Source organism: Nonomuraea sp. NPDC047529 (genome assembly GCF_040642995.1).
GTDB lineage: Bacteria > Actinomycetota > Actinomycetes > Streptosporangiales > Streptosporangiaceae > Nonomuraea.
The window spans coordinates 112433-227775 of the sequence record NZ_JBEYTJ010000006.1; the positions used below are offsets into that span (position 1 = coordinate 112433).

Consider the following 115343-nt stretch of genomic DNA (forward strand, 5'->3'; position numbering starts at 1 on the left):
CGGCCGGGCTGACCGCGGTCTCCTGCGGCGCGCCTGAGCCGCTGTCCGTGCACGACCGCGGCTACCCCGGGTTCGCCGAGCTGATCCCCACGATCGAGGAGTCGGAGCGCCTGGTCGCCGCGCTCGGCATCACCGAGGCCGAACGTCCGCCCTGGGATGTCTTCTACCACTTCGCGCTGCTCACCATGCGCAACTACCATCCGCCGGCGCCCCGCCAGGACGTCCAGGCCGTCGTGGAGTTCGCCCGGCAGTGGCAGCCCGACCTCGTCCTGTGGGACCCGTGGTTCCCGTGCGGCGCGGTGGCGGCCCGGGCCTGCGGCGCCGCCCACGCCCGTACGCTGCTGGCCCCCGACTACACCGCCTGGGCCGTGGAGAAGTTCGCCGGCAGCGGCGAGGAGAACCCCATGACCGGGGTGATCGGCCCGCTGGCCGACCGGTACTGCGTCACGGTCGACGACAACCTGCTGCTCGGCGACTGGACGGTGGACCCGTTCCCGGCCGGGATGAGCCTGCCCACCGGCGTGCGCCGCCTGCCCGTCCGGTACGTCCCCTACACCGGGGCGAGCGTCGTGCCCGAGTGGCTGCGGCGACCGCCGGAGCGGCCGCGGGTGGCGATCTCGCTCGGTGTGTCGATGCGCACGTTCTTCAAGGGCGACTGGGGCCGCACCGCCAAGCTGATGGAGGCCGTGGACGGCCTGGACGCCGAGGTCGTCGCCACCCTGGACGCCAACCAGCTCCTCGACCTGGACCGCCCCCTCCCGCCCAACGTGCGCGTGTTCGACTACGTGCCGCTCGACCAGCTCCTGCCGACCTGTTCGGCGATCATCCACCACGGCTCGATCGGCACGTTCGCGGCCGCCTCGGCCATGAACGTCCCGCAGATCGTCTGCGACACCGACGAGCACAACCGCCTCGTCGGCACCCCCGTCGAGGACGGCATCGACTGGCGGCTCCAGTGCCAGAAGCAGCTCACCTCGACCCGCACCTCCCGGTACGTCACCACGCGCGGCGCCGGCGTGCGGATCAACCACCAGACGCAGTCCGCGGCCGACATCCGCGACGAGCTGCTGCGCGTGCTGAAGGACCCCTCGTTCACCAAGGGCGCGGCCTCCATCCACGAGGAGTGGCTGGCCACGCCGAGCCCGACCGACATCGTCGCGGAGCTGGAGCGGCTGACCGCCGCCGCCCGGTAGCCGTCGACCCCTCAGACAGGAGGCGGACAGTTGCGGATCCTGGTCACCGGCGGCGCCGGTTTCATCGGCTCGGAGTTCGTCAGAGCCACGTTGCGCGACTCGCCGGGCACGCGGGTCACCGTCCTGGACAAGCTCACCTATTCCGGCAACCTGGAGAACCTCGACCCGGTGGCCGGCCACCCGGGGCTGCGCTTCGTGCAGGGCGACACCGCCGACCCGCTCGTGGCCGACGAGGTGGTGGCCGGGCAGGACGCGATCGTGCACTTCGCCGCCGAGACGCACGTCGACCGGTCGATCGTCAGCGCCACCGGCTTCGTGCGCTCCAACGTGCTGGGCACCCAGACCCTGCTGGAGGCGGCCCTGCGGCACGGCGTCGGCCGCTTCGTGCACGTCTCCACCGACGAGGTGTACGGCTCCATCGCCGAGGGCTCGTGGACCGAGGACACGCCGCTCGCGCCGAACGTGCCGTACGCGGCGTCCAAGGCCGGCTCGGACCTGCTCGCGCTGGCCTTCCACCGCACGCTCGGCCTGGACGTCGTGATCACCCGCTGCACCAACAACTACGGCCACTACCAGTTCCCCGAGAAGGTCATCCCGCTGTTCGTCACCAACCTGCTCGAAGGCCGCCGGGTCCCCCTGTACGGCGACGGCGGCAACCGGCGCGACTGGCTGCACGTCTCCGACCACTGCCGGGCCATCCGCATGGTCCTCGACCGCGGCCGGGCCGGCGAGGTCTACCACATCGGCGGCGGCAGCGAGCTGAGCAACCTGGAGCTGACCGCCCGCCTGCTGGAGGCGTGCGGGGCGGGCTGGGACCTGGTCGAGCACGTCCCCGACCGGCCGGGGCACGACCTGCGCTACTCCCTCGACATCACCAAGATCGAGCGGGAGCTGGGCTACGCGCCGTCGGTCGACTTCGAGACCGGGCTGGCCGCGACCGTCGCGTGGTACCGGGACAACCGGTCCTGGTGGGAACCGCTCAAGCACCGCGAGCTCGCCGTGGCCGCCCACTGAAGATCATGAGGAGAAGTCATGCAGGACATTGTCCGACGTCTTGACACGTGCCGGGTCTGCGGGCGCGACGACTGGCTGGAGGTCACCTCCTTCGGGTCGGTGCCGCTGGCCAACGGCTTCCTCGACCCCGCCGACCTGCCGGCCGAGGAGCCCGCCTACCCCGTGGACGTGATCGTCTGCCGCAACTGCCGGCTGATGGCCATCCGGCACGTGATCCGGCCCGACGTGCTGTTCCGCCACTATGTCTACGTCACCTCCGAGTCCGACCAGATGACCGGCCACATGCGGCGCATCGTCGGCTGGTGCACCCGCCGGGCCGGGCTCGCGCCGGGCGAGCTGGTCGTCGAGCTGGGCAGCAACGTCGGCCTGCAGCTCGCGCTCTTCCAGGAGCAGGGGCAGCGCGTCGTCGGCGTCGACCCGGCCGAGAACCTGGCCGAGATCGCCAACGCCCGCGGCGTGCGCACGCTGCCCGAGTTCTTCGGCGCCGACCAGGGCCGCCGCATCCACGCCGAGCAGGGCGAGGCCAAGCTGGTGCTCGGCCGCCAGTGCTTCGCCCACATCGACGACGTGCACAACGTCCTGGACGGCGCCACCGCCGTGCTGGCCCCCGACGGGCTGGTCGCGATCGAGGTCCCGTACCTGCTGGACCTGCTGGAGGAGAACCAGTTCGACACGATCTACCACGAGCACCTGTCGTACTACTCGGTCACCACGCTCGGCCACCTGTTCCGGCGGCACGGCCTGCGCATCGTGGACGTCGAGCGGGCGGCCGTGCACGGCGGCTCGATCGTCGTCTTCGCCGCCCGGGAGGAGTCGGCCCACCCCGCCCGGCCGTCGGTGAACCGGCTGCTGTCGCTGGAGCGGCAGAGCGGCCTCGACACCGACGACGCCTACCTGGAGTTCGGCGCCCGCGCCCACCAGGTCATCCAGGAGATCGGCGACCTCGTGCGCGACCTGGCCGGCCGCGGCCTGACCGTCGCCGGGTACGGCGCGCCGTCCAAGGGCACCACCCTGCTGCAGTTCTGCCGGCTCGGCCCCGCCGAGGTGCGCTTCTGCAGCGACACCACCAGCCTCAAGCACGGCAGGCTGCTGCCCGGCACCCGCATCCCGTGCCGCTCGCCCGAGCAGGCCCGCGACCAGCAGCCCGACTACTACCTGCTGCTCGCCTGGAACTACGCCGACGAGATCATCGGCAAGGAGCGGGACTTCCTGAGCCGCGGCGGCAAGTTCATCATCCCCATCCCCCACCCGAGGGTCGTGACGGCCGAGCCCGTCCCGGCGGTGGCCTGAAGGAGATCTGCATGGAATACGGATCCGACCACGCCGAGTACTACGACCGCGTCTTCCGCAGCCGTGGCAAGAGCTTCGAGGGCGAGGCCCGGGAGCTGGCCGACATCGTCCAGAGCCGGTCGCCGCAGGCGTCCTCGCTGCTGGACGTGGCCTGCGGCACCGGCGCCCACCTGGAGACGTTCGTCAAGGTCTTCGACCACGTCGAAGGTGTCGAGCTGTCGCCGGACATGCGCGAGGTGGCCGCCCGGCGGCTGCCCGGCGTGCCGCTGCACGCCGGCGACATGCGCGACTTCGACCTCGGACGCACCTTCGACGCCGTCACCTGCATGGGCAACGCCGTCGGCGAGCTGGGCTCCTTCGAGGAGCTGGTGGAGGCCGTCGGCCGCATGGCGGCCCACCTGGCGCCCGGCGGCGTCCTGGTCGTCGAGCCCTGGTACTTCCCGGAGAACTTCCTCGACGGGCACGTCGGCGGCCACACGCTGGTGGAGGAGGGGCTCGTCATCTCCCGCATGACGCACTCGCGCCGGGAGGGCGGCAAGAGCCGGCTGGAGGTGCGGTTCAGGGTCGCCGACGCCTCGGGGTTCAAGGAGTTCGCCGAGGTCCTCTACTCCAGCCTGTTCACCTGCGACCAGTACCTGGAGGCGTTCGCCAAGGCGGGCTGCCGGGCCGAGTTCCGGCCCGCGTTCAAGCTGGCCGACGGCCGGCCCAACAGCCCCGGGCTGTTCGTCGGCGTGCGCGAGGAGGCCGGCGATGGCCTCTCGTGAGCCGCTCGTCGTCGGCCGGCCGAACGCGGGGGAGCGGGCGCGCCTGCTGGAACGGCTCGGCGGCGTGCTCGACCGGCTCTGGCTGACCAACAACGGGCCGCTGGTGCGCGAGTTCGAGGCGCGACTGGCCGACCTGACCGGCGCCCGGCACGCCGTGGCCACCTGCAACGCCACCACCGGCATCCAGATCGCGGCCAGGGCCGCCGGGCTGCGGCGGGGCGACGAGGTGATCGTCCCGTCCTTCACGTGGGTGGCCACCGCCCACGCGCTGGAGTGGATCGGCATCGTCCCGGTCTTCTGCGACTCCGACGAGATCACCGGCAACGCCGACCCCGACCACGTCGAACGCCTGATCGGCCCGAGGACCCGCGGCATCCTGGGCGTGCACGTCTTCGGCTACCCGTGCGACGTCGACGCGCTGACCCGCCTGGCCCGCGAGCACGGGCTCGTCCTGATGTTCGACGCGGCGCACGCGCTCGGCTGCACCTACCGGGGCAAACCGATAGGCACGTCCGGGGACGCGGAGATCTTCAGCTTCCACGCCACCAAGTTCGTCAACAGCGTCGAGGGCGGCGCGATCGTCACCGACGACGACGAGCTGGCCGCGCGGGTCAGGGAGCTGCGCAACCAGGGCATCGACGCCTCCGGGCACATCTCCGGGGCCGGCACGGTGGCCCGGATGAGCGAGTTCCACGCGGCCATGGGGCTGACCTCGCTGGAGGCCATCGACACCATCGTCGAGGCCAACCGGCGCAACCAGCGGGTCTACGAGGAACTGCTCGCCGGGCTGCCGGGCGTCGTGGTGCGCGGCCAGGCGCCCGGCGAGCGGGCCAACTTCCAGTACCTGGTCATCGAGGTGGACGAGGCCGTCGCCGGCGTCTCCCGTGACGTGGTGCTGGAGGCGCTGCTCGTGGAGAACGTGCACGCGCGCCGGTACTTCTCGCCCATCTGCCACCAGGTGGAACCGTACCGGTCGGACCCGGCCCGGCACTTCCCGCTGCCGCTGCCCCGCGCCGAGGGCCTGGCCGCCCGCGTCCTGTCCCTGCCGACGGGGCCCACGGTGGACGCGGACCACATCGCCGGCATCTGCCGCGTCGTCCGGGAAACCGTCCACGCGGCCGACCGCCGTCTCGTCGCCTGATCCCACCACGAAACGGGGCGCCTCCGGGTACGGAGGCGCCCCGTCCCGTGTCGGCACCGCGGTGGAGAGTGATCTGCATCACACGGCGTCCGGTCGTCGTCCTTGATCAGCGCCGATGGCGCCGGAGCCGTCCCTCCGGAATGGGCAGCCTCGATTTCCCGATTGATCATCTTCCATAAACGCATCGGCTCGGTCTAAATAGGCGTTGGTCGTTATTTACTTTCGCCTTATTTGCCTCCAGGGCCTGCCACGAGCGTGCCCTTCCCTCAGCTTGGAGTGGTCGCCGTGGGGATGCATGCTGCTCGAAATCGAACGGAGCGCGGCCTTCGGGGAATCGCGTCCCTGCCGCGAGAACGGCGGCTCGCCCGCCTCGCTCTCATTCTGCTCGTGGTCATGTTGCCGGCCTTCCTGGGATATTCGACGATGCCCGCGCTCGCGGAGGTGTCGCCGGTGCGCCTGCCTCTTCCCGCGTCGCCTTCGGACGGGGCCTCGACCCACGCGCCCGTGCAGCAGACCGGTACGGCCAAGGATCTGCCGCACCTGGTCGACACTGCTGCGACGAGGGCAAGAGCCAAGGCCGGTCGCGAGGGTGCGGGCGATGACGGGCGTGTCCCGGGGGCGCTGCCGGTAGACGTCCCGCACATGATGAAGCAGCCGGACGTCGCGGGGCTGAAGACGCCTCCGCCACCTCCAGGGAATCCGGCAGGGAAGGGCGAGGACGCGGCAGGGGGATCGGCGGGGCCGCAGGGCCCGGCCTTCGGCAGGGCCGCGACCATCACGCGGGGTGCGGGCAGGACGGCGGCCGCACGGGCGGCGGCCGAGCCGGTCGTGGATTCCTGGTGGGCATATCCCGTCATGGAGAGCGAGTCGTCGACCTGGACCTTCCCGACCGTGACCCCCACCTTCGAGGGGCAGATCAACGATCCTGCGGGCCGGTACGGCTCGCTGGTGGTGGAGGTCGAGCACGACCCGTCGGTTCCCGCCCAGGGCAGCGGGCTGATCTGGTCGGCCACGGGGACGCCCACGTCGGCCTCGACCTCGTTCTCGTCGGTCGCCATGCCTGCCGGGAAGGTGCAGGACGGCTGGCTCGTCCGGATGCGGGTCCGCGCGGTCACCACGGGAGGCTCGCCCGTGGCCGGTCCGTGGTCGGGCTGGCAGGCCGGAAAGGTGGAGACCCACAAGCCGTTCGTGGAGTCGTGGTGGGCCGGGCCGCTCATGGAGGGTGAGTCGTCCGACTGGACGTTCTCCAGTGTGACCCCCACCTTCGAGGGCCGGATCGCGGATCCTGCGGGTCGCTACGGCTCGCTGGTGGTGGAGGTCGAGCACGACCCGTCGGTTCCCGCCCAGGGCAGCGGGCTGATCTGGTCGGGCACGGGACCGGTGACGTCGGCCACGTCGTCGTACTCGGCGGTCTCGATGCCGGCCGGGAAGATGCGGGACGGTTGGCGCGTCCGGATACGGGTGCGGGCCGTCATTCCGGGCGCCACACCCGTCACGGGAGCGTGGTCGGCCTGGCAGGCCGGAAAGGTGGACACCCACAAGCCGCTGGTGGAGTCGTGGTGGGCCGGGCCGCTCATGGAGGGTGAGTCGTCCGACTGGACGTTCTCCAACCTCACGCCGCAGTTCGAGGGCCGGATCACGGACGCCGAGAGCCGCTACGGCTCGCTGGTGGTGGAGGTCGAGCACGATCCGTCCGCCGCCGGGCAGGGCAGCGGGTTGATCTGGTCCGGCACGGGCACGGTGACGTCGGCCACGTCCGCGTACTCGTCGGTCACCGTTCCGGCGGGGAAGCTGAAGGACGGCTGGCACGTCCGGATGCGGGTGCGGGCAGTGATCCCCGGTGCCACGCCGGTGACAGGGCCGTGGTCGGGATGGCAGGCCGGAAAGGTGGACACCCACAAGCCGCTGGTGGAGTCGTGGTGGGCCGGGCCGCTCATGGAGGGCGAGGCGTCGACCTGGGCCTTCTCCTCCCTGACGCCGCGGTTCGAGGGCCGCATCACGGACGCCGAGAGCCGCAACGGCTCGCTGGTGGTGGAGGTCGAGCACGACCCGTCGGTTCCCGCCCAGGGCAGCGGACAGATCTGGTCCGGCACGGGCACGGTGACGTCGTCCTCGTCCCCGTACTCGGCGGTCACCGTGCCGGCGGGGAAGCTGCAGGACGGCTGGCACGTCCGGATGCGGGTGCGCTCGGTGACCTCGGGCAGCTCTCCCGTCACAGGACCATGGTCGGCTTGGCGGACCGGGCGGGTCGACACCACCAAGCCGGTGGTGGAGTCGTGGTGGGCCGGGCCGCTCATGGAGGGCGAGGCGTCGACCTGGACCTTCTCCTCCCTGACGCCGCAGTTCGAGGGCCGGGTCACGGATCCGTCGGGCCGGTACGGCGCGCTCGCGGTCGAGGTCGAGCACGACCCGTCGGTTCCCGCCCAGGGCAGCGGACAGATCTGGGCGGCGACCGGATCGGTGACGTCGGCCACGTCCGCGTACTCGACGGCGACCGTCCCGGCCGGGAAGCTACGTGACGGCTGGCTCGTCCGCATGCGGGTGCGGGCGGTGATCCCGGGCACCACGCCGATCACCGGCCCCTGGTCCGAATGGCGGTTGGGCAGGGTCGACACCACCAAGCCGATCGTCGAGAGCTGGTGGGGCTCCCCCGCGTCCGAGAGCACCCTGTGGTCCTTCTCGTTGGCCACACCCACCTTCGAGGGCCGGATCACGGATCCGTCGGACCGGTACGGCGCGCTGGCGGTCGAGGTCGAGCACGACCCGTCGGTCTCCGCCCAGGGCAGCGGGCTGATCTGGTCCGGCACCGGGCCGGTGACGTCGTCCTCGTCCGCGTACTCGGCGGTCACCGTGCCGGCCGGGAAACTGCAGGACGGCTGGTTCGTCCGGATGCGGGTGCGGGCGGTGATCCCGGGCACCACGCCGATCACAGGCCCCTGGTCCGAATGGCAGTTCGGCATGATCGAGGTGGGCAGGCCAGCCGGGGCGGGCCTCGGCGCGATGCCCGCCACCCAGGGCACGGGCACCTGGACGCTGTCCTCGCTCACCCCCTGGCTCTACATGAAGGTCACCACCTCGAACGGCGCCGCCTCCTCCTTGGGGACGGAGATCGAGCACGATCCGGCCGTCCCCGCGCAGGGCACCGGGCTGATCTACGCCGGCAAGGACACGACGTCCTACCCGTCCGGCTCCAACGTCTGGCTCCAGGTGCCCGCCGGCAAGCTGCGCGACGGATGGCGGGTGCGCTGGCGGGTGCGCGGCGTCCCCACGTCCGGGACGGCCGGCGCCTGGTCGGCCTGGCAGTACGCGGGCGTGGACCTGAAGAAGCCGTCGGCCGCCGCCCCGGGCATGACGCCGGGCACGTCCGGCGCCGGTCAGTGGACACTGCCCTCACTGACTCCGTCGGTGTACGCGACCGTCACCGACCCCGAGAGCCGCGCGTCCTTCCTGGGCGTGGAGATCGAGCATGATCCCTCGGCTCCGGCGCAGGGCTCCGGGCTGATCTACAGTGGCAGGGGAAGCGCGTCCTCGGCGTCCGGCCGTACCGCGTGGCTCCAGGTGCCCGCCGGCAAGCTGCGCGACGGATGGCGGGTGCGCTGGCGGGTGCGCGGCGAGACCACCACGGGCGTCGCCGGCCCCTGGATCGAGTGGCAGACGGCTCGGGTCGACCTGACCAAGCCGTCTGCCGAGGCGCCCGGCCTGGACCCCGCCACCCGCGGCACCGCCTCCTGGACCACGCAGTCCCTGACCCCGTCCGTGTACGCCAAGGTCACCGACGCCGAGAACCGCGCGATGAACCTGGGCGTCGAGATCGAGCACGACCCCGCCGTGCCTGAGCAGGGCAAGGGCTCCATCTATGCGGCAACCGGTACCACTCCGGCCGCCTCCGGCAGGGAGGCCTGGTTGAGCGTGCCGTCGGACAAGCTGCGGGACGGCTGGCTGGTCCGCTGGCGGGTGCGCGCGGTCACCACGTCCGGAGTCGGCGGGCCGTGGTCGGAATGGCAGGCCGCGAAGATCAACGCGCTGCCGTTCGAGACCTTCTCGCCGGCCAACAACACCCGTGTCGGCACGCTCACTCCCACCCTGTCGGCTCATGCGCGTCCGGCCGACCCGGCGACGGAGGTGACGTACTGGTTCCAGGTCTGCGCGGGCAAGCAACCGACCTGGTCCTGGTGCGAGACATCGCCGGACTGGGGCAAGTCGGGTGCCTGGACGGTGCCAGGCGACAAATTGAAGTGGGGACAGACATATTGGTGGCAGGCCAAGGCGATGGGCGGCGGTACCACCGTGACGTCCTCCTGGCGGGCCTTCGTCCCTGTTCCTGAGCAGGGGAGCATCAACGCGTCCCTGGGGGAGGGGAGCGACGGGCTCGCCTTCGACCACTCGACCGGCAACTACACCACTGCGGCGATCGACGCATCGGTGACCGTGGTGGGGCCGCCACTGTCGGTGGCGCGCACGTACAACAGTCTGGACCTCCGGCCCGATTCCGCCTTCGGCGTCGGCTGGTCCACCCGCTGGGACATGCGGGTCGAGCCCGAGCCGAAGACCTCGACCGTGCTGATCACCTATCCCGGCGGGGAGCAGCACCGCTTCGCCGTCCGGAAGGGCGAAACCCCGCGCACTCCCGCGGAGGCCACCTACGCGTCGCCGCCCGGGGTGTTCGCGACCCTCGCCGACGTGACCGGAGGCGGCTGGCGGCTGATGGACAAGTCGGCCACCTCCTACTGGTTCGACGCGGCCGGTCGGCTCACCAAGGTCACCGACAACCGGAACCACACCCAGGAGCTGACCTACGGAGCCGACGGCAAGCTCGCCAAGGCCACCGCCACCGGCGGCAGGTCGCTCACCTTCACCTGGACCGGCGCCCATGTCACCGCCGTCTCCACCGATCCGGTCGGCGGCGCGCCGCTCACCTGGACCTACGCCTACGACGGCGACAAGCTCGTCAAGGTCTGCCCGCCGAGCACGACGACGGCGTGCTCCGTCTACAGCTACGGTGACGCCTCCCGCTACCGCAGCGCCGTGCTCGACACCGGCCCCGAGGGCTACTGGCGGCTGAACGAGACCGGAACCGCCAACGGCACGAAGATCGACAGCGCGACGCCCTGGCAGCCGGAGCCGGGCGAGGAGGCCAAGCTCACCGGCACGACGCCCGACGTGGTCGCGGCCGTGCCAGGCGCCCTCACCGGCTCGCCCGACACCGCCATGCGCTTCAAGGGCACCGCGACCTCGTCGTACGTGGCCCTGCCCCAGTCCGCCGTCAACGGCCAAGGCGGCAACCTGGCCGTCGAGGCGTGGTTCAGGACCACGGGGTCCGGGACGATCCTCGGCTACCAGAACTCCACCGACACCCCCAGCGCCTTCACACCCGTGCTGTACGTCGGCACGGACGGCAAGCTCCGCGGCCAGTTCTACACGAAGGCCGCCACGCCGATCACCTCCGCCGTCTCGGTCAAGGACGGCAACTGGCACCACGTGGTCCTGTCCGGCGCGGAAGACACACAGACCCTCTTCCTGGACGGCCAGGCCGTCGGCACCCTCGCCGGTGAGATCGAGCACTACAACCAGTACGAGACCCGCATCGGCTCCGGCTACGGCTCCTCCGCCTGGCCCGCCACCACGGGAACCACCGCGGTCTTCCCGTTCGCCGGTGACATCGACGAGGTCGCCGTCTACGGCAAGCCGCTGGGGGCCCAGGTCGTCAAGACCCACTACGCGGCGCGCTCGCCGCAGCCGCAGCTCGTCAAGTCGGTCACCGCGGCGGGCCGTACGGAGGCGGAGAACGTCTACGCGGCCGACGGCGGGCGGCTGACGCAGCACACCGACGCCAACGGCGGAACCTGGAAGCTGTCGGCCCCGGTCTACAGCAGGGAGACCAACGTCCTCGTCTTCGCCACCACCACGGTGACGGACCCGCACGACAAGACGCTGACCCTCGTGGACGACGCCCTGCGCGGCAACCGGCCGATCTCCAAGGCCGACCAGCTCGGCCAGACCAGCCGGTTCACCTACGACGTCGGCGGCTATCCGGCGAAGATCTTCGACCCCAACGGGAACGTCGTGGAGACGGCGTTCGACAGCCGCGGGAACCTGCTGTCGAAGAAGACGTGCCGGACCGCGACCAACTGTGCCACTGAGTACCACGGCTACTACCTGAACATCGACAACCCCTTCGACCCGCGCAACGACCTTGAGAACGCCCGTCGGGACGCGCGGTCGTCCGCGCCGGCGGACGAGACGTACCAGACCTCGTGGGTCTTCAACTCCTTCGGCGAGCAGATCAAGCAGACGATCCCGGCCACCTCGGACTTCCCGCAGGGGCGTACGACGGTGAAGACCTACAGCGACGGGACCGAGCCCGCCGAAGGAGGCGGGCTCACCCCGGCGGGCCTGCTGAAGTCGGCCAAGGACCACAAGGGCAACGAGACCACGTACACCTACACCGCGGCGGGCGACCTGGCGGTCCAGACCAGCCCCGGAGGACTGGCCAAGAAGTACGAGCACGACGCGCTGGGCCGCGCGGTCACGGTGAGCGAGATCTCGCAGGCGTTCCCCGACGGGGTCAAGACGAACGTCGTCTACGATGCGCTGGGCCGGGTCACCTCCCGTACCGGCACCGGGGTGAAGAACGTCGTCACCGGAGTGACGCACACCTCGCTGTGGACCGGAACGTACGACGCGGACGGCCTGCCTTTGACCGAGTCGCTGGCGGACGTCACCGGCGGCGACCGCACTCGCGCCACTGCCTACACCTACGACGTCTACGGCCGCGTGGAGACCGCGACCGGCCCGGAGGGCGGGGTCCAGCGCTTCGCCTACGACCACAAGGGCCAGAAGATCAGCTTCACCGACGAGCGCGGCACGACCTTTGCCTACGGATACACGCTGCGCGGAGAATGGGCCACGACCACCCTCAAGGGCTGGACCGGTAGCCCGGTCACCCCTCAACAGGCGGCAGACCTGGTCATGACCTCCAACGCCTACGACCCGGCCGGGCGGATGGCGTCGCAGACCGACGCGTTGGGCCGCACCACCGCCTACACCTACTACGACGACAACATGCCCGCGGAGAAGATCGCCAAGAATGTCAGGCTGAACGGCTCCACAGCCCCCCGTGACGTCGTGCTGGAGTCCAGAACCTACGACGCCGCCGGCAACCTGACGAGCCAGACCAGCGACGGGGGAACGCTACAGGTCGACGCGACCTTCGACGCGGCCGGACGGCTCGTCTCCCAGACGGTCGATCCGGCGCGGCTGAACCGGGTCACCGCCGTGACCTACGACGCCAACGACAACGTGACCAAGATCAGCATGACCGCCGCAGGCAGCGGCCGCACGGAGGTCAGCGAGTACGCCTACAACGAGGCGAACCGGCCGATCCGGCAGGTCGTGCACAACGGCGGTCAAGATCTCGTGACCAGCTTCACCGTGGACGACCGCGGCCTGGTCACCTCGACGACCGATCCGCGCGGCAACGCGCCCGGCGCCGACCCCGCAGCCTTCACGACCACCCTCTCCTACGATGAGGCGGGTCAGGTCGCACAGGTTCAGCTGCCGTCCATCACGATCGAACGCGCCGGCGCCCCCACGGCCACCATGAGGCCGTCGGCCAAGATGGGTTACAACACCTTCGGCGACAAGACGCACCAGGTCGACGCGGAAGGCCGCGCCACAACCTCGGCGTTCGACCGGGCCGGACGCGTCGTCGAGCAGGTGTTCCCCGCTTACACCCCGCCAGGGGGCCAGCCGCTCACCCCCAAGGAGAGTGCCGCGTACGACGCCGCGGGTCAGTTGATCACCTCGACGGATCGCCGCGGCCAGACGACCACGGCGGTGTACGACGGGCTCGGCCGCAAGGTGCAGGTCACCGCGCCCAAGGCGGGTACGGCCCCGGCCGGCGTGTGGACCTACGGCTTCGACCTGCTGGGGGAGGCACTCTGGACGGTCGATCCCACCGGAGCCCGGTCCGAGTCGACCTACGATGACCTGGGCCGGCAGATCACCTTGACCACGATCGAGCGCAAGCCGTCGCAGGCGGCATACGTCACGAGGATGGAGTACGACGACGCCGACCGTGTGACCAGGACGACACGGCCGACGGGCGACGCGAGCACTCGTGCCTATGACGCGACCGGCGCCCTCGTCAGCGAAACCGACGCGCTGGGCAACACCACCACGTTCGCGTACGACCTGGCCGGGCGCACCACCAGGACCACCGACCCGCTGGGCCGCTCAAGCACCGCCAGTTACGACCTGGCGGGCAGGAAGACCCAGATCCAAGAGGTGGACGCCGACGGCAGCGTGCTGCGGACCAGGAGAGCCGACTACGACCTGGCCGGCAATCCGATCAGCCAGACCTCTGCCGAAGGCCATACCGCCACCCAGGTGTTCGACGGCGCGAACCGGCTGATCGAGCGTCAGGAGCCGATCTCGGCCACCGAAAAGATCACCACGAGCTTCGGCTACGACGCCGTTGGTCGTCCGACGCGCTCCACCGACGGCCGAGGCAACGCCACCTTCACCACCTACAACAGCCTTGGCCTGGCGGAATCGGTCATCGAGCCCAGCACCGCGGCCCATCCTGACGTGTCCGACCGCACCTGGACCACCGCCTACGACGCGGCCGGCAACCCCGTGACCAGCCTCGTTCCCGGCGGAGTGCGCGTAGACCGCGTGTTCGACGAGCTCAACAGGCTGACCAAGCAGTCCGGCACCGGCGCCGAGGTCGCCACCGAGGACAAGACGTTCGGCTACGATCAGGCCGGCAGGATGGTGGCGGCGAACGGTCTGAGCTTCACGCTCAACGATCGCGGCCTGCTGCTCAAGGCGGCGGGAACGGGCGGCGACCTGAACGCCTTTGCCTACGACGCCGACAACAGGCTCGCCCAGCGCGTCGACGTCACCGGAACCACCAGCTTCACCTGGGACGACGCCGATCGGCTGACCCAGACGGTGGACCCCGTCAGCGCCTCCTCCATCGATTACGTCTACGACAAGGCCTCGCGCCTGACGTCGATGGCCTACGGCGCCTCGGGGGCCCGCCGCTCCTACGCCTACGACGGTCTGAACCGGCTGACCAAGGACGAGCTCACGACTTCGTCGGGTGGCGCCATCGCCTCGATCGAGTACGGCTACGACCTGGACGACAACCTCGTCGCCAAGACCACCAGCGGTACGGCGGGAGCCGGGACCAACACCTACACCTACGACTGGGCCAACCGGCTCACCTCGTGGACCGCCCCGGACGGCAAGAAGACCGACTACGGCTGGGACGCGGCCGGCAACCGGACCAAGGCCGGCGACAAGACCTACACCTACGACGAGCGAAACCGCCTGACGTCGGGAGACGGCCACTCCTACACCTACACGGCGCGCGGCACCCTGGCCGAGGACTCAGCCGGAATCGTGCGCTTGACCAAGTTCGACGCCTTCGACCGGCTTGTGCAGGACGACGGCGTCACGTACCACTACGACGGCCTGGATCGGGTCGAAACCCGCACTCAGGGGCAGCAGACCACTCGCCACGTCTACGACGGCCTGTCCGACAACCTCGTGTGCGTGACGGATGCCGCCAATGTCGTGCGAGCGGCCTTCGGCCGGGACGCGCTGGGCCGCACGCTGGGCATCAGCGACGGCGCGGGCGCCCAGCTCGCCTTCTCCGACCTGCGCGGCGACCTCGTCGGGGCGTTCAAGGCGGACGGCACCTCCCTCATCGATTCGGTCGCCTACGACCCCTTCGGTGAGGTCATCACCCGAACCGGCAACGCCCACGCCCTCGGCTACCAAGGCGCCTACACCGACCCGGACTCCGGCAAGATCAACATGGCCGCCCGCTGGTACCAACCCAGTACGGGCAGCTTCGTCTCGGGTGACACGCTGAGTCAGAACGCGGACCCCAGCGTCCAGCTCAACCGTTACGCCTACGCCAACGACAACCCCCTCACCAACATCGACCCTGACGGCCACAAGGCTCTGAGCAAGGTCATGGGCAAGCTCGCCGGCATGGTCAAGAACATGTTGTGGAACAAGTCCGGAGGCCTGAGCATCGCCACGTCGGCGGGCGGCGCCACGATGAAGGCGCTGAGCTGCCCCCAGGGCGGCAAGAAGAGCAAGGATCCCATCTGCAAGGACGCGGCGAAGGAATACACGAGCTGCACCAAGGAGAACAAGGGCAAGACCGGTAAGAACATCTGCCAGGGAATGAAGGACGACTACGTCGACTGCCGCAACGAGCGCCGTGCCGGAAACTACAAGGGAAGCGCCAAGATCTGCGGGTCCTTCGCCGACGAATATGTCACCTGCCGGAAGGGCAGCGACTACGAGTCGCGCAAGAGTGACGACGTCTGCTCCGGGGCGGGACGTGAGGTTCGCCGCTGCATGTTCGGAGCCGAGAACGGTTCGCGTCCCGGATACGGCCAGGGGGTCGGCGGTTGCGAGAACGTGCGTTTCGACTATTACTCGTGCCGTGCCGACAAGAGAGGCGACGATCCAGGATGCAGCACCATGTCGGAGGTCGTCTTCCGCTGCAAGAAACACACCAACGTCAAGTGTGACGATGTTGACGACAAGTTTTTGTCTTGTTACAAGCGTGGCCGCGGGATGTCGGCGAACGAATGCGCTTTCGGAGTGAACGTGCTGTTCCACTGCCGGGACAGCGTGAACCAGAAGGTCCTCTCCGAAAAGGGGATCTGTGGCAAGACCTATAACTCGTTCCTTGAGGACTGCAAGGATCTCAAGGGGCTCAGAGGCAGCAACTGCACGCAAGGAGAAAGCTGGCAGGACGTTTCCTACGCCATCTGCGAGAACGGCAAGGGCGGCGGCGTGTGCGTCACCTACCTGAGCGACGACGACAAGGGGACCCTGGAGAAGGGCGGAGAGCTGCCGATGGTCATCATCAGCTCCGGGCTCGACATCTGCGCGGCCGTCATGGGCGTCGAACAGCCGCTCGTCGCCGCTGGCTGCGGGGTGGTGAAGGCGGTGATCGACATCATCAACGGAGTGCTCAAAGATATGCAGGACAATGCGATCGCCGCTGCCAGCAGCGGGAGCAGGTCGCACGGCGAGGGCTCCGGCATCGCCGTCATCACCAAGACGAGCAACTGTAAGTTCAGCAAATACGCGACCGTGTGCAAGCCTGAGTACGCGCACATCATAGACACCAAATATGCGCCGCTGTGAGCCGGAACGACGAGGTTGACGGAGAGCAGATGACGGATGATCCGGCCGAGGCCAGGCGCAGTTCACCCCGCTCCGGCCGTCGTCTCGCCATGGTGCTTGCTCTCTGCCTGGTTCTCGGCGTGGGGGCCGGCGGATTCGCCTGGAAGCGCGAGCATGACAAGGCGTCGAGCCAGGAACGTCTGGCCGTGGCCCGCCTGCTCGCGCTCCATGCCGCTGAACTGCGCGACACGGATCCGGTCAAGGCACGGAAACTCGGGGCGGCCGCCGTCGCACTCCATGCCGACGAGCAGACCCGTGCCGGGCTGACGGACACCCTGCTCATGTGGCGGCGCGCACATCTGGCGGAGCCCACCCCCACCGGCGTTCAGGCCATGGCCCTGAGCGCCGACGGGCGGATCGCTCTCACAAAGGGCACGGACGGCGTGAGCGTGCTCGACCTTCGCACCTGGCTGGATCCGGACATCACCGAGAAGGCGGATCGGCTCGCCGTGCTGAAAGGGCTTGAGGAGGTGACCGCGGTGGCGTTGTCGGCCGACGGGCGGACGGCGCTGATCGGCGGTGATGACGGCTCCGCGATCGTCTGGGATCTCACCGACCCGGCCCGTCCCGTCCGCGGGACCACCCTCGAGGGCAGGGCGAAGGGCGGGGCGGCACGTAAGATCGCGCTGTCCGGTGACGGTCGCACCGCGCTGGTCGCCGACGATGACGGCGACCTGCTCGTGTGGAATCTGGCCGATCGATCCCGCCCGGTCCGGTCCTCGGTCATCGAGGCCGCCCATGACGGCGTCCAGGACCTGGCGTTGAGCGGTGACGGCCGCACGGCCGTCACCGTCGGGGAACGGGGTTCGACGGTCGTCTGGAATCTGGCGGACCCCAAGCATCCCGTCAGGTCAGCCGACCCTGCCTTTCCCGGCAGCCTCACGGAGGCGCTGGGGATGAGCGGGGACGGCCGGATCGCTCTGGTCGCCGGCGCCGAACGGGTGAGAGCGTGGGATCTGCACAATCCCGCCGATCCTGGAGAGACCGGTGGCATGGATGTTCCGGACGTCACCCAGATCGCCCTGGCGCCCGACGGGCGGAGAGCCCTCCTCGGCACCAGCCTCGGCGACGGGTTCCTGTGGGACCTCTCCCGCCCGGCCCGGCCCGTCCGGCTCGCCGCGCTGAAGGGGAACACGGAGGACGTCGACGCCGTCGCGCTCAGCGCGGACAGCCGGGTCGCCCTCATGGCCGACCCCTACCGCGGGATCTTCCTCTGGGACCTTCACGACCTGGACCGCGTCATGGCGGATCCCCTGGGAGCGATGTGCTCGCAGGCCGGTGGCGGGGACCCTCTCACCAGGGAGGAGTGGACGAGGTTCGCGGGAGACACGGACTGGACACGCTACGGCGGCGACGCCTCCGGCGTCCTGTCCGTCTGCTCCATGCGCTGACGACCCCATGCGCTGACGACCCCATGCGCCGACGAACGCCGCGCTCGCGCACCGCCGCATGGAGCGCGTCCGTGTAACGCGCTCCACCACGGCGGGCTCAGCGGGATGGATGCCCTTCCGAAGGTTCGCCCGGGTCAGCGGTCAGGCCGTACGGTCCGGGGTGAGGTCCGGAGCGACCTCCGGGTGGGCGGTGACGCGGCGGCGGACGGCCAGGCCGAACAGGGCGACCAGCAGGCCGCACGCGCCCGACAGCGCGAAGGGCGCCGCGGGACGCCACAGGTCGTAGAGCCAGCCGCCGACGCCGGAGATGACGAAGATGCCGATCGCGCCGCAGAGCGTCTGGACGCCGAAGCTGGACCCCCGGTAGCGGGCCGGCACCTGCTGGGCCAGCAGCGGGCCCGCCGTGGTGATGACGCCGATCTCGCCCAGGCCGATGGCGGCCGCCACCAGCATCATGCCCGGCCCGAGCGGGTCGCTGACCAGCAGCGTCGACAGGTACGCGGCCGCGGCCAGCGTCTGGGCCAGGATCACCACGTCCTGCCGGCGCATCCGGTCGCCGAGCCAGCCGAACAGCGGCGCGCCCACCACGATCACCATGTACGCGATGCCCACGATCGCGCCGCTCTTGGCCAGGGCCTCGGTGGCGGACATGCCGCGCACGGCCTTGGCGTAGTCCACGATCCACAACGACAGGAAGCTCGCCACCAGCGCCAGGTCGGCCCTGGCCACGAAGGACGCCGCGTACGACAGCGCCACGCCGGGATCGCGGGCCAGCCGCACGCCCTCGCCGACCAGCCGCGCCAGCCCGACGCGCTGCTCGACGGGCGCGGCCGGGCCGGCCGCGAGCGTGCCGCGCAGGGCCAGCGCGCCCAGCAGCACCAGGCCGGCGACCACCAGGAAGCCCACCCGTGCCGCCGTGGCCGCTTCCATGCCGCCGTTCTCCAGCATGTTCGGCAGGCGTACCAGCACCAGCACCGCGATCACCGCGCCGATGCCGCTGAACAGGCCGAGCCAGCCGTAGGCCTTGCCGCGCGCGTGGTCGCGCACGTAGTCGGCGGTGATCGCGGACATGGTGACGTTCAGGGCGGCGATCCCGAGGGCGAAGACGACCCGCAGCGCGACCAGGACGACGACGTTGCCCGCGAACGGGTAGAGCGCCGCGCCGACCGCGCACAGCAGCAGCCCCGCCACGGCGACGGGCCGCCGGCCGATGCGGTCGGCGAGCGCGCCGTACCAGACCAGGCTCAGGATGAGCGCCGCCTCGGCGGCGATCTGCAGGTAGCCGGTGGTGCGGCCGAGCTCGTCGCCGGACAGCCCCAGCGCGTCGGTGAGCAGGTACGGCTGGGCGGCCGGCAGGAACGTGATGACCGCCGTGCCGAGGAGCCCGAGCCCCATGCATGCCCAGAGGTTGGTCCTGCTGATGCCCGTCGAGGCGTCGAGACCTAACATGGCAGAGATCATCCCAACGTCAGCCCTAGATCGTCTAGGTTTGGGGCATGATGAGTGACCGAGTCCCGCCGGGCGTCAGCGCCGCGGTGCCCAACGTGGCGCGGATGTACGACTACTACCTCGGCGGGAAGGACAACTTCGCGTCCGACCGGGACGCCGCGGAGAAGGTGCTGTCGATCATCCCCGAGATCAGGGGCGACGCGCGCAACAGCCGGGCCTTCCTGCAGCGCGCCGTGCGCCACCTGCGGCAGGAGGGCGTCGACCAGTTCCTCGACATCGGGTCGGGGCTGCCGACCGCCGGCCACGTGCACGAGGTGGTCGAGGGCGCGAAGATCGTCTACGTGGACAACGACTCGGTCGTGCTGACCCACTCCCGTGCCCTGCTCGGCCGTTCGCCGGACGTCACCGTCCAGGAGGGCGACCTGCGGCGGCCGGAGGCCGTCATGGAGCGGGCGGCCGAGGTGCTGGACTTCTCCCGGCCGATCGCGCTGCTCGTGGTCTCGCTGCTGCACTTCGTCACCGACGACGAGGACCCGGTCGGCATCGTCCACCGTTACCGCGACCTGCTGCCGGCGGGCAGCCACATCGTGCTGACGCACGTCGCCCCGGACACCATGCCGAGCAAGGCCGACGACGTCAGCGCCGTCTACCGGAACGCGACCTCGCCGTTCACGGCCCGCAGGCGGTCGGTGTTCGCCTCCCTCCTGGACGGCTTCGACCTCCTGGAGCCGGGCATCGTCAACACCCGCGAGTGGCGTCCCGACCCGGACACGGACCCGTCCCCGATCCACGGCGACTACCACCTGTGCGCGGTGGGCCGCAAGCAGTCCTGATCCGCGCGCTTTCGAACCCGTTTCGAACATGTGATCTAAAAACCGTGGGCTTCCGCCGTCGGTCGTGCTTACGATCTCGGTGATCGCCGGCCGTGCGGAGCGGCCGGCTCCACCGGACGGGAGAGATGTCCTTGAGGCGTGCGATGATCGCGTCAGTCGCCGGGTTGAGCCTGCTGGGTTCCGTTGTCGTGGCGGGCCCCGCGCGGGCGGCCACCGTCGCGACGGTCCCGCTGGCCCCGGTCGTGGAGCAGGCCAGGGAGGTGGCCCGGTTCTGGCTCGCCGACGGGGCCGCCAACCTGCGGAACGCCACGCCGTACACCGTTCTGACCGTGGCCCCCGGTGAACGCCTGTCCACCGGGGTCGTTCCCGACGGGCCGCCGGTCAGCATCTCCCCGATCGGGCCGGAGGACCCGCCAGGGGACGGAGCCGTGACGTCCGGCAAGGTGTTCTTCATCGGCGGCGACAACCAGCCCCACTGGTGCACCGGCACTTCGGTGCAGTCGAACTACCGCAATCTCGTCGCCACCGCGGGCCACTGCGTGTTCGACGTCGAGGCACCGATGGGCGCGCTCGGCAAGTGGGTCTTCGTCCCGGCGTACTCCGACGGCGCGACCCCGTTCGGCCTGTACGTCGGCAAGCAGGGCATCTCCCACTACGACTTCGACGACATCCGCGACTTCGACCGGGACTACGCCTTCGCCACCGTCCACAGCGGCGTCGTCCTGTCCGCCCCGGACGTGCTGACCCACGTCGGACGCCTGGGCGACCGGGTCGGCGGCATGGGGCTGGCGGTCAACCAGCCGCTCCCGCCCGTCGCCGACGTCTTCGGCTACCCCGCCGGGGTCCATCCCGACGGCACCGGCCCGTACACGGGCGGGACCCTCGAACGTTCGACCGGGCCGACGTTCGCCGTGCGGACCACCAGGCCGCCGCGCATGGACCGGCCCATCGGGGTGGACTCGCCGTTCACGGGCGACGGCTCGCTGGGGTCGGCGTGGGTGAGCGGGTACGACGAGGAGACCCGCGCCGGCTACCTGACCGGCCTCACGATCGGCGTCGCCGACACCGACGGTGACGAACGGTACGACACCGGCGTCTCCCCGTACTTCGACAGCGCCCTGTTCCAGGTCTACCGGGACGCGGCCAACCGCTGGACCGGTGCCATCACCACCATGTCCGGCTGATCCGGACGTCCCGGCAGGGGGCGTACCCCCTGTCGGGGCGGCCGTGCGAGGATCGGGCTCCGTTCTGTGAAGGTCATGGTGAGTGGAGGCGACGCGTGCTGAACGAGCGGGAGCGGACGCGGGGTGGCCGGGTGGGGTTACGGCCGAGGCTGGTGGCGGCGGGCTGGGACTATCTGGTGATCGTCGCCTGGCTGGTCCTGCTGGCCGTGGTGTTCGTCCCGCTGCGCCTGGCGGGGGCGGCGGTGTTCGACGGGCTCGGCGTGGTGGGCACCGATGTGCTGATCACCGCCCTGTCCGTGCTGCCTGTGCTGACGTACCTGACCCTGGGGGAGGCGGGGCGGCGGCAGGCGACGTGGGGCAAGCGGCGGGCGGGGCTCATCGTGGTCCTGGCCGGTGGCGGGCGGCCCGGTGCGGCGCGGATCGTGGCGCGCGGCCTGGTCAAGCTGCTGCCGTGGCAGTGCGCCCACATGGCGGTGTCCCGGCTGGCCCGTGACCAGGAGTCGGCCGTCGCCATGCCTCTGCTGGTCGCGGCGTACGCGCTGGCCGGGGCCACGATCGTGCTGGTGCTGGCCCGCCGCGACCGGGCCGCCCTGCACGACCTCGTGACGGCCACCCGGGTCGTCCGGACGCGGCCGGGGGAGGCAGCCGGTCAGAACCGGTAGCGCAGGACGCGCGCGCCCTGCCGCGACAGGGCCGTGCTGAGGGCGGTGAGCCGGGTGAGCGCGCGAAGCGGCTGCGGGAACCCGGCGACCTCCGGCGCGCGGACGAGGAGCTGCTCCTCGGCCAGTTCGAGACCGGCTCCCCAGGACTCCGGCTCGCGGGGGTCGTCGAAGCCCTGGGCCGCCTTGACGCCGAGCGCCTTGATGCTCGGGTGGTACTTCATGGCCCGGGCGGCGAAGCGGGTGTAGCCGTTGATCGCGAGCTCGCCCGAGGGGAAATGACGGGTCAGGTCGCGGGCCATCGCCGCGAAGGAGTCGCCGGGCATGAACGGCAGCAGCCCCTCGGCGACGATCATCGCCGGCCGGTCGCCGGGGACGTCCGCGAGCCGGCCGGACGAGGTGAGATCGGCTGCCACCAGGTGCGAACCGCCCGGCAGGCACTCGGCTCGCAGGGCCACCACCTCGGGGAAGTCGACGTCGTACCAGTCGACGCCCGGCGGGGGATCGCACCGCCACATCCTGGTGTCCAGGCCGCAGCCCAGGTCGATCACCACGCAACCGGGACGGGCGGCGACGAAGGCGCGGACGGCGTCGTCGAGCTTCTTCGCGCGCAGCGCGGTCGTGGCGACCAGGTCGGGCTTGACCTTCAGCCTGCCGAAGTCGTAGTCGATGCGGCCGGCCAGCTCGGCCGAGAGCCGGTCGCCCAGGATCGCGCCGGGCGACCCGGCGTCCAGGGCTCTGGCGTGGAGGGTGAGCAGCAGCGTTTCCTGGATCAGCCCGAGTTCGGGGCGCAGGAGGTGCACGGGATTTCCTAACGGCGTGGCGGATGGCGGGCTGCGAGGTCCTGCAGCCACGTCAGGGAGTCGTGGGCGGCCCTGATGCGCTCGGCGCGGTGACCCTCGCCGCCGACGAGGCCGATCCCTTCGCCGGCGATCTCGCCGAAGGCGCTCAGGCTGTCGAGCTTGCGCTGGACGACCTTCTGCCAGGCGTCGTCCTCGATGCGGTAGTAGGAGGTGCGGTCGGCGGGCCTGCGGACCTTCGCGACCAGGCCGATGGCGGTGAGGAAGCGCATGTTCGAGGTGAGCGAGGCGCGGCTGGCCCGGATCGCCTCGGCGATCTGGCCGGCGGACTGCTCGGCGGGGTCGCAGATCATGAGCCAGCCGAGGATGCGCCCGGTGATGGGAGGCAGCCCCCACTCCTCGACGCAGAAGGCGGTCACCCGCTCCACCCATGGGAGCAGCCGGTCCTGCTGTTCCTCGGCGCTCATGGGGCCCCTCCGGTCCGCGTTGCTAGTTGTTTCAACTCTGACTGAAACAACTAGCAATGTCAACGCCGGGGATCACGTAAGGAGGCTCATGCCTCCGGCAGGGACGGGTCGGGCGTCCAGGGGGCGGGGGCGGTGATGGACCAGCGTTCGTGGTCGCGCCAGGCGCCGTCGATGTAGAGGTAGGCGGCCGACAGCCCTTCGTAGCGGAAGCCCAGCCGCCGGGCCAGCGCCAGGGACGCCTCGTTCCCCGGCTGGATGTTGGCCTCCAGGCGGTGGAGCCGCAGGTCGGTGAAGGCGTGCCGAAGGGTGAGGGTGAGCCCTTCCGTCATGTACCCCCGCCCCGCGGACGGCGCGAAGGCCGCGTAGCCGACGGACGCGCCCTGGTAGCGGCCCCGGATGATCGAGTTGATGTTCACCGTTCCCGCGACGGCTCCGGTCTCCCGGACGCGGATCAGGAAGCCCAGGTTGAGGCCGTCGTCGAAGCGGTGCATCCAGGCACGGAACCCCTCCGCGGTCGAGGGCAGCTGCATCCATGGCAGATGCAGCGCGGCGCTGGCCCGGACGAGCGAGCAGAATTCGTCCTGGTCGGAGAGGGTGAGCGGGCGCAGTTCGACCCGCGATGGCATTTCGGACATGCGGTAAACACTAGGGGCTGTGGGGGAGATCCCGGCCGGTCAGGCGGAGGTGCTGCTGCCCGTGGTGGTCCAGGCCCGGTGGGCCGTCTCGCGGATCTCCTCGTCGGCGGTCTGCTCCACCCGGGACATCGCCGCGCGCAGGATGGGCGGGGTCATCAGCGAGGTGACGATCGCGACCAGCACCACCAGCGTGTACGCCTCCACGCTCAGGATGCCCAGCCGCAGGCCGACCATGGCGACCACGACCTCGATCACGCCGCGCGCGTTGAGCCCGGCGCCCAGGGCCAGGGCCTCCCAGCGGTTGAGCCGGCTCAGCCGGGCGCCGGCGTACGCGCCGACGAACTTGCCGACGATCGCGACGGCCAGCACCGCGAGCCCGGCCAGCAGCACCGGCAGGCGGGTCAGCGCGGTCAGGTCCATCCGCAGCCCGGCGGTGGCGAAGAAGACGGGGGCGAAGCCGTACAGCGTCACCGTGCGCAGCGGCGCCAGCCGGGCCGGGTCCACCCGGCCCGCGCTGCCGATCAGCATGCCCATCACGAACGCGCCGAAGACCGACTCCAGGCCGAGCGCGTGCGTCCCGGCCGAGGCCAGGACGACGAGCACGACCGCCGTCCCGACCGTCGGGCCCGCCTCCGGCGACCTGGCCGCCAGCCGCATCGCGCCGCGCACCAGCGGACGCCCGACGGTCAGGGCCAGCACGACGATGGCCGCGAGGTAGGCCAGCGAGGTGAGCACGGTGCCCGTGGTGACCGCGTTGACGGCCATGGCGCTGACGATCGAGAGCATGAACCAGCCGAACGCGTCGTCGATCATCCCGGCGGTGAGGGTGAGCTGGCCGATGTTGCGGTGCAGCAGCCGCATGTCGATCAGCGTCTTGGCCAGCACGGGGATCGCGCTCACGCACATCGCCACGCCCATGAACAGCGCGAACACCGTCATGTCGGTGCCGTCGGGGACGATGGCCCTGGGCAGCAGGAACCCGGTGGCGATGCCGAGCCCGAGCGGGATGATCAGGCCGCCCGCGCTGATCCCGGCCGCGGTGGCCGCCCGCCGGCGCACCAGGTTCAGGTCCATGTGGATGCCGGTCAGCCCGACCAGCAGCAGCACGCCGATCTGACCGACGGCGTCCAGGAGGTGGAACTGGCCGGGGTCGGCGGGGAAGAGCCAGCGCTGGAGGTCCGGCGCGACGTGCGCCAGGATCGACGGCCCGAGCAGCACGCCGGCGAACAGCTCGCCCACCACGGCGGGCAGCCGGAACCGGGCCGCCAGCGACCCGAGTCCCAGGGCGAGCGCGAGCATCACTGCGATCTGGAGCAGAAACACGAGCATGCTGTGCGCGCCTATAGGGGCAATGGGCGTCTGCATGAATATCCCCTGGGGTCGATCCGGTTCCCGAGCCTGGACATTCAGCTAAAAACACCCGGCGCAGCCGCCGCAACGGACCCGTCCGGATGTGGCACTCTCTGAGAAGGCGCCCCTCGAAGATGCGCAATCTCGGATAAACCGGACGGGACGCGGCTCAGGCGCGCGGCCCGAGCAGCACCGGCAGGGCGCGCACGCCGTTGTCCAGCAGCGAGGTGAGCCGCGGCAGGTCGTCCAGCGGCCCGGCGGCCCGCATGCCGGGAAACGTCGCGAACAGGGCCGGCAGCGCGACCTCGGCCTGCAACCGGGCCAGCGGCGCGCCCAGGCAGAAGTGCGGCCCGTGCCCGAACGCGAGATGCGGCACGGACGGCCTGGTCACGTCGAAGTCGGCGGCGTTCTCACCGAACCGCTCGGGGTCGCGCCCGGCGGCGGAGAAACAGGCGAGCACCGCCTCGCCCGCCCGCACCCGGACGCCCTCGATCTCCAGGTCCTCCATGGCGTAGCGCATCGGGAAGTAGGCGTTGGGCGACTCCCAGCGCAGCGCCTCCTCCACGGCCGCGCTCCACGGCACGGCCCCCGAGCGCAGCAGCTCAAGCTGCTCGGGCCGGCCCAGCAGGGCGCGGACGGCGTGCGCGATGAGGTTGATGGTCGTCACGTGGCCGGCGATCAGCAGCACCTGCACGGTGTCCTGCAATTCGGCGTCGTCCAGCCGTCCCTGCCCGTGCAGCGCGATCAGCTCGGTCGTCAGGTCCTCGCCGGGCGTGCCGCGCCGCAGCTCGATGATCTCGGCGACCAGATCGAACAGCGCCCTGCGTCCCTGCGGGCCGTCCGGCGGGCACCGGTCGAGCTGCACCACCTGGTCGGTCAGCTCGCGCAGGCGCTCCCGGAGGCCCTCGGGGACGCCCAGCATCTCGACGATGACGCGCAACGGCAGCGGGTAGGCGTACTCGGCCCGCAGGTCGACCGGCTCGCCCGGCGGCCGGGCCGCCAGGTCCTCCAGCAGGTCGCCGACGATGGAGGTGATCCACGGCTCCATCCGCTGCACCTGGCGCGCGCTGAACAGCTTGACCAGCGGGCCGCGCAGCCGCCGGTGCTCCTCGCCGTCGGCGTTGAGCATGGACGCGTCGGTGACCAGCCGCATCAGCGACGTGCCCTCCGGCGCCGCGGCGCGGGCCTCGGGGTCCCAGTAGCGGATGTCACGCGTCATCGCCGGGTGCGACAGCACCGCCTCCAGCGTCGAGTGGCTGACGGCGGCCCAGGCCCGCACCCCCTCGACCAGTACGGGGACGAGCGGCCCGGCCCGGCGCAGCCGCTCGTCGCTCGCGTGCAGGTCAAGGGTGGCCGGGTCGAGAACGAACTCGGGATCCATGGTCATCCTGTCTGTCTTGTACGGTTCGGCGGTCATCGGCTCGACGCCGCCCCGCTGAAGCGGCGGGGCAGGACCATGACCGGGTTGTCGTCGAGGATCACGTCCGGCGGCCCGAAGCGCTCGGCCACCCGGCGGATCTCCGGGTCGTCGAGCAGCAGGAGCCGGCCGTCGAGGACGAGCGGCTCGTCGTCGGCGTACAGGGTGGGCCGGTCGACCTGGCAGTCGCAGTGGGCGTGGCCGGGCGCGGTGGTGACGGCCACGCCGTCGGTGAGCGCGTCGAGCCCGCAGTAGAACGCGCCGGCGTGCTTCTCCCGCTCGAACTGGGTGCCGCCGGCCACCCGCACCTTCGGGTTCAGCCCGATCAGCGCGTGCCGCAGGTAGTAGCCGCCGGGCGAGAAGCGGCGCAGCCGGTCGGCGGACGTCCCGCCCTCGATCTTCTGCACCACGTTGCCGGCCAGGATGACGCTCAGCGGCTCCTCGGGCACGCCGGTGACCGTGGAGTCCTCGACGACGAGCACGCCCTCGGTGTCGGCGGGCCAGAAGTTGACGCCCCCGTACGGGAAGGGCCGCCACTGGCCGGGGCCTGGCGGCTCGGCGTCCGGCATGAGGGTCAGCCCGGACAGCGTGAGGTCGGTGCCGGCCGTCGAGGTGACCCGGATCCTCGCGGCCGCGCCCAGCTTCTCCAGCGTGCGGTGCGCCAGGGCGTAGAAGACCTCGTTGGGCAGGCGGGCGCCGGTGAGCAGCGCGCCCGCCGTGGCGCTCATGTGCAGGGACGCGAACCTGACCGGCAGGGCCGCGATCTCGTCGAAGAACAGCGGCGCGGTGTGCACCTCGCCCCACCAGGTGCAGGCGATGACCACGTCCGACGCCCCGACGGCGGCCCGCTCGACGTGGTGCCCGGCCCCGCTGTCCCATCCGCCGGGGCTGAACGGCGCCACCGACAGGATGTGCACGTCGGCGTCCCGGTAGGCGGCCGCGGCCGCGATGGCCTGGACGACGACCGGATCGACGGTGTGCTCGGCCAGCACCAGCACCCGCTCGCCCGGCGCCACCCGCAGGTAGTGCACCAGGTTGCGGGCGCCGGGCATGAGCTCGACGATCGAGTACGGCGCGGCCGTCGGTTCGGCCGCGTAGCCGAAGGGCGAAGTGGCGTACGGATTCGTGGTCATCGTTGTCTCCCCCCAGCGCGGTTCAGCGTGAGAGCCGCCGCGCGCCGGCCGACAGCGCGGCCGGGTCGAAGCCGAACGCGTCCGCCGGGTCGTTGCCCAGATACAGGTCGCGGACCAGCTCCCCGGCCGCCGGGGCGTTGCACAGCCCGTGGCCGGAGAACCCGGTCGCGTACAGGAACGCCGGCGATCCGGGCAGCCGGCCGATGAAGGCCGACCGGTCGGGGCTGGCGTCCCGCGGGCCGCGCACCGCCGTCTCCAGCCCGGACAGGTCCAGGCCGGGGTAGGTGGTGGCGAGCTGTTCCCTGGCCCTGACGAACCAGGCGTCCCGGTCGGTGCCGGGGTTGCCCATGCCGATCAGGATCCGGTCGCCGCGCCGGCGGATCAGCAGCCCGCTGGCGGCGTGCAGGGTGACCGGCATGTCGGGCACCTCGGGCAGCGGGCCGGTGGTGAGCAGCTCCTGCACCGCCGGACCGGTCAGCGGCAGGTCAACGCCCGCCGCCGACGCGATCCAGCCCGACCAGGCCCCTGCCGCGCACACGATCGCCTGCGCGGTGAACGTGCCGTCCGCGGTCTCGACGCGCCCGGTGGCCGGGTCGACGGCGGTGACGGCGCAGCCGGTGCGCAGCGAGGCCCCCGCCCGCGCCGCCCCCTCCGCGTACGCCTGCACGATGGCGGCCGTGTCGCTCACGAACGCCTGCGGCGACCACGCGGCCGCCAGCAGCGACGGCTCCTCGACCAGCGGGTTGAGCCGCCGGGCCTCCTCCGCGCCGATCAGCGACACGTCCACGCCCGCGGCCCGCTGCGCCGGCAGCTCGGCCTCGAACCTGTTCACCTGCTCCCGTTCGGTGAACAGCACGAGGTAGCCCACCTGCCGCATCGGCAGCTCGGTGCCGGGCCAGCTCGGGAACGAGTGATAGGCCGACAGGCTGCGCACCGCCATCGCCGAGCTGACCGGGTCGCCGGAGAAGTAGGCGCGCAGCACGTCCGCGGTGGCCCGCGAGGCGCCGGAGGCCAGGTCGTCGCGCTCCAGCACGACGGTCTCGATCCCGGCCTCGGCCAGGTGGGCCGCGATCGACAGCCCGATCACCCCGCCGCCGATGACCACCACCTCGGCCTGGTCGGCCTGGCTCATGCCGGGGCCACCGTCCCGCCCTTGAACGGAGTCAGCATCGGGCCGGTGACCGGGGCCACCGAACCGTCCGCGCGCAGGTGCTCGTCCACCTGCCACGGGAAGAGCTGGAGGTTCCAGGCGCCCAGGCAGTTGACGTACAGGGCCATGTGGCTCATGAGCGCGACGAAGTCCTCGCGGTCCTGGAGCTGGTCGGTGATCTCCAGCGCGCGCTCGGTGAACTGGTGCAGCTTGTTGAGCCCGCAGTAGCCGAGGAACTCGGCCGGGGTGGCGGCCATGATGCGCGCCATCTGCTGCAGGAACTCCAGCGGGAGCTGCTGCTGCTGGGCGGCCCTGACCAGGCCGGAGTAGCAGCAGTAGCCGAGCGGGCGGGTCTCGCCGTTGACGAACAGCATCGTGGTCAGGGTGGTGCCGAAGCTGCCCGCGCCCGAGGCGATCCGGCCCTCGTGCAGGTCGACCAGCTCCTGGGGCGGGTCGAGCCAGATGCGCTCGATCTCGTCGTGCAGCTCGGCGAGGAGCTGGTCGGCCTCGGCGTGCCGAGCCGTCGGGCGGCGCAGCTGGTGGCCGCCGCCGTCGCCGGCCCTGCGGACCTCGACGATCACGGGCTCGCCGCCGGAGTACACCGACTGCCACACCGCCTGCCCGGCCTCGGCGAGCGCGTCGAGGTCCTCCTCGCGGACGGTGCCGATGGGCGTGGCGGGCATCGGCTCGCTCAGCGGGCCGTACTTGATGCCGAGGTGCTGGAGGCGGGAGCAGAACACCGAGCCGTCCGGCGCGATCCGCCGGTCGATCTTGTGGACGCCCGGGACGTGCAGCAACTCGGGCATCGGGGCCAGGTGGTAGAGGTGGTGGCCCGCCACGAGGGCGTGGCCTTGCAGGCTGCGATAGGGCAGGGTCTGCCACAACGCGTCGGCTAGGTCGCGGTTGCGTCCGTCGAGGTCTGCTGTGACCGATACGCCGATGGTGGGCCAGAGGATTTCGATCTGCCGCTCAGTGGCCGATTTGTTCATAACGCGGACAGTAACACAGCCGTTACGACGTGTAATTGAGGGGGTCGTACGACGCCCGGAGGGGAGAGATGTCCGGGGGAAGGGGCCGGGGGCGGTCGTCGCGCGCGCCGGCGGGAGAAGTTTGGCGCCCCAGTCGTTTCCGACTGGGGCGATGCCAACATTAGGGCGTTTTGTCTGGTTTGTACAGGTTCTTTAACGTGAACGCGCGGGCCGCGTCTGGACGCGGCCCGCACGTGAGATCCTCCTGCCCGCGTCGCGGGCCGGGCGATCAGAAGATGTTCACCCCGTAGGCGCTCAGCGCCTCGGTGACCGGCTGGAAGAAGGTCGTCCCGCCGCTGGTGCAGTTGCCGCTGCCGCCGGAGGTCAGGCCGAGCGCGATGCCGCCGGAGAACAGGGCGCCGCCGCTGTCGCCGCCCTCGGCGCAGACGTTCGTCTTGATCATCTGGCGTACGGTGCCCTCGGCGTAGTTCACGGTGGCGTTGAGCGCCGTCACCGAGCCGCTGTGCACGTGGGTCGTGCTGCCGCTGCGCTGCACGGACTGGCCGACGTAGGCGTTGCCCGCGCTGGTGATGTCACGCGAGCCGCTGTAGAGGTCCACGCCGCCCGGGTGGGCGATGCTGGTGTTGGTGTAGCGGACGATCGCGTAGTCGTTGCCCGGGAAGCTGGAGCCCGTCGTGTTGCCCAGGGTCGTGGTCTTCGCGGAGTTGGAGTACCACGTGGAGGCGATGTTGCCGCAGTGGCCGGCGGTCAGGAAGTAGTAGGTCGAACCGCTGACCACGTTGAAGCCCAGCGAGCACCGGTACTGCCCGCCGTAGATCGCGTCGCCGCCCTGGATGAAGAGGCTGAACGTGCCGGGCTCGTTCTCCACGCGCACGGCGGGCGTGGCCGCCTCGGCGCTCTGCCCCTGCGCGGCGGCCGCCTGGGTGTTGGCCTGCTGGACCGCGATCTGGACCTTGGTGCGAGCGGTGCTCGCGACGGTGCTGTCCACCCAGACGACGACCTGATTGGAGGCCGGGTCGACGGCCCACGCGGTGCCGGGGACGGCGGCCGTGCGGTCGAGGAAGGACATGATGGCCTCTAGCGAGGGGCCGCTGCGGGACACGACACGAGGCACGGCGCCGGAGGCGGCGATGGCCTGCGCGTCGGCGGGATCGGTGGTGGTGACCACCATCTTGCCCTGTGCCTGGTCGAAGTAGGAGCCGGCGGTGCGGGCGCCGAGCTGCCCCTCCAGCCTGGCCGCGGCGGCGGCCGGGTCGGCGGCGGGCTGGGCCGGCGCGGGCGATGCCTGGGCGGGTACGCCCGTGACCGCGCCGGTGAGGAGTCCGGCGGTGGCGACGATCAGTGCGGCGCGCCGGATCCGTAAGCCATGGATGCTCACTGGAGCCTCCTGAGGGTGGGGTGACTTGCCCGCAAATATGAACAAAATCCCTAAGGAGGGCAAGGGGCTGTCATACTGATTTTTTGACCGTCAGTAAGAGATCAGGGAAGGAGCGTCACCACCCCCGGCGGGTCACTGACCTGGCCTGACGCCCCGGAAAATGAGATCGCACCGGCCCGAGCAGGACTCATGAAAAGTTCGTTTCGGTATTTTCGGCGATGTCAACAAAGTTGTTTACGCCCTGTAGGAACGTCGCGGCGAACGCGTCCTGGCCCAGCGTCGCGACGGCGGACGCGGTGATCCTCTCGACGTCGCCGCGCTCGGCCGCCGGCAGCGGAGCGCCCACGCTCCCGCGCAGCCCCTCGGCCGCGCCGAGCAGCAGCGCGGCCCGCCCCGCGTCCCCGGCCAGCGCCGCCGCGCCGGCCAGCCCCTCCAGCGAGAGCGCGACGGCCCGCGGCTCCCCGGCCGAGCGGGCCAGCTCCAGGCCCCGGCGGTGGCGGTCGGCGGCCGAACCGTGGTCTCCGCGCAGCTCGGCCACGAACCCCAGCTCGGCGTGGACCAGGTGCTCGCCCGCCGGAGAGGAGGGGTGGACGTCGCGCAGGCGGACCAGGTGGGACTCGGCGGCGTCCAGGTCGCCCGAACGCCGGGCGCCCAGGGCCAGGCCCATCACCGCGTGCACCTCCCCGTAGACGTGGCCGTGCCGGGCGGCCTGGTCTCTGGCGCGTTCGTGCAGGTCGCGGGCGCGCTCCCAGTCGTGGGCGAGCAGCGCCAGACGGCCGAGGCCCGATCGGCGGGCCGACAGCTCGTTCGCCAGGCCCAGGTCCTCGGCGATGCGCAGCCCGTCCTCCTGCAGCCGGGCGGCCTCGGCGTAGTCGCCCCGGATCTCGGCGACCGCCGACAGCGGCGGCACCGTCTGCAGCTCGCCCCAGCGGTCGCCGAGCTCGCGGAAGAGCTCCGCGCCACGCCGGGCGTGCCGGGCGGCCGCGGCCAGGTCGCCGTCGAGCAGCGCGTGCATGGCCCGCAGGCTGAGCGTGGCGGCGGTGGTCCAGGGGTCCTCGGACGCGGCCGCCAGGTCGAGCGCGCCGGTGTCGAGGTCGCCGGCGTTGAACAGGGCGTAGGCGTGCAACCAGACCACCCGCCCCGGCACGGCCGCGCCGCTGGACGAGAGGTCGCCGAGCGGCACCGGCTCGGGACGGCCCCCGGTCAGCAGCGTGAACGCGGCGTGCGCCACCCGCGCGCCGGCCGACCCGGGGGCGAGCGCGCACACCCGTGCCAGGCTGCGGCGGCCCTCGTGCAATCGGCCGCGCAACAACCACCACCACGACAGGGCGCACCCCAGACGGTCAGCCAGGACGGCGTCCCCGCGCCCGGCCGCCTCCTCCAGCGCCGCGCGCAGGTTCGCGGACTCGGCGTCGAGCCGGGCCAGCCACTCCCGCTGCACGGCGCCGCGCAGGGCGGGCTCGGCGCGTTCGGCCAGGGCCGTGTAGTACCGCAGGTGCCGCTCGCGCGTCTCGTCGAGGTCGTCCGCCTCGCGCAGGCGTTCCCGCGCGTACGCGGCCACCGACTCCAGCAACCCGTACCGGGGACCCGCCGGGCCGTCGGTCATGACGGCGAGCGAACGGTCGACCAGCCGGGTCACCAGGTCGAGCACCTCGTCGGCGGCGACGCCGTCACCCGGGCACACCTCCTCGGCGGCCTCCAGCGTGCAGCCGTCGCGGTGGACGGCCAGGCGGCGCAGCACGACGCGTTCGGGCGTGCTCAGCAGCTCCCAGCTCCAGTCGATCACCGCGCGCAGCGTGCGCTGCCGCTCCGGCGCGCCGCGACGCCCCCGCGTGAGCACCGCGAACCGGTCCTCCAGCCGCACCGCCAGCTCCCGTACGCCGAGCCCCCGGACGCGGGTCGCGGCCAGTTCGAGCGCGAGCGGCAGGCCGTCGAGGCGGCGGCAGACGGCGGCCACCAGCTCCCGGGTCTCGTCGTCGGCGGGGGAGAAGCCGGGCGCGGACGCGGCGGCGCGCTCGACGAACAGCCTGACCGCGTCGGCCTCCGGCAGCGGCTCGACCACGAACACCCGCTCGCCGGCCAGGTCCAGCGGCTCCCGGCCGGTGGCCAGGACGCGCAGCCGGGGCGCGGCGGCCAGCAGGCCACCGGCCAGGCTCGCGGCGGCCTCGACGACGTGCTCGCAGTTGTCCAGCACCAGCAGCAGCTCGCGCCGCCGCAGCGCACCGGCCACCCGCGCCCCCGCCGCGTCCGCGCTGGACGCCGGGGTGGGGTCGTCGCGGAGGCCGAGTACGGCGGCGACGTGCTGGGCCAGGTCGTCGGCGTCACCACGCCACCCGGCCAGCTCCACCAGCCACACCCCGTCACCGAACTCCTCGGCCGGCCCCTCCTCGGGCGAGGCGGCGGCTCCACGGGCGGCCTCCAGGGCCAGCCGGGTCTTGCCGACGCCGCCGGGACCGGTCAGCGTCACCAGTCGTCCGGCTCTCAGCAGCCGTCGCACCTCGGCCGTGGCCGCGTCCCGTCCCACGAGGTCTCCGAGCGGTGCCGGCAGGTTCGTCCGCGCCTCGCCGTCGGGGGCCGTACCGCTTTCGGCGGGGGCGGGAGTCCCGGCGAGGAGGGCGGGGTCCTGGCGGAGGATGGCCTCGAAGAGGGTGGTGAGGGCGGGGCCGGGATCGACGCCCAGCTCGTCGGCGAGCCGGTCGCGCAGGTCCGCGTACGAGGCGATGGCCTCGCTCTGGCGCCCGGCCACGTACAGGGCCCGGAGCTGGACGGCGCGCAGGCGCTCCCGCAGCGGATGGCGGGCCACCAGCCCGGCCAGCTCGCCGGCCAGCAGAAGGTGGTCGCCCGCCGCCAGCCGCGCCTCGGCCTGCTCCTCCAGCACGGACAGGCGCTGCTCCTCCAGCCGCCGCGCCGCGCCCCGCGCGAACTCCTCGTCGGCGACGTCCGCGAACGCCGGTCCCCGCCACAACCCCAGCGCCTCGGTGAGCAGCGCGGCCCGCTCCTGCGGACCGGCGGCCGGACCGGCCGGCGCGACCAGGGAGCGGAAGCGCGCCGCGTCCACCTCGTCGGACGGCTCCAGCCGCAGCCGGTACCCCGCCGCCTGGTACGGCACCCGGTCACGTCCCAGAGCCGCGCGCAGCCGTGACACCTTGGCCTGCAACGCGTTGCCCGCCCGCTCCGGAGGCTCGGCGCCCCACAGGTCGTCGATGAGCCGGTCGGCCGACACCGGCCGCCCCTCGTGCACGAGCAGGTCGGCGAGCAGAGCCCTGACCTTGCTCTCGACGATCTTGACGGGCCTCCCCTCGTCGTCCCACACGGCGAGCGGGCCGAGCACTGCGAACCGCATGCGAGAACCGTACACACGCGCCGGAGGAGGACCGTCAGCGGACCGTCAGGATTCCCGCAGCGCCCGGGTGCAGAGTCGGTCACGAGTCACGGAGATCCACCCCGCACAGATCGGAGCGCCACCATGTCCGGCACGTCACCCCTGTTCCAGCCCACGACGCTCGGCCCGCTGAGCCTGCCCAACCGCCTGGTGATGGCGCCGATGACGCGCAACCGCGCCGCCGCCGACGGCACGCCCACCGCCCTCATGGCCGAGTACTACGCCCAGCGGGCCGCCGCCGGGCTGATCATCGCCGAGGCCACCACGCCCAACGCCGTCGGCCAGACCTACCCGAACATCCCCGCCCTGCACCTGCCCAGGCACGTGGCCGGCTGGCGGCGGGTCACCGGGGCCGTGGCCGAGGCGGGCGGACGGATGTTCGTGCAACTCCAGCACGGCGGCCGGATCGGCCACCCCGCCACCAGCGGCCTGACGCCCGTCGCGCCCTCCCCGCTGCCCCTGCCCGAGCCGGTCGCCACCCCCGGCGGGAACCGCCCGGCCGTCGTGCCGAGGGAGATGGGCCTCGACGAGATCGAGTCCACCGTGGCCGACTTCGCCGCCGCCGCGCGCCGGGCCGTGGACGCCGGGTTCGCCGGGGTCGAGGTGCACGGCGCCAACGGCTACCTCATCCACCAGTTCCTGGCCGACGGCACCAACCACCGCACCGATGCCTACGGCGGGTCGCCCGCGGGCCGCATGCGCTTCGCCGTCGAGGTGGTGCGCGCGGTCGCCGCCGCCGTCGGGCCGGAACGGGTGGGGCTGCGGCTGTCGCCCGGGTTCCCCGGGGCGGGGATGAGCGAGAGCGACACGGACCTGCTCTATCCGGCGCTCGTCGAGGAGCTGTCCGGCGCCGGGCTGGCCTACCTGCACCTGGTGTGGGCCAAGCCCGACCAGCCCCTGTACCGGCGGCTGCGCGGCGCGTGGCCGGGCGCCCTGATCGCCAACCCGGCCCAGCCGTGGCCGGGCCCGCTGCCCGCCGACGGCGGCCTGCGCGAGGCGGAACGGCTGCTCGACGCCGGGGCCGACCTGGTCTCGCTGGGGCGGGCCTTCCTGGCCAACCCCGACCTGCCCGGACGGTTCGCCGCCGGCGCCCCGCTCAACCCCGTCCGCGCCGAGCACTGGTACGGCGGCGACCACACCGGCTACACCGACTACCCGGCGCTGCGCGTCCCCGCCCTGACCTGATGATCCGACCTCAGCGTGCCTCCTGCGCGCACGACCGGCGGCGTGGCCGCGTGCCTTCGGGCCGCGACCGCGCCGCCTTCTTCGTTTCCCGCCCCTGACCTGCGGTGACATCGCCGATCCCCATCCTCCGCCGCCCCCTGGTGGAGCAGGCGGGTGCCCGAGCCGGCCGCCGGCGTCGTCCTCGACGAACCTGGTCAAGGCCCTCGCCGCCGGCTGACCGGTCGTCCGCCCGGCCCCTGGACACGCCGGAGACCTGTGGCGGAATTTCCGGGCGCGTGCGCGGGTTGGGCCGGGTGATCGTCCGTACCTGATGAGGAGAACCCATGAACGACCAGCCCGACGTCCCGGCCGTCCGACAGCTCCGGCTGGTCGTCGAGGCGGAGGACTACGAGGCCGCGCTGACCTTCTACCGCGACGTGCTCGGCCTGCCCGAGGAGGCCGCCTACTCCTCCGGCGACGGCGCCCGCGTGGCCATCCTCGACGCGGGCCGGGCCACGCTGGAGATCGCGAACCCGGCCCAGAAGAAGATGATCGACGACGTCGAGGTGGGGCGGCAGGTCGCGCCCAAGCTCCGGGTCGCGTTCGAGGTGGACGACTCCCGTGAGACCACCGCCCGCCTGGTGTCGGCCGGCGCGGCCGAGGTGGCCCCGCCCACCCTCACGCCCTGGCAGTCGCTCAACTCCCGCCTCGACGCGCCCGCCGGGCTGCACATCACCGTCTTCCAGGAGCTCGCCAGCTCGGAGGAGCGGGAGAAGCTGGACGGCTTCGGCACCTCCTGACCACCGGCCCACCCGGGCGGTGGGGCGGCCGGTTGCCATTTCGGCAACGGCATTTGTCAACCTCGTCGCGCGCGACGCACAGTGTGCCTTCGGCACGTACTGGAGGAACGCGATGGACGAGAAGTACGACGTGGTGGTCGTCGGCGGCGGGGCCGCCGGGCTGAGCGGGGCCCTGACCCTGGGCCGGGCCCGCCGCAGGGTGCTGGTGATCGACGAGGGCCGGCCGCGCAACGCCCCGGCCGACGGCGTGCACACCTACCTGGGCCGGGAGGGCGTCCCGCCGCTCGATCTGCTGGCCGCCGGCCGCGACGAGGTGACCGGGTACGGCGGCGAGATCGTCACCGGCGCCGCCGTGTCGGCCGAACGCCTGGACGCCGGCGGTTTCCGCGTACGGCTCGCCGACGGGTCGTCGGTCGTCGCGGACCGGCTGCTGGTCACCACGGGCCTGGTGGACGAGCTGCCCGACCTGCCCGGCGTGGCCGAACGGTGGGGGCGGGAGGTGCTGCACTGCCCGTACTGCCACGGGTGGGAGGTGCGCGACCAGCCGATCGGCGTGCTGGCCGCCGGCTCGATCGCCGCGCACCAGGCGCTGCTGTGGCGGCAGTGGAGCGCCGACGTGACCCTCTTCACGCACACGGCCCCGCCGCCCGGCGAGGAGGACCTGGCCAGGCTGGCCGCGCGTGGTGTCACCGTCGTCGAGGGGCCGATCGCCGGCCTGTCGCCGGACTCCGGCCCGCTCACCGGCGTCACCCTGGAGAACGGCGACGTCGTCCCGTGCCGGGCCTTCGTCGTCGCCCCGCGCTTCGTCGCCCGTTCGGGTCTGCTGGCCGGGCTCGGCGTCGAGACGGCCGAGCAGCTCATGAACGGGCACGTCATGGGCGCCCACGTGCCCGCCGACCCGACCGGCGCGACCGGCGTCCCCGGCGTGTGGGTGGCCGGGAACGTGGCCAACCTGGGCGAGAACGTCATCGGGGCCGCGGCGGCGGGCGTCAGGGCGTCGGCGGCGATCAACGCCGACCTGATCGAGGAGGAGACCCGCCGCGCCCTGGCGGCCCACACGGGCGCGCCCGTCTCCGGCGAGCGGTTCTGGGACGACCGCTACGGGCAGTCCGAACGGATCTGGAGCGGCGACCCCAACGCGCGCCTGGTCGAGGAGATCGCGGACATGACGCCCGGCACCGCGCTGGAGCTGGGCTGCGGCGAAGGCGCGGACGCCGTGTGGCTCGCCCGCCGCGGCTGGCGGGTCACCGCCGCCGACGTCTCCGGCGTGGCCCTGGCCCGCGCAGCCGCCCACGCCGCGGACGAGGGCGTCGCCGAGCTCATCGACTGGCAGCGCCACGACCTGGCCGAGTCCTTCCCCGAGGGCGAGTACGACCTGGTCACCGCGAGCTACCTGCACTCGCCCGCCGAGCTGTCGCGCGAGAAGGTCCTGCGCGCCGCCGCCGCGGCCGTCGCGCCCGGCGGCCAGCTCCTGGTGATCGGGCACGCCGGCCCGCCGCCGTGGGACCCGGACGCCCACCCCGGCGTCCACCTGCCGACCCCGGAGCAGGTGCTCGACGCGCTGGAACTCGCCGAGGGGGAGTGGGAGGTGCTGCGGGCCGAGGAGTTCGCGCGCGTCCAGGCCGCCCCGGGCGGCGGGCAGGCCGTCCGCACCGACAACGTGCTGAGGATCCGGCGCCGCTGACCGATGCGGACGCCGGACGCGCGAGACGAGGAGGTCTCCGGCGAACCGGCTACCGCAGACCTCCTCGTACGGCCATCACCGGGACACGGCTAGTTGACGCAGCCGGGAACGGGTGTGGGCGAGCAGTTGGTCGGGGTGTTGCCGCGCACGACCGAGGCCGTCAGTGTCACCGAGCCGGGGGCGCCCTCGTTGTCGATCCCTCCGGGTGCGCCGCCCGCGCGGTTGTTGTCGATCACGCTGCGGCTGATCGTCGCGGTGCCGGGACCGATGTTCGCCACACCGCCACCGGCGATACCGGCCGTATTGTCGTTGATGGTGCTCCGGATTATGGTGAGAATTCCATCGCCGGCGATTCCGCCACCCCTTTCTCCGGCGCGGTTGTCGGTGAGAAGACTGTTGGTGAAGGTCATTCTTCCGTCGGTGGCCGCGCCTCCGCCGTTCCTGTTCGCGGAGTTATTCAGAATATTGCTGTTCGACACGTTGACGACGGTTCCCCCGATGCCGCCGATGCCGCCGGAGAGGGTGCCGGTGTTGTACTGGATGAGCACCCGATCGAGGTTCGTGGTACCGCTGTTGACCGCGACGGCCCCGCCGAACCCTCCTGTGGAGGTCGTCGCGTCGCCTCCCGTCAGCCTGACCCGGTCGAGGTTGAAGTTGCTGTTGACGGTGAACAGACGGAACCGGGCCGCCGCCGGGTCGCGCTGGATCGTGGCGTTCTGGCCATGGATGGTGAGCGGCTTGTTGATCGGCGGGAGGGGGCCGGTCGAGTTGTTCAGGACGTAGGTGCAGCCGGGTGTCAGGAAAAGCGTGGCGCCGGGCGCGGCGCCGTTGATCGCGTTGATCAGCGCGGGCCCGGCGCACGGTACGACGGCGACCGTCGCACTGGCCGCGGGTGTTCCGGCCGCGAATGCGGCGGCCGAGAGAACGACGCCCCCGATAAACTGATAAGCCCTGATTGCCTGCATTGAAATATCCCCCCGAGCGGACTCATGGTGAATGAGTGGCGATTAGCTGGCCTGGTCATCCCCGGGGCGGATAAGCGTTACGCGTATGACTTATCGGATATAAAAGCAAAAGCGGGTCAATTGGGATATTGCGCCCCGCGCCCCTAGTCGAGGGCCGTCGTCAGCGGGCCGCGCGCGGCCTCCTCCAGCAGGGCGACGGTGACGGCCAGGTCGGGGAAGGCGTCGATGAAGGCGTCGACGGGGTGCGGGGCGAAGTCGGCGGGCTCGCGCAGCCCGCTCTGCATGCAGGCCACGAACCGCAGCCCGGCGCCGGTGGCCGCCTGGGCGTCGGTGGGTGAGTCGCCCACGTAGAGGCATTCGCCGGGGGCCAGGCCGGTGACGGCCAGCAGCTCGTCGAAGGCGCGCGGGTCGGGCTTGCCGAAACGGGTGTTGTCGGCGTGGTAGACGGCCGCGATCCGGCCGTCGAGCACGTGGCCGGGCGCCATCAGGTGCTCCATCTCGGCCTCGGTGCGGGAGGTCAGCAGCATGACCGCGCGCCCGGCCGCGTTGAGCTCGTCGATCACGCGCAGGTTCTCGCCAGGGACGACGTCGACCAGCCCGGCCGCCACGTACTCGCGCAGCACGGCGTGGTGCAGGGGGAGGTAGGCGGCCAGGTCGAGGCCGGGCGAGCGCAGCGGCATCGCCTCGTGCAGCGGCCGGCCCCACGTCGCCACGTGCACCGCCCTGGACATGGGCCCTCGGCCGAGGCGCGCCAGGACCTCGTTCTCCAGCTCGAAGCACGCGGCCTCGGTGAGGCACAACGTGTCGTCGACATCAACCACCACGGAACGGATCACAGGCCACACCATAACCGGCGGCCGTGTCAGGAGCCGACGGCGGCGGCGCGCAACGCGCCCGCGAGGTGCGCGACCGGGCCGGGGACGGGGCCGGGAAGACGGGCCAGCAGCAGCCGGCGCTGCTCGCGCGGCCCGCCCCGCACCGGCAGCACCCGAACGCCCTCCGGCACGGCCGGGCCCATCGACGCCGGCACCGTGGTCAGGCCGCAGCCGGCGGCGACGAGGGCGAGCTTGGCCAGCCAGTCGCGGGCGACGAACACCGTCTCGGGACGCTCGTCCAGGCCCGGCCACACGCCCAGGGTGGGGCTCTCGCCCGCCGCGGCGGCCGGGCCGGCGATCCAGGGACGGCCGTGCAGGTCGGCGACGTCCACGTACTCCCCCCGGGCCAGCGGGTGCCCGGCGGGGACGGCGACGCGCAGGCCGCGCTCGGCCAGGATCTCGATCTCCAGCGCCGGCGTCTCGGCGTCCGGGGCGCGGAAGGGCGGCGCCGAACTGAGCAGGGCCACGTCCAGTGTGCCGGCTCGCAGCGCGCGGACCAGTGCCGAGCTGCCGTCCTCGCGGCCGGTGACGGCGATGGACGGACGCGTGCGCCGCAGCTCGGCCAGCGCGCGCGGCACCAGGACGGCCCCCGCGCTGGCGAACCAGCCGAACCGCACGGTCGCCGGCTCGGCGGGCAGCCCGGCCAGCTCGCGGGCCGCGGCGTCGACCTCGTCCACGACGGTGGCGGCGCGGCGCAGCACGAGCCGTCCGGCGGCGGTCAGGCGCACGCCGTCGTGACGCCGCTCCAGCAGCCGGGCGCCGGCCGCGCGTTCGAGCGCGGCGACCTGCCGGGAGACGGCGGACTGGGTGTAGCCGAGGGCGGTGGCCGCCGCGGTGAGCGTGCCGCGCTCGGCGACCTCGCGGAAGACCCGCAGGGCGGTGAGCGAGGCGTCGGTGAAGGCCATGACGATCACGCATACCGGACTTGACGGACTTTCGCTACCCGAATGTCTCCGGCGCTCCTAGTCTGGCCGATGCCGGGAGCGCGCACCGGCCCGCGGAACGATTCCCGAAGGAGCAGACAATGAGCACCACCCCGAAGGTCGCCCTGGTGACCGGCGCGACGCAGGGGCTCGGGCTGGCCCTGGTCGAAGGGCTGGCCCGCCGGATGACGCCGTCCGACACCGTCTACCTCACCGGCCGCGACCCCGGCCGCGTGGCCGAGGCCGCGGCGGCGATGCCCGCCACCGGCGCCCGCGTACGCGGCGAACTGCTCGACGTGGCCGACCCCGAGGCCGCCGCCAAGCTGGCCGGCCTGCTGAGCGAGCGGCACGGCGGCGTGGACGTCGTGATCGGCAACGCGGTCATGCGCGTCGGCCCGGACGACGACATGCGCCGGCTCATCGACGCCTACACCGAGGTGAACAACTTCGGCACCACCCGGCTGCTGCGCGCCTTCGCGCCGCTGCTGCGGGACGGCGGCCGCCTCCTCGTCGTCGTCAGCTCGCTGGGCACGCTGAACCATTTGGCGCCCGTCCTGCACGATCGCTTCGACGGGCTGGAGAGCCTGGAGGAGGTGGACGCGCAGGTGGCCGCCTGGCGCGACGCGGTCAAGGACGGCAGCGCCCGCGCCCAGGCCTGGCCGGGGTTCGTCAACATCCCGTCCAAGATCGGGCAGGTGGCCGCGGTGCGGGCGCTGGCCGGACGGCGGCGCGACGAGGACGCCCGCCGCGGCGTCCTGCTGGCCGCCGTCTGCCCGGGGATGATCAACACGCCGACGTCCGGCCTCTGGTGGGACGTCAGCGGCGCCCCTTCGCCGGAGCAGGCCGCCGTCCCCCTGCTCGACCTGGCCCTCGGCCCGGTGGACCCCGGCCACTACGGGGAACTCGTCCGGTTCGGACAGGTTCTCCCGTGGCGGCCGGGGCGGCGGGCGGCTAGTTGATCGTGACGATCGTCCCGCTGCCGTTGGGGTACTCGACGTAGCCGGTGTTGACCCGCGGCGTCGCCCCCGTCCAGGACGCGGTCAGCGTGAACGGCGTGCCGGCGCTCGTCTTCGGCCTGGCCGGCGTGACGGTGAGCGCGCCGCGCTCGTGACCCGGCTCCACGATGTCGACCTGCGTGGTGAACGCCGTGGACGTGGTCCCCGGCCGGTCCCCGAGGGAGAGCACGAGCAGGGTGTGCCGGCCGGGCCGGGGGCGGGACAGCACCGCGCGGTGGTCGCCGTCCGGGGCGGACACCCACGACTCGAACTCGCGCCCGCCCTTGCCCTCGTAGAGAAGCAGGCCGCCGACCTGCGCCTCCGGGTCGACCGCCTTGATGCGGAACGCGACGGCCTTGGCGCCCTCGGGCACCGTGACCGGGATCTCGCGGCCCATGATCTCGTCCTGGCTGACCGTGCCCGGCCGCTCCTCGCCCGAGACCGGCCCGTACGGGGTGACCTGGAACTTCCGCAGCCCCGGCGTCACCTCGAACGACAGCGAACCGGCCGCGCCCGTGCCCCGCACCTCTGCGGGCGCCTTGGCGCTCAGCGGCGTGGCCACGACCGCGCTGCGCACGCTGGTGCCCGCGCCGGTCCAGGTGAGGTGCCCGCTCACGGTGTCCCCGGTGGCCTCGGGCAGCGTCTCCAGCGTGACGGTGAACTCCTTGGCCTGACCGGCCTCCTTGAACACCAGCGTGGACGGCTTGACCTTGGCCTTGAACCCGGGCAGCTCGATCGAGGCGTGGTAGACGCCCGGCGTCAGCGCCGTCACCCGGCGGGTGACCGTGCGGGAGCCGAACAGCTCGCCCACCGAGATCGTCGGGTAGTTCAGGTCGGAGGCGGCCAGCGGCTTGACGCCGGTGCCGGTGGTGACCCCGAGGCCCTCCAGGAAGCCGTACCAGTCCTCGGCCCCGGCGTCGTAGACCAGGCCGGGGGTGAACATGCGGGACGGGTCCACGTGGCCGGCGCCCTGGGCGAAGACGTCCGGGGTCCTGGTGTCGTACGCGGTGGTCATCATGGCCGACTTGATCGCCATCGGCGACATCCGCGGGTTCCGGCCGAGGTGGAGGGCGGCCAGGCCGGCGATGTGCGGGGTGGCCATCGAGGTGCCGGAGTAGAAGTCGAAGTCCTTGCCGTCGTTGCCCGGAGGCGCCACGGCGGCCAGGATCGCCGAGCCGGGGGCGGTGATGTCCGGCTTGAGCAGGTCGCCCTTGGCGGAGAGGGCGGGGCCGCGCGAGGAGAAGCTGGTGACCTCGGGGTAGGCCACGCCGTCGGCGGGGGCCGGGAGCAGGGTGGCGGTCGCGCCCGGCGTGGCCGCGTACGCCGCGATCTTCCCGGCGTCCGGCGCGTCCACGTGCACGGTCGGCACGGCGTGCAGGTCGGCGTCGGTGGACTGGACGGTCGGGTTGCCGAGCACCATGCCCACGCCGCCGGCCCGCCTGACCTCGGCCGACTTCTCCACGCGAGGGGTCGTTCCGCGCGCGCAGTAGACGATCTTCCCGGCGGCCCTGGCCGGGTCGAGCGAGCCGGCCGCGCACACCTCGGCGTCGGCGTCGGCGGCCGGGCCGGCCTTCACCGACACGGCGGTGACCAGCGGCTTGGGACCGACCGGCGCGACGACGGAGGTGCTGATGCCGCGGTAGGCGGAGCCGTCGCCGAGCCGGACCTCGCCCCGGCGGGGCGCGATCGTGCCGGCGGCGACGGTCGTCGTCCAGGGCGCGGTGTTGTCCAGCGTGGAGGCGTCGGGGCCGGAGTTGCCGCCCGCGGTCGAGACGAAGACGCCGGCCTGGGCGGCGGCGAGGAAGGCGAGCTGGATCGGGTCGTCCGCGGCCGACTCCGACATCTCGCTGCCGATCGAGTAGTTGATCACGTCCACGCCGTCGGCCACCGCCTGGTCGATGGCCGCGATGAGGTCGGAGCTGTAACCGCCGGTCGTGCCGCCGTTCTTGCCCTGCCACAGGGCCTTGTAGACGGCGATCGCCGCGCCGGGCGCGACGCCGGAGACCGTGCCGAAGTCGATGCCGTTGGCGGCGGCCGGGACGCCGTTGTTCCCCGCCGCGGTCCCGGCGGTGTGCGAGCCGTGGCCCTGGGCGTCGCGCGGGGAGGCGAAGTCGTCGCGCTGCTCCGGCGGGTTGTACCGCAGCCACTGCTCGCCGAAGTAGCGGGCGCTGATCAGCTTGCCGTTGCACAGGTCGGCGGTGAAGCGCTCGCCGGTCTGGCACACGCCGGTGAACGTGGAGCCGTCGGCCTTGTTCATGACCGTGGCCCCGTCCTTGAGGTAGGGCCGGTACGGGTCGGCGCCGGCGGGCGGTTCCGTGCCGAGGGCCGGGCCGGCGAAGGACGGGTTCTCCGGCCAGATGCCGGTGTCGACGACGCCGACGACCACGCCCTTGCCCGCCTTGGCCGTGCCGCCGAGCGCGGCCCACAGGCCGCGGTCGCCGGACAGGCGCAGGAAGTCGGCGGAGTTCCGGTCGTCCAGGGCCTTGTGCAGGACGTCCGGGGTGACCGACAGCACGCCCTTGGCGGCGTGCAGCCGCAGGGCCTGGGCGGGGGTGAGGTCGGCGGTGAAGCTGTTGGAGGCCACCACGTGGTGGGAGGTGGCGGACGCGCCGACACTGCGGGCCACCTCGTCCTGCCGCCCGGTCAGGCGGTCGCGGTAGCGCTTGGCGTGGGCGCTGGTGGTGTCGACCTTCCTGCCCTTGCCGCCCTTGGTGGGCGCGATGCCGGTCAGGCCGCCGTCATAGGTGGCCAGGGGCGACTCGGTCAGGGTGACGACGTAGGGGGACGGGCCGGGGGAGGGGGCGGCGGGCGGCGTGGAGGCCGCCGCGGGGCGGGCCACTGCCGGGACGGCGGCGGTGACCGCCAGCGCGGCGGCCAGCGCCAGGACGCGGTGAACGCGGGTGTTGCGGGACATTGCTCCTCAAGGGGGGCGAGCCTGGTCACCCGTCCGGGGAGGATCACCGGAGGGCCGTCATGGAGTCAAGCGGCCAGTGGAGATCGATGTCGAGATATAGTGCTGACATTTTCGGCCATATGACCAAAAACGACATTTTGGAAGGTGCTTCTTGGGGGACGGGTCGGTGCTCGGCGCGGTGGGCCTGTCGGACTTCGACGAGCGGCTGTACCGGCTGCTGCTGCGCCGGCCCGGCCTGCGCACGGCCGAGGCCGCGGCCGCGCTGGAGGTCGGCGCCGCCCGGGTGCGCCCCGCGCTGGCCCGTCTGGCCGACGCTGGGCTGCTGCGCCGCACCGGACCCGGCCGGTACGACGCCGTGCCCCCGGAGGCCGCGATCGAATGGCTGCTGGACCGCCGGAGGCTGGAGACCGAGGCACGGCTCGCGGCGGTCAGGACGGTCGTGTCGGACTTCACCCAGCTCTACCACTCCGGCCGCATGGGCTCCGGGCCCGCCGGGATCGTGGAGGTGCTGGCCGGGGAGGAGGCCGTCAAGCGGGTGATCACCGAGCTCCAGCGCACGGTCGGCGTGGAGCTGCTCGGCTTCGACCGCCCCCCGTACGTGGGACGCCCCGACGACTCCCACGACACCAACGAGTCGGAGCTGGACGGCACCCGGCAGCTGCTGGCGCGCGGCGTGGACATCCGCGTGGTCTACTGCGCCGAGTCCCTGGACCGGCCCGGCCGCCTGGAGACGCTGATCCGGCTGGCCGAGGAGGGCGAGCGCTCCCGGTTCGTCGCCCATCTGCCGTTCAAGCTGCGCATCGCCGACCGCAGGATCGGCCTGTTCCCGCTGGTGGACGGCGTCTACGACAACATCGCGCTGCTGCACCCCTCGCGGCTGCTGGACGCGCTGGTCGAGCTGTTCGACGTCTACTGGGAGCGCGGCCGGCCGCTGGCCGGGCTGCCGCAGGCGGCGCAGGAACGCCCGGCGGAGGCGGACCTGCTCGTGCTGCGCCTGCTCAACGCCGGGCTCAAGGACGAGGCCATCGGCCGCCACCTCGGCGTCAGCGCCAGGACGGCCACCCGCAAGATCGCCGCCGTGGTGGAGAGCCTCGGCGTGACCAGCCGTTTCCAGGCGGGCGCGGAGGCGGCCGCCCGCGGCTGGCTCTGATCCCATCTCGCCGCACTTCGGTAGATCTTCGCTTACTGTGCATTTGGGGAGGTGCGCTGCGGGAGAATGTCCTCGCCGCGCACCGGTGCACGGCTCACGGGGGAATCACGGAGGATGACGTCGAGGATGAGTGCTCAGACGCAGGAGCATCTCGGCCCTTACCGGGTGATCAGGAAGATCGGCGAGGGTGGCATGGGGGTCGCCCACCTCGGTCTCGACGGCGCGGGGCGCCCGGTCGCGATCAAGGTGCTGCATCCGCACGTCGCCTCCGACCTCAAGGCGCGCGACCGCCTGGTGCGCGAGGTGGAGACCATGCGCCGGGTGCGCAGCCGGTTCGTCGCCGAGGTCGTCGACGCCGAGTTCGACGCGGACCGGCCCTACGTCGTGACGCGCTTCGCCGACGGCCGCACGCTTGAGCAGACCGTCCTGACCGACGGCCCGCTGGAGGCCCGCGCGGTCGTCAGGCTCGCGCAGGGGCTTTGCCAGGCGCTGGTCGACATCCACGCGGCGGGCGTGATCCATCGCGACCTCAAACCGGCCAACGTCATGCTGGTCGGCGGCGAGCCGCTGGTCATCGACTTCGGCATCGCCCACCTGGTCGACGCCGCCCGGCTGACGCAGTCCGGCATGTTCGTCGGCACCCCCGGCTACCTGGCCCCGGAGATCATCCGGGCCTCGCAGGTCACCCCGGCGGCCGACGTGCACGCGCTGGCCTCGACGGTGTTCTTCGCCGCCACGGGGCTGCCGCCGTTCGGCACCGGGTCGTTCGAGGCCGTCTGCTTCAACACCATGGAGGGACGGGCCCGGCTCGACCAGGCGCCCGAATGGCTGCGCGGCTGGCTGGCCGGCGCGCTGCGGGTCGACCCGGCGGCCCGGCCCGGCGCCCGGGAGCTGCTGCGGCAGGCCGGGGCGCTCGACCCGGTCGGCCGCCCGATCAGGGCCGAACCGCCCGCCGCGAGCACGCTGACCATGGACGTCGTCTCCGCCCTGCTCCCGCCGGTCGAGTACGCGCCGCGCGGCCACGAGCACCGGCCGCCCCCCGCCCCCACGGTCCACGCGGGCCGGCCGGAGGAGCGCCCGCGGCGTCCCGCCGAACCCGCGGCGCCCCCGGCGCCCGCCGAACCCTTCGACCTGCGGCGGTTCGTGACCAGCAGCGGGTTCGTCGGGGTGCTGGCGCTGGTGACGCTGTCGGCCTCGACCGTCGTCACGCCGGTCGTCGGCGGCCTGCTGGCGGTGGCGCTCTCGCTGGCGCTGCGCGCCGCCGACCACTTCCTCACCGAGGAGCGGCCGACGGCGTCCCGCGCCGCGCTCGTGGCCATGGGCAACCTGCTCCTGTCGCTGGCCTGCGGCCTGGGCGTGGCCGGCCTGCTGGAGGCGGCCGGATCGAGTACCAGCCACGCCGAGGCCCTGGCCGCCGGCGGGTTCACGCTGGGGTTGTTCGTGCTGCCCGGTGCGGCGCCGGTGCGGCGCAGGGCCTCGGCGTGGCTGGCCCGTCTTCTGCCCGGCCGCAGCGCGACCGTGGTGACGGTGGCCGTCATGGGGCCGATCGCGCTGCTGGCGACGATCGCGGCGCTGCTCCAAGGCTGACCGGCGACCGTCCCCGAGGTGAAGGCGCCGGTGCCTCAGCCGCCGGCGGTCCACACCGCGCACGCGGCAGCTCGCCGGCATCGAAGATCATTCGGGGTGCCGTACGGCTGGACACCCGGGCGGTCGACGTGTTCAGAATGGGCCTCGTGACGCCTTCGACCGGGCACGTCGTCAGGGACCCGCTCACCGGGCGGGTCGAGCGGCCGCTCGCGCCCGTCGGCCCCGAGCGGCTGGCGGAGATCGCGGCCGGGCTGCGTGCGAGGGCCCCCGCCTGGCGGGCCCCCGGCCGCATCTCCGAACGGATGGAGGTGCTGGCCGCGTTCGGCAGGGCGCTGGCGGCCGACGACGAACTGCTGGCCGCGCTGGTGGCCGACACCGGCCGGGAGGCCGAGTCCAGGCTGGAACGGCAGCTCACGGCCGGCCTCGCCGAACGATGGGCACGCCAGGCCCCCGCCCTGCTCGCGCCCCCACCCGAACGACCGGCCGCGCTGCCGGGGATCGCGGTGGGCGGCGACGCGGTGCCGTACGAGCTGGCCGGGGTGATCAGCCCCTGGAACTTCCCGCTGCTGCTCGGCCTGATCGACGCGGTGCCCGCGCTGGCGGCCGGCTGCGCGGTGCTGGTCAAACCGAGCGAGGTGACGCCGCGCTTCATCGAGCCGCTGACGCGGCTGATCCCCGACGAGCTGCCGCTGCGGCTGGTCGAGGGCGCGGCCGAGACCGGCGAACGGCTCGTCGGCCTGGTGGACACCGTCGTGTTCACCGGCAGCGTGCCGACGGGCCGCCGGGTGGCCGAGGCCGCGGCGCGCGCGTTCGTCCCCGCCCACCTGGAGCTGGGCGGCAAGGACCCGGCGATCGTCCTCGCGGGCGCCGACCTGGAACGGGCGGCCGAGGCCGTGTTGTGGGGCGGCACGGCCAACGCCGGGCAGTCCTGCCAGTCCGTCGAACGCGTCTACGTCGAGCGCGGCGCGTACGACGCCTTCCTCGGCCTGCTGGCCGACCGGGCCGCGGCGACCCGGCTGACCTGCGAGGGCGGTCCCATCGGGCCGATCATCGACCCCGCGCAGGCCGACGTGATCGCGGCTCACCTGGCCGACGCCGCCGCCAAGGGCGCCCTGACCCACACGGGCGGCGCGATCGAGCGGCACGGCGGCGGCCTGTGGTGCCGTCCCACCGTGCTGTCGGGGGTGCGGCACGACATGCTCGTCATGACGGAGGAGACGTTCGGGCCGGTGCTGCCGGTCATGGCCGTGTCCGGGGCGGAGGAGGCGGTGGCGCTGGCCAACGACAGCGTGTACGGCCTGTCGGCCGCCGTGTTCGCCGCCACCGAGCGGGAGGCGCTGGCCGTCGCGGCCCGGCTGAACGCCGGCGCGGTCAGCGTCAACGACGCCGCGCTGACCGCGCTCGTCCACGAGGGTGAGAAGAACTCCTTCGGCCTGTCGGGGCTCGGCGGCTCGCGCATGGGCGCCGCCTCGATCGGCCGGTTCCTGCGCCGCAGGGCGTACCTGGTCAACCGGTCCGGGGCCGCCGATCCGTGGTGGCACCCGAGGAAGGGATAGAGCATGGGACTGCGTGCCGAGATGCCGCTGCTGGCCCGCCACGAGGGCGAGTGGGCCGGCGAGTACGTGCACGTCGACAAGGACGGCGCCGTGATCGACCGGCACCACGTCGAGATGACCTGCGCGATCGTCGGCGACGCCGGCTACCACCAGACCAACCGCTACCGCTGGGACGACGGCCGCACCGAGGTGCACGAGTTCCCCGGCACGTACCTGGGCGGCGGCCGGTGCGGCTTCGACACCGAACGGCTGACCGGCCAGTTCTGGGAGCTCGACGACAGCACCATCTACCTGACCTGGCGCTTCAAGGCCGAAGGCGACGACCTGCGGCTGTTCGAGCTGATCGTGCTGAGCGCGGACGGCGACTCCCGCAGCCGCACCTGGCAGTGGATCAGGAACGGCGAATGCGTCCGGCGCACCCTGATCGACGAGCGCCGGACGGCCTGACATGACCGCCTACGCCGCCCTGGCGCTCCAGATCGAGGCCAGGGCCCTCACCGGCCGCGCCGACCTGGCCCGCGCCGTCGAGCGCGTCGCAGAGCGCGTCGGCGGCAGCAAGGCGTGGCTCGGCCCGGCCCTGCGGCTGGTGGTGCTGCCGGAGTACGTCCTGACCGGCTTCCCCGCCCGGCAGGGCCCGGCCGAGTGGCGCGAGAAGGCCGCCCTCGACGTGGACGGGCCCGAGTACCGGGCACTGGGCGCGATCGCCGCCGCGAACGACGTGTTCCTCTGCGTGAACGCCTACGAGCGCGACGAGCACTTCCCCGGCCTGTACTTCCAGGCGTGCGTGATCCTCTCCCCGGCGGGGGAGGCGGTGCTGCGCTACCGGCGGCTGCACTCGATGTTCACGCCCACGCCGTACGACGTGTGGGAGCGCTACCTCGACCGCTACGGCCTCGACGGCGTGCTGCCGGTCGCGCGTACCGAGATCGGGAACCTGGCGGCGCTCGCCTCGGAGGAGATCCTGGTGCCCGAGCTGGCCAGGGCGCTGGCCCTGCGTGGCGCGGAGGTGTTCTGCAACCCGACCTCCGAGGCGTACTCGCCGGCCCTCACCCCCAAGGCCGTCGCCCGGCGCGCCCGCGCCGTGGAGAACCTGGCCTTCGTCGTCTCGGCCAACACCGCCGGGCTGTCCGGCATCGCGATCCCGGGCGACTCGGTTAACGGCGGCTCGGAGGTGATCGGCCCCGAGGGCCGCGCGCTGGCCCAGGCCGGGCCGGGGGAGACGCTGGTCGCCGCCGCCGAGCTGGACCTGGCCGCGCTGCGCCGCGCCCGCCGCGCGCCCGGCATGGCGAACCTGCCCAGCCGGGTCAAGACGGGGCTGTGGGCCCAGGCGTACGCCGCGCACGACGTCGAACGGCCCGGCGAGCTGACCGACGCCCCGGACCGCGCCTTCTACGCCGCCCGGCAGCGCGAGGTCATCGAACGGCTGTACGGCCGGGAGTGAACGTCAGGCGCGGGCGTAGCGGCGCAGCAGCCCCCGCTCGGCCGCCAGGAAGATCGAGTTGAGCGCCACGCCCAGCACGCCCAGCAGCACGATCCCGGCCCACATGGCCGGGATGTCGAACTGGCTCTGCGCCTCCAGCAGGCGGTGGCCGATGCCCTCGCTGCTGCCGTACAGCTCGGAGATCACCATCATGATCAGCGCCAGCGAGACGCTGAGCCGCAGGCCCGCCAGGATCTTCGGCGCGGCGGCGGGCAGGATGACGTGGAACAGGCGGGTGGCCGCCGACAGGCGGAAGACCTGGCCGGTGTCGAGGTAGCCGCGGTCGACGTGGCGGCCCCCGTCCATCGAGTTGATCAGTACGGGCCACACGACCCCGTACACGATCGAGGCGAGCTGCATCGGGGTGCCGATCTTGAACAGCAGCAGGAACACCGGCAGCAGCGCCGCGGGCGGCACCGAACGGCCGAGGTGCAGCAGCGGCTCGGCCAGCGCCGCCAGCCAGGCCAGCCGGCCCAGGGCCACGCCGAGCGCCACCCCCGCCACCGCCGCCAGCGCCCACCCCGCCACCAGCCGCCCCAGGCTGGGCAGCAGGTCGGCGACCGCCTCGTCGGTCAGGAACAGCCGGCCCGGCGAGCCGGAGAACCACATCTCGCGCAGCCGGGTCAGGATCGTGCTGGGCGGCGGGAAGTAGACGGCCTCCGCCCGCCGGGCGACCAGCTCCCACAGCACCGCCACCACGGGCAGCAGCCAGTGGCGGCGCGCCCACCGCCAGGTGTTCGCCGCAGGCCCGCCCGGCCCGGACCGGGTCACGCCGCGACCTCCGCGCGGGCGTGGTGCCAGCGGAACAGGCGCCGCTCGGCCGACGTGACCATCAGGTTGGCCGCCAGCCCGAGCAGGCCCGCCCACAGCGTGCCGGCCAGCACCCGGTCGACGTGGTTGGCGGTGCCGGCCTGGAGGAGGAACGTGCCGATGCCGTCGCCGCCCGCGATGAGCTCCACGCTGACGGCGACGATGAGGGTGACCCCGACGGAGATCCGCACGCCGGTGGCGACGAACGGCGCGGCGCTCGGCAGCGAGACCCGCAGCACGACCGCCAGCGGGCCGAAGCCGAAGCTCCGCAGCGTCTCCTTGGCCTGCGGGTCGACGTCGGCCAGGCCGTACATGGTGTTGACGAGCAGCGGCCAGCAGCAGGTGTAGACGATCAGCGAGGTCTTGGCGTCGGCGCTGTCGGGGAACAGGAACATGGCCAGCGGGATCAGCGACACCGACGGGATCGGCCGCAGGAACTCCACCAGCGGCCGCGCCGAGCGCTCCACCACCGGCACCGTGCCGAGCAGCAGCCCGGCCGGCACCGCCAGCGCGATGGCGATCAGCAGGCCCGCCGCACACGCGCCCAGCGTGGCCAGCACCTGGGCGTGGAACCCGCTGTCGCCCGCCAGCCCGGCCGCGGCGGCCAGGACGTCGGAGGTGTACGGCAGCACGCCCGGGTCGACCAGCCCCGCCCGCCCCGCGATCTCGGTCAGGACGAGCACCCCGGCCACCCCCGCGACCCCGAGCACCGGCCGCCTGCCCCGCGTGATCATCCCAGGCCGGTCGCGATCTGCTGGGCGACGACCGGCCTGCTCTTCAGGTAGCCGTAGCCGACGAGCAGGTCGGCCAGCTTCTGGAAGCCCGCCTGAGGCGGCTCCATCGAGAAGACGCCGAGCTTCATGGCGGCCGCGCTCGCCGCGTCGATCTGCGTGTACGTCGGGATGACCTCGTCGATCGCCGAGCGGTCGGCGGCGGCGATCCGCTGGGCCTTGGCCAGCGCGCGGTGGAAGGCGGCGGCGGTGCGGGGGTTCCTGGTCAGCCAGTCCTGCGACACGCCCCAGCCGTCGATCGGGATGCCCGCGGTCGGGCCCGACATGGTGTCGATCACCTCGGTGCCGCCCGCCTTCTTGGCCGCCGTCAGGAACGGCTCGACCAGCCAGGCGGCGTCGACCTTGCCCGAGGCCAGCGCGCCGAGCTGCTCGTTGAACGGCATCGCCACGTACTTGACGTCGCCGGGCGCGAGGCCGGCCTGCTGGAGGTGGGCGTTGGTGACCGTCTGGCCCAGCGCCTTGAGCACGTTGACCGCGACCGTGCGGCCCTTGAGGTCGGTGGCGGACCTGACCGGCGACCCCTTGGGCACGACGACGCCCGCGATGCCGGGCGCGGACTCCTGGCTGTGCTGGAACAGCTTGAGCCTGGCCGCGCCGGAATCGTTGATGGACAGCAGCGAGACATAGGAGGTCAGGAACGCGTCCATGCTGCCGTTGAGTATTTTCGGCATGACCGCCTGAGGGGCCTGGATGATCTCCGTTTTGACGGTCAGGCCCTCGGCCTTGAAGAAGCCGCGTTTCTCGGCGATGAACAGCGGCGCCGCCGACGGCACCGGCACCACGCCGACGAGGAGCTGGGTCTTCTCCAGCCCGCCCGAACCGCCTGAACCGCTGGTGGAGGTGGGGGCCGCGGCGCCGCCGCAGGCCGCGAGGCCCGCGACGAGGGCCAGCGCGGCGGCGGCGTGTGCGATCTTCACGATGCTCTCTCCTGACTGCCGGCGCGTTTCCTGGCCGGGCAATGCGAGAATCGCGGCGCGCGCACGGACAAGCGCGGGCCCGAATCGAACGAGCCCCCCGACGCATTCGGCACCACCGGAACCCCCGCTGCCACGAATGGCGATCGTACAGCAGGAGTCGTGACCACCGCCATGAAACAAAGCGGGCATTTATCCGAATGGCCTGACCGTCGGTATAAGTGATGGTAAATCGGTAATACGCCTATATTTCTGGCCTTTGTGGGATCAATTCTCGACGTCCGTGCCGCCACGGAGTCATTGCCGCTCCTTGGACGTGCGATGAGACCCGGGTTGAGATCATTGGGCGGCAGGACCCGGCGAGACCGGTGAGGGGGTGGGGGCCCTGCGGCCGCTTCGGCTCTCGGTCCAGGCGCGTCTCATCCTGGCCACCGCCGTGCTGTCGCTCATCGTCTGCGCGGCGATCGGCGTCGCCCTCGACGTGCTGATCCGTGAGCGCATCCGGCAGGACGTCTTCGCCGACACCCAGCGCGCCACCACCGAGTGGATCGGCTCGATGGGCACCGCCTTCCCGCCCCCGGTCACCACGTCCTCCGTCGACCTGCTCCAGCTAGTGGACGCCCACGGCCACGTGGTCGCGGCCAGCCGCGCCGCCTCCGGCAGGCCGCCCGTCAGCACGCTGTGGCCCGCCTCCGGCAACCGCATCCGGCACGGCGTGGCCTGCGCGCGCGGCGAGTGCGTGATGTTCACCGCCACCAGGCCCTCGCCGCAGGAGGAGCAGTTCCTGTGGGGCGGGGCGTCCCACGTCGTCTACGCCGCGCGGGCCGAGCCGCCCCTCCTGGCCACCCGCCGCCTGGAGCTGATCATCACCGCCGGCGGCCTGGCCGTCAGCGCGTTGCTCACCTGGATCGCCGCGTTCCTGATCGGGCGTACGTTGCGGCCGGTCGAGGGGATGCGGGCCAGGATGGCCGAGATCACCGTCACCGACCTCAGCATGCGGGTGCCCGAGCCGCCCGGCGACGACGCCGTCGCCCAGCTCGCCCGCACCGCCAACAGGACGCTGGCGCGCCTGGAGGAGGCCGTCGAGCAGCAGCGCAACTTCTCCTCCATGGTCTCCCACGAGCTGCGCACGCCGCTGACCGGCCTGCGCGCCCGGCTGGAGGAGGCCCTGACCTACCCCGACGTCGACCCCCGCGCCGCCCTGCGCGACGCGTTGTCCACCGCCGACCGGTTCCAGGCGATCATCGAGGAGATGTTGCTGCTGGCCCGCGTCCGCACGGCCTCCACGCGCCACCGGGAGCCGGTGCGGCTGAGCGAGCTGGTCCGGGAGGAGGTCGCCGCCCGGCGGGCCGGGCTGCTGATCCGGGTGGACGTCGCCGAGGATCTCCAGGTGCTCGGCAACCGCGTCCAGCTCGGGGAGGTGCTGACGAACCTGCTGGTCAACGCCCAGCGGCACGCCCGTACGGTGGTCGAGGTCCGGGTGGAGCGCCGCGACGGCCAGGCGATGGTCTCGGTCCGCGACGACGGCGCCGGCGTCGTGCCCGAGGACCGCGAGCGGGTCTTCCAGCCCTTCGTGCGTCTGTCCGAGGGACGCCGGCGCGACCCCGAGGGCAGCGGCCTCGGCCTGGCCATCTCCCGTGCCATCGCCCGCGCCCACCAGGGCGACCTGGACATCGATGACTTCCCCGACGGCCCCCGGTTCGTCCTGCGCCTCCCGCTGCCCGCCCCCGGCCCGGACGCCCCGCCGCCCTGAGCCCGGTCGCGGACCCGGCGGGCCGCCTTCCCCGGTCGCGGCGGCCGGGCGGCGGGCCCGGCCGAGCGCGTCCCTCAGGACGCGGTCACTGGCACTTGCCCTTCAGCCACGCGCTGAACTCCGGCGTGTAGTCGGTGGCCACCCGCTTGGCCCCGCTCGCGAGCGCCGACTTCCACGCGTTCTCGTTCAGGGTCCAGGAGGGGGGCGGCTCCTCCCACTTGGTCACCTCCGGCCAGATCGGACCGCCGGTCAGCACCTGGCTCAGCCCCGCGGCGGTCACGCGGCTCTTGAGCTCGGCGGCGATCGCGCTGTCGTGCGAGTACAGGATGATCTCCTGCGACCGGTAGTTCTCCTTGACCGGGTCGAGCACCTCCTTCCAGCCCTGCGCCTTGATCGTGGCGTTGGAGCTGAGCAGCGACTGGCGGGCCTCGGGCTTGATCTCGACCAGCCCGACCATGCCGGACGAGCGCATCGCGGCCAGCCACTCGCGGAAGGTGTAGACGGTCTCGCCCTTGAACAGGCCGCGCACGATCGTCCGGCCCTTGAGCGCGGTGTCGCCCGCCGCCCACCAGATCTCGGTGATGTTCTTCTTGGTGCCCGACAGGCCCCACGTCGAGGTGTTGTGCCACATGACGGCCTTGGTGCCGTCCTTGGTGAGCTGGAGGTCGGCCTCGACGCCGGAGGCGCCCCAGCCCTTGTAACGCCGTACGGCGGTGGGGTTGTTGGGCTGGCGCACCTGGTCCCGCTCCCAGGCGTTGGCGCCGGTCGGGTAGCCGCCGTGCCCGAAGATCTGCGGGCAGGCGGGCAGCGCGGCGGACGGAGAGGTGAGGAGTGAGGCCAGGGTCAAGGCGGCGAAGGGGCCGGCGAGGGGAACTGCCAAGGCACGCACCTTTCGATCTTGAGGTTCACCGCACTCTGCCACATTCACGGACGTTCCGTCCCAGGAGGGCGGCCGCGAGGGCGAGCGCTGCGCGGGCGCGGGGCAGGTCGCCGGTACAGTCGTCAGTACCGTGGCGGCTTGTGGCAGGGTGCCACGGGAACCGGCGCTCGAACCCTGTGGCGGGGTCACTTTTTGTGGAAACCGCACAAAGCAGGAGCCCCGGCGTGCACTATGCGGACATTGGTACACGCGGCGGTGATCGAGCACGGTAGAGACAGTGACGGGCGAGGCTCCGGGGGACCACCCCGGACTCGCCTACTTGTACGGGGTACGTGGGAGGCTCAACCGGTGTTCAATCGTGTCGCCATCGTCAACCGCGGAGAGGCCGCGATGCGGCTCATCCACGCCGTCCGGGATCTTTCGGCGGAGACCGGCAAGCGGATCGAGACGATCGCGCTCTACACCGACGCCGACCGCGACGCGACCTTCGTCCGCGAGGCGGACGTCGCCCACTCGCTGGGGCCCGCCTCGGCGCGCCCGTACCTCGACCACGCCGTGCTGGAGCGGGCGCTGGTCGAGACCGGGGCCGACGCCGCGTGGGTCGGGTGGGGGTTCGTCGCCGAGGACCCGGCCTTCGCCGAGCTGTGCGAGAAGATCGGCGTCACCTTCGTCGGGCCGAGCGCGGAGGCGATGCGCCGGCTCGGTGACAAGATCGGCGCCAAGCTCATCGCCGAGGAGGTCGGCGTCCCCGTCGCGCCGTGGAGCCGCGGCGAGGTGGCCACGCTCGAGGACGCCCTGCGCGCCGGCGACGCGATCGGCTACCCCCTGATGCTCAAGGCGACCGCGGGCGGCGGCGGGCGGGGCATCCGCATGGTCGCCTCGGCCGACGAGCTGGCCGACGCCTACGAGCGCACCAGCCAGGAGGCCGAGCGCGCGTTCGGCTCGGGCGTGGTCTTCCTGGAGCGCCTGGTCACCGGCGCCCGCCACGTCGAGGTGCAGGTCATCGCCGACGGTCAGGGCACGGCGTGGGCGCTGGGCGTCCGCGACTGCTCGGTGCAGCGGCGCAACCAGAAGATCATCGAGGAGTCCGCCTCCCCGGTCCTGAGCGACGACCAGACCGCCGAGCTGAAGGCGTCGGCCGCACGGCTCGCCGTGGCCGTCGGCTACCGCGGCGCGTGCACCGTCGAGTTCCTCTACCACCCCGGCGACAAGCTGTTCGCCTTCCTGGAGGTCAACACCCGGCTCCAGGTCGAGCACCCGATCACCGAGCTGACCACCGACACCGACCTGGTCCGGCTGCAGCTGCACGTCGCCGCCGGCGGCCGCCTGGAAGGCCCCCAGCCGCGCGAGAGCGGCCACGCCGTGGAGGCCCGGCTCAACGCCGAGGACCCCGACCGCGACTTCGCCCCCGCGCCGGGCCGCATCGCCCGCCTGGTGCTGCCCGCCGGGCCCGGCGTCCGCGTCGACACCGGCGTCAGCGAGGGCGACACCATCCCGGCCGACTTCGACTCGATGATCGCCAAGATCATCGCCTACGGCCGCGACCGCGAGCAGGCCCTGGCCCGCCTGCGCCGCGCGATGTCCGCCACCACGGTGATCATCGAGGGCGGCGCCACCAACAAGAGCTTCGTGCTCGACCTGCTCGACCAGCCCGAGGTCGTCGACGCCGTCGCCGACACCGGCTGGATCGACCGCGTACGCGCCGAGGGCCGCCTGGTCAGTCACCGCCACTCCGCGGTCGCCCTGGCCGCCGCCGCGATCGAGGCCTACCAGGACGAGGAGGAGGTCAGCCGCAACCGGCTGCTGGCCACCGCCCACGGCGGGCGCCCGCAGGTGCAGCACGAGACCGGCCGCCCGCTGACCCTCAAGCTCCGCGGCGCCGGCTACCGGCTCACGGTGGCCAGGGCCGGGCAGCGGCGCTTCCGCGTCGGCATCTCCGACGGCGACCGCTCCCACCCGCTCGACGTCGAGATCGACCGCTTCGACGAGCACAGCGGCCGCATCACGGTCAACGGCCGCCGCTTCCGCCTGATGTCGGCCACCCACGGCCCGATCCACCTGGTCGAGGTCGACGGCGTCACCCACCGCATCAGCCGCGACGAGGGCGGCGTCGTCCGCTCGCCCGCGCCCGCGCTGGTCGTGGCGACGCCCCTGTCGGCCGGCGACGAGGTCGAGGCGGGCGCGCCCATCCTGGTGCTGGAGAGCATGAAGATGGAGACGGTGCTGCGCGCGCCGTTCCGCGCCCGCGTCCGCGAGTGCGCCGTCTCGGTCGGCAGCCAGGTCGAGGCGGGCGCGCCGCTGATGCGCCTGGAACCCCTCGCGGGCGCCGAGGACGAACCGGCCGCCGCCGCGACGACCGCCCCCGAGATCGACCTGCCCGCCGCCCCGCCGCGGGCGTCGGCCGCCGAGCAGGCCGAGCGCGGCGTGCAGGACCTGCGCGACCTGCTGCTCGGCTTCGACGCCGCCCCCCACGACCGCCGCCGCATGGTGTCGCACTACCTGGCCGCGCGGGCCGAGCTCGACGACCGCGTCGTCGAGGGCGAGCTCGACCTGCTCACCGTCTTCGCCGACCTGTCGGAGCTGAGCCGCAACAAGCCGGGCGGCGAGCTCGACGTCGAGCCGGGCAGCCCGGTGCACAGCCCGCGCGAGTACTTCCACAGCTACCTGCAGAGCCTCGACGTCGAACGGGCCGGCCTGCCCGAGGCGTTCCAGGCCAAGCTGCGCCGCATGCTCAGGCACTACGGCGTCGAGGAGCTCGACCGTACGCCGGAGCTGGAGGCCGCGGTCTTCCGGATCTTCCTGGCCCAGCAGCAGATGACCACCGGCGTCACCGTCATGTCGGAGCTGCTGCGCGCCTGGCTGGCCGGCTCGCCCCCGCGCGAGCCGCTCGGCGAGCGGGCCGGGCTCGCCCTGGAACACCTGGTCGAGGCCACGCAGGTGCGCTTCCCGGTGGTCGCCGACCTGGCCCGCGGCGTGGTGTTCCGCTGGTTCGCCCAGCCGCTGCTGCGCCGCAACCGCGCCAAGGTCTACGCCGCCGTCCGCGACGAGCTGCGGCACCTCGACCGCGACCCCGACGCGCCCGACCGCGCCGAGCGCATCCAGGCCATGGTGGCCAGCTCCGAGCCGCTCGTCCGGCTGCTCGGCCAGCGCATCGGCCGGCCCGAACGCGACCTCGCCCCCCTGCTGGAGGTCCTGACCCGCCGCTACTACGGCAACCGCGGGTTGTCGCAGGTCGCCACCAGCGACAGCGCGGGCTGCCGGTTCGTCACCGCCGAGCACACCGGCCCGCGCGGCGTGACCCGCCTGGTCACCACCGCCGCCGACATCGCCGCCCTTCCCGACGTCATCGACGCCGTCGGCGCGCTGGCCGACGGGGTCGGCGGGCGCGGGCTCGTCGCCGACCTCTACCTCACCTGGGACGACCAGCCCGACGCCGAGGAGATGGCCGTACGGCTCGGGCGGGTCCTGGCCGAGCGCCCGCAGCCCGCGGGCATCCGGCGGATCACCACCACCGTCGTGGGCACCAGCGGCGCGGTGATGCACCACCACTTCACCTTCCGCCCCGACGGCGCCGGCTTCGCCGAGGACCGCCTGATCCGCGGCCTGCACCCGCAGATCGCCCAGCGCCTGCAACTGCACCGGCTCCAGGAGTTCGACCTCACCCGGCTGCCCTCGGTCGACGAGGAGCTCTACCTGTTCAAGGCCGTCGCCAAGAGCAACCCGGCCGACGAGCGGCTCATCACCATGGGCCAGGTCCGCGACCTGACGCCGCTGCGCGAGGCCGACGGCCGCCTGGTCGCGCTGCCCGCCGTCGAGGACGCCCTCAACGCCGGCCTCGACGCGATCCGCAACATCCAGGCCCAGCGCCCCCAGAACAAGCGGTTCGACACCAACCGCATCATGATGTACGTCTGGCCCTCGACCGAGCTGACCACCGACGAGCTCAACATGCTGGTCCAGCGCATCCTGCCGACCACGGCGGGCGCCGGGCTGGAGGAGGTCCAGTTCGTGGCCCGCCAGCGCACCCCCTCGGGCGAGCTGAGCGAGGTCGCCGTGCGCATCACCCTCGACCCCGGCCACGGCGCCAGCCTCCAGGTCGGCAAGCCGTCGGACGAGCCGGTCCAGCCACTCGACGACTACCGCCAGAAGGTGCTGCGCGCCGCCCGGCGCGGCAACGCCTACCCCTACGAGCTGACCGGCCTGCTCAGCGGCCCGCAGGGCGGCTTCGTCGAGCACGACCTCGACGCCGACGGCGTGCTCGTCCCGGTCGAGCGGCCCAAGGGCAACAACTCCGCGGCGATCGTGGCCGGCGTGGTCACCACGCCGACCGCCCGCCATCCCGAAGGCGTCACCCGGGTGGTGCTGCTCGGCGACCCGACCAAGGCGCTGGGCGCGCTGTCGGAGCCGGAGTGCTCGCGGGTGATCGCGGCGCTCGACCTGGCCGAGCGCATGCGCGTGCCCCTGGAGTGGTTCGCGCTGTCGGCCGGCGCCCGGATCTCGATGACCTCGGGCACCGAGAACATGGACTGGGTGGCGGCGGCGCTCAAGCGCATCGTCACCTTCACCCAGGCCGGCGGCGAGATCAACATCGTGGTCGCGGGCATCACCGTGGGGGCGCAGCCGTACTGGAACGCCGAGGCGACGATGCTCATGCACACCAAGGGCATCCTGGTCATGACCCCCGACTCGGCGATGGTGCTCACCGGCAAGCAGTCGCTCGACTTCTCCGGCGGCGTGTCGGCGGAGGACAACTTCGGCATCGGCGGCTACGACCGCGTGATGGGCCCCAACGGCCAGGCCCAGTACTGGGCGCCCAACCTGCCGGCCGCCCGCGACGTGCTGATGGCCCACTACGACCACACCTACGTCGTCCCCGGCGAGAGCGGCCCCCGGCGGGCGCCCACCGCCGACCCGGCCGACCGGGACGTCCGCGACTACCCGCACACCGTGGCGGGCAGCGACTTCACCACCGTCGGCCAGATCTTCTCCGCCGAGCACAACCCCGACCGCAAGAAGCCCTTCGACATCCGCACGGTGATGCGCGCCCTGTCCGACCAGGACCACCCGGTGCTGGAACGCTGGGCGGGCATGGCCGACGCCGACACCTCGGCCGTCCAGGACGTGCACATCGGCGGCCGGCCGGTCTGCCTGATCGGCATCGAGTCCCGGCCGGTGCCGCGGCGCGGCTTCCCGCCCGCCGACGGGCCGGACGCGTACACGGCCGGCACGTTGTTCCCGCGCTCGTCGAAGAAGACCGCGCGGGCGATCAACGCGGCCTCCGGCAACCGGCCGCTGGTGGTGCTGGCGAACCTGTCCGGCTTCGACGGCTCACCCGAGTCGATGCGCAAGCTCCAGCTGGAGTACGGCGCGGAGATCGGCCGGGCGATCGTCAACTTCGAGGGCCCGATCGTGTTCTGCGTCATCTCCCGCTACCACGGCGGCGCGTTCGTGGTGTTCTCCAAGGCGCTCAACCCGAACATGACCGTGCTGGCGCTGGAGGGCTCGTTCGCCTCGGTGCTCGGCGGCGCCCCGGCGGCGGCGGTGGTCTTCTCCGGCGAGGTGAACAACCGCACCGCGACCGACCCGCGCGTGAGCGAGCTGCAACGGCAGGTCGCGGCGGCCAGCGGCGCCGAACGGGCCGCGCTCAACGCCCGCCTGGCCGAGGTCCAGCCGGCCGTACGGGCGGAGAAGCTCGGCGAGGTGGCCGCGGAGTTCGACCGGGTGCACAACATCCAGCGCGCGGTCGAGGTCGGCTCGGTCGACGCGATCGTCAGCGCCGCCGAGCTGCGTCCGCGGATCATCGAGGCCGTCGAACGCGGCATCGCCCGGCTGCACCAGGGTTCCTGACCGCGCACGTCCTCTCGACTCGGGGGGACGTGCGGCATCGTCCGCGCGGCTGGACGCCCACGAGCGCGGGCATCGTGCTCGTGGGCGGCGTTCCCCGGGGCGGCGGAGGCGGTCGGGATCAGGTCGTCGCCTGGTCCGGCGTGGCGTCGTCCTTCGCTGGGGTGAAGTGGCCAGAATAGAACCATCTGGTCACAACGCGTGAGGGGAAAGATGCTGTCGATCACTGTGCTGGCGGCGGTCGCCCTCGCGGGCGTCCCCGTGGGGCCCGCCGTCCTCGCCGAGGTGGCCTCCGGCCAGGACGGGGACACGTCCTGGAAGAAGCTCACGTCCTTCCGCGTCTCGCCGGCGGCGCCGCACCAGAACGACGCCATCCGGCTGCTCATCCACTGCCCCACCCAGGCCAACCACGCCGTCGTCGGGTCCACCGCGTTCCCCGTCAAGGGGTCGTGGCGGATGTTCCGCGAGGTGGGCGTCGGGCTGGGCGGGATGGGGTTCGGCAAGAAGGGCGTCGTCATCTCGCGGTTCGCGCCGCCGGGGGAGCACGAGGTGCGGCTGAAGTGCGTCAAGGTGACGGCGGACTGGCGGACCGGCTTCAGGAAGGTCAAGGTCCTCAGCCGTTCGGAGGTCCCGCTGGTGGTGCGTCCGTTCCGCCTCGCCCAGTTCTTCTGACACACTCAGGCGTCCCACGACCCCGCCGCCCTCGGAGCGACTCCCTTGGACGACAGCCCTTACTTCACCTGGGCCGAAGACGGCTTCACCCTGGACATCCTGCTCGACGGCGAGGCCGACCCCTCGCGGCTGGAGACGGGCGACGCGATCGTCACGTTGCCGTCGGGCGAGCGATACAGCGCTCTCATGCTCACCCTGGAGGAGGCGGGGCGCATCATGGACCGGCACGCCCGGTCCGGGGAGAGCCTGGGCGGTCGGTACCGCTGCACCCCCGACCTGGTTCTCGTGCGGGAGCCGGGCGTCGCCGGGATGGTCGAGGTGATACGGGATCTCGTCGACGAAGGGGAGATCTCCGCCTGCCTGCCGAGAATCGGGGAGAGCGGCGCGCTGGTCAAGCCGGGAATGTAGGAGGAAGGCTCTGGGTCACCATCGTGATTCAGGTCTCATATACCCGTACCGGGTCCAGGTTGCCCATGGTAGGCGGCTCCCGTATCGTGCTCGTTCGTCAGAACCGGAGCTACGGGGGAGGGCCGGTGGGGATCCTGCGGCGGGGTGTGCGTGCCCTCCTGCTCGTCGTCCTCGCTCTCGGCGTGTGCGGGATGCACACTCTCGGGCACGTGAACGCCCGGCACGACATGGCGATCGCCCACGAGGCCCCCGCCGCCCATGCGGGGCTTCAGTCCGGCCACGCGGGGCTTCAGTCGGACCACGAGATGCCGGGGCTCGATCCGGCCGGGGTCTGCCTGGCCGTGCTGAGCTCGCTGCTCGTCGTGGCGCTGCTGGCCTTCTGGGTCGGCGCGCGGCGGCGTGCCTTCGGTGGCGCCGGCGCTGGGTCGTCTCTCCGGCCGGTCGCCAGGCCGCCGCCACGGCCCACGTCCCTGCGGCTGGCCCACCTCTCGATCCTGCGCATATAGGCCGGCGGCCGGCGCGGACGCCCTCCACGGCGATCCGCGAGAACCTGCCGACCGTCCCAGCGAATCGAGAGATCACCTCAGCATGTCCAGCAACCGTAAGATCGCCGTCGTCGTCGCCGCAGGGGCGCTCGCCCTGCTCACCGCGTGCGGCGGCACCGACACCGCCTCCACGGCCACGCCCGACGCGGCCGCCACCACCGCTGGTGCCCAGCCGTCGCAGGCGTCGTTCAACGACGCGGACGTCATGTTCGCCCAGATGATGATCCCGCATCACCAGCAGGCGGTCGAGATGGCCGAGCTGGCCCCGCAGCGGGCGAAGGACCCGGAGATCAAGGAGCTCGCCGCCAAGATCAAGGCCGCCCAGGATCCGGAGATCCAGACCATGAAGGGCTGGCTGGCCGAGTGGGGCAAGCCCGTCCCGTCCGGCGGGATGGGGCACGACATGCCCGGGATCATGTCCGCCGAGGACATGAAGAAGCTCGAAGGCTCCAAGGGGACCGCCTTCGACAAGCTGTTCGCGGAGCAGATGATCGCCCACCATGAGGGCGCGATCGAGATGGCGCGTACCGAGCAGGCGAGCGGGGCCGACCCGCGGGCCAAGGAGCTGGCCAAGGGCATCGAGAGCGCGCAGCAGGCCGAGGTGGCCCAGCTCCGCAAGCTCCTCGAACGCCTCTGATCCCACCTGCCGCCGGGACGTTCCCGGCGGCACCGGTCCCATTGCCGGGGCGCACGTGCCCCCTGCTCAGTGAGGGCGGGGGCAGGGGAGGGGCGGCCGTGCCGGGCCAGGGGCTCGGGGCGGCCGCCCGGTTCGGGGGTGGCGCGCCTGGTGGTGACGACGGTCGCCGCCATGGCCGCCGCCGTGCGAGCGGGAACGGCAGACGCTCATCAGGCGCGAACGCGCCCCCCGCAGGCGCCACGACCGGTACGTCACGGCACCGCCCGGCGAGATCGACCCGCCGTCACACCCCGCCTGCTGACGTCGCTGAGGGCGACCCGCTGTCATGTCCTGCCTTCTGACGTCGCTGAGGGCGACCCGCTGTCACGTCCCATCTCCTGGCGCCGTTGGGGGCGCCCGCTGTCGGGTGGGTTTGGGGTGGTTTGGGGAGGGGGTGGGGTGGCGGGGAGGTGAACGGGGGCGGTTGGTTTGGGGGGAAGGGTTGCGGAAGAGGGTGTTCTTGTTTAGCGTCCGCTGTGAGGGTTAGGAAAGTTTCCTAACGCCCGCCTTTCGATCACGGTCCACCTGCGGATGGCCCCATGGCACCCCCTATCCGAAGGATCAACGCATGATCAGACGTCCTGAGCGGCGCCCCCGGCGGTCGTCGCTTCTCGTCACGGCCCTGGTCGCGGCGCTGATGGCGGCGACGCCCTTGGCGCCACCGGCCGCGGCCGCGGCCGGTTCCGTCAGCGCCGACACGCTGCTGTCCCGTGGCAGGCCGGTCACCTCGTCCTCGGTCGAGGGCAGCGGCTTCGAGGCGGCCAAGGCGGTGGACGGCAACGCCTCCACCCGCTGGGCCAGCGTCGAAGGCCACGACCCCGAATGGATCCGGGTCGACCTCGGCGACACGTACACCGTCTCCAGGGTGAAGCTGACCTGGGAGGCGGCGTACGGCAAGTCGTACAAGATCCAGACCTCTCCCGACGGCGGCACCTGGACCGACGTCTACTCCACCACCTCCGGCAACGGCGCGACCGACGACCTGACGGTCAGCGGCAGCGGCCGGTACGTGCGCATGTACGGCACCGCCCGCGGCACGACGTACGGCTACTCGCTGTACGAGCTGGAGGTCTACGGCAGCGGCGGCGGCGGAGGCACCGACACCACCCCGCCCTCCGTCCCGGGCAACCTGCGCGCGACCGGCACCACCTCCACCAGCGTGTCCCTGGCCTGGGACGCCGCCACCGACGACGTGGGCGTCACCGGCTACCTCGTCTACCGGGGCTCGACCCTGGTGACCACCGTGGCGGGCACCACGTACACCGACACCGGCCTGACCCCGGCCACCGCCTACGGCTACACCGTCAAGGCGCGCGACGCCGCGGGCAACCAGTCGGCGGCCAGTGGCGGCGTCACGGCGACCACGCAGCCCGGCGGCAGCGGTCCCGCGGTGCCCTTCGGCAGCCACACCATCCCGTACGCCGCGGGCATGCTGCGTCCCACGGGCGACCAGGCCACGCTGGACGCGCGGGTGGTCGACTACTACAAGCGGTGGAAGGCCGCCTTCGTCCGGCAGAACTGCGGGAACGGCTGGTACGAGGTGATCTCGCCCGACGCCGACCACCCGTACGTGGCCGAGGCCCAGGGATACGGCATGGCGATCGTCGCGACCATGGCCGGGGCCGACCCCGACGCCAAGAAGATCTTCGACGGCATGGTCAAGTGGATGATCGACCACCCGTCGTCCATCAACCCCGACCTGCTGGCCGCCGAGCAGGACACCGCCTGCAAGAGCGTCGACGGGAGCGACGGCGCCACCGACGGCGACATGGACGTCGCCTACGGCCTGCTCCTGGCCCACCGGCAGTGGGGCAGCTCGGGCACGTACAACTACCTCGACCTGGCGGTCAAGCACATCAACGCCATCAAGAAGGACGAGATCAACCCGTCCACGAACCTGCTCAAGCTGGGCGACTGGAGCAGCTCGGGCGACCAGTATTACTACATCACCCGTACCTCGGACTGGATGATCGACCACTTCAGGGCCTTCAGGAAGGCGACCGGCAACAGCGCCTGGGACACGATCAGGACCGCCCACCAGAACCTGATCACCACGCTCCAGGCCAACTACGCCTCCGCCACCGGCCTGCTGCCGGACTTCGTGGTCAACACCAACACCACCGCCAAGCCGGCCCCCGGCCAGGTCCTGGAGGACCCGAACGACGGCCAGTACTGGTGGAACGCCTGCCGTACCCCGTGGCGCATCGGCGACGACGCCGTGACGAGCGGGGACGCCAAGTCGCTCGCCTCGGCCAGGAAGCTCAACTCCTGGATCAAGGGCAAGACCGGCGGCGACCCGAGCAAGATCGCGATCGGCTACAAGCTGAACGGCACGCAGATCTCCAGCGGCAGCGAGGCCGCCTTCTTCGCGCCGTTCGCGGTGGCGGCGATGACGGACTCCGGCAGCCAGGCGTGGCTGGACGCGCTGTGGAACAAGATGCTCGGCACGCCGATCGACGCGAGCAGCTACTACTCGGCCAGCATCCAGCTCCAGGTCATGATCACGGTGACCGGCAACCACTGGGTGCCCTGACCGGCGGCGGAACCCTCGGCCGTGCCCGCGGACGGCGTTCGCGGGCCCGCGGCACGGCGTTCGCGGGCACGGCCCACCGAAGGGAGGAACCCCCATGAGACGGACCCTGCTGGCCGGCCTGCTGCCCTTCCTGCTCACCTCTCCGCCCGGCGCCGCTGTGGGTGAGGTGGCTGAGGTGGTCGACGTGTCCACGGCGGCTCAGCTCGTGAGCGCGCTGGCCGGGGCGGTTCCCGGGCAGACCATCAGGCTCGCGCCCGGCGAGTACCACGGCGTCTTCGTCGCCCAGCGCCCCGGTACGGCCGCCGCGCCCATCACGCTGACCGGCCCGGCGAACGCCGTCCTGGTCAACGACGGTCCCTCGGGCGTCGCGCCGTCCTGTCCCGCGCCCGGCGGCGGCTGGGACTCCGGTTACGGGCTCTGGCTGTACGCGGCTCCCTACTGGCGGCTCACCGGGTTCACCGTCAAGGACTCCAAGAAGGGCGTTGTCCTGGACGCCTCCGCCCACGTGGTGATCGACGGCGTGTACGTCCACCACGTCGAGGACGAGGGCGTGCACTTCCGGCGCAGTTCCTCCGACGGCGTCCTGAGGAACTCCCGCGTCGCCTACACGGGCCTCGTCCAGCCCGGCTACGGCGAGGGCGTCTACCTCGGCTCGGCCGGCTCGAACTGGGGCTGCCACGGCAACACCGGCGGCGTGGACCGGTCGGACCGCGTCCAGGTCACCGGCAACACGATCGGCCCGTACGTCGCCGCCGAGCACATCGACGTCAAGGAGGGCACGAGCGGCGGCCTGATCAGCGGCAACACCTTCGACGGCACCGGCGTCAGCGGCCAGAACTCCGCCGACTCCTGGGTGGACGTCAAGGGCTCCCGCTACACGATCGAGAACAACACGGGCACGTTCGCCCCACCCGGCACCTTCGCCAACGGCTACGAGACGCACAATCCGGCCACGACGCCGTCCTTCCTCAACGGGTGCGGGAACGTCTGGCGCGGCAACCGCTCCGACCTCGGCGGCGTCGGCGCGTACGCCATCAAGATCACCTCGACCTCGAAGTGCGTGGCCGACCCGAACGTCGTGCACTCCTCCAACACCGTCACGGGCGCGACCCGGGGCCTGACGAACGTCCCGGTGACCCCGGGCTGACCGGCGGCGCGGACCCGCCGCCCGGTCTCCGGGCGGCGGCCTCGGCGTGCCGCGCGGCGGCCGGGTGAACCCCGGCCCAACAGGGTTAAGAAAGCTTCCTAACTTTATTGACAGCCCTCCGCGCCCTGGGCCACGATCCCGGTAAGCGGCTCGGCGCGGCCTCCCACGAGGAGGTGACGCGCTCAGCGAAAGACTCCTGACCCGGCCGCCCACCGGACCGTGCTCCGATCTCTCACCCCCAGGAGAATCGCCATGTCCAGAGTCCGCCTGGCCGTCATGGCCGTGATCGGCCTGGTGGCCGGCCTGCTCGTGGCCGCCACCGCCTCGGCCGGCACCGCCGAGACGCTGCTCTCGCAGGGCAGACCCGCCACCTCCTCCTCCAAGGAAGCCTCCTCCTACGCCGCCGCGAAGGCCTTCGACGGCGACCTCGCCGCCACCCGGTGGGCCTCGGCCGAAGGCCACGACCCCGAATGGTTGCGGGTGGACCTCGGCGCCTCCCAGCAGATCAGCCGGGTCAAGCTGACCTGGGAGGACGCCTACGGCAAGTCGTACAAGATCCAGACCTCCGCCGACGGCAGCGCCTGGACCGACGTCTACTCCACCACCACCGGCGACGGCGGCGTGGACGACCTCGCCCTGACCGCCACCGGCCGCTACGTCCGCATGTACGGGACCGCGCGCGGCACCTCCTACGGCTACTCCCTGTGGGAGATGCAGGTCTACGGCGGCGGCACCCAGCCGACCGACCCGCCCACCGACCCGCCGGGCGACACGTTCGTGGTGGCCGCCGCCGGTGACATCGCCGAGCAGTGCACCGCGAGCTCCTCCTCCTGCGTGCACCCGAAGACGGCCGCCCTGGTCGAGTCGATGAACCCGGAGTTCGTCATCACCATGGGCGACAACCAGTACGACGACGCACTCCTGTCCGACTTCCGCAACTACTACGACAAGACGTGGGGCAGGTTCAAGGCCAAGACCCGCCCGGTCCCCGGCAACCACGAGACCTACGACCCGGCCGGGTCCGAGGCCGGGTACAAGTCCTACTTCGGCGCCATCGCCTTCCCACAGGGCAAGAGCTACTACAGCTACGACCGCGGCAACTGGCACTTCGTCGCGCTCGACTCCAACCACTTCGACCAGTCGGCCCAGCTCACCTGGCTCAAGAACGACCTCGCCGCCACCACCAAGCCGTGCGTGGCCGCGTACTGGCACCACCCGCTGTTCAGCTCCGGCGAGCACGGCAACGACCCCGTCTCCAAGCCCGTCTGGCAGGCGCTGTACGCGGCCGGCGCCGAGCTGGTGCTCAACGGGCACGACCACCACTACGAGCGGTTCGGGCCGCAGAACCCCAGCGCCCAGGCCGACACCGCGAAGGGCATCGTCGAGGTGCTCGGCGGGATGGGCGGCGCGTCGCCGTACCAGATCGAGAACGTGCAGCCGAACAGCCAGAAGCGGCTGACCGACACCTTCGGCGTGCTGAAGCTGACGTTCGCCGGGAGCACGTTCGGCTGGCAGCTGGTCGGGACCGACGGCTCGGTCAAGGACAGCAGCCCGACCTATTCCTGCCACTAGATGTACATCTCGCTTCTCGGCACCCGGCTGACCAGGGCGGTGCCCGCCAACGTGGTGGCGCTCGGCCTGGTCAGCCTGGTCACGGACATCTCGTCGGAGATGGTCACCGCGGTGCTGCCGCTGTACCTGGTGGGCGCGCTCGGGCTCAGCCTCGTGCAGTTCGGGCTGCTGGACGGCCTGTACTTCGGTGTCACCGCGCTGGTCAGGCTGGCCGGCGGGCACGCCGCCGACCGGTGGAGCCGCCGCAAGCTGGTCGCCGGGCTCGGGTACGGGCTCTCGGCCGTCTGCAAGCTGGGCCTGCTCGCGGCCGGCGGGTCGGCCGCGGCGCTCGGCCTGGTGGTGGCCGCCGACCGCACCGGCAAGGGGCTGCGCACCGCGCCCAGGGACGCGCTCATCACGCTGAGCGCCCCGCCCGAACGGCTGGGCGGCGCGTTCGGGGTGCACCGGGCGATGGACACCGTGGGCGCCTTCCTCGGGCCGCTGGCCGCGTTCGCGGTGCTGACGGCGACGGCGGGCGCCTACGACGCGGTGTTCGTGACGAGCTTCTGCGTGGCCGCCCTGGGCGTGCTCCTGCTCGTTCTGTACGTACGGGACCGGCGCGGCCCCCTGACCGTCCGCGTACGGCTGCGGGCGGCGGTGACGCGGGAGCCCGGGTTCCGCCGGGCCTGCCTGGTGGCGGTGGTGCTCGGCCTGGTGACGGTCAGCGACTCGTTCGTCTACCTGGTGCTGCAACGTCGGCTGGCGATCGCGCCCGAGCTGTTCCCGCTGCTGCCGCTCGGCACGGCGGGCGCGTACCTGCTGCTGGCGGTGCCGCTCGGCAGGCTGTCGGACCGGTTCGGGCGCGCGGCGGTGTTCGTCGCCGGGCACGTGGCGCTGCTCGCGGTGTACCTGGTGCTGCTGGGCCCGGCCTGGCTGGTGCCCGCGCTGCTGCTGCACGGCCTGTTCTACGCCGCCACCGACGGCGTGCTCATGGCGCTGACCGGGCCGATGTTGCCCGAGAGCGCGCGGACCGGCGGCCTGGCGCTGCTCCAGACCGGGCAGGCCACGGCCCGGATGGTGTCGTCCATCCTGTTCGGCCTGCTGTGGGCGGGGACGGGGGAGGGGCCGGCGCTGGCGGTGATGGCCGCGGGGCTGGTGACGGCGTCCGTGATCGCCTGGCGGGCGCTGCGATGACAAGGAGGTCGTCAATGAGACGGGTGCTCGTACTCCTGGCCGCGGTGGTGCTGCTGGCCGGCGGCGCGACCGCGTACGCCACCTGGGCGGCGTCCTCGCGCCAGGTCGCGCCCGCCGCCGCGGGGTTCGACGCCGCCGAGCCCGGCCGGGTGCTGGTGCGCAGCGGCGGACGCGTCGCGTCCGTGCCCCTCGCCGACCCGGGCGCGCCGCCGCGGGTCAGCTCCCGGGCCTGCGACCGCTTCTACACGGCGAACGGCACCACCCTGTGCCTGGCCACCCGCCCCGGCCCGCTGCCGAAGACCGAGGCGCTCGTCCTGGACCGGTCGCTGAAGGAGACCCGCCGGGTCAACCTGGCCGGGGTGCCGAGCCGGGCCCGCGTGTCCGCCAGCGGCCGGATGGCCTCCTGGACGGTGTTCGTCACCGGCGACTCCTACAGCACCGGCGGCTTCTCCACCTGGACCGGCATCCTCGACACCCGGACCGGCTACCTCATCACGAACATGGAGGACATCCCGCTCTACCTCGACGGCCGCCGCTACCACTCCGCCGACGTCAACTACTGGGGGGTCACGTTCGCCGCCGACGACAACCGCTTCTACGCGACCGTCGGGACCAAGGGCCGGACGTACCTGGTGGAAGGCGACTTCGGGGCCTGGCGGGCCCGCGTGCTCAGGGAGAACGCCGAGTGCCCGTCCCTGTCGCCGGACGGGACCCGGCTGGTGTTCAAGAAACGCGTCTCACCCGGCCCGTGGCGGCTGCACCTGCTGGACCTGGCCACGATGCGGGAGAGCCCGCTGGGGGAGCGGGCCAGCATCGACGACCAGGCCGCCTGGCTGGACGACCGCACGGTCATGTACGCCAAGGACGGCGACGTGTGGGCGGCCGACGTCACCGGCGGCCCGCCGCACCGGCTCGTCCCCGGCGCGACCTCCCCCGCCGCCATCCACTGACGCCTGGCACGCGACCCCTCGCGCCCGGCCGCTCGCCCGGCCGTCCGGGCGGGCGGCCGGTGCTCAAGGGAGCCGGATGAGGCGGCGCTCGACGGCGGCCGCGACGGCGGCCGTGCGCGTCTCCACCCCGAGCTTGTCGTAGATGTGCACCAGGTGGGTCTTGACCGTCGCCTCGGTGATGAAGAGCCGCCGGGCGATCTCCCGGTTGCTCGCCCCGCTGGCCAGCAGCTCCAGCAGCTCGACCTCGCGGGCGCTCAGCGCCGGGCCGGGCTCGCGCATGCGCCGCATCATCCGGGTCGCCACCTTGGCCGACAGCACGCTCTCGCCCCTGGCCGCGGCCCGGATGCCCTGGAACAGCTCCTCGGGCGGGCACGCCTTGAGCAGGTAGCCGATGGCCCCGGCGTCGACGGCCCGCATGATGTCGGCGTCGCTCTCGTACGTCGTCAGCACCAGCACCTGCGGCGGCGCGGGCAGCTCGCGGACCCGCCGGGTGACCTCCACGCCGTCGATGCCGTCGCCGAGCTGCAGGTCCATGAGCACGACGTCGGGGGAGCGGGCGGCGATGCCGCGCAGCGCCTCGGCCCCGTCGGCGGCCTCGCCGACGACCTCCATGTCGTCCTCGCCGCCGAGCAGGGCCACCAGCCCCGCCCGGACCACCGGATGGTCGTCGACCAGGAACAGCCTCATGCCGGGCCACCGCCGTCCAGGACGCGCGGGGGCCACGCGGCGGGCACCCGGGCCGCGACCGCCGTGCCCTCGCCCGGCGCGCTCTCGACCACCAGGACGCCGTGCACCTCCGCCAGCCGGTCGCGCATCGCCCGCAGCCCGTAGCCGCGGCCGGGAGCGGGGGCGGGCTCGGCGAAGCCCACGCCGTCGTCGAACACGTCGAGCGTGACCTCGCCGTCGAGGTAGGACAGCGTCACCGTGGCCGTCACCGTGGCCGCCGCTGTCCCTGCCGCTGTCCCTGCCGCTGTCCCTGCCGCTGTCCCCGCCGCTGTCCCCGCCGCTGTCCCCGCCGCTGTGCCCGCCGCTGTGCCCGCCGCCGGTCCGGCGTGGTCGCGTACGTTGGCCAGCGCCGCCTGCGCCACCCGCAGCAGCGCCGCCTGCACCTCCGGCGCCAGCGGGTACTCCTCGCCCGCCAGCCGGAAGCGCACCCGTGGCCCGGTGCCGTCGGCGTCGGCGCAGAGCCGGGCCAGCGCCTCGGGCAGCGAGACGTCCACCAGGCCGGGCGGCTGGAGGCCGCGGACGAACCGGCGCGCCTCGTCGAGGTTGTCGGCGGCGGCCGCGGCGGCCCGCCGTACGTGGGCGCGGGCCTGGGCGGGGTCGGTGGCCCACATGCGGTCGGCGGCCTGGAGCAGAATGCCCATGCTGGTCAGGCCCTGGGCGAGCGTGTCGTGGATCTCCCTGGCCAGCCGCTCGCGCTCCTCCAGGACGCCCGTGCGGTGGCGGGAGTCGGCCAGCGTGCCGCGGGTGCTGATCAGGTCGTCGATGAGCAGTTGCCGGGCGGCGCTCTCGCGTTGCAGCTCCCCGAAGATGACCGCCGTCATGGCCGCGATGCCGACCGGCGCGAGGATCAGGCTGACGTCGAGCTCCCGGGCGATCTCCAGCTGGGCCACGATCACCACCAGGGTCAGCGCCGCGGCGGCCACCGCGAAACCGCGCGCGTCGAGCAGCCGCAGGCACAGGAAGAGCAGGGGCACCGCGCACCAGCTGAACGACGGCGCCAGCATCACCAGCGCCAGCCACACCGCCGCCACGCCGCCCAGCCAGACGAGCCGCCCCTGCCGCCCCAGCCGGTCCCACCCCACGATCCCGGCCGCGTACGCGAGCGCGAGCAGGGCGCAGACGGCCAGCGACGTCACCGTCTGCGGGACCATGCCGTGCCGGGACACCAGCCGCAGGGCCGAGGCGGCGAGCAGCAGGTAGAACCCCACGTGCATGGCCCAGTTGAGCCAGGTGCGCTCCCTCATCGCCCTCCCCGTCGCCATGCCCTCCGACACTATCCCCTGCCCGATGGTGGCCCCCACCAGCACGGGAGCGCATCAACCGATCGGTTGACCCGGCGCTCGACCGGCCGGCGCGCGGGGATCGCCCGTGCTTCCGATGGCCCGGCGCGGTCCGCCGGGAAACCTTGAGGTGTCCGACTTCGCCCTGCCGAACTGGAGAAATCATGAACATCCGTACTCGCCTGGTCGCCGGCTCGCTGTCGGGGCTGGCCGTGCTGGCCGGCGCCGTCGCCGCCACCTCGCCCGCCCAGGCCGCCGACGCCGCCCACAGTGCCCGCGTGGCCGCCGCCGAGCCCGTCGTGCAGACCGGGACGCTCTCCGCCGACGCCGCCCTGAAGATCGCCGACGCCGTGCTGAAGGAGGCCGTCAAGCAGAAGCAGCGCGTCTCCGTCGTGATCGTCGACCGGTCCGGCGCGACCCGCCTGGTGCTCAAGGGCGACGGCGCGGGCCCGCAGACCGAGGAGTCGGCCAGGCGCAAGGCGTTCACCGCGGTCTCCTTCGGCCGGACGACCAGTGAGCTCGGCAAGGGCATCACCGGCGGCGGACCGTCCATCGCCGACATCCCGGGCACCCTCTTCCTCGGCGGCGGCGTGCCCGTCGCCTCGGGCGGCGCCCCCGTCGCGGGCATCGGCGTCGGCGGCGCCCCCAGCGGCGACATCGACGAGTCCATCGCCCAGGCGGGCCTCAAGGCGGTCGCCGGGCAGCTGCGCTGACCGGCCGTGCCCGGCCCCCGGCGCGCGGCCGGGGGCGGGAAGGCGGAAGGATGAAGGGATGAAGCGCCGAGCCGTCCTGACCTGGGGGCTCGGTCTGATGCTCGCGGCCTGCGGCGGGCGCGAGGTGAAAGGAGCGGGAATGGCCGACGAGGAACTGCTGGCGGGGGCCGCGCGCGGTGACGCCGCCGCCGTCCGGGACGCGCTCGGGGCGGGGGCCGACGTCGAGGCCCGCGACGCGCAACGCCGTACGGCCCTGCTGCTCGCGGCGGCGGCCGACCACGTCGAGGTGGCCAAGCTGCTGATCGCGGCGGGCGCCGACCCCGACGCCCAGGACTTCAGGAAGGACACCCCCTGGCTGGTCACCGGCGTCACCGGAAGCGTCGCGATGCTCAGGGCGCTGCTGCCCGCCGGGCCCGACCTGACCAAGCGCAACCGCTACGGCGGCGTCTCCCTCATCCCCGCCTGCGAACGCGGGCACGTCGAGTACGTCCGCGAGGTGCTGAAGACCGGCATCGACGTCGACCACGTCAACGACCTGGGCTGGACGGGCCTGCTGGAGGCGGTCATCCTGGGCGCCGGCGGTGAGCGTCACCAGGAGATCGTCCGGCTGCTGATCGCCGCGGGCGCCGACGTCGACCTGGCCGACCGCGACGGCGTCACCCCGCTCGCGCACGCCGTGGCCAAGGGCCAGAGGCAGGTGGCCGCCCTGCTCCGCGCCGCCGGAGCCCACTGACACCTCACCCGGGAAGCAGGCGGCCGGAGCACGACGGGCCGCCTGCTAAGGTGTGAAATGCTTGTGATTCTCAGCTAGGAGACCAGACATGGCAGGTGACGACGACATCTCCGGGTGATACCGGAGGTTGATCGGCCCCGGCGTGAGCGCGTGAGCGCCGCCGGTGTGGCCCTGTTCGTCGTTTCCCGAATCCCTGTCCTTTCACCGGGCGGCTTCGGCATGCCCGCGTTCTCCGTTGAGGTCTTCTTCACATGTCCGACGCGTTCATCGTCTGCTCCAACCTGTCCTTCTCCTGGCCTGACGACACCCCGGTCTTCAGCGACCTGTCCTTCAGCGTGCCCGGCGGCCGTACGGGCCTGGTCGCCCCCAACGGCGCGGGCAAGAGCACCCTGCTCAAGCTCATCGCCGGGGAGTACCGGCCGCGCGCCGGCAGCGTGTCCGTCGCCGGCGTGCTCGGCTACCTGCCGCAGAGCCTGCCGCTGGCCGGCGACCTGAGCGTGGCCGAGGTCCTGGGCATCGCCCCGGTGATCGCCGCGCTCAACGCCATCGAGGCGGGCGACACCGCCGAGGAGCACTTCACCACCATCGGCAACGACTGGGACATCGAGGAGCGCACCGGCGCCCAGCTCGACCGGCTCGGCCTCGGCCACCTCGACTTCGCCCGCACGCTGCGCACGCTGAGCGGCGGGCAGATCGTCTCGCTCGGCCTGGCCGCGCAGCTGCTCAGGCGGCCCGACGTCCTGCTGCTCGACGAGCCCACCAACAACCTCGACCTCGACGCCCGCGACCGGCTGCACGCCGTGCTCGGCGACTGGAAGGGCTGCCTGCTCGTGGTGAGCCACGACCGCGCCCTGCTCGACCGCATGGACCGCATCGCCGAGCTGGACCGTGGCGAGGTGCGCTTCTACGGCGGTGACTTCACCGCCTACGAGGAGGCCGTACGCACCGAGCAGGAGGCCGCCGAGCGCAACGTGCGCACGGCCGAACAGGAGCTCAAGCGCGAGAAGCGGGAGATGCAGCAGGCTCGCGAGCGCGCCGAGCGCAGGGCCGGCAACGCCGCCCGCAACCTCAAGAACGCCGGCCTGCCGCGCATCTTCGCCGGGAACATGAAGCGCGGCGCCCAGGAGTCGGCCGGCCGGGCGAGCCAGACGCACGCCGCCCGCGTCAGCGACGCCAAGGCCCGGCTGGACGAGGCGGGCCGCGCCCTGCGCGACGACCAGCGGATCTCCCTGCAACTGCCCGGCACCAACGTGCCCGCCGGGCGCACGGTCTTCCAGGGCGAGCACCTCATGGCCCGCGGGCTGTTCGCCGAGCCGGGCCTCGACCTGGTCGTCCGCGGGCCCGAGCGGATCGCGCTGACCGGTTCCAACGGCGTCGGCAAGTCCACGCTGCTGCGCCTGATCACCGGCGAGCTCGAACCCGACAGCGGCACGACCAGGCGGGCCGACGGCCGGGTGGCCTACCTGTCACAGCGGCTCGACCTGCTCGACGACGAGCTCACCGTCGCCGAGAACCTGGCCGCCTTCGCCCCCGCGATGCCGGCCGCCGAGCGGATGAACCTGCTGGCCCGCTTCCTGTTCCGGGGCGCGCGGGCCCACCTGCGGGTCGCCGTGCTGTCGGGCGGCGAACGGCTGCGCGCCACGCTGGCCTGCGTGTTGTGCGCCGAACCGGCGCCCCAGCTGCTGCTGCTGGACGAGCCGACCAACAACCTCGACCTGGTCAGCGTGAGCCAGCTGGAGAGCGCGCTCGGCGCGTACGAGGGGGCGTTCGTGGTGGTCAGTCACGACGAGAGGTTCCTGGCGGAGATCGGGGTGGACCGCAGGCTGGAGCTGTCCGGCGGGCGGCTGCTGGAAGGGGGTCCGGCCCCGGCGTAATGGCCCTTCTGGGGGAACATTTCCGGACATCTTACTAAACTTGGATGATTCGTTCTCTTGTGTCATTCAGGTTTATGTGGGTAGGTTTGGCGGCTATGACCGCATCGAACGCTCCGACGACCGCCGAGGAGCTGCGTGGCGCCGGGCTGCGGGTGACCGCCGCCCGGGTCGCGCTGCTCGAGACCGTCCGGGACGGCGACCATCTCGGGGTCGAGGCGATCGCCTCCGGGGTGCGCGAGCGCGTGGGTCATATCTCGTTGCAGGCCGTGTACGACGCCCTCCACGCGCTCGCCGCCGCGGGGCTCGTCCGCCGCATCGACCCTCCCGGCAGTTCGGCCCTGTACGAGGGCCGCGTCGGGGACAACCACCACCATCTCGTGTGCCGGTCGTGCGGCGCCGTGGCCGACGTCGACTGCGCCGTCGGCCACGCGCCCTGCCTGACCGCCTCCGACGACCGCGGCTTCGCCATCGACGAGGCCGAGGTCATCTATTGGGGCCTGTGTCCCGCCTGTTCCACCGGCAGCAGTGCCTGAGCACCCGATCCGCCTAGTCCGGAAGGATTCCCATGTCTGAGAACCATGATGCGATCGTCACAGACGCCAAGTCGGAGGACGGCGGCGGCTGCCCGGTCGCGCACGAGCGCGCCCCGCACCCGACCCAGGGCGGCGGCAACCGCCAGTGGTGGCCGGAGCGGCTCAACCTGAAGATCCTGGCCAAGAACCCGGCCGTGGCGAACCCGTTCGGCGCGGACTTCGACTACGCCGCCGAGTTCAAGACCCTCGATCTCGCGGCCGTCAAGCGGGACATCGCCGAGGTGCTGACGACCTCGCAGGACTGGTGGCCGGCCGACTTCGGCCACTACGGCCCGTTCATGATCCGGATGGCCTGGCACAGCGCGGGCACGTACCGGATCAGTGACGGACGTGGCGGCGCCGGGGCCGGGCAGCAGCGCTTCGCGCCGCTCAACAGCTGGCCGGACAACGGCAACCTCGACAAGGCCCGCCGCCTGCTGTGGCCGGTCAAGAAGAAGTACGGCCGCAAGATCTCCTGGGCCGACCTGCTGATCCTCACAGGCAACGTGGCCCTGGAGTCGATGGGCTTCACGACCTTCGGCTACGCCGGCGGCCGCGAGGACGCCTGGGAGCCCGACGAGGACGTCTACTGGGGCCCCGAGTCCACCTGGCTCGGCGACCAGCGCTACACCGGCGACCGCGAGCTGGAGAACCCGCTGGCCGCGGTCCAGATGGGCCTCATCTACGTCAACCCCGAGGGCCCCAACGGCAACCCCGACCCGCTCGCCGCGGCCCGCGACATCCGCGAGACCTTCCGCCGCATGGCGATGAACGACGAGGAGACCGCCGCCCTGATCGTGGGCGGTCACACCTTCGGCAAGACCCACGGCGCGGGCCCGGCCGACAGCGTCGGCCCCGACCCCGAGGCCGCCCCGATCGAGCAGATGGGCCTCGGCTGGCGCAACAGCCACGGCACCGGCAAGGGCGGCGACGCGATCACCAGCGGCCTTGAGGGCATCTGGACGGACACCCCCACGACCTGGGACAACAGCTTCCTGGAGATCCTGTACGGCTACGAGTGGGAGCTGTTCCAGAGCCCCGCGGGCGCCAACCAGTGGCGGCCGAAGGACGGCGCCGGGGCCGGCACCGTCCCCGACGCCCACGACCCGGCCAAGCGGCACGCCCCGACGATGCTGACGACGGACCTGTCGCTGCGCGTGGACCCGGTCTACGAGCAGATCACCCGCCGCTGGCTGGAGCACCCCGACGAGCTCGCCGACGCCTTCGCCCGCGCGTGGTTCAAGCTGACCCACCGCGACATGGGCCCGGTCGCCCGCTACCTCGGCCCGGAGGTCCCGTCCGAGACGCTGCTGTGGCAGGACCCGCTGCCCGCGGTGACGCACGAGCTCGTCGACGCGGCCGACGTCGCCGCCCTCAAGGAGCAGATCCTCGCCTCGGGGCTGTCGGTGGCGGAGCTGGTGTCCACCGCGTGGGCCTCGGCCTCCTCCTTCCGCGGCAGCGACAAGCGTGGCGGCGCCGACGGCGGGCGCATCCGCCTGCAGCCGCAGAGCGCGTGGGAGGTCAACGACCCCGACCGCCTGGCGACCGTGCTGGGCACCCTGGAGGGCGTCCAGAAGACGTTCAACGGCGCTCAGACCGGCGGCAAGCAGGTCTCGCTGGCCGACCTGATCGTGCTCGCCGGGTGCGCTGGCGTCGAGCGGGCCGCCAAGGAGGCCGGCTACGACGTCCAGGTGCCCTTCACGCCGGGACGGGCCGACGCGACGCAGGAGCAGACGGACGTGGAGTCGTTCGCCGCGCTGGAGCCGACCGCCGACGGGTTCCGCAACTACCTCGGCAAGGGCAACCGCCTGCCGGCCGAGTACCTGCTGCTCGACCGGGCCAACCTGCTGACGCTGAGCGCGCCGGAGATGACCGTCCTGGTGGGCGGCCTGCGCGTGCTGGGCGCCAACCACCGGCAGTCGACGCTCGGCGTCCTCACCACGACCCCGGGGAGGCTGACCAACGACTTCTTCGCCAACCTGCTCGACCTGGGCACGACGTGGCACTCGACCGAGGACGCCAACGTCTTCGAGGGCCGCGACGCCGTCACGGGCGAGGTGCGCTGGACCGGCACCCGCGCCGACCTCGTCTTCGGCGCGAACTCCGAGCTGCGCGCGGTCGCGGAGGTCTACGCGAGCGACGACGCGAAGGAGAAGTTCGTCCGTGACTTCGTCGCGGCGTGGGACAAGGTCATGAACCTCGACCGGTTCGACCTGGCCTGAGCGTGACCGGAACGCCCGGGGCGGTTGCCCCGGGCGTTCCGCGTGCCCGGAGGCTTGCGCGGTGGCTGGGGTTATTTCATACTAAACGAGTCGTTTTTACAGGATAATACCCGGTGTCCCGAGGAGCCCTGATGCGCTTTCACTGGTTCCTGCCCACGACCGGCGACGGCCACGACGTGCGCTCGGCCATCACCACCACCGACGCCTTCCGCCCGGCCGCCCGCCCCGCCACGCTCGGCTACCTGACGCAGGTCGCCAGGGCCGCCGAGCAGGCCGGGTTCGAGGGCGCGCTCACCCCGGTCGGCGCGGGCTGCCCCGACCCGTGGATCGTGTGCGCGGCCCTGGCCCAGCACACCGACCGGCTCAGGACGCTGGTCGCCTTCCGCACCGGCTACGCGCTGCCCACCCTGCTCGCCCAGCAGGCCCAGTCCTTCCAGGAGATCTCCGGAGGAAGGCTGCTGCTCAACGTCGTCACCGGCGGCGACCCCGTCGAGCAGCGCGCCTACGGCGACTTCCTCGACCACGACGCCCGCTACGCCAGGACCGCCGAGTTCCTGCACGTGCTCCGCCGCGCCTGGGACGGCGTGCCGTTCGACCACCACGGCGAGCACTACCGCGTGGAGGGCGGCGGGCTGGCCGCGCCGCTCGACCCGCGCCCGCCGCTCTACTTCGGCGGCGCCTCCCCGGCGGCCGAGCGGGTCGCCGCCCGCCACGCCGACGTGGTGCTCATGTGGGGCGAGCCGCCGGCGGCGGTCGCCGAGCGCGTCGCCCGGCTGCGCGCCCTGGCCGAGCCGCTGGGCCGCGAGCTCCGGTACGGCCTGCGCGTGCACGTCATCGCCCGCGACACCTCGGCCGCCGCCTGGGCCGAGGCCGATCGGCTGCTGGCGGGCATGGACCCCGTCCGCGTGGCCGCCGCCCAGCGCCGCTTCGCCCGCTACGACTCCGTCGGCCAGCGGCGCATGGTGGACCTGCACGCCGGCGGCACCCGCGACCTGGAGATCCATCCGGGGCTGTGGGCCGGGGTCGGGCTGGTGCGCGAGGGCGCGGGCACCGCCCTGGTCGGCTCGTACGACGAGGTCGCCGCGCTGCTGCGCGAGTACGCCGCCACGGGGGTGGCGGAGTTCGTCCTGTCGGGCTGGCCGCACCTGGAGGAGGCCTACCGGGTCGGCGAGTACGTGCTGCCCCGCCTGGCCCGCACGCCGTCGGTGGCCCTCGCGCCCGGACGCTAGGCGGTGAGCAGGGCGTGGGCGGTGACGCGCAGGTCGGCCACGGCCGCCGCCGCCCGCGCGGCGTCGAAGGCCGGGTCGCCCAATCGCTGCTCCAGGTCGGCCAGCACCACGACGACGTGCAGGTTGAGCACCCGCAGGCGCTCCTGCGTCAGGCCGGGCAGCCGCCGCCGCAGCAGGCCCGCCAGCTCGCCGACGCCGGGGTGGTGGTCGCTGGAGTAGGGCCAGGACCGGTAGGCGCCGGACAGCACGTACCGGCTGGTGAAGCGCAGGTACCAGCTCGCGCCCCGGTGGGTGAGCACGTGCTCGGCCAGCGGGGCGAGGTAGGCCTCGACCAGGGCGGGAAGGTCCTGCTCCAGGCCGTGGGCGCGCAGGTCGTCGATCAGCTCGCGGCGGCGGTGGTTGAGGGGGGTCATGCGGTGGGCGTACAGGGCGTCGATCAGGCCGGCCTTGCCGTCGAAGTGGTACTGGACCGCCGAATGGTTGCCCTGCCCGGCCGCGAGGGCGATCTCCCGGAGCGAGACGTCGAGACCGCGCTCGGCGTAGAGCCGTTCGGCCGCCAGGAGGATCTTCTCTTTGGCCTGCATTCCCACCTTTTCCGGATCGCCGGGGTATCGTCGCGGATTAAGACACCCTGTCTTACTCTGCTGCCGTCTGCTGTCCAAGACCGTACGCCTCTCCTCGCAGGAGCCTCGCCGTGACCGCAGAACCGATCCCCCGTGCCTCCAACGGTGCCCCGAACGTGCTCGCCGTCGTCCTGGACGACACCGGCTTCGCCCAGCTCGGCTGCTTCGGCTCCGACATCGCCACCCCGCACATCGACCGGCTCGCGGCGGGCGGCCTGCGCTACAACCGGTTCCACGTCACGGCCCTGTGCTCGCCGTCGCGCGCCTGCTTCCTCACCGGGCGCAACCACCACGCGGTCGGCATGGGCTTCCTCGCCGACCTCCCGCTCGACCACCCCGGCTACACCGCCCGCATCCCGCGCTCGGCCGCGACCCTGCCGCGGATCCTGCGCGACCACGGCTACTCCACCCTGGCCGTCGGCAAGTGGCACCTCACGCCGCGCTACGAGCGCTCGGCCGCGGGCCCGTTCGGCCACTGGCCGCTCGGCCTGGGCTTCGAGCGCCACTACGGCTTCCTGCAGGGCGACACCAACCACTACGCGCCCAACCTCGTCCGGGACAACCACCACGTGGACCCGCCCGCCACCCCCGAGGAGGGCTACCACCTCACCGAAGACCTCGTCGACCAGGCCGTCCGTTACCTCGACGACCAGCGCCACGCCGCCCCCGGCAAGCCCTTCCTCCTCTATCTCGGCCTCGGCGCCACGCACTCGCCGCACCACGTCGGGCCCGAGTGGAGCGAGCCCTACCGCGGCCGCTTCGACCGGGGATGGGACGCCTGGCGGGAGGAGATCTTCGGGCGCCAGGTGGAGACCGGCGTCGTCCCGCCCGGCACCGTGCTCACCCCGCGCCCGGACTGGGTGCCCGCCTGGGACGACCTCACCGCCGACCGGCGCCGCCTGTACGCCCGCCAGCAGGAGGTCTTCGCGGGCTTCCTGACCCACGCCGACGCCCAGCTCGGCCGCCTGCTCGCCCACCTGGAGGAGACCGGGCGGCTCGACGACACCATCGTCGTGCTCTTCTCCGACAACGGCGCCAGCGCCGAGGGCGGCGTGGAGGGCAGCGTCAACGAGCACCGTTTCTCCGCCGGCATCCGCGAGTCCCTGGAGGACAACCTCGCCCACCATGACGACTGGGGCGGCCCGCGCACCTACAACCACTACGCGTGGGGCTGGGCGTGGGCCGGGAACACGCCGTTCCGGCTGTGGAAGCGCTACACCTGGCTCGGCGGCACCCGTACGCCGCTCATCGTGCACTGGCCGGCCGGGATCACCGGCGCAGGCGCGGTGCGCGACCAGATCGTGCATGTCAACGACCTGTTCCCGACGCTCCTGGACGCCGTCGGCATCGAGCCGCCGGCCGTCGTGGACGGGATCGAGCAGCAGCCGGTCGACGGAGCCAGCTTCCTGGCCACGTTCGGCGACGCCGCCGCGCCCGCGCCGCGCGAGACCCAGTACTTCGAGATGCTGGGCTCACGTTCCCTCATCCATGGACGCTGGAAGGTCACCACCGACCACGTGTCCACGGGCGTCCTGGACGAGGAGGAGCTCCTGACCGGCAGCCGCGACCTCGACGGCGACCACTGGGCGCTGTTCGACCTGGCGGCCGACTTCTCCGAGGCCGCCGACGTGTCCGCCGACCATCCGGAGGTGGTCGCCGGGCTGCGGCGGCTGTGGGAGCGGGAAGCCGGGCGCAACAACGTCCTGCCGCTGTTCGACAACCTTGTGGCGCGCTTCGGCGCCCTCATCGGCCCGGCCTGGCCGCCCGGCGACGACCGCACGTTCCGGCCGGGGGCCTCGCCCGTGTGCGACGAGTCGCTGCCGCTGCTGTTCGGCGGCTTCCGCTGGACGGCCGAGATCGAGGCGCCGGCGGAGCCCGAAGGGGTGCTGTTCGCGATGGGCGACTGGAACGGCGGCTTCGCCCTGTACGTCACGGAAGGCCGCCTGGCCTTCACCTTCTCGCGGGCCGGGGAACTGCTGGAGCTCACCGCCGACCGTCCACTCCCCGCCGGCCGCCGGTCCGTGGGCGTCGTCCACACGACGGGCCCCGGAGGATCGGCGTTTCACCTGACGCAGGAGGACGTCGTGGTGGGCGCCCTGGCGTTCGACGGCCTGCTGCCGGTCGCGCTCCAGCACGGCGGGGCCGGGTTGCGGCTCGGCCACGACCTCGGCCTGCCCGTCTCCGACCGGTACCGCGTCCCGGCCCGGTGGAACGGGCGGCTGCTGTCGGTCCGGCTCCGGACGCCGGGCGCCGCCGCGCCCGACCTGCTCGCCGGACTCCGGACCGCGCTCCACGCCGACTGACAGCGCCTCCCGGGGAGCGGGAGGCGGGTGATGGTGTGGTCCGAAATCGGCCGGTGTCAAGGACGTCGTGGCTGGTTGGCTGGTTCGCCGTAGATCATTCCTTGTCCGGAACGGAACCATGGCAACCACCACCACCCTCGCCCCGCCGCGCCCGCCGCTGATCTCCTGGCTCGCGGTCACCTCGATCACCCTGGGCATCTTCGCCATCGTCACCAGCGAGATCCTGCCCATCGGCCTGCTGACCACCATCGGCGCCGACTTCCGCGTCACCGACGGCACCGCCGGGCTCACCATGACGCTGCCCGGGTTCGTCGCCGCCGTCGCGGCCCCCGTCCTGACCGTGGCCACCGGCCGCCTGGACCGCCGCGTGATGCTCTGCGTCCTGATGGCCGTGCTGGCCGCCGCCGACGTCCTGGCGGCCGTGGCCGGGGCCTACTGGGTCGTGCTGGTCTCGCGGGTGCTCGTCGGCCTCACCATCGGCGGCTTCTGGTCGATCGCGGCGGGGCTGGCCTCCCGGCTGGTGCCGCCGTCCGCCGTGGGCGCCGCCACGGCCCTGATCTTCTCGGCCGTGCCGCTGGGCTCGGTGCTCGGGGTGCCGGCCGGAACCCTCATCGGCCACCTGGCGGGCTGGCGGACGGCGTTCCTGGTGCTGGCCGGGCTGGCCGTGCTCGTGCTGCTCGCGCTGCTGACCCTGCTGCCGCCGCTGCCCGCCCGTCAGGCCACCGGCTCGCGCGTGCTGCTGGACCTGCTGCGCCTGCACGGCACCAGAATCGCGCTGCTGGCCACGTTCCTCGTCGTGCTGGCGCACTTCGGCACCTACACCTACGTCACCCCGTTCCTGGAGCACGTCACCCGGCTGTCCCCGGCCGCCGTCAGCGCCGTCCTGCTGGCGTACGGCGTGGCAGGGATCGCGGGCAACTTCCTGGCGGGCCGGGCCGTGGCCACCGCGCCGCGCGCGGCGTTCGTCGTCTGCGGTGGCCTGATCGCGGCCGCCACCGCGCTGCTGCCCCTGGCCGGCACGTCCCAGGCCGGGGCCGTCGTGCTGCTGGTGCTGTGGGGGCTGGCCTACGGGGGAGTGCCGGTCTGCTCCCAGGCGTGGTTCCTGCGGGCCGCGCCCGGCACGCCGGAGGCGGCGACCGTCATCTTCACCTCTTCGTTCCAGGCGACCTTCGCCCTCGGCGCGCTGCTGGGCGGCGTGATCGTCGACGCCTCCTCGGTGTCGGCCGTGATGGTCGCCGGCGGGCTGGTCGCGCTGCTGATGGCCGGCTCCTTCTCCTGGCTCGCCCGTCCCCGCCGGGCCGCGTGAGCGGGGCGGGGACGGGCGGTCAGCCGTCGAGGTGGTTCCTCAGCGCGTCGAGGCGGCCGTCCCAGTCGCTCGCCAGCGCCGCCAGGAACTGCTGGGCCACCCGCATCGGGGCCGAGCGCAGCCGGTAGCGGACGCGGCGGCGCTCGCCCGGCTCGGGCGTCACCAGCCCGGCCTCGGCCAGCAGCGTCAGGTGCTTGGCGATCGCCTGCCGGGTGATCGGCAGGCGGGCGGCCAGGTCGGTCGCCGTGGCCGGGCCCCGGGAGGCCAGCTCGGCCAGGATGGCGCGCCGGCTCGGGTCGGCCAGGGCGACGAAGACCTGCTCGGCCACCGCCTCGATGTCAGGCGGCGTCAAGGTGCTCGACCAGCTCGCCCAGCTCGCTCGCCCACCCCTCGGTGTGGGCGTCGTACGCCTTGCGGTGGTGGTCGTCGGGGAGCTGGGCGAAGCCGGTCTCGACGACGGTCAGCCGCGTGCCCGTGCCGGCCGGTTCGAGGGTGAACTCGACGTACGTGCGGCGCAGGTCGTCCTCCGGCATGCCGAAGACCGGCCAGGTGAAGCCGAACACCGACGGCTCCTCCACGCGCTCCACGCGCATGTCGACCGTGTGCCCGTGGCTCCAGCTCATCCGCGCCGGCCCGCCGGGACGCAGCTCGATCGCCGCCTCCTGGCCGAACCAGGCGGCCAGCCCCTCGGGGGTGGTGAGCGCGGCCCACACCTTGCCGGGCGGGTGCGCCAGCTCGACGGTCCGCTCGACTCGATCGGGGAATCCCATGACGACCTCCATATGCAGCAGGGAAAAGGTTGCCACATCTTGTGGCGACCGGTGGACGGTCACTGCTCCGGCCGTGGGTGCCGGCGCAGGCCGTAGGAGATGAGGGCGACGGCGGCGAGCGTCACCGCGACGTCCACCAGCAGGGCCAGGCGGATGCCGGCCAGCTCCCCGCCGCGCGTGGCGGCGACGGCGCCGAGGAGCGGGACGCCGACGGTGATGGCCACCTGCTGCGTCATGGACGTCAGCCCGGTCGCCAGCCCCTGTTCCTCGTCCGGCAGGCCCGAGGTCCCGGTGACGGTGTAGGCGACGATCGCGGTGACGTGCCCGAAGAAGCCGACGAACAGCGCGGGGACCAGCACCGCGAGCGCCGTCCAGCCGGTCCCGAGCAGCACGGTGGGCAGGGTCGCCAGGGCCTGGACCGTCATGCCCACGACCAGCACCAGACGGCTGCCGTAGCGCCCGACGAATCGCCCCGCGATCACGCCGGCGACCACCGACGCCAGCCCGGGTATCCCGAACACCAGGCCCGTGGCCAGCGGTGACAGCCCCAGGACGCGTTGCAGGTACAGGGTCACCAGGAAGATCATGGCGGGCTCCATTGTGAAGATCACGAAGCCGGCGAAGTTGCCCCACTTCACGGTGGGCCGCCGCAGGATGCGCACCGGCGCGAGCGGCGCCGGCGCGCGCAGCTCGATCCGCCAGAACGCGCCCAGCAGCACCACGCCGACGACGGCCGCCACCAGGTCGGTCTCGACGGCCGCGTAGATCACGGCCAGCAGGCCGCCGGTCACGGTGACCGCGCCGGGCAGGTCCAGCCGCACCCGCTCCGGCAGCACGCTCTCGCGGATCAGGAACGGCGTCAGCACCACGATCGCCACCGCGACCGGCACGTTGAACAGGAACGCCGCCCGCCAGCTCAGCAGGCTGACCAGGGCGCCGCCGAGCAGCGCGCCGACGGTGAACCCGCCCGACAGCAGGGCGCCGTTCAGCCCGAGGACGCGGGCGCGCAGCGGGCCCTCCTTGAAGGTGGTGGTGAGCAGCGACAGCGCGGCGGGGATCGTCATCGCCGTGGCCAGGCCCTGCAGCACGCGGGCGGTCAGCAACGTCCCGGGCCCGTCGGCGAAGCCGCCGAGGAGGGAGGCCCCGGCCAGGACGACCAGGCCGGCCAGGAACAGCTTGCGGCGGCCGAACAGGTCCGCCGTCCGGCCGAACACGAGGGTGAACCCGGCCGCCGGCAGCGCGTACGCCGAGGTGATCCAGGGCCACTGGGCCGGGCTCAGCCCGACGCCCGCGCCGGCCTGGGGAAGGGCGACGTTCAGGATCGAGAAGTCGACCGCCAGCATGAAACCGGCGCCGAGCAGGACGAACGCGATCAATCGTTGTCTGCCGTCGAGGCGCGGCGGGGTGGCCTCAACGGTCGCGACAGGAACACTCATTGCGGCCTCCAACTAGTAGCAACCCAATGGTTGCCACATTATGGCAACCATTGGGTTGCGTCAATGGAGGGCGGGAAGGGGGCGAACTTCCGTTTTCCGGAACGGTGGTCTAACCTTCGGAACATGCCCGACAGCGACGCCAAGCTCGTGGGAGCCGACCGCGTGCTGGCCGTGCTGGCCGAGCTCGCCCGGCATCCCGACGGCATCGGGCTGGAGGAGATGGCCCGCGCGGTGTCCAGCCCGAAGCCGACCGCCCACCGCGCCCTGGCCGCGCTGCGCCGCGCCGGGTTCGCCGTCCGTAACGGCCACGGCCGTTACGTGCTCGGCGACGAGTTCCTGCGCATGGCCTTCGCCCACCACGAGGCCCGGCCCGACCACGTCCGCGTCACCCCGATCCTCCAGGCGCTGTGCGACCGCTACGGCGAGACCGTCCACTACGCGGTGCTGGAGGGCACGTCGGTGGTCTACCGGTCCAAGCTCGACCCGCCGTCCGGCGCGGTGCGGCTGACCTCGGTCGTCGGCGGGCGCAACCCGGCCCACTGCACCGGCGTCGGCAAGGTGCTGCTGGCCGAGACGCTGCGCGACGAGGCCGCCGTGCGCGCCTGGGTGGGGGGCCGGCGGCTGGAACGGCCCACCGAACGCTCGATCGGCACCGCCGAGGAGCTGCACGCCGAGCTGGTGCGCGTCCGCGAGCAGGGCTACGCGGCCGACGACCAGGAGAACGAGCCGGGCGTCAACTGCGTGGCGGTCCCGGCGTACCTGACCTCGCCCACCGTGCCGAGCGGCGCGATCAGCATCAGCGGCCTGGCCTACCGCACGCCCCTGCGCGCGCTCGTGGAGGACGTGCCGGCCATCCGCGCGCTCGCCGCCGGACAAGACCTTCCCTGACCCCCGCAGAACTGGAGAGATTCCCTTGTACCTCATGCGCATCGGCGCGCCCGGCGCCGAGAAGCCGGTCGTCCGCGTGGACGACGACCACTACGTCGACGTCTCCGACCTCACCCCAGACTTCGACGAGCGCTTCTTCGCCGCGGGCGGCCCCGCCCTGCTCGCCGGACGGGTCGCCGACGGCCCCCGGCAGGCGTTCGCCGGCGAGCGGATCGGCGCGCCGATCGCCCGCCCCCACCAGATCCTGTGCATCGGCCTCAACTACAGCGACCACGCCGCCGAGACCGGCCAGGCCGTCCCCGCCGAGCCGATCCTGTTCACCAAGTCGCCCAACACCCTGGTCGGCCCGGACGACGACGTGCGCATCCCGCGCGGTGCCACCAAGACCGACTGGGAGGTGGAGCTCGGCATCGTGATCGGCAGGCGCACCTCCTACCTCGACTCGCCGGCGGAGGCCGCGGCCGCGATCGCCGGCTACTGCGTGGTCAACGACGTCAGCGAGCGCGCCTTCCAGATGGAACGCGGCGGCCAGTGGAGCAAGGGCAAGTCGGCCGAGACGTTCAACCCGGCCGGCCCCTGGCTGGTCACCCCCGACGAGCTCGGCGACGTCCGCGACCTGGGCATGTGGCTGGACGTCAACGGCGTACGCCGCCAGACCGGCAACACCAAGACGATGATCTTCGACCCGTACGTCATCGTCCACCACCTGAGCCAGTTCATGGTGCTGGAGCCCGGCGACCTGATCAACACCGGCACCCCGCCCGGCGTCGGCATGGGCCACGACCCGCAGATCTGGCTGCGGCCCGGCGACGTGATGGAGCTCGGCATCGACGGGCTCGGCAGCCAGCGCCAGCGGGTCGTGGAGCCCCGGTAGTGCGGGCGCTCGTCCTGACCGGGCCGGGCGCGGCCGAGGTCCAGGAGGTCGAGCCCCCGTCCGCCGGGCCCGGCCAGGTCGTCGTGGACGTCGAGCGCGCCGGTGTGTGCGGCACCGACATGGAGCTGTTCAGCGGCGAGATGAGCTACCTGCGCACCGGCCGCTCCCGCTACCCGCTGCGCCCCGGCCACGAGTGGTGCGGGCGCGTCGCCGAGGTGGGCGAGGGCGTGGACCCGTCGTGGCTGGGGCGGCGGGTCGTCGGCGACACCATGCTCGGCTGCGGACGCTGCGACCGCTGCCGCCAGGGCCGCCACCACGTGTGCCCCGACCTGGCCGAGCTCGGCATCAGCCGGGGCGCCGCGGGGGCGCTGGCCGAGCGGCTGGCCGTCCCGGTCGCGGCGCTCCACGCGCTGCCCGATACGGTGGACGAGACCTTGGGCGCGCTGGTCGAGCCCGGTGGCAACGCCTTACGCGCCGTCCGCGCGGCGGGGCTGGAGGCGGGGGAGCGGTTGCTGGTTCTGGGCACGGGCACGATCGGCCTGCTGGCCGCGCTGTTCGCGCGCGCCGGCGGCGCCGACGTGCACCTCATGGGCCGCGCCGAGGCCGACCTGCGCCTGGCCGCCGACCTCGGCTTCCGGAACGCCTGGACGCGGGCGACCCTGCCCGGCCTGCCCTGGCACGCCGTCCTCGACGCCACCAACGCCGCCGAGCTGCCCGCGTTCGCCCTCGGCCTGGCCGAACCCGCCCGCCGCGTCGTCTACATCGGCCTGGCCGGCACGCCGTCCACGCTCGACACCCGCGACCTGGTGCTCAAGGACGTCACCGCGGTCGGCGTCCTGGGGGGCTCGGCGGGGCTGGCCGGGGCCATCGACGCCTACGCCGGCGGCTCGGTGGACGCCCGTCCGCTGGTGGCCGCCACGGTCGGGCTGGCGGACACGGCCGGCGTCCTGGCCGGACGGCGACCGTCCGGCGCCGGCCCGGGGCCCAAGATCCACATCGACCCCCGGCAATGAACTCGGAAGTGAGCACGAGCATGACCCATCGTGAACCGCGACGGCTGAACGCGCCGGACGCCGCCGTCCTGGCGGCGGTCGAGACGGCCGTCCCGGGGATCACCCGCGCCCGCGCGAGCGACCGGCTCGGCATGGCCCACGACGCCTCCCACTACCTGCTGACCCCGCAGGCCGTGCTGGTGGCCGAGAGCGCCGGCCAGGTCGCCGCGCTGCTGCGCACCGGCCTGCCGCTGACGTTCCGCTCCGGGGGCACCAGCCTGAGCGGCCAGGGCGTCAGCGAGCACCTGCTCGTGGACACCCGCCGGCACTTCCGCTCGATCGAGGTCCTCGACGGCGGCGCCCGGGTACGGGTCCAGCCCGGCGCGGTGCTGCGTCAGGTCAACGCCCGCCTGGCCCCGTACGGGCGCAAGCTGGGCCCCGACCCGGCCAGCGAGTCGGCCTGCACGATCGGCGGCGTCGTGGCCAACAACTCCAGCGGCATGACCTGCGGCACGCACGCCAACACCTACCGGACGCTGGAGTCGATGACGCTGGTGCTGCCGAGCGGCACCGTCGTCGACACCGGCGCCCCCGACGCCGACGAGCGGCTGCGCGCCCTGGAGCCCGACCTCGCGGCCGGCCTCGAACGGCTGCGCGACCGCGTGCGCGGCAACCCCGACTCGGTGCGCCGCGTCCAGGCCCAGTTCTCGCTGAAGAACACCATGGGCTACGGCCTGAACAGCTTCCTCGACCACGACGGCCCGGCGCAGATCCTCGCCCACCTGGTCATCGGCAGCGAGGGCACCCTCGGCTTCGTCGCCGAGGCCGTCTTCCGCACCGTCCCCGCCCATCGGCTGGCCGCCACCGGCCTGCTCGTCTTCCCGACGCTGCGGGCGGCGATGGCCACGATGCCGGAGCTGGTGGCCGCCGGGCCCGCCGCCGTCGAACTGCTGGACGCCGAGTCGCTGCGCGTCGCGCAGACCGACCCCAAGGCCGACGACGCGCTGCGCGCGCTGGCCGTCGCCGAGCACGCCGCGCTGCTGATCGAATGGCAGGAGACCGACGCCGAGCTGCTCACCGAGCGCGAACAGGCCGCCGAGCGGCTCTTCGCCGGGCTGAGCCTGGCCGCCCCCGCCCGGCTGAGCAGGGAGGCCGGCGGCCGGGCCGCGCTGTGGCACATCCGCAAGGGCCTGTACGCCACCGTCGCCGGCGCCCGCCCCAGCGGCACGACCGCCCTGCTGGAGGACGTCGCCGTCCCCGTGCCCGCCCTGGCCGACCTGTGCGACGACCTGACCCGCCTGTTCGCCGAGCACCGCTACGAGCGCAGCGTCGTCTTCGGCCACGCCAAGGACGGCAACCTGCACTTCATGCTCAACGAGCGCTTCGCCACCGACCTCGACCGCTACGCCGAGTTCACCGAGGACATGGTCGAGGCCGTCCTGGCCAGGGGCGGCACGCTGAAGGCCGAGCACGGCACCGGCCGCGTCATGGCCCCGTTCGTGCGCCGCCAGTACGGCGACGAGCTGTACGAGGTGATGCGCGAGGTCAAACGCCTGTGCGACCCGGCCGGCACGCTCAACCCCGGCGTCGTCCTCACCGACGACCCCGAGGCCCACCTGCGCGACCTCAAGACCGTCGTGACCGTCGAGCCCGAGGTCGACCGCTGCGTCGAGTGCGGCTACTGCGAGCCGGTCTGCCCCAGCCGCGACCTGACCACCACCCCGCGCCAGCGCATCGTGCTGCGCCGGGAGCTGGCCGCGGCGCGGGCGGCCGGCGACGACGCCCTGGCCCGCGAGCTGGAGGACGCCTACGCCTACGACGCCGTGGACACCTGCGCCGTGGACGGCATGTGCGCCACCGCCTGCCCCGTCCTCATCAACACCGGCGACCTGACCAAACGCCTGCGCGCCGAGCGCCACGGCCGGTCCGCCCGCCGGGCCTGGACGAGCGCCGCCCGCCACTGGGACGGCGTCACCCGCGCCATGAACCTGGCCCTCGACACCGCCGCCGCCGTCCCGCCCGCGCTCCCGGAGGCCGCCTCCCGCGCCGCCCGTGCCCTGGCCGGCGCGGACGACGTCCCGAGCTGGAGCCGCGACCTGCCGCGCGGCGGGACCAGGCGCCGCCCGTCCCCGGCCGGGGGCGCCGACGCCGTCTACCTGCCGTCCTGCCTGAACACCCTGTTCGCCCCCGCCGACGGCGGCCCCGGCGTGATGACCGCCTTCCAGCGCCTGGCCGCCCGCGCGGGGCTGACGCTGCACGTCCCCGAGAAGATCGCCAGCCTGTGCTGCGGCACCCCGTGGTCGTCCAAGGGCTTCGCCGGAGGCCAGGAGGCCATGGGCGAGCGCGTCGGCGACGTGCTCGCGCGGGCCACCGACGGCGGCCGCCTGCCCGTGGTCAGCGACGCCGCCTCCTGCACCGAGGGCTACGCCCATCTGGTGCCCGGCCTCCAGGTGGTCGACGCGGTCGCCTTCACCGCCGAGCACATCCTGCCCCGCCTGCCCGAGGCGCGCCGCCTGCCGTCGCTGGCGCTCCATCCGACCTGCTCCTCCACCCGCCTCGGCCTGGACGCCGCCGTCGCCCGCGTCGCCGAGGCGGTCGCCGAGCAGGTGGTGATCCCGGACGGCTGGCAGTGCTGCGCCTTCGCCGGCGACCGCGGCCTGCTGCACCCCGAGCTGACCGCCTCGGCCACCCGCGCCGAGGCCGCCTCCGTGGCCGAGGCGGGCTGCGCCGCCCACGCCTCGGTCAACCGCACCTGCGAGCTGGGCCTGACCCGCGCCACCGGCCAGACCTACCGGCATCTCCTGGAGCTCCTCGACGAAGCAACCGCCTGAGGGGGGCGCGCTTTACACCGATGGTCAATAAGATCGTCGCTGTTGCGAAGATCCGGCGATCGGGAGCACGATGAGCGACCCCGGCGGTTTCGGCCCCCTGGAGATGGACGAGCACGAGCGGATCGGTCCCTACCGGATCGTGGGCCGGATGGGCGCGGGCGGCATGGGCGTCGTCTACGCGGGGGTCGCGCCCGACGGGGCCCGGGTCGCGGTCAAGGTCATCCATCCGGGGCTGGCCGCCGACCCGCACTTCCACGACCGGTTCGTCCGTGAGGTGGAGGTGCTGTCGCGGGTGCGCGGGCGGTGCACGGTCGCGGTCCTGTCCGCCGACACCGCCGCCTCGCCGCCGTGGCTGGCCACCGAGTTCGTGCCCGGCCAGACGCTGACCGATCACGTACGCGACCACGGGCCGCTGCCGCCGGACGAGCTGGGCGCGTTCGGGGTGGACATCGCCGAGGCGCTCACCGACATCCACCGGGCCGGGATCGTCCACCGCGACCTCAAGCCCGGCAACGTGATCGTGGCCGCGTCCGGGGCGAAGGTGCTGGACTTCGGCATCGCGCGGGCCCTCGACGAGAGCGGGCTGACCGGCACCGGCGCGCTCATCGGCTCGCCCGGCTGGATCAGCCCCGAGCAGTACCGGGGTGACCAGGCCGACGCCGCCGCCGACGTCTTCGCCTGGGGCGCGCTGATGGTCTACGCCGCGACCGGGCGGCCGCCGTTCGGGATCGGGGCGCCGGACGTGCTCGCCTACCGGGTCATGAGCGTCGATCCCGACCTGTCCGAGGTGCCCGAGGGCGTGCGCGACCTGGTCCGTGGGGCGCTCGCCAAGGACCGGGCGGCGCGTCCGGGGTCCGGCGACCTGCTCGCCGCACTCCGCTCGGGGTCGGGCACCGTCCTTCTGCCGCGGCCGCCGTCCGGCACGCTCAGTCTGACGCCGCCGCCACCTCCGCCCGGCACGCTCTCCCTGACGCCGCCGCCCCCGTCCGGGAGGCGGGCGCCGCTGTGGCCGGTGGCGGTCGCCGCCGTGGCGGTCGTCGCGGTCGTGGGGGTCGGCGCGGCGTTCGCGCTGAACGCGGCCGGGACGCCGGAGGCGCTGCAGTCCCCGGACGACGGCCCCACCACCTCCTCCTACACCGACCCGCCCGCCACCTCCGCCGACCCGGACCCGACGGACACCCCCGAGGAGAGCGAGACCCCCGAGGAGACCCACACCCCGGAGGACACCCCGACCGAGACCGGCACCCCGGAGGAGACCCCCGAGAAGACGCCCGAGGACACGCCCACCACGCACAGGCCCCGCGCGCTGCCGTGCGCGTCCTCGGGCTCGATCCTGCGCGAGGCCGCCGCGCTGAACGGCGGCAGCCTCCCCCAGGACGCCGTGGTCGCCCGCAAACGCTGCGTCGGCTCCTGGGTCGCCGCGGAGCTCAGCTCGCCGAGCGTCGGCGGCATCGACCTCATCGCCCGGCGGAACGCCACACGGTTCCTCGACGCCGACATCGGCAGCAACTTCTGCTCCCAGCAGGACCGCCCGGCGTTGCTGGCGAACGCCCCCGCCTCGATCAAGAGCTTCCTGTGCCCCCAGGGCTTCGGCTGACCCCGCCCGCGTGCCGTCCCCGCCCGCCGCAGTTCGAGCCAGCCGTCGGAGGCCGGTCCGGAGCAGCTTCGGCCACCTCCAGGGAGAGTTCGGGTTCGTCGGCACGATCGGGGCCGGGCGGCGGGTCCGGATCTGTGGTGCGGCTCGTGGTGCGTTGACAGGACGTCATTCGCCGGACGGCAGCGGGATGCGCACCGACACCAGCGTCCCCTCGCCGGGCGCGGCCTCGACGTCGGCGCTGCCGCCCACCGCGCGGGCGCTCTCCCGGATGGACCGGGCGATGCCGAGGCCGGTCGTGGGCGCGTCCGGGTCGAAGCCGCTGCCGTGGTCGAGCACGCTCAGCGCCAGCGTCCCGGACCGGCACTCCGCCCGCACCACGGCGTGCCGCACGCCCGCGTGCTTGCGCACGTTCGTCAGCGCCTCGCGCAGGATGCCGCTCAGCGCCTCGACGACCTCGGCGGGCATGCCCTCGCGTTCCGGCGCGGAACGCAGCCGTCCCGCGTTGAACTCCACCCGCAGCCCGCTGCCGACGGCCTGCCGCACCACCTCCTCCAGGGCGGCCACGACGTCCTCGGCCGGATCACCGTCGTCGCCGCGCAGGAAGGCGCGCAGCCACTGCGACTCCTCCGCCACCCGCGCCCTGACCGAGGCGTCGGCGATCCAGCCGTCGCGGGTCAGCGCCTCCATGGTCTGCAGGATCCGGTCGTGCAGCACGCGGGCCGTCCGGCCGCGCTCGCGCTCCTGCGACAGCTGCGCCGAGCGGCGCAGCTCCCCGGCCCTGGCCTCGTCCAGGTCGCGGGCGGTCCTGAACAGGATGCGCATGACGTACGCGGCCATCGTGGCGTTCGTCGTCAGCCCGGCGACGTGCGGCAGGCCGGCCCACCACGCCAGATCCGCCTGGACGTAACCGAGGACCAGCGCGCCGCCCAGCGCCGCCGTCCACGCCAGCACGACCGGGAACGTGCGGAAGGAGATCCCGGCCATGATGCCGACGAGCAGCACGTACGGCAGGACCGTGCCCGGCCAGCCGTCGGTCACCCGCGAGCCCGCGTAGTGACCGGCGGCCAGCACCGCCACGGTCACCAGGCCCAGGTCCGCGGCGAGCAGCGCGCGCGGCGCGAGCGCGGCGCGGACGGTCGTGACCACGCACACCAGCAGGCTGACGGCCCCCATCGCGCCCAGCAGGTACGGCAGCGGCCCAAGCGTCAGCCACCGCCCGTCGCCCAGGACCTCCAGCGACCCGCACAGCACCAGCGCGCCCACCCGGACGACCACCATGGTGATGGCCCGGCTGCGCTCGATGCCGGCGACCGCCGTCCCCGGCGGGCGCGGGGGGCTCACGGCCGGTCGCGGCGTTCGAGCCGGTTGAGCGCCGCGCGCGTGAGCTCGGCCTTGTTGCCGACCTGGAGCTTGGCCCTGATGCGCTCGACGTAGGTGTCGACCGTGGCCTTGCTGACACCCATCCGGCGGCCCACCTGGGCGTGGGTGAAGCCCTGGGCGATGTAGGACAGGGTCTCCTCCTCCCGGGCCGACAGCCGGGGCCTCGCCTCGGCGTCCTCGGCGCCGCCGTCCCCGGCGGGCGGGCGGGTGGTGTCGTCCAGCTCGCTCTGCAGGATGTCGGCCAGGCCCGCCGACAGGTAGAAGCCGCCCGCGGCCACCGTGCGCACGGCGGCGACGATGAGCTCGGAGGGGGCGTCCTTGGTGACGTAGCCGTTGGCTCCGCCGCGGATCGCCGCCAGCACGTCGGCGGGCCGTCCCGAGGCCGACACGATGAGGACCCGCGTGACGGCGGCCAGCTCCTTGACCGCGGCCAGGCACGGCCGGTCCTCGGCCAGGTAGAGGTCGAGGATCAGCACGTCGTACCCGGCGTCGAAGCCGCGCAGGTCCCCGACGGACGAGCCCCGCAGCACCACCTTCAGGTCCTCGTGCCGGTGAAGGAGGTACTCCAGCCCATGGCGGATCAGCTCGTGGTCGTCGATCACGGCGATCCGGATCATGTCTTGCTCCGCGGCAGGCTGCGAACGTGGTGACATGTCAACAACGGTGAGCAGAGGTGCACGGAACCAGCAAGTCCCGCAAAACCACTACAAATTCGTAGTGTAGATCACGAATCGTGTGGTGCACGGGCCTTCCGGCGGTAGCCGTCGGTGGCCCTGACGAGCTCGTGCAGGGTGCCCGGTTCGGCGCCGCCGTGGCCGGCGTCCTCGACGATCCGCAGCTCGGCCTCCGGCCAGGCGCGGTGCAGCTCCCAGGCGGCGTCGGGCGGCGTCTTCATGTCGTAGCGGCCGTTGACGATGACGCAGGGGACGTGCCGGATCGCCGCCACGTCGAGCAGCTCGCCCTCCTCCAGGAAGCAGCGCCGGGTGAAGTAGTGCGCCTCGATCCGGGCGAAGCCCAGCACCTCCCGGTCCTCCAGGGGCGGGGGAGGGACGGGCAGCAGCGTGTTGGCCGCCAGCTCCCACGCCGCCCACGCCCGCGCCGCCGGCAGGTGCACCTCCGGGTCCGGGTCGAACAGGCGGCGGTGGTAGGCGGCGAGCAGGTCGTCCCGCTCGGGCTCCGGGATCGCGTCGCGGAAGGCCGTCCACTCCGCGGGGAACAGCCGGGCCGCCCCCGAACCGGTGAACGCCCACTCCTCGTCGGCCGCGCTCGCCAGGTAGACGCCGCGCAGCACCAGTTCGGTCACCCGGCCGGGGTGCCGGCGCGCGTACGCCAGGGCCAGGGTCGTCCCCCACGAGCCGCCGAACACCTGCCAGCGGTCGATCCCGAGCCGCCGTCTGAGCAGCTCCATGTCCGCGACCAGGTGCCAGGTCGTGTTGGCCGCCAGCGACACGCCGGGGTCGCCCGCGTGCGGGCGGCTGCGTCCGCAGTTGCGCTGGTCGAACAGGACGATCCGGTAGGCGGCCGGGTCGAAGAAGCGGCGCTGCACCGGCAGCAGGCCGCCGCCGGGGCCGCCGTGGAGGACGACGACCGGCTTGCCGTCGGGGTTGCCGCAGGTCTCCCAGTAGATCTCGGCGCCGTCGCCGACGTCGAGCAGGCCGCTCTCGTAGGGCTCGACGGGCGGGTAGAACGTCATCAGCGTCATGGCTACCAGACCTACTCGCCCGGGACGCCCGGCGCGCGGCGGATCTACGGCGTGATGGTGGCGAGTTCGGTGAGGGTGCGGCGGACCAGGCGGGTGGCCAGGATCGGCTTGAAGCCGTTGTGCCGCAGCGGGCGGGCGTCGGCCAGGGCCAGGCTCGCGGCCCGCTCGAAGGAGGCCGCGTCCGCCGGCGCTCCTTCCAGCAGGTCCTCGGCCGCGCGGGCGCGCCACGGCTTGTGCGCCACCCCACCGAGCGCGACCCGGGCGAACACGATCCGGCCGTCCTCGACGTGCAGCAGCAGCGCCGTGCTCACCAGCGCGAACGCGAACCCGGCCCGGTCCCTGACCTTGGCGTACGTCCCGTGTCCCGGCGGCGCGGGCGGCAGGTCCACGCTGGTGACCAGTTCGCCGTCCCGCAGCACGGTCTCCACCTGCGGCGTCAGGCCGGGCAGGACGTGGAAGCCGGTGAACGGGACGCTCCGCTCCCCTTCGGGCCCCGTCAGGTTGACGGTCGCGTCGAGGACGGCCAGCGCCACGCACATGTCCGACGGGTGGACGGCCACGCAGCTCGGGCTCGCCCCCAGGACGGCGTGCGCGCGGTTGAAGCCCTCCAGCGCGTCGCAGCCCGCGCCGGGCGTGCGCTTGTTGCAGGCGGCGCCGGTGTCGTAGAAGTAGCGGCAGCGCGTACGTTGCAGCAGGTTGCCGCCGACGGTCGCCCGGTTGCGCAGCTGCGGCGAGGCGCCCGCCAGGATGGCGCGGGCGAGCACCGGATACCGCCGCCGCACCCGCGCGTCGGCGGCCACCTGGGTGTTGCCGGCCAGCGCGCCGAGCCGCAGGCCGCCGCCGGGCAGGTCCTCGACGGCCGACAGCGGCAGGCCCGAGATGTCCACGACCCGGGCCGGGCGCTCGACCTCCTCCCGCAGGAGGTCGACCAGGTTCGTCCCGCCGGCCAGGTAACGGGCCGGGCCGTCGTCCGAGGCCATCGCGACGGCCTCCGCCACGCTCGCCGCCCGCAGGTAGACGAACTCCCTCACGTCGCGGCCACCTCCCTGACGGCGGCGGCGATGTGGTGGTACGTCCCGCACCGGCACACGTTGCCCGCCATGCGCTCGCCGAGCTCGGCGTCGGTCAGCTCGCCCGGGGGAGCGGTCAGGTCGGGCGTCGCGGCGCTGGGCACGCCGTCCCGGAGCTCGGCCAGCAGGCCGACGGCCGAGCAGACCTGGCCGGGCGTGCAGTATCCGCACTGTAGGGCGTCGTGCCGGACGAACGCCTCCTGCACCCGCGCCCCCAGCTCGTCGTCGGCCAGGCCCTCGACGGTGACGATCTCCATCCCCACGCACTGGACGGCGAGCAGCAGGCACGCGTAGACCCGCAGGCCGTCGGCCAGGACGGTGCACGTGCCGCAGGCTCCCTGGTCGCAGCCCTTCTTCGTGCCGGTCAGGCGGAGGTGGTCGCGCAGGAAGTCGAGCAGTGACACGCGCGGGTCCGCCGGCGGCTCGTGCGGCTGCCCGTTGACGTGCAGCCGGAGCGGGGCACGGCCGTCCATCCCATCCCTCCGACCGTACGGACTGTGGTGATCACCGTAACCCGGGCCGGGTGGGGCGGCGGGGGTCTCTGACCTGGTCGAGGGGCAAAACGGTACCGAACATTGCCGAATACAGATGGGGGGTATAGGTTTGCGCGGGTTGAGATGTGGCTGTTCGAGGTAGAAGGTAGCAAATGTCGGAATCTATGAGGCACGGTCGGCACGACTCCGGTCACCACGACCCCCACCCCCACGACCAGGACGCTGCCCCCGACCCCCACCCCCACACCGCCGCCCCCGGCGACCACGCCCACCACGCCCACCACGCCCACCACGCCCACCACGAGGACTCCGCCCACGGCGACCACGCGCAGCATGACGGCGGAGGCCACGGGCACACGATGCAGGCGACCTGGGGGGTGGCCGCCTCCGCGACGCTGCACTGCCTCACCGGGTGCGCCATCGGCGAGGTGCTCGGCATGGTGATCGCCACCGCTCTGGGCTGGCACAACCTGCCCAGCGTCGTCCTGGCCATCGTCCTGGCGTTCTTCTTCGGTTACGCGCTCACCCTGCGCGGGCTGTTCAGGGCCGGCGTGGACTGGCGCAACGCGCTGCGCCTCGCCCTGGCCGCCGACACGCTGTCCATCCTCGTCATGGAGATCGTCGACAACGGAGTCATGCTGATCATCCCGGGCGCGATGGACGCCGGGCTCGCGTCCGTCCTGTTCTGGGCGGCCCTGGCGATCTCGCTGGTGGTGGCGTTCCTCGTCACGACCCCGATCAACAAGTGGATCATCGGACGCGGCAAGGGCCACGCCGTCGTCCACGCCTACCACCACTGATCCACCACTGATCCACCGCTGATCCAGCGCTGACCCGGCGCGCCACCGGTCCCGCCGGTGGCGCGCCGCCCGCTCACCCCTTGGCGCGCACGGTCTGCACGATCCGTCCCAGCACCACGGCGTCCGGCCCGTCCACCAGAATCTGCCGCACCGTGGTGGCGTTCAGCTCCGGCACGTGATGCGTGCCCAGCGCCCGGTAGTGATCGGCCACCTCGTCCCGGCCGGACCGGGGCCGGATCCACGGCACCGCCGGATGCCCCTCGTCGTCGTCATGCCCCCAGTCTTCCGGCGCGCCCGTATGCCGTCGATTACTCCGCAGGTCATGCGATCCGTACACGACCGGAGGTGGCTCCCGCGCCTGCCGGGCGATCATCGGGCGGATTCCAAAGGAATCCTTGACATCGGTCGCCGGGGTGGCGGAACATTCCAAGCATGTCTTTGGAATCCTCGGGGCGGCGGCTGGTCCTCAACGATCCGGCCGCGATGCGGGCGTTCGCCCATCCGGTCCGGCTGGCGTTGCACGAGCTGCTGCTGCGGGCGGGGGCCACCACCGCCGCCGACGCCGCCCGCGAGGTCGGCATCAGCCAGGCGCTGGCCTCCTACCACCTGCGGCAATTGGCCAAGTACGGCCTGGTGGAGCAGGCCGAGGCGCGCGACGAGCGGGAGCGGCCCTGGAAGGTCACCGTCAGCGTCCAGGTGTGGGACGACGACGTGGCGGGGGCGGAGCAGTCGGCCGCCCGGAGCCTGCTGGAGCAGGTCATGGCCGAGCGGGCGTTGTCGCGGCTGGTGGAATGGCAGCAGGCGCGGCGCGACGAGGAGGAGCCCTGGCGGGGCGTCGGCGGCATCGGCAACAGCTACCTCTACGTCACTCCGGCGGAGGTCACGGCGCTCAGCGACGCCGTCGCGGACCTGCTGCGGCCGTTGATGGCCCGCGTGGACGACACGGCGGCCCGCCCCGAAGGAGCCCGGCCCGTGCTGATGACCCAACTGCTGATCCCCCTCGCTCCGACGGCCTCCGGTGACTGAGCGCCGCAGCCTCACCGGGGCGGCCGACCAAGCGGGCGAAAGACCCGGCCCGCAGCCGCTTGCCGACCGCGCCGGTGAACGGCCTGCCACTGAGCCGCTTGCCGACCGTGCCGGTGGGCGGCCCGTCGCGGAGCCGTCGGGGCGGGATGGTGGGGTGCGGGCGCTGGTAGGTGGAGGGCGTGGGTTCGGGCGGTTGCTGGTCGCGTCCGTCGTGTCCCAGACGGGCGACTGGGTGATCAGCACCGGGCTGGCGTTCCACGTCTACCGCCTGACGGGCTCCACCTTGTCCACCGCGATCATGCTGCTGGTCTCCCGGATGCCCCACGTCCTGCTCGGGTCCGTCGCCGGCGTGCTGGCCGACCGCTGGGACCGCCGCCGGTTGCTGGTCGTCACCGACGTGCTGCTCGGGCTGGGGCTGCTGCCCCTGCTGGCGGTACGCGACCCGGCCCAGGTCTGGATCGTCTACGCGGTCGCCCTGTGGACCGGCGTGCTCGGCACCCTGCTCGCCCCTGCGCAACGGGCGCTCGTCCCGCAGCTCGTGCCCGCCTCCGGGCTCGTCCGGGCCAACGCCCTGCACGGCCAGAGCGGCCAGCTCGCCCGCCTGCTCGGCGCGATGCTGGGCGGCGTAGCCGTCACGGTGGGTGGGCTGCCCGCGATCGTCCTGCTCGACGCGGCCAGCTTCATGATCTCCGCGGCACTGCAGGCGACCCTGCGTGTCCCGGCCCGGCCGCCGTCCGGCACGCGGGCGCCGTCCGTCCGCGCCCAGTGGGCCTCCGGGCTGCGGCTGGCCATGGGGAACGCCGGTATCCGGCTGCTGGTCGCGTACATGGTGATCACGGGGCTGGGTGAAGGGATCTTCGCCACGCTCGCCGCCCCCTTCGTGGCGGACGTCCTGGGCGGCCAGGGCGACGCGTACGGCCTGTTCCTGTCGGTGCAGGCGGTCGGCGGCCTGGCCGGCGCGCTGGCCGTGGCCTTACCCCGGCGCGACCCGGCGCCGCGCACGCTCCTCGGCTGGGGGACGGTCGCGTTCGGGCTGCTGGACCTCGCGCTGTTCGCCTACCCCCTCGCGCTGGACGCGTTGTGGCCCGCCCTGCTGCTGATCGCGCTGGCCGGGCTGCCCGCGGCGGCCGCGATGGCCGGGTTCACGACGCTGGCCCAGACGGCCACCACCGACGATCGCCGGGGCGGCGTCATCGGGCTGCTCGGCAGTGCCCAGGCCGTCACCTCGCTGCTCGGCATGGCGGCGGCCGGGGTGCTGGGGGAGGTCGTGGGCATCGTCCCGGCGTTGTGCCTGCACGCCGCCGGGCTCGTCACCGCGGGCCTGCTCGTCCTGACCCGCCGCACGTCCACCTGACTCCGCCTTTCCGTCACCACCACCGAGCCCCCCCTTGCGTTCCATGACGTTTGTCATGTCGGTGTCTCTGACGCCTGGCACTACACCCGGCCCGGCCCCTCCCAGCAGGCTGTTCCCATGCTGAGAATCAAGGACGGCGGCCCCCGACGGTCGCCGCGCCGGCCGCCGGGCGTTACCGTCGGGCCCTGTGACGGGTGACGCTGCGGTGCGGGAGCTGGAGTTCGTCCGGGGACGGGTGGCGGCGCGCGCCGGGTCGTGCGTGTGGCTGCTGCTGTTGGGGTGGCCGCTGTGGTCGTTCCTCTCCTCGCGCCCCGGCGTGCTCGCGGCGGTGTGGGTGGTCGCCGGCGTCGCGGTCTTCGCGGCGTGCTGGCTGCGGGTCATGTGGCGGGTGTTCAGCCCCCTGGGGGCGGCGACGCTGACCTGGCCGGTGGTGGGGCTGGTGGCCGCGGCGCTGGCGCTGCTGCCGGTGCTGCGGGCGCCGTGGGCCTACGTCGCGTTCGTGTACGTGGTCAGCGCCCTGTCGGCCTACCTCGGGCGGGGCGCCTTCGCCGCGTCGGCGGCGGTGACGATCGTCGTGGTGGTGGTCTCGCTGACGGCGTACGGGCGGCCGTTCGGGCAGGTCTGGTGGGTGCCCCTGGCGATCGTGGTCGAGGCGGTGACGGTGGCGAGCATCAAGCACCTGGGCGAGTTGGTCGCCCGGCTCGACGCGGCCCGCGCCCACGTCGCCCGGCTCGCCGTGGACAACGAACGCCTGCGCTTCGCCCGCGACCTGCACGACACGCTCGGCCACACGCTGACCTCGATCACCATCAGGAGCCAGCTCGCCGCCCGGCTGGCCCGTACCGACCCGGAACGGGCCGCCCGCGAGATGGCCGACGTGGAACGCGCCGCCCGCCAGGCGCTCGACGAGGTGCGCCACGCCGTGGCGGGCTGTCGTGTCCCCTCCTTGTCGGGTGAGCTGCGCGCGGCCGCTCACAGCCTGAACCTGGCCGGGATCCGGCTGGAGATCTCGCCCGCGGGCGGTCCCGTCCCGGCGGCCGCTGAGACGCTGCTCGCCTGGACCGTAAGGGAGGCCGCCACGAACGTCGTGCGCCACAGCCGCGCCCACCGCTGCCACATCGACCTCGGCGTGGACGGCCACACCGCCACCGTCGAGATCCGCGACGACGGCACAGCCACCACCCCCGCCCCCGAAGCCACCAGGGCTGAGGCTGCCGGGGCCGGCAGTGCCGGGCTTGCGGGGGCCGTCGGAGGCAATGGGCTGACCGGGCTCGCCGAGCGGATCGCCGCCGTCGGTGGTCGGTTGGAGGCCGGGCCGCTGCCCGGCGGCGGTTACCGTCTGCTCGCCCGAGTTCCCTTGGAGGGGCCGTGATCCGCGTCCTCATCGCCGACGACCAGGACCTCGTCCGGGGCGGCCTGGCCGCGTTGCTCGCCCTGGAGGACGGCATCGAGGTGGTGGCCGAGGTCGGCCGGGGCGACCTGGTCGAGCGAGCGGTGGCCGAGCACCGCCCCGACGTGGTCCTGCTCGACATCGAGATGCCCGGCATGTCCGGCCTGGAGGTCGCCGAACGGCTGCGCGGCCATCGGGTGGTCATCGTCACCACGTTCGGCAGGCCCGGCTATCTCAGCCGCGCCCTCGACGCGGGCGTGTGCGGGTTCGTCGTCAAGGACGCGCCGGTGGCCGAGCTGACCGCGGCCGTGCGCCGGGTGATGGCGGGGGAGACGGTGATCGACCCCAAGCTGGCGGTGTCCGCCCTGACCGTCGGGCCGAGCCCGCTCACCCAGCGCGAGGCCGAGGTGCTGCGGACCGCCTCCGGTGGCGCCACCGTGGCCGACATCGCCCGGACGCTGTTCCTCACCGAGGGCACCGTCCGCAACTACCTGTCCTCGGCGATCACCAAGACCGGCGCCCGCAACCGAGCCGAGGCCGTCCGCGTGGCCGAGTCCCGCGGCTGGCTCTGAATCCGCAACCCTCGGGAAACCTTTCAAGCGATCCCGCACCCCTCGGGAAACCCCGAACGTTCCCGCAACCCCTCAGAGGAGCTTCGCCATGCCCTCCGACGACTTCCGCCCGCCCGGACCGGAGTTGTTCGACTACCCCGCGCTGTGGGACGGCGCGCCGCTCTGGCTCACCAAGCCGGTGCTGCTGGCCGTCGCCGGCGTGCTCGTGGTGTGCGCGCTGGCCTGGGGCGCTTTCTCCCGGCCCAGGCTGGTGCCACGCGGCCTGCAGAACGCCGGCGAGTACGCCTACCTGTTCGTCCGCGACCAGATCGCCCGCCCCTCGCTGGGCGCGGACGCCGACCGCTGGATGCCGTTGCTGCTCACGCTCTTCCTGCTGATCCTGCTCTGGAACGTGATGGGCGTGATCCCGCTGCTCCAGTTCCCGGTCACCGCGCACGTCGCCTTCCCCTGGGTGCTGGCCGGCGCGGTCTACGTGCTCAAGCTCTACCTGGGCTTCCGGCACCAGGGCCTGGCCGGCTACCTCAGGAACGCCATGTTCCCCGAGGGCCTGCCCAAGGCCCTGGCGATCACCCTGTACGCGCCGCTCGAACTGTTCTACATCTTCGTCACCGCGCCGTTCACCCACGCCGTGCGGCTGTTCGCGAACATGTTCGCCGGGCACACGCTGCTGGCCTTCTTCAGCGCGGTCGGTTACTGGTTCCTGGTGGAGCGGCCGACCGTGGGCGGCGTGGCGGTGGGCGTGCTGGGCGTGTTCATGACGTGCCTGCTGACCGCGTTCGAGATCTTCGTCATGTTCCTGCAGGCGTACCTGTTCACCATGCTCACCGCCATGTACCTGGGCCAGTCCCTGCACCCCGAGCACTGACCGGGTCAGGCCGCGGGCGGCGCCAGGACCCGCCAGGCGGCCGGCCGCACGATCCAGGTACGCCGGTCCGCCACCTGCTCCAGCTCGCCGTCCACGCTGGCCGGGACGGGACCGCCCGCGACGGTGATCCGCCTGCCCCGGTAGGTGCGCACGTCGGGCCGGTCGGGGTGCTTGCCGCGGCGCAGGCCGGTGGCGAAGGCCAGCCGCGCCAGCGGTCCGGTGGCGTAGGACACCACCACGTCGGCGAGTCCGTCGTCGGGCCGGGCCGCCGGGGCCAGCGGGGTGCCGCCGCCGATCGTGGCGCCGTTCCCGACGCCGGCCATGAGCACGCGGCGGCGGCCGGTGCACACCTGGGCGCCGTCCACCCTGATCCGCAGCCGCCAGCCGCCCGTCCCCGCGCCGGCCAGCACCGCGCCCACCGCGTACGCGGCCCGGCTCAGCAGCGGTTTGAGCGGCGCGGCCCGCTCGGCGGCGTGCGCGCCCACGCCGAGGTGGGCCGCGTTGACCACGATCCCGCCGTCGTCGTCGATCAGCAGGTCGACGGGCCGCTCGTGCCCCGCCAGCACGACGCGGGCCGCCTCGGCCGGGTCGAGCGGGATGCCCAGGGTGCGGGCCAGGTCGTTGCCGGTGCCCATGGGGATCAGGCCGATCGGGCCGGCGTCCAGGCGACCGTGCTCCAGCAGCGCGGCGACCAGCGCGTGCACGCTCCCGTCGCCGCCCATCACCACCGGGACCCGGTCGTCGTGCGAGCGCGCGGCCTCCTCCGCGCCGCCGTCGCAGACCCGCACGTCGGCCTCCGTCCGCAGCAGCCGCAGCACCTCCCGGGTGCCGTCCTCGCCGACGCCGCCGGCCTGCCGGTTGCAGATCACCAGAAGTCTCACGGGTCCTCGCCTTCCCTTCCGCTGGGCGGATGGGTCTCTTCCCCAGGGGCCCGGCACAATTCCCCGCCGCCAGGGGCGTTCGTGGTGGAGCCGTGACGCTTCTATGGCGTTTCTAAGGTTCCCCGACGGTGGGGTGAAGGTCGTCGCGGTTGAGTTGCCCGCAGCGGGCCGGGCCACTGGGGACCGGCCGCCAGAAGGGCGACCGACATGAACGCACGAAAGACCGCGCTGGCCCTCGGGACGGCGGCGGCGCTGACGCTGACCGGCTCCGGAGCGCTGCCGGCCGCGGCGGCCGGCCCGTGTGCCCAGGTCTCGGCGACCTGCTCGCCCGCCGACGTGGCCAAGGCCCACGCGGGCGAGAGAATCGTGGACGTGCGGAAGGACCCCGCGGACGAGAAGAGCGGAGACGTGCGGAAGGACCCCGGCGACGGCAAGCCCGGCCGCGAGGATCGCCACCGGGACGGCAAGCCCGGCTGCGGCCCGGACAAGCCCGGAAAGCCCGACAAGCCCGGTAAGCCGGGAAAGGGGGACAAGAAGGACCGCGGCATCTCCCAGGAGGCGATCGCCAAGGCTCTCGCGGCCGAGCTGGGCGTCGCCCACGACCGCGCCCTGCGAGCCGTCAAGGAACTGGACGCGCTGTCGGAAGAGGGCCGGGTGGACCCGGGCTCGGCCGGGTTCCGCGCGGTGGCCGAGCACCTCGGCGTCACGCCGGACCGGCTGGAGCGGGCGCTGCGGAACGTCAAGCGTTCGCTGGCCGAGTCCGAGCCCGCATAAAGACCGTCATCGATCTTCCTCGGCCGGGGGTGCGGAGGGGAGAGTGGCACCATGCACGTCCTTGTTGCCGATGACGACGAGGCGGTCCGCCGCTCCCTGACCCACGCGCTCACCCGCGAGGGCTACGACGTCAGCGTCGCCGCCGACGGCCTGCGCGCGCTGGAGGCGGCGACCGGCGGCCGCCAGGACGCGGTCGTGCTGGACATCATGATGCCCGGCCTGGACGGCCTGGAGGTGTGCCGCCGCCTGCGGGCCGTCGGCGACCGCACCCCGATCCTCATGCCCACCGCCCGCGACCTGGTCGGCGACCGGGTCGCGGGGCTGGACGCGGGCGCCGACGACTACTTGGTCAAGCCGTTCGCGCTGGAGGAACTGCGGGCCCGGCTGCGCGCGCTGCTGCGTCGCAGCGCGCCCGCGCAGGGGCTGCTCCGCCACGCCGACCTGGAGCTGGACCCGGCCGCCTGCCGGGCCACGCGCGGCGGCCGCCCGCTCGACCTGACCAGGACCGAGTACACGCTGCTGAAGGTGTTCCTGCGCAACCCCGGCCGGGTGCTCAGCCGCGAGGTCATCTTCAACTCGGTCTGGGGGTACGACTTCGGGCCGTCCTCGAACGCGTTGTGGGTCTACATCAGCTATCTGCGGGCCAAGCTGGAGGCCGGAGGAGAGCCGCGGCTGATCCAGACCGTCCGCGGCCTGGGGTACGTGCTGCGGGAGGAGCCGTGAGGCTGCGTACCAGGGTCGCGCTGACGGTCGCCGCCGTGGTGGCCGCGGCGCTGGTGGCGGTCTCGCTGGTGGTCTACCCGGCGACCGCGGCGGGGCTCGCCGGGCAGCACGACGGCGAGCTGGTGCTGGCGGCCGGGCAGGCGCCGCGGCTGCTGGAGTCCCTGAAGACCGCCGACTCGCCGCTGCCGGCCACGCCGCTCCCGCTGGGCAACACGCTGCTGCAGTTCTGCCCCGACCCGCTGCTGACCGGCCCGACCAAGGGCTTCGTGCCGCTGGACGAGCAGGACGCGGCGGTCGCGTACGGCAAGCTGCCCCCCTATTTCCGGGACGTGACCTACGAGGGCGTGCGCTACCGGCTCTACACCGCGCCGCTCAACCTGGGCAAGGGCGTCCTGGTGCGGACGGCGTTCCCGCTGAACCTGGACGAGCAGACCCTGAACGGGCTGAAGCTGCTGCTGGCGGCGCTGACCCTGGGCGGCGCGCTGGTCGCGGCGGCGGGCGCGCGCTGGCTCGCCGGCCGGGCGTTGCGGCCCGTCGCCCGGCTGACGGCGGTGGTCGAGCGGGTCACCGCCACCGGCACCCTCACCGCCGACGGCCTGGACGGCATGGGCGCGGGACGGGACGAGGTGGCCCGCCTGGCCGGCTCGTTCACCACGATGACGCACGCGCTGCGCGAGTCGGTGCTGGCCCAGCGCCGCCTGGTCGCCGACGCCTCCCACGAGCTGCGCACGCCGCTGACCAGCCTCACCACGAACCTGGAACTGCTGGAGGAGGGACGCGGCACGGCCGACCCGCAGGCCCCGGCCCTGGTGCACGAGGCCCGCGTGCAGGCCGAGGAGCTGCGGGTGCTGGTCAACGACCTGGTCGAGCTGGCCAGGCACGGCGACGCCGAACTGCACCTGGAGGACGTGCGGCTCGACCTGGTGGCCGATCGCGTGCTGGCCAGGGCCGCGGCCCGCGCCCCGCACGTACGGCTGCGCGCCGAGCTGGCCGAGTGCCTGGTGACGGCCGACGCCGACGCGATCGAGCGGGCGGTCTCCAACCTGGTGGACAACGCGATCAAGTGGAGCCCGCCCGGGGGCGTGGTGCTCGTCCGGGTGGACGCGGCGGGCGTGTTGTCGGTGGCCGACCAGGGGCCCGGCATCGCGCCCGACGACCTGCCGTTCGTGTTCGACCGGTTCTACCGCGCCGAGTCGGCCCGTTCCCTGCCGGGTTCGGGGCTCGGCCTGGCCATCGTCCGGCAGATCGCCGAGGCGCACGCCGGATCGGTCCGCGCCGAGCCGCTGCGGCCCGGCGTACGGCTGGTCCTCGCGCTTCCGGCGGCCACCTGACACCCCGATGAGGGCGCGACCACGGACGCGGACTCCCGCACCCGCAGCCGCGCCGGTCCAGGAGGGGCCGGTCAGTGGGCTGCGGGCGCGGCCCCGGCGGCGGGCACCGCCGGCGCGGCGGGCGCGGCCGGGCGGGGCATCGGCCGTGGCGGCAGAGCCATCAGGACCAGGCCGAGCACCGCCCACACACCGAGCACCGTCAGCGGGACGGCCAGGGCGGCGCCGTCGAAGTAGACCACGCTGCGCACCAGTTCGAGCGCCGACCGGGTGGGCAGCACGTACCCGAGGGCGGCGTACCAGGGCTCGATGAACGCGGCGCCGAACGGGCCGCCGCTGGCCGGCAGGCCGATGGGGATGAACAGCACCGCCGCCGCGATCACGCCGCGCGGCCCGAAGCGGCGCATCAGCCCGTTCACCGCGACCGAGACCAGGAAGATCACCGCGCCGGAGACGGCCAGGAGCCCGAGCGGGGCGCCGGTGAGAGCGCCGAGCAGGCCGTCCACGACCCAGGTGAGCGCCAGGCCGCCGGTCACCGCGCCGAGCGCGAGCACCGCCAGGCGCAGCCCCCGGTTGAGCATCGGCTGCATGCGCATGGTGAGCACGGTCGTCGCCAGCGCCGTCAGCAGCAGGCCCAGCACGTAGAACATGCCGGACACGCCGGAGGAGTCGCCCTCGGCCAGCGGGCGCACGTCCTCGACGGCGAGCTGCCGTCCGGCGGCACGCTGCATCAGGGCGGTGAAGTGCGGGGCCGCGGTGTCGCCGCCGGCGCTCGCGACCAGCAGGCGGCCCTCGCCGCCCAGGTAGGCGGCCTCGACCTCGCGCCGGAGCACCGCCGTCCGCGCGGCCGCCGCGTCGGCGTACGGGCGCGTGTCGACGGCCCCGGCCGCGGCCTGCTCCAGCCGGGCGGCGTCGGGGCCCACCACGGCGAGCGGCACCCCGTGCGGAACCGGGTGGTGCAGCGCGCCGACGAACGAGCCGATGATCACGGCGCCGACGACCGCGGACACCAGGTAGGCGACCGCGACTCGAACAGCGGGATTCTTCATGACGCTCCTCAGTTCTCCACCTCGGCTCCGGTCCTGCGGGCGCCCGTACGACCGGCGCCGCCGCCCATACCCTGCCGGTTAGAGCGCGCGCTAAGTCAAGGCGTCGCTCTCGGATCTGGCCCGCGAATGTTCCAGGAAGTTGAACGTCATCACCACGAGCGCCAGCACGACCACGGACAGCAGCGCCGGCGCCTGCAACGCGATCGGGATGACGGCCAGGATGGCCACCGGCATGGCCAGCTGCGGCCCCGACCATCTGCCGAAGATGTGCCAGCGGGCGTAGCAGAACGTCGCGAAGTACAGGGCGCAGCCGCCGAACAGCAGCGCGGTCACGGGGGCGGTGAAGACCTGGCCGGGATGGGAGACGACCTCGGCCATGCCCACCGCCATCGCCATGATCGACCCGATGAAGGACAGGTGGCCGTAGGAGAAGACGCGCCGGATCAGGTCGGTGCGGATCACGGCCTCGTCCAGGGCCTTGGGCAGCGACTCGGCGGCGAAGATGAAGTACACCCACCACAGGGCGCAGGCCAGCACGAACGTCGCGGCGACCGCGGTGATCGAGCCGACGGCGAGCGGGCGCGCCGCCGACGCCTGCGCGCCGATGGCCAGGATCGGCTCGCCCATCGCGATGATCAGCAACAGGCCGAACCGCTCGGGTAAGTGATGGGGGTGGAAGGTGACGCGTACCAGGTGGCTGCGGGTGAGCACCGGCGCGGCCAGGTCGATGGCGGCGGCCGCGGCCCAGACCCACACCCGGGTGCCGCTGTCGAGCAGGCCCCCGGCCAGCAGCAGCGGCCCGGTCACGCACACCGAGAGCGTGAAGGGGTTGACCAGCTCGAACGGCCGCCCGCGGAAGTACAGGACGGCCAGCAGCGAGCGCTGGGCGAAGTAGGCGGCGCCGAACATCAGGCCGCGCTCCTCGTAGGCCAGGGGGGTGGCCAGCGCCATGAACAGGCCGCACAGGCTGAGCGCCAGGATGCCCAGCCGGTCGGGGGTGTTGTTGACGTCGCGGGTGTTGGCGTGCACCGCCATGCCCACCCAGGCCCAATACGTCGGCACCAGCACGACGACGGCCTGCCCGACGCTGCCCCAGCCGTGGCCGTGGTGGAGCAGGTCGGACAGCTGGGTGACGGCGAACACGAACACCAGGTCGAAGAAGAGCTCGACCCAGGTGACTTGCTTGTCTGCTTTCGGCTTCATCGAGCGGTGTGACTCCTCGTGCGTCGTACGGGTGCTCACGCGGGCAGCAGCGCGGGCTCGGCGCCGGCCGCGAGCCGCCAGCGCACGTCGAAGGCGTAGGCGGCCGAGGCCAGCGTGACGTGGTGGTGCCAGCCGTGGAAGGAACGGCCCTCGTAGTCGAACAGCCCGAAGCCGTCGGCCAGCTCGGCGATGGCGTGGGCGGCCCGCCAGCGGGACTTGGCCAGCGCGACCAGCTCCTGCGCCGGCGCGGACATGTTCGTCAGCCAGAACGTGCGCGGCCGGGGCCGGCCGAGCGGCCACTCGATCAGCAGCCGGCGCGAGCGCGCCTGCTCGTCGGAGACCGGCAGGAGGACGAACTGCGAGCGCAGCGACCGCCCCCGCGGCCCCTCCCACCAGGCCACCGTGCGCCGCTCCAGCCCGGCCGCGGCCTGCGCCGCCTCGGCCAGCGTGACGCGGGCCCGCGGGCCGCCCCCGCGCACCACGCTCATCGAGGCCTTGACCCGGTGTCGGGCGTCGACCTCGACCACGTAGTCCAGGCCCCGGTCCTCCAGGCCGCGCACCAGGTCGGCGGCGCCCCGGACGTGGGCGAAGTCGGCCACCAGCGGCGCGACGGGCGTGCCCCAGTCGAGCGTCAGGTCGTCGACCAGGTCGATCACGTGCTCGCCGAAGGGCCGGTGGCGCTCCTGGTCGGGCACGTGCGCCTTGGCCCGCCGGTCGTGGTCGGCCTCCCACGACTGCGGCAGGCACAGCCGCCAGTTGACCGGCACGGACGCCTCGCCGGAGTTCATCAGCACCGCCGCCCCCACCTGGCAGTTGACCGTACGGCCGAGGCCGCGCACGTACTGGCGCTCCACGCCCGCCGACCAGCGGCCGTGCTTGGCGAAGGCCACCTCCTCCACCAGCCATGCGGCCGGGGGCGCGCCGGCCGACAGCACGTCGGCGACGGTACGGCGGACCGGCCGCGGGTCCCAGCGGCTCTGGTTGACGAACTGCTGCAGCGACTGGCCGTTGTGCGGGCCGCCCACCTCGTCGGCGATGCGCTGGATGGACTTGCGTCCGCCCGCGTGCAGCAGGCCGAGCACGTAGGACTCCGCCGCGCTACGCTGGTCGGAGCGCGGCAGCGAGCCGAATATCGTCGCGAAGAATTCCGCGAACTCTTCGCGTTCGTTCACCGCGAGTTCTCTCATGACCGCCCCTCACCTGCATTAGAGAAGATCCGTAATGGCGAACGCGGTCAGGATCGCAGTTAAGTTCGAGTGCGCACAAGAGAGTAACACCAAGGTGGCAGCGGAGCTGTCCAGGCGTATTAAAGGGAGTACTCCGAGAGGCATCTCCGGAGTGCTCTTCGATAACCCGGTATTACGTCACATGCGGCCTCAGTCAGGCGTGCGGGTAATGGATCGGAGGCCCGATGAGTCTGGAGTGCACTCTTGCATCCGCCGGAATCATGTGATCATATGATGCGGGGATCTGCGCCGGTGACTGGGTAAGGCGACACACACTACGGGGGATGACCAGTGCAATGCAACATCCAGCCCACGGTTGTGATAGCCGAACGGATCGAAGCTCATAAGGCTGAGATCTTGGCACAGCTGTGCGGCGAAATTGAAGAATCAACTTCCGGTGCCGCTCCGGACGAGTGCACGGAGTTGGCGGAAGAGCTCCTCGACCTGATCGTGGCCCGGCTCAAGGCCGCTACGGAGCCTTCCGGCGGAGCCTTGACCGCGCTAATGGACGGCGGCCGCGCCGACGCGCGAGAATGGCGGCGAATTTCCCGCGACCTGCACGACCGGGTGGGCCACGAGATCAGCGTGGCGAGCCGGCAGCTGGAGCTCGCCGAAATCGGGCACGCACGTGGCAGGGGAAGTTTCCCGGTGCATGTGAGAGAAGCGAAGGCGGCGCTGCTCCGGGCTCACCAGGAAATCCGTGACGTCTTATCCGACCTGCGCGTTCATGCCCATTGGCCGGGAATGGAGCAAGCGCTTGTGCGGCTCATGACAACGGTCGTGGACCCTCGGCTGGAGCATCGGATCACCCTTATCGGCGATGTCGACGGCCTGCCTCCGCACATTCGGGACGAGTTATTCCTCATATTACGCGAAGCCATTACCAACAGCATCTCCCACGCGGGCGCCGACCTGCTCGAAGTGTGCGTCAAGATTGCGCACGACCGGATCACAGCAATTGTGCGTGACAACGGCCGGGGGTTCTCGGGCTGGCGCGCGAAACATGGGAACGGCCTGACCTCCATGCGCGAGCGCGGGGTCGCTCTGGGCGGCCTGGTGACGATAGAGAGCACCCCCGGGAAGGGCACCGAGGTCGTCTTCCGTGCCCCTGTCCGGGCTGTCCGGGACGAGCGGCCGAAGGAAACATCGGATGCAAAGAGAAGGCAGCATTGACGTCCTCATCGCCGACGACCACACGATCCTGCGGGAGACGCTCAAGCAGACGCTGGAGCTCGAACCCGACCTTCGTGTCGTCGCCACGGCGGGGGACGCGCGCGCGGCGGTGAAGTCGGCCGAGGCGCTGCGGCCGGACGTCGTGGTGCTCGACGTGGAGATGCCGGGGGACGGCGTCGTGCGCACCACCACGCACATCCACCGGGTCTCGCCCCGGTCCCGCGTCATCGTGCTGAGCATGTACGACGACCCGGTGCTCGTGCAGGAGCTCATCGCCCACGGCGTGCGCGGCTACCTGCTCAAGAGCGTCGGCCGGGAGGAACTGGTGCAGGCCATCCGCGGCGTCTGCGCGGACGCCGAGCGCGTGGTCCTGTCGGTGTCGCGGGAGAGCCTGATGATGTCCCGCCGGCCGCGCGCCGGCAAGCTCTCCGAGCGGGAGCTGAGCGTGCTGTCCCTGGCCGCCCAGGGCCTCAGCAACGCCCAGATCGGCACCCGGCTGATGATCGCCGAAGGCACGGTCAAGCGTCACCTGCGCAACATCTTCACCAAGCTCGACGCCACCTCCCGCCTCGACGCGGTGAACAAGGCCATGGCCGCCTCACTGCTGACGCTCTGACGCCTCCCTTCCGGGGGCCAGCCAGAGCGTCGCCAGCGGCGGCAGCAGCACCTCGGCGACCGCACCCCCCTCCGTGCACGTGACCGAGCCCAGGTTGCCGAGGTTCCCCCCGCCGTAACAGGCGGCGTCGGTGTTGAGCAGCTCGTGCCAGCGCCCGCCGGACGGCAGCGCCAGCCGGTGCCCGTGCCGCGGCACCGGCGACAGGTTGCTCACGCACACCAGCGGCGCCCCCTGCCGGTCCCAGCGGACGAAGGAGTAGACGCTGGAACCGGCGTCGTCGGCGTCGATCCAGGTGAACCCGTCGGGGGAGCAGTCCTGCCGCCACAGCGCGGGGGTGGCGGCGTAGTGCCGGTTCAGGTCCCTGACCAGGTCGCGCACGCCCTTGTGCCGGGGGTCGCGCAGCAGCGCCCAGTCCAGCTCGCGATCGTGGGACCACTCGCTGTGCTGCGCGAACTCCTGGCCCATGAACAGCAGCTTCTTGCCCGGATGCGCCCACATGAAGGCCAGGTACGCGCGCAGGTTCGCCAGCCGCTGCCACTCGTCGCCCGGCATCTTCCCGGCCAGCGACCCCTTGCCGTGCACCAGCTCGTCATGGCTGAGCGGCAGCAGGAAGTCCTCCGCGTACGCGTACGTCAACCCGAACGTCAGCGCGTGATGGTGGTACGGCCGGTGCACCGGGTCACGCCGCATGTAGCCGAGCGTGTCGTGCATCCAGCCCATGTTCCACTTGAAGTCGAACCCCAGCCCGCCGGCGGACGTCGGCCGGGTCACCCCCTCCCACGCCGTGGACTCCTCGGCGATCGTCAGCACGCCGGGGCAGAGCCGGTGGACGGTGTCGTTCAGCTCCCGCAGGAACGCGATCGCCTCCAGATGCTCCCTGCCGCCGTGGGCGTTGGGCCGCCAGGCGCCGTCCGGGCGGGAGTAGTCCAGGTACAACATCGAGGCGACGGCGTCCACGCGCAAAGCGTCGACGTGGAACTCCGCGCACCAGTACAGGGCGTTGGCGATGAGGAAGTTGCGCACCTCCGGGCGGCCGAGGTCGAAGGTGAGCGTGCCCCAGTCGGGGTGCTCGCCGCGCAGCGGGTCGGGGTGTTCGTACAGCGGGCCGCCGTCGAAGCGGGCCAGCGCCCAGTCGTCGCGGGGGAAGT

General features: G+C 72.8%; 90 protein-coding genes (2 of these 90 running past the window's edge). 54 read left to right on the forward strand and 36 right to left on the reverse strand.

Annotated features, from left to right (window positions below; genetic code table 11):
* The 7 genes from ABZ815_RS12225 to ABZ815_RS12255 form a co-directional block, all read left to right on the forward strand.
* A protein-coding gene (locus ABZ815_RS12225; RefSeq protein ID WP_357696878.1) for a nucleotide disphospho-sugar-binding domain-containing protein crosses the window boundary here: on the forward strand, window positions 1-1193 show its 3' portion. 160 nt of this gene lie to the left of the window's left edge; the window shows 1193 of its 1353 coding nt (coding positions 161-1353); the start codon falls outside the window, past its left edge; the stop codon is at window positions 1191-1193.
* Window positions 1194-1223: 30 nt separating this feature from the next.
* Window positions 1224-2207 carry a dTDP-glucose 4,6-dehydratase gene (gene rfbB / locus ABZ815_RS12230; protein ID WP_357696880.1) on the forward strand — a complete coding sequence of 328 codons (984 nt, stop codon included), beginning with the start codon at window positions 1224-1226 and terminating at the stop codon, window positions 2205-2207.
* A gap of 18 nt (window positions 2208-2225) precedes the next feature.
* On the forward strand, window positions 2226-3497 hold the full coding sequence (locus ABZ815_RS12235) for a class I SAM-dependent methyltransferase (RefSeq protein WP_357696882.1): 1272 nt from the start codon (window positions 2226-2228) through the stop codon (window positions 3495-3497).
* Between the two features lie 11 nt (window positions 3498-3508).
* Entirely contained in the window at window positions 3509-4261 is a 753-nt protein-coding gene (locus ABZ815_RS12240; protein WP_357696884.1) for a class I SAM-dependent methyltransferase, read from the forward strand.
* Window positions 4248-5402, forward strand: a complete 1155-nt coding sequence (locus ABZ815_RS12245; RefSeq protein WP_357696886.1) for an aminotransferase class I/II-fold pyridoxal phosphate-dependent enzyme — start codon at window positions 4248-4250, stop codon at window positions 5400-5402. The genes ABZ815_RS12240 and ABZ815_RS12245 overlap by 14 nt, the downstream gene beginning before the upstream one ends.
* Before the next feature lie 393 nt (window positions 5403-5795).
* Window positions 5796-16583, forward strand: coding sequence for an RHS repeat-associated core domain-containing protein (locus ABZ815_RS12250; RefSeq protein ID WP_357697232.1), 10788 nt, complete (start codon window positions 5796-5798; stop codon window positions 16581-16583).
* Between the two features lie 29 nt (window positions 16584-16612).
* Window positions 16613-18013, forward strand: a complete 1401-nt coding sequence (locus ABZ815_RS12255) for a hypothetical protein (protein WP_357696888.1) — start codon at window positions 16613-16615, stop codon at window positions 18011-18013.
* 141 nt (window positions 18014-18154) lie between these two features.
* Here ABZ815_RS12255 and ABZ815_RS12260 read toward each other — a convergent pair whose 3' ends face one another.
* Window positions 18155-19462, reverse strand: coding sequence for an MFS transporter (locus ABZ815_RS12260; RefSeq protein WP_357696890.1), 1308 nt, complete (start codon window positions 19460-19462; stop codon window positions 18155-18157).
* A gap of 47 nt (window positions 19463-19509) precedes the next feature.
* Here ABZ815_RS12260 and ABZ815_RS12265 point away from each other — a divergent pair, with 47 nt between their 5' ends.
* From ABZ815_RS12265 to ABZ815_RS12275, 3 genes are all read left to right on the forward strand, one after another.
* On the forward strand, window positions 19510-20295 hold the full coding sequence (locus tag ABZ815_RS12265) for an SAM-dependent methyltransferase (protein ID WP_357696892.1): 786 nt from the start codon (window positions 19510-19512) through the stop codon (window positions 20293-20295).
* Between the two features lie 143 nt (window positions 20296-20438).
* Window positions 20439-21479: a hypothetical protein gene (locus ABZ815_RS12270; protein ID WP_357696894.1), complete on the forward strand. Its 1041-nt coding sequence runs from the start codon at window positions 20439-20441 to the stop codon at window positions 21477-21479.
* 95 nt (window positions 21480-21574) lie between these two features.
* Complete coding sequence (locus ABZ815_RS12275) at window positions 21575-22141, forward strand: RDD family protein (protein ID WP_357696896.1); 567 nt, start codon at window positions 21575-21577, stop codon at window positions 22139-22141.
* On the opposite strand, the gene ABZ815_RS12280 is transcribed toward ABZ815_RS12275, so the two are convergent.
* From ABZ815_RS12280 to ABZ815_RS12325, 10 genes are all read right to left on the reverse strand, one after another.
* Window positions 22129-22941 (reverse strand): class I SAM-dependent methyltransferase, encoded by an 813-nt coding sequence (locus ABZ815_RS12280; RefSeq protein WP_357696898.1) that lies wholly within the window; start codon window positions 22939-22941, stop codon window positions 22129-22131. The two genes, ABZ815_RS12275 and ABZ815_RS12280, sit on opposite strands and share 13 nt — an antisense overlap.
* Before the next feature lie 8 nt (window positions 22942-22949).
* Entirely contained in the window at window positions 22950-23405 is a 456-nt protein-coding gene (locus ABZ815_RS12285) for a transcriptional regulator (RefSeq protein WP_357696900.1), read from the reverse strand.
* A gap of 86 nt (window positions 23406-23491) precedes the next feature.
* Window positions 23492-24040, reverse strand: coding sequence for a GNAT family protein (locus ABZ815_RS12290; protein ID WP_357696902.1), 549 nt, complete (start codon window positions 24038-24040; stop codon window positions 23492-23494).
* Window positions 24041-24079: 39 nt separating this feature from the next.
* Window positions 24080-25369: a cation:proton antiporter gene (locus ABZ815_RS12295; protein ID WP_357696904.1), complete on the reverse strand. Its 1290-nt coding sequence runs from the start codon at window positions 25367-25369 to the stop codon at window positions 24080-24082.
* Window positions 25370-25559: 190 nt separating this feature from the next.
* Entirely contained in the window at window positions 25560-26771 is a 1212-nt protein-coding gene (locus tag ABZ815_RS12300; protein ID WP_357696906.1) for a cytochrome P450, read from the reverse strand.
* Window positions 26772-26803: 32 nt separating this feature from the next.
* Window positions 26804-27940, reverse strand: a complete 1137-nt coding sequence (locus tag ABZ815_RS12305; protein ID WP_357696908.1) for a hypothetical protein — start codon at window positions 27938-27940, stop codon at window positions 26804-26806.
* A 22-nt stretch (window positions 27941-27962) separates the two neighbouring features.
* Window positions 27963-29072: an FAD-dependent oxidoreductase gene (locus ABZ815_RS12310; protein ID WP_357696910.1), complete on the reverse strand. Its 1110-nt coding sequence runs from the start codon at window positions 29070-29072 to the stop codon at window positions 27963-27965.
* Window positions 29069-30079, reverse strand: a complete 1011-nt coding sequence (locus tag ABZ815_RS12315; protein ID WP_357696912.1) for a hypothetical protein — start codon at window positions 30077-30079, stop codon at window positions 29069-29071. The genes ABZ815_RS12310 and ABZ815_RS12315 overlap by 4 nt, the downstream gene beginning before the upstream one ends.
* A gap of 268 nt (window positions 30080-30347) precedes the next feature.
* Window positions 30348-31457 (reverse strand): S1 family peptidase, encoded by a 1110-nt coding sequence (locus tag ABZ815_RS12320; RefSeq protein WP_357696914.1) that lies wholly within the window; start codon window positions 31455-31457, stop codon window positions 30348-30350.
* A gap of 187 nt (window positions 31458-31644) precedes the next feature.
* A complete protein-coding gene (locus tag ABZ815_RS12325; RefSeq protein ID WP_357696916.1) occupies window positions 31645-34800 on the reverse strand; it encodes a BTAD domain-containing putative transcriptional regulator in 3156 nt (1051 codons plus the stop codon).
* Between the two features lie 123 nt (window positions 34801-34923).
* Here ABZ815_RS12325 and ABZ815_RS12330 point away from each other — a divergent pair, with 123 nt between their 5' ends.
* From ABZ815_RS12330 to ABZ815_RS12340, 3 genes are all read left to right on the forward strand, one after another.
* Window positions 34924-36024: an alkene reductase gene (locus ABZ815_RS12330; protein ID WP_357696918.1), complete on the forward strand. Its 1101-nt coding sequence runs from the start codon at window positions 34924-34926 to the stop codon at window positions 36022-36024.
* Window positions 36025-36347: 323 nt separating this feature from the next.
* Window positions 36348-36803 (forward strand): VOC family protein, encoded by a 456-nt coding sequence (locus ABZ815_RS12335; protein WP_357696920.1) that lies wholly within the window; start codon window positions 36348-36350, stop codon window positions 36801-36803.
* Between the two features lie 112 nt (window positions 36804-36915).
* Window positions 36916-38487, forward strand: a complete 1572-nt coding sequence (locus ABZ815_RS12340) for a bifunctional NAD(P)/FAD-dependent oxidoreductase/class I SAM-dependent methyltransferase (protein WP_357696922.1) — start codon at window positions 36916-36918, stop codon at window positions 38485-38487.
* Window positions 38488-38576: 89 nt separating this feature from the next.
* Here the strand turns inward: ABZ815_RS12340 and ABZ815_RS12345 are convergent, their stop codons facing one another.
* The 3 genes from ABZ815_RS12345 to ABZ815_RS12355 all read right to left on the reverse strand — a co-directional run bounded on the left by ABZ815_RS12345 (window position 38577) and on the right by ABZ815_RS12355 (window position 41232).
* Window positions 38577-39452 carry a hypothetical protein gene (locus tag ABZ815_RS12345; protein WP_357696924.1) on the reverse strand — a complete coding sequence of 292 codons (876 nt, stop codon included), beginning with the start codon at window positions 39450-39452 and terminating at the stop codon, window positions 38577-38579.
* 143 nt (window positions 39453-39595) lie between these two features.
* Entirely contained in the window at window positions 39596-40288 is a 693-nt protein-coding gene (locus ABZ815_RS12350) for an HAD-IA family hydrolase (protein ID WP_357696925.1), read from the reverse strand.
* Window positions 40289-40314: 26 nt separating this feature from the next.
* A complete protein-coding gene (locus ABZ815_RS12355) occupies window positions 40315-41232 on the reverse strand; it encodes a LysR family transcriptional regulator (RefSeq protein ID WP_357696927.1) in 918 nt (305 codons plus the stop codon).
* A gap of 119 nt (window positions 41233-41351) precedes the next feature.
* Here ABZ815_RS12355 and ABZ815_RS12360 point away from each other — a divergent pair, with 119 nt between their 5' ends.
* A complete protein-coding gene (locus tag ABZ815_RS12360; RefSeq protein WP_357696929.1) occupies window positions 41352-42209 on the forward strand; it encodes an SDR family NAD(P)-dependent oxidoreductase in 858 nt (285 codons plus the stop codon).
* On the opposite strand, the gene ABZ815_RS12365 is transcribed toward ABZ815_RS12360, so the two are convergent.
* Window positions 42202-45159, reverse strand: coding sequence for a S8 family serine peptidase (locus ABZ815_RS12365; protein WP_357696931.1), 2958 nt, complete (start codon window positions 45157-45159; stop codon window positions 42202-42204). The genes ABZ815_RS12360 and ABZ815_RS12365 overlap by 8 nt on opposite strands.
* 151 nt (window positions 45160-45310) lie before the next feature.
* On the opposite strand from ABZ815_RS12365, the gene ABZ815_RS12370 reads away from it, so the two are divergent.
* The 5 genes from ABZ815_RS12370 (at window position 45311) to ABZ815_RS12390 (ending at window position 50893) form a co-directional block, all read left to right on the forward strand.
* The gene (locus tag ABZ815_RS12370; protein WP_357696933.1) at window positions 45311-46309 is read left to right on the forward strand and encodes a helix-turn-helix domain-containing protein; all 999 of its coding nucleotides are present in this window, start codon (window positions 45311-45313) and stop codon (window positions 46307-46309) included.
* A 126-nt stretch (window positions 46310-46435) separates the two neighbouring features.
* Window positions 46436-47896 carry a serine/threonine-protein kinase gene (locus tag ABZ815_RS12375; protein WP_357696935.1) on the forward strand — a complete coding sequence of 487 codons (1461 nt, stop codon included), beginning with the start codon at window positions 46436-46438 and terminating at the stop codon, window positions 47894-47896.
* A gap of 146 nt (window positions 47897-48042) precedes the next feature.
* Window positions 48043-49452, forward strand: coding sequence for an aldehyde dehydrogenase family protein (locus ABZ815_RS12380; protein WP_357696937.1), 1410 nt, complete (start codon window positions 48043-48045; stop codon window positions 49450-49452).
* Window positions 49453-49455: 3 nt separating this feature from the next.
* Window positions 49456-49899 carry a hypothetical protein gene (locus ABZ815_RS12385; RefSeq protein WP_357696939.1) on the forward strand — a complete coding sequence of 148 codons (444 nt, stop codon included), beginning with the start codon at window positions 49456-49458 and terminating at the stop codon, window positions 49897-49899.
* A gap of 1 nt (window position 49900) precedes the next feature.
* Window positions 49901-50893 carry a nitrilase-related carbon-nitrogen hydrolase gene (locus ABZ815_RS12390; RefSeq protein ID WP_357696941.1) on the forward strand — a complete coding sequence of 331 codons (993 nt, stop codon included), beginning with the start codon at window positions 49901-49903 and terminating at the stop codon, window positions 50891-50893.
* Between the two features lie 3 nt (window positions 50894-50896).
* On the opposite strand, the gene ABZ815_RS12395 is transcribed toward ABZ815_RS12390, so the two are convergent.
* The 3 genes from ABZ815_RS12395 to ABZ815_RS12405 are packed head-to-tail and all read right to left on the reverse strand — an operon-like array spanning window position 50897 to window position 53450.
* The gene (locus tag ABZ815_RS12395; RefSeq protein WP_357696943.1) at window positions 50897-51703 is read right to left on the reverse strand and encodes an ABC transporter permease; all 807 of its coding nucleotides are present in this window, start codon (window positions 51701-51703) and stop codon (window positions 50897-50899) included.
* Complete coding sequence (locus ABZ815_RS12400; RefSeq protein WP_357696945.1) at window positions 51700-52476, reverse strand: ABC transporter permease; 777 nt, start codon at window positions 52474-52476, stop codon at window positions 51700-51702. Before ABZ815_RS12400 ends, ABZ815_RS12395 begins: the two co-directional genes overlap by 4 nt.
* Window positions 52473-53450: an ABC transporter substrate-binding protein gene (locus ABZ815_RS12405; RefSeq protein WP_357696947.1), complete on the reverse strand. Its 978-nt coding sequence runs from the start codon at window positions 53448-53450 to the stop codon at window positions 52473-52475. Before ABZ815_RS12405 ends, ABZ815_RS12400 begins: the two co-directional genes overlap by 4 nt.
* Before the next feature lie 373 nt (window positions 53451-53823).
* On the opposite strand from ABZ815_RS12405, the gene ABZ815_RS12410 reads away from it, so the two are divergent.
* On the forward strand, window positions 53824-55200 hold the full coding sequence (locus ABZ815_RS12410; RefSeq protein WP_357696949.1) for an ATP-binding protein: 1377 nt from the start codon (window positions 53824-53826) through the stop codon (window positions 55198-55200).
* An 85-nt stretch (window positions 55201-55285) separates the two neighbouring features.
* On the opposite strand, the gene ABZ815_RS12415 is transcribed toward ABZ815_RS12410, so the two are convergent.
* Entirely contained in the window at window positions 55286-56080 is a 795-nt protein-coding gene (locus tag ABZ815_RS12415; protein WP_357696951.1) for a glycerophosphodiester phosphodiesterase family protein, read from the reverse strand.
* 348 nt (window positions 56081-56428) lie between these two features.
* Here ABZ815_RS12415 and ABZ815_RS12420 point away from each other — a divergent pair, with 348 nt between their 5' ends.
* The 10 genes from ABZ815_RS12420 (at window position 56429) to ABZ815_RS12465 (ending at window position 71600) form a co-directional block, all read left to right on the forward strand.
* Window positions 56429-61927, forward strand: coding sequence for a carboxyl transferase domain-containing protein (locus ABZ815_RS12420; protein ID WP_357696953.1), 5499 nt, complete (start codon window positions 56429-56431; stop codon window positions 61925-61927).
* A gap of 210 nt (window positions 61928-62137) precedes the next feature.
* Window positions 62138-62596: a hypothetical protein gene (locus tag ABZ815_RS12425; protein ID WP_357696955.1), complete on the forward strand. Its 459-nt coding sequence runs from the start codon at window positions 62138-62140 to the stop codon at window positions 62594-62596.
* 45 nt (window positions 62597-62641) lie between these two features.
* A complete protein-coding gene (locus tag ABZ815_RS12430; protein ID WP_357696957.1) occupies window positions 62642-63004 on the forward strand; it encodes a hypothetical protein in 363 nt (120 codons plus the stop codon).
* Window positions 63005-63129: 125 nt separating this feature from the next.
* Complete coding sequence (locus ABZ815_RS12435) at window positions 63130-63510, forward strand: hypothetical protein (protein ID WP_357696958.1); 381 nt, start codon at window positions 63130-63132, stop codon at window positions 63508-63510.
* A gap of 82 nt (window positions 63511-63592) precedes the next feature.
* Window positions 63593-64186 (forward strand): DUF305 domain-containing protein, encoded by a 594-nt coding sequence (locus ABZ815_RS12440; RefSeq protein WP_357696960.1) that lies wholly within the window; start codon window positions 63593-63595, stop codon window positions 64184-64186.
* 607 nt (window positions 64187-64793) lie between these two features.
* The gene (locus tag ABZ815_RS12445) at window positions 64794-66758 is read left to right on the forward strand and encodes a glycosyl hydrolase family 8 (RefSeq protein ID WP_357696962.1); all 1965 of its coding nucleotides are present in this window, start codon (window positions 64794-64796) and stop codon (window positions 66756-66758) included.
* Between the two features lie 94 nt (window positions 66759-66852).
* A complete protein-coding gene (locus ABZ815_RS12450) occupies window positions 66853-67905 on the forward strand; it encodes a right-handed parallel beta-helix repeat-containing protein (protein WP_357696963.1) in 1053 nt (350 codons plus the stop codon).
* Between the two features lie 252 nt (window positions 67906-68157).
* Window positions 68158-69477: a discoidin domain-containing protein gene (locus tag ABZ815_RS12455; protein WP_357696965.1), complete on the forward strand. Its 1320-nt coding sequence runs from the start codon at window positions 68158-68160 to the stop codon at window positions 69475-69477.
* Window positions 69478-70650 (forward strand): MFS transporter, encoded by a 1173-nt coding sequence (locus ABZ815_RS12460; RefSeq protein WP_357696967.1) that lies wholly within the window; start codon window positions 69478-69480, stop codon window positions 70648-70650.
* Window positions 70651-70664: 14 nt separating this feature from the next.
* The gene (locus tag ABZ815_RS12465) at window positions 70665-71600 is read left to right on the forward strand and encodes a hypothetical protein (RefSeq protein ID WP_357696969.1); all 936 of its coding nucleotides are present in this window, start codon (window positions 70665-70667) and stop codon (window positions 71598-71600) included.
* A 63-nt stretch (window positions 71601-71663) separates the two neighbouring features.
* Here ABZ815_RS12465 and ABZ815_RS12470 read toward each other — a convergent pair whose 3' ends face one another.
* Window positions 71664-72287 (reverse strand): response regulator transcription factor, encoded by a 624-nt coding sequence (locus ABZ815_RS12470; RefSeq protein ID WP_357696971.1) that lies wholly within the window; start codon window positions 72285-72287, stop codon window positions 71664-71666.
* Window positions 72284-73570: a histidine kinase gene (locus tag ABZ815_RS12475; protein ID WP_357696973.1), complete on the reverse strand. Its 1287-nt coding sequence runs from the start codon at window positions 73568-73570 to the stop codon at window positions 72284-72286. The genes ABZ815_RS12470 and ABZ815_RS12475 overlap by 4 nt, the downstream gene beginning before the upstream one ends.
* Before the next feature lie 200 nt (window positions 73571-73770).
* Here ABZ815_RS12475 and ABZ815_RS12480 point away from each other — a divergent pair, with 200 nt between their 5' ends.
* The 6 genes from ABZ815_RS12480 (at window position 73771) to ABZ815_RS12505 (ending at window position 80949) form a co-directional block, all read left to right on the forward strand.
* Entirely contained in the window at window positions 73771-74319 is a 549-nt protein-coding gene (locus ABZ815_RS12480) for a heme-binding protein (RefSeq protein WP_357696975.1), read from the forward strand.
* Between the two features lie 58 nt (window positions 74320-74377).
* Window positions 74378-75052 (forward strand): ankyrin repeat domain-containing protein, encoded by a 675-nt coding sequence (locus ABZ815_RS12485; protein WP_357696977.1) that lies wholly within the window; start codon window positions 74378-74380, stop codon window positions 75050-75052.
* Window positions 75053-75303: 251 nt separating this feature from the next.
* On the forward strand, window positions 75304-76926 hold the full coding sequence (locus tag ABZ815_RS12490; RefSeq protein ID WP_357696979.1) for an ABC-F family ATP-binding cassette domain-containing protein: 1623 nt from the start codon (window positions 75304-75306) through the stop codon (window positions 76924-76926).
* A gap of 95 nt (window positions 76927-77021) precedes the next feature.
* Window positions 77022-77459: a Fur family transcriptional regulator gene (locus ABZ815_RS12495; protein ID WP_357696981.1), complete on the forward strand. Its 438-nt coding sequence runs from the start codon at window positions 77022-77024 to the stop codon at window positions 77457-77459.
* 32 nt (window positions 77460-77491) lie between these two features.
* Window positions 77492-79720, forward strand: coding sequence for a catalase/peroxidase HPI (katG, locus tag ABZ815_RS12500; protein ID WP_357696983.1), 2229 nt, complete (start codon window positions 77492-77494; stop codon window positions 79718-79720).
* A 131-nt stretch (window positions 79721-79851) separates the two neighbouring features.
* Window positions 79852-80949: an LLM class flavin-dependent oxidoreductase gene (locus tag ABZ815_RS12505; protein WP_357696985.1), complete on the forward strand. Its 1098-nt coding sequence runs from the start codon at window positions 79852-79854 to the stop codon at window positions 80947-80949.
* Here ABZ815_RS12505 and ABZ815_RS12510 read toward each other — a convergent pair.
* Window positions 80946-81533 (reverse strand): TetR family transcriptional regulator, encoded by a 588-nt coding sequence (locus ABZ815_RS12510; protein ID WP_357696986.1) that lies wholly within the window; start codon window positions 81531-81533, stop codon window positions 80946-80948. The two genes, ABZ815_RS12505 and ABZ815_RS12510, sit on opposite strands and share 4 nt — an antisense overlap.
* 110 nt (window positions 81534-81643) lie before the next feature.
* Here ABZ815_RS12510 and ABZ815_RS12515 point away from each other — a divergent pair, with 110 nt between their 5' ends.
* Together ABZ815_RS12515 and ABZ815_RS12520 are read left to right on the forward strand one after the other, a co-directional pair.
* Window positions 81644-83875 carry an arylsulfatase gene (locus ABZ815_RS12515; protein WP_357696988.1) on the forward strand — a complete coding sequence of 744 codons (2232 nt, stop codon included), beginning with the start codon at window positions 81644-81646 and terminating at the stop codon, window positions 83873-83875.
* A 118-nt stretch (window positions 83876-83993) separates the two neighbouring features.
* Window positions 83994-85181: an MFS transporter gene (locus ABZ815_RS12520; protein WP_357696990.1), complete on the forward strand. Its 1188-nt coding sequence runs from the start codon at window positions 83994-83996 to the stop codon at window positions 85179-85181.
* Window positions 85182-85200: 19 nt separating this feature from the next.
* On the opposite strand, the gene ABZ815_RS12525 is transcribed toward ABZ815_RS12520, so the two are convergent.
* Genes ABZ815_RS12525 through ABZ815_RS12535 form a run of 3 tightly spaced genes read right to left on the reverse strand, consistent with a single transcriptional unit; the run spans window position 85201 to window position 87387 of the window.
* Window positions 85201-85533, reverse strand: a complete 333-nt coding sequence (locus tag ABZ815_RS12525) for a helix-turn-helix domain-containing protein (protein WP_357696992.1) — start codon at window positions 85531-85533, stop codon at window positions 85201-85203.
* Window positions 85520-85951, reverse strand: a complete 432-nt coding sequence (locus tag ABZ815_RS12530; protein WP_357696994.1) for an SRPBCC domain-containing protein — start codon at window positions 85949-85951, stop codon at window positions 85520-85522. The genes ABZ815_RS12525 and ABZ815_RS12530 overlap by 14 nt, the downstream gene beginning before the upstream one ends.
* 59 nt (window positions 85952-86010) lie before the next feature.
* Window positions 86011-87387: an MFS transporter gene (locus ABZ815_RS12535; RefSeq protein ID WP_357696996.1), complete on the reverse strand. Its 1377-nt coding sequence runs from the start codon at window positions 87385-87387 to the stop codon at window positions 86011-86013.
* A gap of 123 nt (window positions 87388-87510) precedes the next feature.
* Between ABZ815_RS12535 and ABZ815_RS12540 the strand changes: the two genes are divergently transcribed.
* The 5 genes from ABZ815_RS12540 (at window position 87511) to ABZ815_RS12560 (ending at window position 94569) form a co-directional block, all read left to right on the forward strand.
* A complete protein-coding gene (locus ABZ815_RS12540) occupies window positions 87511-88275 on the forward strand; it encodes an IclR family transcriptional regulator (RefSeq protein WP_357696998.1) in 765 nt (254 codons plus the stop codon).
* A 25-nt stretch (window positions 88276-88300) separates the two neighbouring features.
* A complete protein-coding gene (locus ABZ815_RS12545; RefSeq protein ID WP_357697000.1) occupies window positions 88301-89149 on the forward strand; it encodes a fumarylacetoacetate hydrolase family protein in 849 nt (282 codons plus the stop codon).
* Window positions 89149-90162 carry an alcohol dehydrogenase catalytic domain-containing protein gene (locus tag ABZ815_RS12550; protein WP_357697002.1) on the forward strand — a complete coding sequence of 338 codons (1014 nt, stop codon included), beginning with the start codon at window positions 89149-89151 and terminating at the stop codon, window positions 90160-90162. The genes ABZ815_RS12545 and ABZ815_RS12550 overlap by 1 nt, the downstream gene beginning before the upstream one ends.
* Window positions 90163-90182: 20 nt before the next feature.
* Window positions 90183-92972 (forward strand): FAD-binding and (Fe-S)-binding domain-containing protein, encoded by a 2790-nt coding sequence (locus ABZ815_RS12555; protein ID WP_357697004.1) that lies wholly within the window; start codon window positions 90183-90185, stop codon window positions 92970-92972.
* Window positions 92973-93042: 70 nt separating this feature from the next.
* The gene (locus ABZ815_RS12560; RefSeq protein WP_357697006.1) at window positions 93043-94569 is read left to right on the forward strand and encodes a serine/threonine-protein kinase; all 1527 of its coding nucleotides are present in this window, start codon (window positions 93043-93045) and stop codon (window positions 94567-94569) included.
* Window positions 94570-94734: 165 nt separating this feature from the next.
* Here the strand turns inward: ABZ815_RS12560 and ABZ815_RS12565 are convergent, their stop codons facing one another.
* The 5 genes from ABZ815_RS12565 to ABZ815_RS12585 form a co-directional block, all read right to left on the reverse strand.
* Window positions 94735-95910 carry an ATP-binding protein gene (locus ABZ815_RS12565; RefSeq protein WP_357697008.1) on the reverse strand — a complete coding sequence of 392 codons (1176 nt, stop codon included), beginning with the start codon at window positions 95908-95910 and terminating at the stop codon, window positions 94735-94737.
* Entirely contained in the window at window positions 95907-96566 is a 660-nt protein-coding gene (locus tag ABZ815_RS12570; RefSeq protein WP_357697010.1) for a response regulator transcription factor, read from the reverse strand. Before ABZ815_RS12570 ends, ABZ815_RS12565 begins: the two co-directional genes overlap by 4 nt.
* Before the next feature lie 107 nt (window positions 96567-96673).
* A complete protein-coding gene (gene pip, locus ABZ815_RS12575; RefSeq protein ID WP_357697234.1) occupies window positions 96674-97645 on the reverse strand; it encodes a prolyl aminopeptidase in 972 nt (323 codons plus the stop codon).
* A 50-nt stretch (window positions 97646-97695) separates the two neighbouring features.
* Window positions 97696-98682 (reverse strand): xanthine dehydrogenase family protein subunit M, encoded by a 987-nt coding sequence (locus ABZ815_RS12580; RefSeq protein WP_357697011.1) that lies wholly within the window; start codon window positions 98680-98682, stop codon window positions 97696-97698.
* Window positions 98679-99194: a 2Fe-2S iron-sulfur cluster-binding protein gene (locus tag ABZ815_RS12585; RefSeq protein ID WP_357697013.1), complete on the reverse strand. Its 516-nt coding sequence runs from the start codon at window positions 99192-99194 to the stop codon at window positions 98679-98681. The genes ABZ815_RS12580 and ABZ815_RS12585 overlap by 4 nt, the downstream gene beginning before the upstream one ends.
* 185 nt (window positions 99195-99379) lie before the next feature.
* Between ABZ815_RS12585 and ABZ815_RS12590 the strand changes: the two genes are divergently transcribed.
* Window positions 99380-100015: a DUF4396 domain-containing protein gene (locus ABZ815_RS12590; protein ID WP_357697015.1), complete on the forward strand. Its 636-nt coding sequence runs from the start codon at window positions 99380-99382 to the stop codon at window positions 100013-100015.
* A gap of 73 nt (window positions 100016-100088) precedes the next feature.
* On the opposite strand, the gene ABZ815_RS12595 is transcribed toward ABZ815_RS12590, so the two are convergent.
* The gene (locus ABZ815_RS12595) at window positions 100089-100388 is read right to left on the reverse strand and encodes a hypothetical protein (RefSeq protein ID WP_357697017.1); all 300 of its coding nucleotides are present in this window, start codon (window positions 100386-100388) and stop codon (window positions 100089-100091) included.
* 59 nt (window positions 100389-100447) lie between these two features.
* On the opposite strand from ABZ815_RS12595, the gene ABZ815_RS12600 reads away from it, so the two are divergent.
* From ABZ815_RS12600 to atpB, 5 genes are all read left to right on the forward strand, one after another.
* Window positions 100448-101041, forward strand: coding sequence for a helix-turn-helix domain-containing protein (locus tag ABZ815_RS12600; protein ID WP_357697018.1), 594 nt, complete (start codon window positions 100448-100450; stop codon window positions 101039-101041).
* Between the two features lie 193 nt (window positions 101042-101234).
* Window positions 101235-102395, forward strand: coding sequence for an MFS transporter (locus tag ABZ815_RS12605; RefSeq protein ID WP_357697020.1), 1161 nt, complete (start codon window positions 101235-101237; stop codon window positions 102393-102395).
* 187 nt (window positions 102396-102582) lie between these two features.
* Complete coding sequence (locus ABZ815_RS12610; protein WP_357697021.1) at window positions 102583-103767, forward strand: sensor histidine kinase; 1185 nt, start codon at window positions 102583-102585, stop codon at window positions 103765-103767.
* The gene (locus tag ABZ815_RS12615; protein WP_357697023.1) at window positions 103764-104357 is read left to right on the forward strand and encodes a response regulator transcription factor; all 594 of its coding nucleotides are present in this window, start codon (window positions 103764-103766) and stop codon (window positions 104355-104357) included. The genes ABZ815_RS12610 and ABZ815_RS12615 overlap by 4 nt, the downstream gene beginning before the upstream one ends.
* A gap of 88 nt (window positions 104358-104445) precedes the next feature.
* Entirely contained in the window at window positions 104446-105222 is a 777-nt protein-coding gene (gene atpB / locus ABZ815_RS12620; protein WP_357697025.1) for a F0F1 ATP synthase subunit A, read from the forward strand.
* Window positions 105223-105227: 5 nt separating this feature from the next.
* Here atpB and ABZ815_RS12625 read toward each other — a convergent pair whose 3' ends face one another.
* Window positions 105228-106103 (reverse strand): diacylglycerol kinase family protein, encoded by an 876-nt coding sequence (locus tag ABZ815_RS12625; protein WP_357697027.1) that lies wholly within the window; start codon window positions 106101-106103, stop codon window positions 105228-105230.
* Between the two features lie 207 nt (window positions 106104-106310).
* On the opposite strand from ABZ815_RS12625, the gene ABZ815_RS12630 reads away from it, so the two are divergent.
* The 3 genes from ABZ815_RS12630 to ABZ815_RS12640 are packed head-to-tail and all read left to right on the forward strand — an operon-like array spanning window position 106311 to window position 108931.
* Window positions 106311-106877: a hypothetical protein gene (locus ABZ815_RS12630; protein WP_357697028.1), complete on the forward strand. Its 567-nt coding sequence runs from the start codon at window positions 106311-106313 to the stop codon at window positions 106875-106877.
* Window positions 106878-106928: 51 nt separating this feature from the next.
* On the forward strand, window positions 106929-107600 hold the full coding sequence (locus tag ABZ815_RS12635) for a response regulator transcription factor (RefSeq protein ID WP_357697031.1): 672 nt from the start codon (window positions 106929-106931) through the stop codon (window positions 107598-107600).
* Window positions 107597-108931 (forward strand): HAMP domain-containing sensor histidine kinase, encoded by a 1335-nt coding sequence (locus tag ABZ815_RS12640; protein ID WP_357697033.1) that lies wholly within the window; start codon window positions 107597-107599, stop codon window positions 108929-108931. The genes ABZ815_RS12635 and ABZ815_RS12640 overlap by 4 nt, the downstream gene beginning before the upstream one ends.
* Before the next feature lie 71 nt (window positions 108932-109002).
* On the opposite strand, the gene ABZ815_RS12645 is transcribed toward ABZ815_RS12640, so the two are convergent.
* The 3 genes from ABZ815_RS12645 to ABZ815_RS12655 all read right to left on the reverse strand — a co-directional run bounded on the left by ABZ815_RS12645 (window position 109003) and on the right by ABZ815_RS12655 (window position 112367).
* Window positions 109003-109977, reverse strand: a complete 975-nt coding sequence (locus ABZ815_RS12645) for a hypothetical protein (RefSeq protein WP_357697035.1) — start codon at window positions 109975-109977, stop codon at window positions 109003-109005.
* 90 nt (window positions 109978-110067) lie between these two features.
* The gene (locus ABZ815_RS12650; RefSeq protein WP_357697037.1) at window positions 110068-111180 is read right to left on the reverse strand and encodes a low temperature requirement protein A; all 1113 of its coding nucleotides are present in this window, start codon (window positions 111178-111180) and stop codon (window positions 110068-110070) included.
* A gap of 35 nt (window positions 111181-111215) precedes the next feature.
* Complete coding sequence (locus ABZ815_RS12655) at window positions 111216-112367, reverse strand: IS701 family transposase (protein WP_357697039.1); 1152 nt, start codon at window positions 112365-112367, stop codon at window positions 111216-111218.
* Window positions 112368-112697: 330 nt separating this feature from the next.
* Here ABZ815_RS12655 and ABZ815_RS12660 point away from each other — a divergent pair, with 330 nt between their 5' ends.
* Together ABZ815_RS12660 and ABZ815_RS12665 are read left to right on the forward strand one after the other, a co-directional pair.
* Complete coding sequence (locus ABZ815_RS12660) at window positions 112698-113579, forward strand: ATP-binding protein (protein WP_357697040.1); 882 nt, start codon at window positions 112698-112700, stop codon at window positions 113577-113579.
* Window positions 113557-114195, forward strand: a complete 639-nt coding sequence (locus tag ABZ815_RS12665; RefSeq protein WP_357697043.1) for a response regulator transcription factor — start codon at window positions 113557-113559, stop codon at window positions 114193-114195. Before ABZ815_RS12660 ends, ABZ815_RS12665 begins: the two co-directional genes overlap by 23 nt.
* Here ABZ815_RS12665 and glgB read toward each other — a convergent pair.
* A protein-coding gene (gene glgB / locus ABZ815_RS12670; protein WP_357697046.1) for a 1,4-alpha-glucan branching protein GlgB crosses the window boundary here: on the reverse strand, window positions 114178-115343 show its 3' portion. 730 nt of this gene lie beyond the right edge of the window; only the last 1166 of its 1896 coding nucleotides appear in the window; the start codon falls outside the window, past its right edge; its stop codon occupies window positions 114178-114180. The genes ABZ815_RS12665 and glgB overlap by 18 nt on opposite strands.

Excerpts from the sequence above, each read along its gene's own strand:
- ABZ815_RS12600 (WP_357697018.1), top strand. The coding sequence starts at position 100,448 with ATGTCTTTGGAATCCTCGGGGCGGCGGCTGGTCCTCAACGATCCGGCC.
- ABZ815_RS12445 (WP_357696962.1), top strand. The coding sequence starts at position 64,794 with ATGATCAGACGTCCTGAGCGGCGCCCCCGGCGGTCGTCGCTTCTCGTC.
- ABZ815_RS12330 (WP_357696918.1), top strand. The coding sequence starts at position 34,924 with ATGTCCGGCACGTCACCCCTGTTCCAGCCCACGACGCTCGGCCCGCTG.
- ABZ815_RS12385 (WP_357696939.1), top strand. The coding sequence starts at position 49,456 with ATGGGACTGCGTGCCGAGATGCCGCTGCTGGCCCGCCACGAGGGCGAG.
- ABZ815_RS12345 (WP_357696924.1), bottom strand. The coding sequence starts at position 39,452 with ATGCAGGCAATCAGGGCTTATCAGTTTATCGGGGGCGTCGTTCTCTCG.
- ABZ815_RS12355 (WP_357696927.1), bottom strand. The coding sequence starts at position 41,232 with ATGGCCTTCACCGACGCCTCGCTCACCGCCCTGCGGGTCTTCCGCGAG.
- ABZ815_RS12570 (WP_357697010.1), bottom strand. The coding sequence starts at position 96,566 with ATGATCCGGATCGCCGTGATCGACGACCACGAGCTGATCCGCCATGGG.
- ABZ815_RS12645 (WP_357697035.1), bottom strand. The coding sequence starts at position 109,977 with ATGAAGAATCCCGCTGTTCGAGTCGCGGTCGCCTACCTGGTGTCCGCG.
- ABZ815_RS12300 (WP_357696906.1), bottom strand. The coding sequence starts at position 26,771 with ATGGATCCCGAGTTCGTTCTCGACCCGGCCACCCTTGACCTGCACGCG.
- ABZ815_RS12235 (WP_357696882.1), top strand. The coding sequence starts at position 2,226 with ATGCAGGACATTGTCCGACGTCTTGACACGTGCCGGGTCTGCGGGCGC.
- ABZ815_RS12255 (WP_357696888.1), top strand. The coding sequence starts at position 16,613 with ATGACGGATGATCCGGCCGAGGCCAGGCGCAGTTCACCCCGCTCCGGC.
- ABZ815_RS12485 (WP_357696977.1), top strand. The coding sequence starts at position 74,378 with ATGAAGCGCCGAGCCGTCCTGACCTGGGGGCTCGGTCTGATGCTCGCG.
- ABZ815_RS12400 (WP_357696945.1), bottom strand. The coding sequence starts at position 52,476 with ATGATCACGCGGGGCAGGCGGCCGGTGCTCGGGGTCGCGGGGGTGGCC.
- ABZ815_RS12480 (WP_357696975.1), top strand. The coding sequence starts at position 73,771 with ATGAACATCCGTACTCGCCTGGTCGCCGGCTCGCTGTCGGGGCTGGCC.
- ABZ815_RS12250 (WP_357697232.1), top strand. The coding sequence starts at position 5,796 with ATGTTGCCGGCCTTCCTGGGATATTCGACGATGCCCGCGCTCGCGGAG.
- ABZ815_RS12240 (WP_357696884.1), top strand. The coding sequence starts at position 3,509 with ATGGAATACGGATCCGACCACGCCGAGTACTACGACCGCGTCTTCCGC.
- ABZ815_RS12590 (WP_357697015.1), top strand. The coding sequence starts at position 99,380 with ATGAGGCACGGTCGGCACGACTCCGGTCACCACGACCCCCACCCCCAC.
- ABZ815_RS12325 (WP_357696916.1), bottom strand. The coding sequence starts at position 34,800 with ATGCGGTTCGCAGTGCTCGGCCCGCTCGCCGTGTGGGACGACGAGGGG.
- ABZ815_RS12530 (WP_357696994.1), bottom strand. The coding sequence starts at position 85,951 with ATGGGATTCCCCGATCGAGTCGAGCGGACCGTCGAGCTGGCGCACCCG.
- ABZ815_RS12535 (WP_357696996.1), bottom strand. The coding sequence starts at position 87,387 with ATGAGTGTTCCTGTCGCGACCGTTGAGGCCACCCCGCCGCGCCTCGAC.
- ABZ815_RS12295 (WP_357696904.1), bottom strand. The coding sequence starts at position 25,369 with ATGCTCGTGTTTCTGCTCCAGATCGCAGTGATGCTCGCGCTCGCCCTG.
- ABZ815_RS12520 (WP_357696990.1), top strand. The coding sequence starts at position 83,994 with ATGGCAACCACCACCACCCTCGCCCCGCCGCGCCCGCCGCTGATCTCC.
- ABZ815_RS12260 (WP_357696890.1), bottom strand. The coding sequence starts at position 19,462 with ATGTTAGGTCTCGACGCCTCGACGGGCATCAGCAGGACCAACCTCTGG.
- ABZ815_RS12490 (WP_357696979.1), top strand. The coding sequence starts at position 75,304 with ATGTCCGACGCGTTCATCGTCTGCTCCAACCTGTCCTTCTCCTGGCCT.
- ABZ815_RS12585 (WP_357697013.1), bottom strand. The coding sequence starts at position 99,194 with ATGGACGGCCGTGCCCCGCTCCGGCTGCACGTCAACGGGCAGCCGCAC.
- ABZ815_RS12425 (WP_357696955.1), top strand. The coding sequence starts at position 62,138 with ATGCTGTCGATCACTGTGCTGGCGGCGGTCGCCCTCGCGGGCGTCCCC.
- ABZ815_RS12315 (WP_357696912.1), bottom strand. The coding sequence starts at position 30,079 with ATGAACAAATCGGCCACTGAGCGGCAGATCGAAATCCTCTGGCCCACC.
- ABZ815_RS12290 (WP_357696902.1), bottom strand. The coding sequence starts at position 24,040 with ATGTCCGAAATGCCATCGCGGGTCGAACTGCGCCCGCTCACCCTCTCC.
- ABZ815_RS12465 (WP_357696969.1), top strand. The coding sequence starts at position 70,665 with ATGAGACGGGTGCTCGTACTCCTGGCCGCGGTGGTGCTGCTGGCCGGC.
- ABZ815_RS12510 (WP_357696986.1), bottom strand. The coding sequence starts at position 81,533 with ATGCAGGCCAAAGAGAAGATCCTCCTGGCGGCCGAACGGCTCTACGCC.
- ABZ815_RS12340 (WP_357696922.1), top strand. The coding sequence starts at position 36,916 with ATGGACGAGAAGTACGACGTGGTGGTCGTCGGCGGCGGGGCCGCCGGG.
- ABZ815_RS12455 (WP_357696965.1), top strand. The coding sequence starts at position 68,158 with ATGTCCAGAGTCCGCCTGGCCGTCATGGCCGTGATCGGCCTGGTGGCC.
- ABZ815_RS12265 (WP_357696892.1), top strand. The coding sequence starts at position 19,510 with ATGATGAGTGACCGAGTCCCGCCGGGCGTCAGCGCCGCGGTGCCCAAC.
- ABZ815_RS12650 (WP_357697037.1), bottom strand. The coding sequence starts at position 111,180 with ATGAAGCCGAAAGCAGACAAGCAAGTCACCTGGGTCGAGCTCTTCTTC.
- ABZ815_RS12460 (WP_357696967.1), top strand. The coding sequence starts at position 69,478 with ATGTACATCTCGCTTCTCGGCACCCGGCTGACCAGGGCGGTGCCCGCC.
- ABZ815_RS12665 (WP_357697043.1), top strand. The coding sequence starts at position 113,557 with ATGCAAAGAGAAGGCAGCATTGACGTCCTCATCGCCGACGACCACACG.
- katG (WP_357696983.1), top strand. The coding sequence starts at position 77,492 with ATGTCTGAGAACCATGATGCGATCGTCACAGACGCCAAGTCGGAGGAC.
- ABZ815_RS12560 (WP_357697006.1), top strand. The coding sequence starts at position 93,043 with ATGAGCGACCCCGGCGGTTTCGGCCCCCTGGAGATGGACGAGCACGAG.
- ABZ815_RS12365 (WP_357696931.1), bottom strand. The coding sequence starts at position 45,159 with ATGTCCCGCAACACCCGCGTTCACCGCGTCCTGGCGCTGGCCGCCGCG.
- ABZ815_RS12390 (WP_357696941.1), top strand. The coding sequence starts at position 49,901 with ATGACCGCCTACGCCGCCCTGGCGCTCCAGATCGAGGCCAGGGCCCTC.
- ABZ815_RS12245 (WP_357696886.1), top strand. The coding sequence starts at position 4,248 with ATGGCCTCTCGTGAGCCGCTCGTCGTCGGCCGGCCGAACGCGGGGGAG.
- ABZ815_RS12310 (WP_357696910.1), bottom strand. The coding sequence starts at position 29,072 with ATGAGCCAGGCCGACCAGGCCGAGGTGGTGGTCATCGGCGGCGGGGTG.
- ABZ815_RS12375 (WP_357696935.1), top strand. The coding sequence starts at position 46,436 with ATGAGTGCTCAGACGCAGGAGCATCTCGGCCCTTACCGGGTGATCAGG.
- ABZ815_RS12495 (WP_357696981.1), top strand. The coding sequence starts at position 77,022 with ATGACCGCATCGAACGCTCCGACGACCGCCGAGGAGCTGCGTGGCGCC.
- ABZ815_RS12470 (WP_357696971.1), bottom strand. The coding sequence starts at position 72,287 with ATGAGGCTGTTCCTGGTCGACGACCATCCGGTGGTCCGGGCGGGGCTG.
- ABZ815_RS12450 (WP_357696963.1), top strand. The coding sequence starts at position 66,853 with ATGAGACGGACCCTGCTGGCCGGCCTGCTGCCCTTCCTGCTCACCTCT.
- ABZ815_RS12305 (WP_357696908.1), bottom strand. The coding sequence starts at position 27,940 with ATGACCACGAATCCGTACGCCACTTCGCCCTTCGGCTACGCGGCCGAA.
- atpB (WP_357697025.1), top strand. The coding sequence starts at position 104,446 with ATGCCCTCCGACGACTTCCGCCCGCCCGGACCGGAGTTGTTCGACTAC.
- ABZ815_RS12335 (WP_357696920.1), top strand. The coding sequence starts at position 36,348 with ATGAACGACCAGCCCGACGTCCCGGCCGTCCGACAGCTCCGGCTGGTC.
- ABZ815_RS12285 (WP_357696900.1), bottom strand. The coding sequence starts at position 23,405 with ATGAGCGCCGAGGAACAGCAGGACCGGCTGCTCCCATGGGTGGAGCGG.
- ABZ815_RS12270 (WP_357696894.1), top strand. The coding sequence starts at position 20,439 with ATGATCGCGTCAGTCGCCGGGTTGAGCCTGCTGGGTTCCGTTGTCGTG.
- ABZ815_RS12655 (WP_357697039.1), bottom strand. The coding sequence starts at position 112,367 with ATGAGAGAACTCGCGGTGAACGAACGCGAAGAGTTCGCGGAATTCTTC.
- ABZ815_RS12595 (WP_357697017.1), bottom strand. The coding sequence starts at position 100,388 with ATGATCGCCCGGCAGGCGCGGGAGCCACCTCCGGTCGTGTACGGATCG.
- ABZ815_RS12540 (WP_357696998.1), top strand. The coding sequence starts at position 87,511 with ATGCCCGACAGCGACGCCAAGCTCGTGGGAGCCGACCGCGTGCTGGCC.
- ABZ815_RS12505 (WP_357696985.1), top strand. The coding sequence starts at position 79,852 with ATGCGCTTTCACTGGTTCCTGCCCACGACCGGCGACGGCCACGACGTG.
- ABZ815_RS12555 (WP_357697004.1), top strand. The coding sequence starts at position 90,183 with ATGACCCATCGTGAACCGCGACGGCTGAACGCGCCGGACGCCGCCGTC.
- ABZ815_RS12475 (WP_357696973.1), bottom strand. The coding sequence starts at position 73,570 with ATGAGGGAGCGCACCTGGCTCAACTGGGCCATGCACGTGGGGTTCTAC.
- ABZ815_RS12440 (WP_357696960.1), top strand. The coding sequence starts at position 63,593 with ATGTCCAGCAACCGTAAGATCGCCGTCGTCGTCGCCGCAGGGGCGCTC.
- ABZ815_RS12360 (WP_357696929.1), top strand. The coding sequence starts at position 41,352 with ATGAGCACCACCCCGAAGGTCGCCCTGGTGACCGGCGCGACGCAGGGG.
- ABZ815_RS12635 (WP_357697031.1), top strand. The coding sequence starts at position 106,929 with ATGCACGTCCTTGTTGCCGATGACGACGAGGCGGTCCGCCGCTCCCTG.
- ABZ815_RS12630 (WP_357697028.1), top strand. The coding sequence starts at position 106,311 with ATGAACGCACGAAAGACCGCGCTGGCCCTCGGGACGGCGGCGGCGCTG.